The following is a 90,144-nucleotide window of genomic DNA, read 5'->3' on the forward strand; positions in this document are numbered from 1 at the left end:
TTTGTTGATTACAACTTAGTATTGTTAAAGTAAAAAGGAATAATGAGTAGATAGATGGTTTCATATGTTGAATTATTTAATTGTGCCTAACTTGTTTATATGGATAATCCAATGTTTAATAATGTTACAAAAAGGAGGGATAACGCTACTTTTTTCCTATTATCTATACCCATATAATTTATCATTGTTTAATCTGTTACTAATATAGTTACTTTCTTACAAAGAATCGAAAGGATTTTTTATATCTTTTAGGTTAGTGGTTGAAACATGCGTATAAATCATGGTTGTTTTTGGGCTATTGTGACCTAAGAGTTCCTGTATGTACCTAATATCTGTTCCACTTTCCAGTAAATGTGTAGCAAAACTGTGCCGTAAAGTATGTAAAGTTGCGTATTTCTGTATTCCTGCATTTACTAATGATTTTTTTAATACTTGCCTTGCGCTTACTTGTGTATATTGTTCTCCATTTCGACCTTCGAATAAATAATGCTTGGGATTATAATGGCTTAAATAGGTTTGTAACATTGGAACGATACCCCGAGACAATAAAGTATATCTATCCTTTCTTCCCTTTGCTGCCTTAATGTGTATGAGACCTCGCTCAAAATCAATATCCCGATGTCTTAGGTTTAAAGCTTCCCCTATTCTTAGTCCTGCCGAATACACCAAACTTAAAAGTGTTTTGTGTTTTAAGTTATTGGTAGTCTCAAATAAAGTTTTTATTTCCTCTTTACTTAAAACATTTGGTAGCTTCTTGTCTTTATTAGGTCTTTTAATGTCAATTTTATCAATTTCAATACCCTTAAAATCAATGTAGTGTTTAATACCGCTAATACATTGGTTTTGATATGACACGGATTTTTTTGCATTACAAATAAAGTCATAGTTAAACTGTTCTATACTCCTGTTGGTTATGCTCTCTATTTGTTTAAAATTAATATATCGCAGGAATAAGGATGTCACTTCTACATAAGTGTTGACAGTGTTTTTACTGAAACGCTTTTGTTCTAACCATTTTCCAAACTTATTAATTTGGATTTTTTGCTCTTCTAGAAGCGGTGGCAATTTTTTTATTGGAGAGCCTTGCCCTTTACTTTCTGTTGTTTCTGGTTCTGGGGTTGTTTTCAAGGCACTATAATCAACATACCACCCTTTTTGTCTGAAGTAATTGAATAAATCAGAGATAGCATTTCTATAATGAGGGATGAAGAATGTTTTATTGGTATTGTTCCAACTAACATCAGGAAAGGCTTTTACATAACCACTAATGTTATTGTCATTGTCAAAATGTATAGAGATACATTTTGTTTGTTGATGCCAAAAAGGTCTAAGCGAAATAGTAATCATAAGTTTTTTTTTAAAATTAATCTATAAAAATGGTATATTCGAATGTTATACGAATAGTATTCGTTTAATCTTTGATTAATATTAAAATATGAAGCCAAAACGCCTTTGTTTAGCCTGTAATAAGGAATTGAATACCGGTAGATCAGATAAAAGGTTTTGTGACCTTCACTGTAAAAGTTCTTATCACTATAGAAAGTCTTTGGACGAAGCCCCTAGGTTTTATAATAAGGTAGATAACCAATTAAGGCTTAACCGGCGTATTCTAAAGCGTTTTAATAAGGCAGGTAAGGCTACGGTTAGGGCCAATGTACTTTTGCAACAGGGGTTTAATCCAAGGTTTTTTACCCATTATTGGAAGAACCAAAAGGGAGATGTTTACCTTTTTGTTTTTGAATTTGGGTTTTTAAAAGTAAAGGAGCACAATGCCGAAAAGTATGTTTTGATACAGTGGCAGGATTATATGGATGCAACTTTATAAAAATGCTAAAACCTAATCTTGAATAGGTTTTATAGATTCTTTTTTCTTATTAAGCCAAGACATTGTATTTACCGGTGAGCTTAAAAAAGTCCAGTACTTTGTATTGAACTTTTATTGTAGTAGCAAAGTCGAGATGTACAGCATTGTTTTGGTTGCCCCTACAATAGCAAAAACCTAAACGTATAGCGTTTATTGCCCTTTTTTGTTTCAGTTTGTTTTGAAGCAAGCTTTAGCTCCCAAAAACAAAAAGGCCTGGCACTATCGTGCCGGCCTTTTCTGCTGTAGCGAGATCGAGATTTGAACTCGAGACCTCCGGGTTATGAATCCGACGCTCTAACCACCTGAGCTACCTCGCCGTATTTTAAGGCTGCAAATATAAAAACAAAATAATTGCATACAAACAGAACTTGTAGAAAATATTATCAAAAAATTTTGTAAAACTTATTAATTAATGTATATATTGAGCATCACAAAATTTACAGTTATTTATGGACGATAAAATTAAGTTTGAAATTGAGTTTCCTATTCACGCCTCACCCCAATTGTTGTACCAATATATTTCTACACCTTCTGGGCTATCAGAATGGTTTTCAGATAATGTAAATTCCAGGGGCGAGATATTTGCCTTTATTTGGGACGATAGCGAAGAAAAAGCTAAATTGTTGAGCAAGAAAAGCGGCGAACGGGTTAAGTTTAGATGGTTGGCAGATGAAGAGGATGAGTTGAGTTACTATTTCGAAATTCGTATACAAGTGGATGAAATTACTAAAGATGTTTCCTTAATAGTTACCGATTTTGCTGAGGAAGATGAACTAGATGAAGCTAAAATGCTTTGGGATAACCAAATTTCCGATTTAAAACAAGTACTGGGTTCAACCTAGTGTAAAACGTATTTTAATAGTATATTTGTCCGCTATTTCAATAATACAAATAGCGGATTTTTTATGGTTAATTTTAATGGAAATATAGTAGAAAACGAAGCCTTTTTGCCTTTAAACAATAGGGGGTATGCCTATGGCGATGCCCTTTTTGAAACAGTAAGGTCCGTTCACGGTAAATTGCTGTTTTGGGAAGACCACTATTTTCGTTTAATGGCCTCTATGCGCATTATGCGTATGGAAATTCCAATGAATTTTACCTTGGAATTTTTAGAGGCACAAATTTTAAGGACATTAGAATCCAATAAGCTGTTAAAACAATCTGCTAGGGTAAAATTAACTGTGCATCGTGTTGGTGCAGGGCTGTATTTGCCACATACCAATGATGTGGAGTTCGTTATTTCGGTAAAACCGCTGGAGTTAGATTTTTATTTGTTAAATAGTGATGATTATGAGGTGGACTTGTTTAAGGATTATTATGTGTCGCCAAGCTTGTTGTCTGCCCTTAAAACAAATAATAAGGCCTTAAATGTGGTTGGAAGTATTTTTGCCAATGAAAACAAGCTCGACAACTGTTTGCTTTTAAATACTAACAAGCAAGTGGTTGAGGCCCTGAATGGCAATGTATTTTTGGTTAATGGCAATGTTATAAAAACACCACCAACAGAAGATGGTTGCCTAAAAGGGGTTATGCGAAAGCAAATCATAGAACTGATTAAAAAGAGCCCCGATTACACATTGGACGAAGCCTCCATATCACCTTTTGAACTTCAAAAGGCCGATGAAATTTTTATAAGTAATGTTATTGTTGGTATTCAACCAGTAACGAAATATAGAAAGAAGCTATTTAAGCAGGAAGTATCCAAAGAGCTGCTACAAAAATTAAATGTAAGTATAAGATTGGGCTAGTTATAATTAGGGTTTTCTGGTGCATTGGACCAAATAATGTACTCGCCACCCAATTCGAGCATTTTTTCCTTCCAAAAGGTTTGGTAGTCCTTTTCAATAATGTCTTTTTTATAGATGTTTTCTGAAACAACCCATGAGCTTCCCTTAAGTTCTTCATCTAATTGACTGGCATCCCATCCCGAATACCCCAAAAAGAAACGTATGTCATTCTCCTTAATGGTATTGTTGGTGATAAGCTCCGCAACTTTGTTAAAATCACCTCCCCAATAAATACCAAGCGAGATTTCGATGCTATCAGGGATTAAATCTGGAACTTTATGTATAAAGTATAAGTTGTCCTGTTCTACAGGGCCTCCATTATACACCTTAAAGTGGGCCTCTACTTCTGGAACGAGATCGTTAATGGTATATTCTAAGGGCTTGTTTAGTATAAAACCAATAGAACCTTCATGGTTGTGGTCTGCCAATAGAACAATGGAGCGGTTAAATGATACATCACCAATTATTGCAGGTTCAGCGATTAACAAATCACCTTTTTTTGGTTTAAGAGTTATCATGCCTTTGAGGAATTTTCCTTTAAATCTAATATATAAATCTTAAAATTGCAACTCTAAAGGGGTGTTAAATAAAAAAAGCCTTCAAAAAATTGAAGGCTTTTATGAAAATTTATGATGTAAAATTAGTTTACTGCGTTTGATAAATCTGAACCAGCTTTAAACTTTACAACATTTTTTGCCTTAATTTTGATAGTAGCTCCAGTTTGAGGGTTTCTACCTTCTCTTGCAGATCTTTTAGAAACTGACCAAGAACCAAATCCAACTAAAGAAACACGGTTTCCTTTTTGTAAAGCACCTTCAATTTCTATAAGCGCACATTCTAAAGCTTTTTTAGCAGCTGCTTTTGTAATTCCTGCGTGTTCTGCCATTGCATCGATTAAATCTGTTTTGTTCATAATATAAAATTTAAATTATTAATAAAATTGGTTAAACATTTTTGTTAAATCCTCTACAAATTTATACGGATTATGCAATCATGCAAGTAATAGCAAGGGAAATGCATAGTATTGTTAATAACTTGGGTTATTTGTTAATAAAGGAGCTCTGTTTTATCGGTGTTTTGTTAATGCTAGTATTAGTAAGGGTTTAGCGCATTTTTGCATGGTCATGAAATTGATAACCGTTCAATAAGGATTTTACATCCATTAACTTCTTACCTGGCAGCTTCATTTTTTCTATATAAATATACCCGTTTCTAACAGCTACCTTTAGGGTTTTCTTTGAGATAATGATATGGCCGGCTTCAAATGTATGTTCGGCTATCTCTTTTTTGCTCTCATAAATTTTAACGTCCAATGCATCTTCACCATTAGCTAAAACACACCAGGCAGCAGGGTAGGGGCTCAACCCTCTAATTTTATTATGAATATCTTGCATTGGTGCCGTCCAATCTATTTTAGAGTTATCCCTATTGAGCTTATAGGCAGTTTTAAGGTTATTAGTTTCAATTTGAGGGGTAGGGGTTACCTCATTGTTTTTAATTTGGGTTATGGTTTTTAAAACAAGTTCACTGCCTTTGTGCATGAGCCTGTCGTGCAGGCTTCCGGCATTTTCGTCTGGACCTATATCTATTGCTTCTTGAAGGATCATTGCTCCGGTATCTATTTTCTCGTCAATAAAGAAGGTTGATACACCCGTTTTGGTTTCACCGTTAATAATGGCCCAGTTAATGGGGGCTGCTCCTCTATAATTGGGTAATAAGGACGCATGTAAATTAAAAGTGCCATACTTGGGCATTTGCCATACCTCTTTGGGTAACATCCTAAAGGCTACCACAATTTGTAGATTGGCATCCAGGGCCCTTAAATCATTTAAAAAACCGTCATCCTTTAAGTTGGTAGGTTGCAAGATGTTTAAGTTCTGGGATTTGGCATATGCTTTAACGGCACTTTCGTTAAGCTTACGGCCACGCCCAGCAGGCCTGTCGGGAGCGGTAATCACACCAACGATATTATAACCGTGTTCAACCAATGCTTTTAAAGTATGTACCGCAAAATCGGGCGTGCCCATAAATACAATTCTTAAATCCCTCATAAATGACATAATTTATATGTGTTTGTTTCTGTAATGCTTATAATGTTGTGTTCCAACAATTGTTTTAATATTTCAATAGTGTGCGATTCGGGAGCGTTCAAACAGGTAATTATAGCTCTTGAAGACCGTTCGCCATTTTCCAGTAATTCGATGATGCTTTTTCTTAAGGCTATTAAATCTGTTGGGTCCTCAGCCTTTTTTTTATTGATACATACCGAGCATATACCACAAGGCTTTAGGTTGGTTTCCCCAAAATAACCAAGCAATTGTAGGCTTTTGCATATAGAATCATTGTTGATATAATCCAGTACAGCTTTTATTTGTATTTGTTTCAACTGGTTTTGCTGTTCAATAATTGCAGCAATACGGTTAATAGTCTTGTCGTCTTCACGAGGTTCTATAAAGGTAATCTGGGCATCTGTTTTTGCCAAATTAAGGGAAATAATTTCATCTTTTTCCAGTTGTTGTAGTATATTGATTATACGCTGTTCTGTTACCGAAGCCTTGTCGGCAATCTTTAAGGTATTTATTTTAGTGGGGTGATCAAAAATACCACCATACATACGTAAAGTGGCCTTAACAATAACATCAATATCATGATGGGTTTCCAAATATTTAAAAAGTACATGATTAGGCACTATAAATTGTAAGGACACCTTATTGTTGAAGCTTTTGGTTAGGCTAATCACACTGTTCCTGTCCAGTAACAATAGTGCGTTGTAGCATAAAATAGAACTAAAATTGTAGGTTTTGCAAAAGGTGTTAAAATTGAAATCGAAAGTGCTGTACTCCCCTTCGCCATAGGATATTTGAAAATAGCTGCACAGTTTTCTATACACCTGTTTAACAAAATCAACCGTTGGCAACACTTTTAAAAACTGATTTTTTACCAACACTTCATCACTGTTGTTCTTTAAGATAATGCAGAAGGCCTTGTCTCCATTACGTCCGGCCCGCCCGGCCTCCTGAAAATAGCTTTCTATGCTTTCCGGAAGATTAATGTGGATAACGGTCTTAACGTCGGGTTTGTCTATGCCCATTCCAAAAGCATTGGTGGCAACCATTACCTGTTTGGTATTATGGAGCCAATGGTTCATGTGTTTGTCTTTTTCTTCGTTAGCTAATCCGCCGTGATAGTATGTTGAGGTAATGTTTTTCGATTCTAAAAAAGCACTCACTTCCCTACTCAGCTTTCTGTTTCTTACATATATGATAGAGGGAGCCGTTTGTTTTTTTAAAATAGTTTCTAATTTGAAGTATTTATCGTCTTCATGAAAAACCATGTAGGCTAAATTGGACCTAAAAAAAGATTGCTTAAAAATTTTAGGTTGAATAAAATCAAGTTCCTTTACGATATCCTCAACCACATTGGGTTTAGCCGAAGCGGTAAGGGCTACAACATTTACCGAGGGTTGTAACTGGCGTAATAATTTAATGTTTTTATAGGCAGGCCTAAAATCATTGCCCCATTGTGAGATGCAGTGGGCTTCATCAACAGCGATTAGGTTCACATGCATTTGCTTTATACGATCCTGTACCAATTCTTGTTGTAAACGTTCTGGCGAGAGGTATAGAAATTTGTAATTGCCATAAATACAATTGTCCAAAAGTGTGTCCAATTCGCTATATGAAATGCCACTGGTCAAAGCCATGGCTTTAATGCCTTTATGGGTAAGTGCTTTAACCTGGTCCTTCATCAAGGCAATTAAAGGCGATATAACAATACAGATCCCTTCCTTGGCCAAAGCAGGAATTTGATAGCACAACGATTTTCCGCCTCCTGTTGGTAGCAGCGCAAAAGTGTCCTCGCCAGCAATAACCGACTGTATAATAACTTCCTGCTGTGGCTTAAATGCCGTGAAGTTCCAATAGCGTTCCAATATGTTTATGGGGTGTTCCATATTACATATTTACGACATTTAAAATAAAATCGGTTCGGTTTTCTACTGTACCAAAAGGGACATCAATTAAAGTGTAATTATAATGTTTATAAGTGTTAACCAAATGATCGTGGATCTGCAGGGCCTGCTCAAAACTTTCATAACGTTCGTTATCGCTTGTATAGATATCTTCCCAGGGCTTTAAAATAAAAACGGTATCGTATGGCGATGCTTTACAAAGGTGTATAAAAGATTCGGGGTAGACATCACCAATAAAATCCATATAGGCCAAAACATCTGGGATGCCCCTATCAAAAAAAACAATGTCGGTTTCTAAGTTTTTAGATTCAATATATTGCTGCTGCCTGCCCTTAAGCAGTAATTCGCTAAACAATAAGGGGTTTGTTAAGAACAATTGATCTATGCCATTATTTTGGGCCTGCAATGTAACCTGCCTTGAGATTTCTTTCAAGCAAGCATACCCCCGATTTATCAATTCGTTTATAATGGTGGATTTTCCGGTTCCGGGGCCTCCTGTAATAATAATTTTTTTAGTGTCCAAATGGGCAGGGTTTTGGGTGTAAAAATCGTAATTTAACCAATATAAAAAAAATTGAAAAATTCATGTACTTTTGCAGCTTATAACAAAACGTATGGACAACGATTCTAATTCTGAAGCATTTTACGAAAAACTAAAGGCACGGCTCTATGAAACCACAAGTTGGCCGGCAGAATATTTATATAAATTCATTGTAAAGTCTGATGCTCAAAAAATAGCAGAAATAGAAGTTATTTTCGATAATATGGGAGCGGTTATTAATACCATCGAATCTAAAAATGGCAAATATACCAGTGTTTCCATTAATATATTAATGAGAAACCCCGATGCGGTAATAGACAAATATAAAGAAGTGGCAGAAAAAGTAGAAGGCGTTATAAGCCTTTAGATTTTTTTTGTATTTTGCACAGGCATAACAACTACATGCAAAAAATAATAATTCTACACATTTAAATTTTGATAGACGATTTAGAATACAACACAGAGCGTGAACATTTAATTATTCCTGAATATGGGCGCCATATTCAAAAAATGATAAACTACGCCAAATCGAAGGAAACTAAGGAAGAACGCAATAAATTAGCCAAAGCCATTATAGCGGTTATGGGCAATCTGCAACCACATTTGCGCGATGTTCCAGATTTTCAGCACAAGCTTTGGGATCAATTATTTATCATGTCCGATTTTGAATTGGATGCAGATTCACCTTTTTCCAAACCCACTAAAGAGCTTTTTGAAGAACGTCCAGAGCCCTTAAAATACCCTCAAAACCACCCTAAATACCGATTTTATGGTAACAATATCAAAACCATGATAGATGTTGCTAATACTTGGGAGGAAGGCGACCTTAAGGAGGCTTTAATCTATACCATTGCCAACCACATGAAAAAGTGTTTTTTAAACTGGAACAAAGACACGGTTGAAGACGATGTGATTTATGATCATTTATACGAACTTTCTGGAGGTAAGATAAATTTGAAAAATTCTGATGAAGACTTATCTGATGCATCAAGTTTAATGCGGTCTAAAAATAAATATTCTAGTAAAAAAGGACACAAGAAAAATACCAACCGCCAAAGAAAACGCTACTAGCATTTATGGGAATATTCAAAATTGAAGGAGGGCACCGATTAAAAGGTAGCATTCAGCCACAAGGTGCAAAAAATGAAGCCTTACAGATTTTGTGTGCTGTATTGTTAACACCAGAAAAGGTTACCATTAATAACATACCTGATATTGTTGATGTAAATAAACTTATTGGTCTCTTAAAGAAACTTGGCGTTAAAACTGAAAAATTGTCTAGGGGCAGTTACAGCTTTCAGGCCGATGACCTTGATTTAAACTATTTGGAGTCAGATGCCTTTAAGGAAGATGGCAGGGGGCTAAGAGGCTCTATTATGATTGTTGGTCCTTTACTGGCCCGCTTTGGTAAAGGTTATATTCCTAAGCCCGGTGGCGATAAAATTGGACGCCGTAGGTTGGACACCCATTTTGAAGGCTTAATAAAACTGGGTGCTAAGTTTGGCTATAGCCGTGAGGAACAATTTTATGGTGTTGAAGCCAAAAAGCTAAAAGGGACCTACATGCTTCTAGAGGAAGCGTCGGTTACTGGTACTGCCAATATTGTTATGGCTGCCGTACTTGCCGAAGGACGCACGACCATTTACAATGCCGCTTGCGAACCGTATTTGCAACAGCTATGCAAGATGCTCAATAGAATGGGGGCAAAGATTAGTGGTGTAGGCTCCAATATGTTAGTTATTGATGGTGTTGAAACTTTAGGAGGTACAGACCATACCATGTTGCCAGATATGATTGAAATAGGAAGTTGGATAGGTTTGGCAGCGATGACCAAAAGTGAATTGACCATTACCAATGTAAGCTGGGACGATTTGGGCTTAATTCCCAATGTATTTAGAAAATTGGGTATTACTGTTGAAAAGCAAGGCGATAATATCCATATTCCTGCGCACACAGATGGTTATGAAATACAAAGTTTTATAGATGGCTCTATTTTAACCATTGCCGATGCACCTTGGCCTGGTTTTACTCCCGATTTATTAAGTATTGTTTTAGTGGTGGCTACTCAAGCTAGGGGTAGTGTTTTAATACACCAAAAAATGTTTGAAAGCCGTTTGTTTTTTGTAGATAAATTGATTGATATGGGTGCTAAAATCATTCTATGTGATCCGCACCGCGCTACCGTTATTGGCCATGATTTTAAATCGACTTTAAAGGCCATGACCATGACGTCTCCCGATATTCGCGCCGGGATATCCTTACTTATTGCGGCTTTATCTGCAAAAGGGACATCCATTATTCAAAACATTGAGCAGATAGACCGCGGTTACGAACGCATAGACGAACGCCTAAGTGCTATTGGGGCACATATTGAACGGGTGGAATAGCTTTTCAGTTATTTATCATTTACTATATAAACTCTTGTTTTTTCTGCAAGAACCAGTTTAGGGAACTGGTGTTGCAAAATTTTTAAATACTTGTAAAGGCTTTATACAAGTAATTAAAGTGTCATTTAGTTTCATTAAAAAAAGCTTAATTGCTAAGCTAAAGAAACTTTTATATTTTTAAAAAAGTATAAAAAAGACCTAAATGCAGCGACTTATTAAATACATTGCCAGTAATGTACAAGGAAAGAAAGTGTTAATGCTTTTTGTTATAACCAATATGGTTTATGGCTTTATGTTGGTTGTAACCATTCCTAAAACTATAGCTTATGCTAATGGAATGAAGCTATTGGATATGATGCCTACAGGATACGACTACAATTATGTAGTTGATTTGTTCAATACTTTGAGTGTAGAGGGACGTCACATATATCTCACTAATCAAATTCCTGTAGATATGGTTTATCCTTTCCTATTTGGTTTAACTTACTGTTTGGTTATTGGGTATTTTCTTAAAAAATTAAATATACTTAAAGAACCATTTGTTTTTTTGTGTGTATTACCAATAATAGTTGGTGTTTCGGATTATTTGGAGAATTTTGGAATCATTACATTGTTAAATACCTACCCCGATTTATCACGGCTAGAGGTAAATTTAACCATGATAGCTTCAATGCTAAAAAGTGTTTCGACAAGTGTTTATTTTGTAGCTCTTATTGTGCTCTTATTAGTGTTGGGAGTTAAAACTTTAAAGTTAAAGATTTACAGCTAAAACTAAAATAATCCTGTAATTTCACCCTCATCATTAATGTCAATATTTTCGGAAGCAGGATGGGTGGGCAACCCGGGCATACGCATGATGTCTCCAGTAATAGGGATTAAAAAGCCAGCTCCTGAAGCGATTTCAATTTCCCGAACGGTTATGATAAAATCCTTGGGCCTACCCAATAATTTGGGGTTATCCGATAACGATTTTTGTGTTTTGGCAATACATATAGGTAGGTGTTCCAGGCCTAAGTTTGCTATTTTGGTAAGTTGTGCTTTGGCTTTTGAAGTGTAATCAACATATTCGGCGCCGTAGATCTTGGTGGCAATGGTTGCTATTTTGTCTTTAACACCGGATTCCCATTGGTAGAGAGGTTTAAAATTAGAGGTATTGGATTCGACCACTTCTATAACTTTTTGTGCCAATTCCAGGGCACCTTCACCACCTTTTCCCCAAACATCTGCTAAGGCCACCGTAACGCCTTTCGATTCAGCAAATTCCTTAATGATCGCTATTTCAGCATCGGTGTCTGAAGCAAATTTATTAATGGCAATGACGGGTACCACCTTAAATTTAACAATGTTTTCTAAGTGTTTCTCAAGGTTTGGAAGTCCTTTAACTAAAGCTTCCGTATTTTCTGTTTTTAGGGTGCTTAGTGAGGCACCACCATGATATTTTAAGGCACGAATGGTGGTGGTAAGCACTACGGCTTTAGGTTTTAATCCAGCGCTTTGACATTTAATATCGAAGAATTTTTCGGCACCTAAATCAAATCCAAAGCCAGCTTCGGTTACCGTGTATTCAGAGTGCGATAACCCCATCAATGTTGCTATAACAGTATTGGTGCCTTGGGCTATATTAGCAAAAGGGCCACCATGAATAATAGCAGGGTTGCCTTCAATGGTTTGTACCAAATTAGGTTTAATAGCATCTTTTAGTAAAGCCGCCATGGCACCTTCAGCTTTTAGATCTTTCGCATAGATAGGGGTTTTATCGTATGTGTAGCCAATAAAGATATGGCCTAGCCGTTGTTTTAAATCCGTAATATTTTCAGCCAAACAGAGTATTGCCATAATTTCTGAAGCAGCTGTAATATCGAAACCTGTTTCTCTGGGAACGCCCGAGGTAGTGCCGCCCAAGCCCACAATAACTCGTCTTAGTGCACGGTCGTTTAAATCGACCACCCGTTTCCAACTAATAGTCCTTGGGTCGAGTTGTACAGAATTAGCCTTACTTTGGATATTATTGTCTATAATGGCAGCTAAAAGATTATGCGCCTTTTCAATAGCGGCAAAGTCGCCCGTAAAATGCAAATTGATGTCTTCCATTGGGAGTACTTGTGAGTAACCACCGCCAGTAGCCCCTCCTTTTATTCCAAAAACTGGACCCAGTGAGGGTTCCCTTAAAACTACGGTTGTTTTTTTGTTTAACCGATTTAAACCTTCCGATAGGCCAATGGACATGGTCGTTTTACCTTCACCGGCTGGTGTTGGCGATATTGCCGAAACCAATATAAGATTGCTTTTCTGCGCCCGTTCCTTGTTTATAGCACTTAAAGGCAACTTTGCCTTGTATTTGCCATACATTTCAATATCTTCTGGATGAATGCCGAATTTTTCGGCTATGGAACTTATATGCTTAAGTGTAACGGTTTTGGCGATTTGTAAATCGGTCATAAACAAAAGGTTTTAATTTAATAATTCTCAAAATTATAAATTAAAAACAATGCAATATGTGATTTTTGTCATTTTTAATGTGGTTTATTTAAGAAATCATCAATAAATTGATTTTTGGGATTGCAGAATTATCAACTAATTATTAAGTGCTGATTTATAGACTTGTAAGCATCGTTCACGAGCCATTTTATGATCTACAATGGGCTTAGGGTATGAAAGCTCTTGAAAATCTGGTACCCATCGTTTAATATAATCTGAGTTTTTATCGAACTTTTCAATTTGTGAGGTGGGGTTGAAAATTCGAAAATAGGGAGCGGCATCTACTCCGCAACCAGCTACCCATTGCCAATTACCTACATTACTGGCCATATCGTAGTCGTGTAATTTCTCGGCAAAATAGGCTTCTCCCCAACGCCAATCAATGAGCAGGTGTTTGCAGAGAAAACTTCCTGTCACCATACGCACTCTATTGTGCATAAATCCTGTTTCATTAAGCTGGCGCATACCAGCATCAACTAGAGGATATCCTGTTTTGCCCTTGCACCAGGCTTCAAACTCTTTTTCGTTGTTTCTCCACACAATCCGATCATATTTTGGCTTAAACGATTGGTTTACAGTATGAGGAAAATGCCAAAGGATTTGCATAAAAAATTCACGCCAAATAAGTTCCTGCCAAAAGGTTTCATTGTGTTCTGTAATGGCTTTTTTAATTATTTTACGAATGCTAACCGTGCCAAATCGTAAATGGGGTCCCAGTCTTGAGGTGGCATTTTTGGCAGGAAAATTTCTGGTGCTTTGGTAGTCTTGAATTAAAGTAGAGGTAACATTATAATCGGCAATACTTTGTGATGACTTTTTAAACCCGATATCCGATAAACTTAAATTAGGCAAGTCTGTTTTTTTAACTAAGTTTTTAAGGTAATTGTTGGTATGGTATATGTTTAAGTTGTAAGAGGTGTTAAATTTCTCTTTCCAGATTTTCATATAAGGCGTGTAAACTACATAAGGATCACCATCATTTTTTACTACCTCACTTTTCTCAAAAATAACTTGGTCTTTATAGGTGTTTAAAGCTATGTTATAGGCATTTAAAAATATTTTGACGTCTTCGTCACGTTTCTTGGCATAAGGCTCATAATCATGGTTAGCGTAAACTGTTGAAATGGTGTATTGATTGACTAGCTCTTTAAAAATAGTGATAGGTTTGCCATGCATAATGGCAATCGAACTATCGTGTTCTTTCTGTAATACATCGCGCATTTTTTGTAAGGTTTCAAAAATAAAGGTAACGCGCGCATCATCTTGTGGCAGGGTTTCTAAAATGTCAGAATCAAAAATAAAAATGGGCATTACAGGACAATCACTTTTTAGGGCTTCATAGAACCCAACGTTGTCGTCTAGCCTTAAGTCACGACGGAACCAAAATATGTTTATAGGTTGTGCCATTTAAAATGTACCAAATAATTCTTCTAGTTTTTTAGTTCTGTAATTAAATATTTCCTCAAGTTTTGGTTTCACTAAAAGTGGATGTACCAATTGCCCTAAAAGGCCAAAAGGTAGTTTGTAATCTATAATATCTTCCATTTCAATCCCACCGGATATTGCTTTAATAAAGTGTTTGTGATGCCATAGGCTATATGGGCCATATCGCTGTTCGTCCACAAAATATTGTTTGTTTACAACATGGGTTATTTCGGTTACCCATTTCGTTTTTATACCCAGAACAGGGGTAACTATATACTGAATGATTTGGCCGGCGTACATTGGCCTGTCGGCACCGGTTAAGATATGAAACCCCATATAGTTTGGGGTAATGGTTTTAAGATTGTTGGGGTTTGAAAGGAAATCCCAAGCGGTATCGATATCAATGGGCAAATTTTGTTTTCTGTGCAGTGTATAAATTTTCATTTGTAATTAATTCTTAAGCACTATATACGCATTTAACGATATTGCTACAATAAGCCATATGAAATAGGGTAGTATAAGTAGGCTTTTAATTTTTAAAACACTTTTGTAATCCAATAAAAATTTGCCAATTACAAAAGTTAGTATAATTAAACAAACCAAGCCAAGTATTGTTAAATGCTGATTAAAGAAAATATAATTCCAAACAACATTCAATATAAACTGTATGGTGAATAAGACCACTAATTTTTTATCGAGAACTATTTTAGCTAAATAAGCCATATATATAGAAAAACAGATCATTATGGTTGTCCATGCAATCCCAAAGACCCAGCTAGGAGGTGTCCAAGGAGCCTGATTAAGATTTTGATACCATGCCGTAAGCGGTCCATTGTTCATTAACCAGCCGCCAATGGTCAAAGCTCCAAAGTTTATAACCAGAAAAAAAATGAGATACTTTAAAATCTTCATCTATTATTAATTTTTAGTTTCTTAATTTCAAAAGCTACAATTCTTGCTTGGGCATATTTAATCTCGCTCATTGTTTTGTCTTTTTGGTATAATCTATTCCATTCGTTTAAGAGCTTTTTGAATTTTGCCTGTAGTTTTTGCTTTTTTGTTTTCTTCTTGAATAAACTAAACATGATATTAAATTTTAAGTGTAACCAAACCACAATCCATATGAAAAATCTGTCCCGTTAAGGACATAGTATTGTTTGAGATTAAAAAATCTGCCAAAATAGCCACTTCTTCGGGTTCCAGTATTTTCTTTAAAGGATGCCGATTTGTAATGTTTTCAATTATTTTTTCGTTTCTAAGTATTTTATGGGCCAATTGTGTATTTGTAACTGTAGGGGCAATAGCATTGACCCTGATCGCTGGGGCCATTTCTGCTGCCAATGATTTCACCAAACCTTCAATACCTGCTTTAACTGTAGCTATACTGGTATGAAATGGCATTCCTAGTTTTGTAGCTACCGAACTAAACAGAACGATAGCAGGATTGTGCCCTTTTTTTAGAACGTGCAGGTACTTTTGAATTGATTTAACTGCACCTAGAACATTAATTTCAAAGTCATAAATAAAATCTTTAATGCTCAGACTGGTTATAGGTTTTAAATTGATGTTTCCCGGACAATATACCAGTCCATCAGCTTGTTTTATTTCAGGGAGCTCATCTTGGGTAACATTGCAATAATAATGGGTTAGGTTGTAGTGAGTAAGATCTGGTTCACTTCTGCTAATATTAATAACCTTGCTGTGTGTTAGTAATTTTTTTACCAAGGCTTTACCAATACCCTTACTTCCACCAATTACTATAATTGTTTTCATAGGTTTCAGGGCATTTTATTGTTATGGCCTGCCCTTAAGCCGTTTTTCAATTTTTTGTTTAATTACCGTCAAACGTTTCATTAAGTCCATAATCTCAGGATCTTTTTTTTCTTTATAGATATCGTTTAAACTTAGTATTAAACTTTTTACTTCCCTTGACGATTCAATGCGCTCGCTTGTTGTTTTAAATGTGTGTTTGCGTTGCTCAAATTCCAATGCTTTATCTATAATCTCCATAAAATTCTAATCTATCTATAATTTAAAGTATAATGCGCTTTTGTTTTCACAGTTTTACAATATAAAAAAATATAGAAGATTACTTGTTTTTATGTCAATTTATTAAGTAAAAATTAATATTTACTCTCATTACCGCTGTTTTTATGTAATTATGCTGTAAGAGGAGCTCCATTTAATCGTTTTTCAACCTTTCTTTTAATTGCAGTTAAGCGCTTCATAATTTCCATAATATGATTGTCTTTTTTTACTTTATAGATTTGGTTTAAATCTAATATCAGAGTTTTAGCCTCTCTTGATATTTTTATTCTATCGCTAGTAGAAAGAGACTTCATTTTTCTTTTTTCAAACTCTAGAGCTCTGTTAATTAAATCCATAATGTTAACTCTTTAGATAATTTTGTAGTTCTACAATTTTTTCTGATGTATTAAACCTTCCCCCGTAATAGGCAGTTACGGTCTTAGAGGTATTGTCTTTTATACCTCTAGAGGACACACATAAATGTTTTGCATCTATAATGACCGCAACATCTTTTGTGTTTAATACTGATTGTAATTCGTTTGCAATTTGATTTGTGAGTCGCTCTTGTACTTGGGGTCGTTTGGCATAGTATTGTACAATTCTGTTCAACTTAGATAAGCCAATTACTTTACCTGAAGAAATGTATGCCACATGGGCTTTACCAATAATTGGAACAAAGTGGTGTTCGCAGTTTGAGTAGAACGTTATATTTTTTTCGACCAACATTTGGTTGTATTGATATTTGTTATCAAACAAGGCAATGTTTGGCTTGTTTTTAGGATTTAACCCTGAGAAAATTTCATCAATATACATTTTAGCAACGCGTTTGGGTGTTCCTTTTAAAGAATCATCTGTTAAGTCTAATCCAATAACATCCATGATCTCTTCAAATAAGATGGCTATACGCTCTTTTTTCTCTGAGTCACTTAGTTTGAAAGCGTCGAGCTTCAATGGTGTTTCTAAGCCAGTGCAGAAGTGGTCATCGCCAATGTCCTCAATAGTGAATCCGTTTAAATTTTGTCCGTTAGTTCTATTTTTTAACTTTTCAATTTGCATAGCCCTTGTAGTGTAATGTCTTAATTTCAACATCTATATTGTCGTTAAACTAAACTTTGATTTGATTTTATTTTAAAGGTATATCCTAAAAAGGTTTTAGTTCTTTAATGCTGCACTTTAGTTTTTTTTCAAATATACAAAATGTTTAACAAATAATAAAAATAATTAAACAAAATAATTTTAGTGCTACGAATAAGTTGATGAAGACCCTAATTTATTTATTGCTTAAACACATGATTTAGTATATAATATGTGATGTTATTGTTTTTTGGAAAATGGCTTTTAAAATATATTCTATGCAGTACTAATATGGATTTCTGGCTTAAGCAAAAGTTTAAATTTAAAATCATGTTGCTTTAGCTAATTTATTTATCATCCCTCTAAAAATAAATCCATGAAAAGGGAGAACGCTAAGCCAATAAAGTCTGCCTGCTAAGCCTTTGGGTCTAAAAGTAGCGGTTTGTTTAAGTACATTATTTTCTATTTTAAACTCTAACCAAGCTTCTCCAGGTAATCGCATTTCAGCATAAAGTAGTAGTTTTTGTTGTGTTTTATCTGCAAAAATTACGCGCCAGAAATCAAGTGAATCGCCTACATTTAATTCGATTGGATTTGTGCGGCCACGTCTTAGTCCAATACCTCCAAACAGTTTGTCAATATAACCTCTTATACGCCATAAAAATGTACCATAATACCAGCCATTTTTACCACCGATGCTCCAAATTTTTTCAATGGTTCGCCCAACATTCACAACGGGCCTCTCTTTATAGTCCCTAAAGCATCCAAATTTAGGAACATTCACATATTTATGCAATCGTTTTCTAAGCCGGCCACTACTTACCATAGAATCTTTCCAACTTGAAACTATACTGTTTTGTTCTATTTTTTCAAAGGCTAATTCTACAGCTTCTTTGTATGTTATAGGGTTGACTTTTAAGAGTTCATTAATGTTACTTCGATTTCCTATAATTTGAATGCCCATACTATCTACTAAAGAAGTAGCTAACTTATATGATGTGGATGTAACAAAGTACAACCAATAAGAAGATAGTTTAGGTGTCATTAAAGGCACTGTAAGTATGTGTCGTTTTAATCCACGAACTTTTGCGAACTGCAAAAGCATGTCCTTATAAGTAATGATCTCTGGTCCAAAAATATCATATGTCTTATTATATACTTCCTTATTGCCTGCGGCTTTGAACAAAAATGACAATACATCTCTAACGGCTATAGGCTGTGTTTTTGTGTTTAGCCATTTGGGCGCTATCATGAAAGGGAGTTTTTCAACCAAATCCCTTATAATCTCAAACGAAGAACTCCCTGAGCCTACTATTATACCAGCTTTAAAAATGGTTAATTCATATTTATTGGATATTAAACAGTCTTCAACGTTTTTTCTTGAGCGCAAATGTTTAGACAATCTATCCTCATTGGTTATGCCGCTCAGGTATATAACTTGTTTAGTATTTGTAGTTTCAATATAATTTTTAAAGTTTTTAGCACAACGTTCTTCGAGGGATTCAAAATCTCTTGAAGAATTAGACATGGAATGTATTAGGTAATAGGCTACATCAATATTTTTAGGAATATTATCAAGGGAATCCGGTCTTAAAAAATCGGCTTCAATAACATAAACATTGTCGTCCTCAATATAGTTTTTGTCTGCTCTTAGCCTATCTCTTACAATACACACAACAGAATGCCCCTCATACAACAAAAGAGGTATAAGTCGCTTACCAATGTAGCCTGTTGCTCCAGTTACCAGAATAGTCATAATATGAAATATCTTATTGCAAGATAGTAAAAATGTTTAATGTTGAAAACAATAAATTAAACAAAATATAAATATTGTTATAGAAAATAATTATAAACAACAAGCAGTAGTTTTTTGTTTATTGTAAGGTTTTGCTTGTAATAGGGTTTGATGTAACTAAAATAGGAGCCATTGGCACCAAGAAAAAGTTGCTATTGCTTCAGCAAATAATTGTTTTATAACGACTAGTTTTCACAAAGACACAATACCTTATTTTAAGCTTTTGTTAACAATAAAGCCTTTTTTAATTATTAAATTTAGTGACTTTAAAACCAATTTAAATCAAAAATTACAATGAAAAAACTACTATTTTTATTTCTCGCCTATTCTACAGTGTATTCTGTTAATGCTCAGGTACAAACTCCAGCACCCAGTCCGTTTTGCAAATTGGAGCAAAAAGTTGGGTTAACCGATGTAACTTTAGAATATTCCCGACCAGGTGTTAAGGGAAGAACTGTTTTTGGAGATTTGGTGCCTTACGGTAAAATATGGCGAACTGGTGCCAATGCCAGAACAAAAATTACCTTTAGTACCGATGCGACCATAAACGGACAAACGTTAAAAGCAGGATCGTATTCTATTTTTACCGTGCCAAACACCGAATCTTGGGAAGTTGTATTTTATAACGATGGTAAAGACTCTGGGACACCCAATGAATTTGATGAGCAGCACGTAGCAGCTAAAGCAACCGTAAAATCTTATCCCGTTCCGTTTAATGTTGAAACGTTTACATTGGATATCAATAACATTACCAATAGCAGTGCTACAATCGATTTAATTTGGGAAAAGACTTATTTAGCTATACCGTTTGGTGTACCTACCGATGCTGCTGTACTTGCAAGTATTGACAATATAATGAGAGGTCCTGGACCTAACGATTATTTTCAATCGGCCGTTTATTACTTACAGGAAGGCAAGGATATAGAAAAAGCAAAACAATGGATTGATAAAGCTGTTGAAATGACCAAAGATCAACCGCGTTTTTGGATACTAAGACAACAATCACTAATTCATGCTAAGGCTGGTGACAAATCTGGAGCTATATCAGCAGCCAAGTCTTCACTTAAATATGCTGAAGAAGCCGGGAATGCAGATTATGTTAAAATGAATAAAGACTCCTTAAAAGAATGGGGAGCCATGTAATATATAGTTTTCTTAAATTTCTGGAGGATTAGAAAATATTTAGGCGCAACTTGTAAAAGTTGCGCTTCTTTATTTAATCACCATCTTCCAAAAAGAAAATAGATTCCACTGGCTTTTTAAAGCGTTTTGCAATTTTTAATGATAATACCGTCGAGGGCACGTACTTATTCTTTTCCATAGCATTAATGGTTTGTCTGCTAACCCCAATACATTCGGCCAAATCGGCTTGGGTCATATTGTGTATGGCGCGTTCAACTTTTAGATTATTCTTCATCGCTTCTCGATTTTAGTTTAAGGAAATTAAAACGAATGATGAAGAATATTAAAGGGGTAAACATATTGTAAACTAAAACATCCAAGAAGGTGAAATCATAAATAAATAAAACTGCAAATATCAATACAAAGTAGTTTATGATAATTGCCCAAACTAATGAGTCTTGACGTAACTTATAAATAAATTCATCTTCAACTTTTTCTTTGGTAAAGCCTACTAAGAGCCCTCCGATTATTATGAAGATTGAAATTATCTCATCAAATACATTATTTTTAATAATAGAAAAAAAGGATTCCTTATTCCCTTGAAAGTCTGTATCAGAATTAAAAACTTGTATTACCTTGATTTTGAAGAAATCTGGTTCAAGTTCAAAAATCATAAATAATAATCCAGTAATTACTCCGATTGAAAATAAAAACCACCCCGCTTTTTTATACTTGTGTGGCAGTAAATAATTTGTTTGCATAACTGTTCGTTTTAAAATTGATATTTCAAAAGTAAAATAAACTTTACATAAAGACAAATAAAACATACGAAAAGTATTAAAAACTATACTTTTTTATACTGGACTGGTTTCAGCATATCAATAAGCTAGAAATGTAATAAGTCTTTATACGGAAATTGCTTTACGGGTATTGTTAATGGATTGTAGCAAACAAGCTAAAACAATAACAACAATACAGCCTACAAAATTGAGCCATAAATAAGGTAAATTAATAATGCCGTACTCGTTTAGAAAATAAAGTAGAATAACTATGCCTTGAGTAATTAATGCTGCAATAAATACAGCATTGCCCCTAACAAATTTAAAGAAAAAAGCCAGTAAAAAGATACCCAATACATTGCCGTAAAAGATGGAGCCAATAATATTAACCAATTGTATTAAGTTTTCAGCAAGATTGGCTATGCAGGCTACACCTATGGCAATTAAGCCCCAAACAAGGGTAAACCATTTAGAGGCTTTAACTTTTTCGGATTCAGATTTAATTCCTGTATTGCGTATGTATAAATCTATGGTTGTTGTGGAACCCAAGGCATTCAACTCGCTTGAAGTGCTGGACATGGCGGCACTTAAAATTACCGCCAACAGTAATCCAATGAGCCCTCTTGGCAAGTTATTGAGTATAAAATAAATAAAGACATAATCTTTATCGTTGCTTTCCACTTTTACCTGTTGTGCTTGGGCTGCCTGTTCGATAAGTTGTTTGGCTTCATCTTTTACACCTTGGTTTATGGTATTAATTTGTTCTAAATTTAAAAGGACCCGATCAGTATTTTCAGAATTTAATAGGGTATGAATTACCTTTTTTTTGTCATTAAGAAGCATATCCTGTTCGTTTTGAAGGGCATTATATGCATCGGCATGTTCAGAATTTAAAACGAGTTCGGTAGCTGTTGGATTAAAATTGATGGGTGCTTGGTTAAATTGGTAATACACAAACACCATAACACCAACCAGTAAAATAAAGAATTGCATAGGTACTTTTAACAAGCCGTTAAAAATAAGTCCTAATTGCATTTCCCTAACCGATTTTCCCGATAGATAGCGTTGCACCTGGCTTTGGTCTGTGCCAAAATAGGATAGCATTAAAAAGGTTCCTCCTATAATACCACTCCAAAATGTGTATCGATTATTTAAGCTAAACGAAAAATCTAATACTTCCATTTTTCCACTAGCTCCAGCAATTTTGAGCGCATTGGTAAATGTTATGTCTTCGGGTAGTTTGCTAACAATAATAAAGAAAGCCACTAGCATGCCTATAAAAATCACAACCATTTGATGTTTTTGGGTCACATTTACGGCACGTGTTCCTCCAGAAACCGTATAAATAATAACTAATAAGCCTATTATGATATTAAGCGTAAGTAAGTCCCAACCTAAGACCACCGATAGTATAATGGCAGGAGCAAAAATAGTAATACCTGCTGCTAAGCCACGTTGTATTAGGAATAAAAGAGCCGTTAAGGTTCTAGTTTTTAAATCGAATCGGCTTTCTAAAAACTCGTATGCGGTGTAGACATTTAATCGGTGATACAACGGAATGAACACCATACAAATAATGACCATGGCAATAGGGAGCCCAAAATAAAACTGAACAAAGCCCATGCCATCGTTAAAGGCTTGTCCCGGCGTTGAAAGAAACGTAATTGCGCTTGCTTGTGTAGCCATTACCGATAGACCAATAGTCCACCATTTTGAATTATTGCCTCCTCTTAGATAATCCTTTACATTTTTACTTCCACGAGTTTGCCAGGTACCGTAGGTTACAATAGCTATTAATGTTATAATAAGTACAGTCCAATCTATCCAATTAAGTAGATGCATGTGTTAAAAGGCTTTGGTTAGGAAATAGAAGATGACGATGTAAATGGCATTGGCTATTAAAACCAAGGAATATAGCTTAAGCCATTTCGGATTAGACGGTTTGGTATCGTTCATAATTAGTCGCTTAGTTTGGCTTCCAGTTCTACAGTGTTTTTGCCAATAGACAGCATATTGGCAAATAAGCGGTAAGCCCCGGAAACACCTTCCGGGAATTCCCTAAAAAAACTAAGTCCGGTATATATATAATGGCCTTTGCCGTATTTTGCAACCAGTAAACTACCATCCTTTGGTGTTTCGTAAGGATCATTCATGGATAGGATTGGGGTAAAGGCATCGTGCCACGCATTGGGGAAATACAAACCGCGTTCCTGTGTCCAACCCTCAAAATCGGTTTTGGTGATTTTATTGGGATAATTTAAGAGTTCATGATCAGGATCCAAAAACCGTACTTCGGCATTTTCGTTGGTCACTCGATCTCTGGAAATCGTTAATTTGTATGGGGCTAATTGCTCGGTGTTTAAACCGTAACTGGTATTGTATTGAACAATCATATTACCTCCTTGCGCAACAAAATCGAACAGTTGCTGCTGTTTAAAAGGTAATATATCCAAGGTATTATACGCTCTAATACCAATTACTATGGCATCAAATAAACTAAGGGTTTCGGGGTTAATATCTTCTGGTTTTATAACTCTTACATTATATCCAATTTGCCTTAAACTTTCAGGGACCATATCTCCAGCCCCTTGTATATAGGCAATGTTTTCTCCTTTCTTTTTAATGTCCAACCGAACTATTTTACTTTCACTGGGCAGCAAAACGGTTTGGAATGGAATATGGCTATAGTCAATTTCTATAAGTTCTTTGGTGTACTGTTTGTCATTAACATGAATTATTGGACTTATATTGCCTTCGCTTTGACTTTTTGGTGGCATAATGCTGAAAACAAGTGTTTGCTCCTCACCCTTATTGACAATATTTACCTTTTGTGTTTTGGGGTATACACTCCAATTATTGGGGTGGCTTATTTCTACCGATGCTATTAGATTGTCACGTCCGGCCTTTACCACAACTGATATATCCCGTTGCTTATTGTTTTCAAAAATGATAACCTTTTCTGTGATTTTTGCCGAAGCTTCAGGAATGACTTCAAATGGTTGGTACAGTTCACCCTTATCGGGTTTTGAATAACGGTATATAACAGGTTTGGTAATCGTAATGGGCGTATTGTTAATTAAAAGATTAAAATCCAAATTGAAAACTCTTGGTGTTTCGGGCAAGCCTATCAATTCTGGATCGGATACTTTGTACATCCCCAACGTTCCTTTTTTCATCAACCAATACGGCGTAGTAGGTTTTTGGTCATTGGGTATCATGAGAGGTTCGTTAAAGACGTATTTGGTGTTTTCCTCAAGTATCATGTCTTTTGATATTTTTAACCCGCTTGCGTTTTCTATAGTATTGAGTTGTATAAATAGGTTGCTACGATTTAATACTTCAATATCCAACTTGATGGTTTCGCTTTGAGTGGCCCAGTTGTTTTCAGCTGAAACTTCCAAATACAATCCAGCGCACATTTCAATTATAGTCCTTAGTTCCTTTGTTTTTAATTTTTTCCAATGGGTGTCCTCAATATTTTTTACTAACTGATAAGCTTGCATTAATTGGGGAATATGCACCGACGGATCTTTAAAATTGAAGTTGTTTTCAATGTTATATAAAATATCACCAATAGCTTTACCCCCTTTAATGCGGTTCCAAGAGGTATCTATACCTGCAAATATATTTACGTTGTCAACAAGTGGCTCTCCTTTTAAAAATTCGATGTATTCGTTTTGGGATCCCCGTTGTGCCAATCGGCCAAAGCCTTGGCAAAGGTGCTGGCTACTGGCCAATGCGGCTACTTCGTTGTTGGATAGACCTTTTAACGGATAGTACACCCCAATGTCCAAGCTTAGCATATTGCTTTTATCGGCGTTTTCAAAATTTTCCTGACTGCCATAAAACCACCATCCTGTATTGAAAAATAAGCGTTTGGGTTGCCATGTGCTAGTTTGTTTTAAGGTTTCAGGATAGGCAGAGGGATCATTCGATAGGTCGAAGGCTTCTAAGCTCAATAGGGCAGAACTGGTATGGTGTCCGTGTGTTGTGCCTGGTGTTCTATGGTCAAATCGGTTGATAATAATATCAGGTTTAAAGCTTCTAATAGCCAAAATCACATCGCTTAGCACTTCGTCTTTGTTCCAAATCGATAAGGTTTCATCTGGGTGCTTGGAGTAGCCAAAATCGTTGGCTCTGGTAAATAGCTGTTCGCCACCATCTACACGTCTTGCCGCTAATAATTCCTGGGTTCTTATCACCCCTAAAAGCTCACTTAACTCTGGTCCAATAAGATTTTGTCCACCATCGCCACGTGTTAACGATAAATATCCTGTGCGGGCTTTTACATGATTAGACATATACGAAATAAGACGGGTGTTCTCATCATCGGGGTGTGCGGCTACGTATAAAACCGAACCTAGGAAATTGAGTTTCTGCAGGGATTCATAAATTTCGATTGCAGATGGTGTACTTGGCTTTTGGGCTTGTGTATAGGATATAAAAAAAACAGTGATAAAAGCAAATAAAATGGCTCTTCGCATAACTTTCTTTGATTGGCTCATAGCCAAATATAACAAAGTTATGGAGAGGTTAGCAGGCTTTTAATGTTTCTTTAACTTAAAAAATTATAGCCATTTTTTTCTTTTAAAATAATAGAGCATGGCCAGAAATATGACAATCATAACTCCCCAAACTGCAAAATACCCATATTTGAACTGTAGTTCGGGTATGTAGTTGAAATTCATACCATAAATACCGGCAATAAAGGTGAGTGGAATAAAAATTGAGGCCATAATGGTAAGTACTTTCATCACTTCATTCATTTTATTGCTTATGGTGGTTATGTACATGTCCATTAGGCTCCAAATCATTTCACGGTAAATGTCTATGTTTTCTGAAACCTGTATTAAATGGTCGTAAATATCCCTGTAATAGGTAATGGTTTTTTTATGGATGAGGGTGTTTTTATTTTTTTCTATACGGTTAATGACTTCACGAAGTGGAAAGATAGAGCGGCGTACCCTGAGGATTTCCCGTTTTAAATTTTGAATGTTTTTGGTAGCATCATCGTTGATATTACCAGTAAAAATATCCGATTCCAAATCTTCAATCTTATTGCCCAAGAGTTCAATCACACTAAAGTAGTGGTCAACAATAGCATCTATAAGAATGTAAAGCAGGTAATCCGCCTGCATGTTTCTTACCCGCCCCTTTGCCTGTCTTATCCGATCGCGAACCCCATCAAAAATATCGCCTTCAGCTTCTTGAAAGGTAAGAACATAATGCTTCCCCAGTACAAAACTAACCTGTTCAGATACCATTTTTTCACTGGTATCGTAATACAGCATCTTCACCACAATGAATAGATAATCTTCATGTTCATCAATTTTTGGGCGTTGGGAAATGTTTACAATGTCTTCTAAAACCAAAGGGTGTAAATTATAATTTTCGCCCAAGGTTTCAATGGCACTAACATGATTTAATCCGTTTAAGTTAATCCATGTTGTAGAGTCTGAAAGTTTAAAATCGAAACTTTCCTCAACCGTTTGAAGTTCCTTTTCAATGTACTGGTCCTTATTATAATCGAAAACTTCAATAAATAGTTTTTCCTTGGCCCGCTCGCCTGTATAAATAACACTGCCTGGGATTTGTCCTAGTTTCTTTTTAAATAGATGTGTTCTCTTTTTTGCCATTTGAAAATCTAAACTGTTATAAATATAAAAAATATTTATACAGCCTCACCATCATCTTCGATAGCATCTTTTTTAAGTAGCGTAACGGCTTTTTGAAGCATTAAATTGTTAGGATAGGTAACTAAATCACCGTTTTCCAGTCGCAAATGGATTTGAAAGGCCCTTATATCTTCAATAATTGCTGTTATAGGGAAATCTTTGTCATGTATTTCAATTTTATCGCCCACTTTATAGGGAAAATTAAAGAACATAATAATACCTGAGGTAACATTGCTTAAAATAGACCAAATAGCAAATAAGCCCACGCCTAAAACGGCAAAAACAGAAGAAAAAACTAGGGCTAAATCATTGAGATCGGTGCCAAAAACCAATGTTTCTATAAGTAAGGCTATCAAAAATAAAACTACAGTTACATAGCGTTGCATAAGCCTAATCCGGGCCTCATTAATACCATTTTTTCTGGCAAGTTTAGCAATAGCTACATTAATAATTGCCCTTAAAATTAACAATGAAATTAAAATAATTAAGCCAATAATTATTTTTCCTTGTAGTGTTTGGACAAATGTTAATTCTTCAGAAGACATTATTTTCAATAATAAGTTAAAGTTAAACAAAGATAAACAGATTTTAATCCAGTATTAGCGAATCCCTTAACACTTTATCTGCATTACTATTTTTTTGCCAATAAGCTGATTTTATCGTCTTTATTTTAGTTGCTCTTGTGGTTAATATCTTTGCGTTTGATCCAAAACCACTTTTATATGTTTCTTCCCATTCCAGAATATCATATGGAAACTTAGGATTAAAAGTGATGCTAAGCGTTCGGTTTAAATCTGGATAATTTATCATATAGGTGTTGTTTTTTAATTTTGTGTTGGCTTTATAAGCTTTTATAGGAACATGACGTAGTCTAACAAACTCAAAAGCAGGAACCATTAGCAGGTTACCAACTGGTAACGATTTGGGATCTATACGCAATTGAGTCCAAAGTTCATTTTCTAAAATGGCTTTGTCCATTTTAAAAAATTGGTCAGCCTCTTTTTCAAAATAGGAGTGGGAGGTTACTTCAAACTGTTCCCTATTATTAAGCTGTACATACACATGACCACACCATTCTTGTATGGAACTTGATACTTTTATGGCATGAGCGGTATTTGAGACAGGGTAAAATGTACTTTGCATCACTGCATATGGATAAATACCTGTATTAAATTTTTTAGTAGCATTTAATTTTAAAACAGGTATGCTATTACTATTTCTGCTTTCGGCTTTCACTTGTTTGTTTGGTAAGAAATCTTCCGTAACATATACTAAAACTGCTTTCCCCTGTCTTATTTCGCCATAGCGCGCTTGTTCCAGATTGTAAGAGGAAATTTCGGCTTCACTGGAATACCAATAGTTCTTAAATGCTTCAGATAATCCTCCTCCATTAAAATCTTTACGAACAATAAACTCTGTTTCCCAATTTTTTGCCAACATATTTTTTGGAGTTACTTTTTTACAAGAGGTAAATAGTGTAATCAAGCCAAGTGTAATACAACATAATATTTTGGATATGCCAATTTTTTTTAACATGGTTATTTGTTTTTTCGTAAAGTTATTCACTTAAGAAGCTAATGCAATATCGTTTAACGTTTTGTAAACAAGATGGGTAGGGAGTCCCATAACATTAAAATAAGAGCCTTCCAATTGGGTAACCCCAATTTGTCCTATCCATTCCTGTATACCATAAGCTCCTGCTTTATCAAAAGGTTTACAGATTTCGATGTAATAGTCTATTTCGTCATCAGATAAGGATTTAAAGGTCACTTTTGTGATGTCATGAACGATTTTTTCAAAAGTGGGTGTAGTAAAACAAACCGATGTAATTACCTCATGGGTTTTATTACTTAATGATTTTAATATTTTGAAAGCTTCGTTTTTATCTTTTGGCTTTCCTAAAGCCATGTTATTGTGCCAAACAATTGTATCGCTAGTTATTAGGATGTCATTGGTTTGTAATTCACCTTTAAACGGTATAGCCTTTAATTTCGCCAGATAGTTACTAATTTCAAAATGGGTCAACCTATCGGGATAGGTTTCATTGATAGGTTTTAAACGAATTTCAACATCGAGTCCTAAATTTTTAAAAAATTCCTGTCGTCTGGGGGAACCTGAAGCTAATATAATATGATAGTTTTTTAGATTGTCGTTAAGCATTATTTTAATAGGATATACTTGTATAAAAGTAAAGAAAGTAATCCAAAAACCATAACCAGTTTCAGTACAGTACTTATATGGTGAAAGTGCTGTTTTGTCGATGCACTTAATGATTTAATAGAAATATAAATCAATGGACCGATGATGAATAGTAAAAAATAACCTGAGGCGATAAGATTTTTGTACAGTAAATGGATTACATAATATGAAATGGTGATTATGGTAATAATTATTAGTGCAAAAACCACACGTTTGGCTTTGGTCGTGCCTATAATAATGGGCAAGGTGTGCATGCCCGATTTGGAATCTCCTTTAATATCTTCAATATCTTTTACCATTTCACGTATTAAGTTAATAATGAAGGCAAATGCAGCATAATAGAATATGATTTTAAAAACGGATAACTGAATATGTTGGTTTTCGGGAGTGATTCCTGGAAGGAGGTCAAACAGCCCTATAATTAAAAGGCTTAACGCCACCAAAATGGAGATAACAATATTGCCTATTAAAAATAGACGTTTTAAATAACTGGCGTAGACATAAAGCAATGCTGAAATAATGACAAATACCGAAAAGAAAGCACTTTTTCCAACAAGATGGGATATATAAAACCCAATGCAAACGCCAACCAGATTTAACGCAATAAACAGATTAAATGCTGCTTTTTCTGAAATGTGTCTACCTATAATAACCTTACTTGGTTTGTTAATGGTATCGGTTTCCACATCGTAAATGTCGTTTATAATGTTTCCGGCAGCAGCAATACAAACCGTAGAAAGTATCAATAAAGAAATGCTAAAAATATCTAAGCTGGTATTAACTCCAAAAGGTTCTAAAACTGCATATTTTACCAGTAATTGTGTTAGTACTATCACTAATAAGTTTTTATAACGAATAAGGTTAAAGAGGTTCAAGGTTTTAGGTTTTAGGTTTAACCTGTTCAACAATTATTATCGTGAAACAAAATTATCGAGAGCCAATTTAATAAAATAACCTAAAATCAGCATAGCGATACCAAAGAAGATAAAAGCTTTTCGTGTTTTTTGTTTTTCCGATTTTCTTATTTTATTTTTAATTAACTGTCTTTCGGCATGGGTAAGCTTATGGTGTGAGAAGTGAAGCTGAAAACGGTAATAGGTTTCTTTGTTTAGCTTGTCTTTTAAAGAAGAAAATAATTTGTTATTGGTTTGGTTAAACACGTTATGGTTGTTGCCAAATCCAATATATCCAAAGCCTGTTCTATGTCTTCTTTTATTTCTGGTCAAATAAGCTTATTAATGTTTACTGTGATTAAAAACTAGTCGTATTTTGCATCATAATTGCCGTTCCACTTACCTTGTACTTTCATAACCTGTTCTATAACATCACGAGCGGCGCCTTTACCTCCTTTTTTATGTGAAATATATTTGCAAATGGCCTTTATTTCGGGTACTGCATCTTGCGGACAACAAGGAAGACCAATCATTTTCATAACTGGATAATCGGGAACATCATCACCCATGTACAGCACATTTTCCCGTTTAATACTATTTTTATTAAAGTAGTCATTAAGCTGCTCAATTTTGTTATGGGCGCCCAAATAAATATCTTTAACGCCTAAGCCTTTTAAGCGTAAACGCACACCTTCATTCGTTCCACCTGATATAATGCAAATGTTATAGCCTTTATTAATAGCAGTTTTAATGGCGTAACCATCTTTTATATTCATAGTCCTAAGCATATCGCCATTAGTGGCTATAATAACAGACCCATCAGTTAAAACACCATCAACATCAAAAATGAAGGTGGTAATGTGTTCTAAATATTCTTTATAGCTTTTTTCTTCCATGTGTTTGTTGGATTGATGAGGTTAGCAGTTTATAAATCTCTTGATGCTGTTTGTTGGTCAACTGATTTAAGTGTATTTTAATGGTGTTTTCATCACCTCGTTTTGCAGGCCCTGTTTGAGCCATATAGGGCGAGATGGTCTGCACTTTTTTTGCGGTTTCCATAATGAGCGGTTTTAAAAGCTCGAATTCAGCACCCTGGGTTTCGGTAATTTCATGTCCGATACGGTATAACTGATTGGTGAAATTATTAACAAAAACGGCCGCCATATGTAATGCCCTTCGTTGGTCACTATTCACTTTCTTTGTTGGACTGCCTAAGCCAATAGCCAATTGCTTTACCGTATGGTAATCTGGTTTATGGAGCGTTTCAATACATATAGGCACATTGCTAAAGTCAATTTCAGCATTTTTGCTAAAGGTTTGGAGCGGATATAGTACACCACGTCGGTTTTTCTTGTCCATATCATGTACGTTTACACTACCTGATGTGTGCAGTACCAGCCTATTTTCAAAAGGTAGTTGGGATGATAATTCGGCAATGGCATCATCACTTACTGCTAGAATATAGATGTCGGCTTCTTTTAAAGCGTTTAAGTTATCAGTAACTTCAATAGTGTTCTGATAAATACTAATGGATTTTAATCGCCTATTATACCATTGTGTAACAGTTATATTTTCAGCTTTTTTTAAAGCCTTGAATAAATGGGTGGCGACATTACCGGCGCCAAGAAGGATTACCGAAATCATGGTGCTAAAATAGGTAATAATACGGTATTTAAAAACCGATTATGTGGGTTATTAATTGAGATTAAGGCTATATTTGTGCTTATGCAAAAGAAAGACATAAAAACACGAGAGGATGTTTATTTATTGGTATCATCATTTTATGAAAAAATAAGGGTTAATAAAGAATTAGGGCCTTTTTTTAATGAAACCATTAAAGATTGGGACGTTCATTTAGATAATCTCACCACCTTTTGGGAATCTAGTCTGTTTTTAAAAACACGATATATAGGCAATCCTTTAGAGGTACATGTTGAAGTTGATAAAGCCCATGGCCATGCTATTACCGAGCGTCATTTTGGGCTTTGGTTAAATTTATGGATTCAAACTATTGATGGATTGTTTGAAGGTGACTATGCTGAAAATGCCAAACGCAGGGCTAGAAAAATGGCAACGTTTTTATATTTAAAGATTTTTGAAGCCAGAAGTAATTAGGTAGAATATGTTCTTTGTATTAGGTTATTTTAAGAGTACTTCAATAGATTTTTAAGGCTTTAATGGGAATTTGTATAAACCCAAAAATTATAAAAAGGAAAAACTTGAGAATTTGTTGTAAAATGTCAATTACCTAACGATCATTAACTATACTTAATTTTAACATCTTAAACTAAATTGAAATATGTAAATTTGCACGACCTTAAAATGGGTATATCATGCAAGAAAAACTCACTAAAATTCTTTTTTCTACAAAACTTACCGCTATTTTATTTATTGTTTTCGCAGCAGCCATGGCTACAGGTACTTTCATGGATGCCGGACAGGAAACCTCGCCAACGCCCTACTCTAGAAGCTTGATATACAATGCTTGGTGGTTCGAGGCTATTATGGTGTTTTTTGTGATTAATTTTATAGGGAACATTTTTAGGTATCGTTTATTTAAAAAGGAAAAGTGGGCAACTTTTATCCTGCATTTTGCATTTATATTCATTTTGCTGGGTGCATTAATCACACGATATATAGGTTTTGAAGGTATGATGGCCATTAGGGAAGGGGCAACGAAAAATACATTTTTGTCACAAAAAACATATATAACAACTTATATTGATGGAGATTATATGATTGATGGTTTGCCGCAAAGGCTTCCCATTGAAAGTGAAGTTGACTTTTCCCCTCGATTGGATAACCATTTTAAAATAAATACAAAGTATAATAAACAGCCAGTAACCATCGAGCTGGAAAAATTTATTGTTGGAGCCGAAGAAGATATTATTCCAGATGAGAATGGTGAAGCATATCTTAAAATGGTAGAGGCTGGAGCCAATGGTCCACACAACCATTTTTTAAAGGTAGGCCAGGTAGCCAGTATCCACAATATCCTTTTTGCACTTAATAAACCAACCAAAGGCGCTGTAAATATAACTTACCAAGGCGACTCATTAAGTATTAATTCACCGTTTGAAGGGGAGTACATGACAATGGCTACAATGACCAAAGGACAATTGGTTAAGGATAGTTTGCAGCCCTTACATTTGCGTTCGCGCTATGTGATTGGTAATATGCAAATGGTGTTTCCTAAACCTGTTATTAAGGGTGTTTTCGATGTCGTTCCAAAATCTCAAATTCTAAAGAACGACACCGATGGGGTGGTGTTAAAAGTAACCACTAATGGAGAAAGCAAGCGTATTGGTTTATTGGGCGGACAAGGTATTGACAATGGTTTTAAGCAAATGAAGTTGGGAGGTCTCGATTTTGCCTTTAAGTATGGAGCCAAGACCTTAAAGTTACCCTTTTCAATTAAGCTAAATGATTTTGTAGCCGATAAATTCCCAGGGTCCAATATCAATTCAGCCTATTCCAGCGATGTGACGGTTTTTGATAAAAAGGAAGGGACCTTCGATTATAAAATATACATGAACAATATTTTAAACCATAGGGGGTATCGTTTTTTTCAATCTAGTTTTTTCCCTGATGAAAAGGGAACTATTCTTTCTGTTAATCATGATTATTGGGGTACCTTGTTTACCTATATTGGTTATTTTATGCTCTATTTGGGCTTATTGGCTATTTTATTTACAAAAGGCAGTAGATTTTCAGATTTAAGGAAACAGCTTAAAAAAGCTAAAGCCAAAAAGGCAAAACTTATTACAATTTTATTGTTGTTTTTGGGGGTTTATGGATTTTCACAAGGCCATCAAGAAAATAAGGATGATAACCACGGCTTGCATTCGCAAGGGCAACACATACCCACAAAGGCACAGATAGACTCCATTTTAATAGCGAACATAACGCCTAAAGAACATGCCGAGCGTTTTGCCCATTTGGTAATTCAGGATTCTGACGGACGTATGAAACCGGTGAGTACCTATGCTTCCGAAATGCTTCGAAAAATAAGTAAGCATGACATTTATGGAGGGTTTGATGCCCATCAAGTATTTTTATCGATTCAAGAAAGTCCAAAGCTCTGGTACAATGTACCGGTTATTTATTTGGCAAAGAAAAAGGCCGATACCATAAGGCATATAATAGGTACTAGTGTAGAGGATAAATATGTGACCTTAGCCGATTTCTTTACAGAACGGGGAGACTTTAAGCTGCAGCCCTATTTAGAAGACGCCTTTAATACGACCAAGCCCAATGGTTATCAAAAAGAAATACAGCAAGCCTATAATAAGGTTAACTTGCTTTATAATGCAATTGAAGGCATGTCGTTGCGATTATTTCCTGTTCCCAATGACGAAAATAATACCTGGATTACCTCTCACGATTACAAAATGGGAATCCATAAAATTAAGGATTCGTTATATGGTAACTTTATAAAAAATGGTTTTCAGGCTTATTTGTATACCCTTAATAAGGCCAAACAAACTGGAGATTTTTCAGAAGCAGAAAAACTGTTGGATGCTTTTAAGAAAACCCAACATAAATATGGATCGGAAGTTATGTTAAATGACGATAAGATACATACTGAAGTATTATACAATAAATACGATATTTTTAAAAAATTGTTTAGCTGGTACATGTATGCCAGTAGCTTAATGTTTGTTTTACTCATTGTTCAAATATTAAAAGATAAAAGTAAGTACATAGTAGCAACTGTAAAGGTTTTAAAATTGATTATAGTTGGGTTGTTTGTTCTACACTTGGCTGGATTAATTGCACGCTGGTACGTATCGGGCCATGCGCCATGGAGTAATGCATACGAGTCCATGATATATGTGGCCTGGGCAACCATGTTGTTTGGGTTGATTTTTGGAAGAAAAAGTAGCTTAACAATGGCTGCTGCCGCTTTTGTAACCTCTATGTTATTAATGGTGGCGCATTTTCAATGGATGGATCCCGACATTGGAAACTTACAGCCTGTTTTAAACAGTTATTGGCTTATGATACATGTAGCCATTATTGTAGCCAGTTATGGTCCGTTTGCTTTGGGTATGATTTTAGGTGTGGTGTCTTTATTTCTTATGGTGTTAACTACTGCTAAGAATAAGGTAAAGATGGACTTGAACATCAAAGAGCTGACTATAGTAAACGAAATGGCTTTAACCGTTGGCTTGGTTATGTTAACCATCGGAAACTTTTTGGGTGGTATGTGGGCCAACGAAAGTTGGGGACGCTATTGGGGTTGGGACCCAAAGGAAACTTGGGCGCTTATAAGTATCATGATTTATGCCTTTGTTATACATATGAGATTGGTTCCTGGGCTTAGAGGTCGCTGGATTTTTAACCTATGTTCTGTTATAGCCATCTCGTTTATAATCTTTACTTACTTTGGAGTAAACTTTTATTTAGCAGGATTACACTCGTACCAGTCTGGACAGCAATTAGATAGTTTTAAAATTATAGCTATCGCTGTTACATTGGTGGGGCTGCTAGGGTTTTTTAGCTATAAGGGTTTCGTGAAATATTACAAAGAACAATAATTATAAAAGTTTGAAACGATTTTTTATTGCTCTATTATTTGTAATTGTATGCTCTTGCTCACCAAAATTGCGAAGTAATATCTTTAAAAAATTACCTGAATTACCTGAAAATGAGTTAGTTGTTGTTCTTGATATTTATGATGAACAAGGAATAAGCGAAGATCCCATTGGAGAAATAAAAGCTGTTGACAATGGATTGTCCAATAATTGTTCGTATTATGAAAATATTCATAATTTAAAAATTTTAGCAAGGAAAGTAGGAGCTAACCTTATTAAATTAACAAAACACAAACGTGCAGATAAATGGAGTACTTGTGATAGGTTATGGGCGAAAATTTATAAGGTAAGTCAAGTAAAAAAGTATGAGAAAGAAATTGAATGGTCTCCCGACAGGAAGTTAATATGGGATGATTTTAAGGGAATTCCAAATATTGAAAACTTTCCAAAGGCATTAGCCGTAACTAATTCTGCTATTATTTTTGAGCCTAGTAGTATAAACCCTTTTAAAGACGGCAAACTTTTTGTTAGAACGGTATTTATTAATCATGGTAGCTGGGTATTGCCAAAAGGAAAATCAGACTATGTTTTAAGACACGAACAAATTCATTTCGATATTACCGAAATCTATTCTAGAATGTTAAGAAAAGTGTTTAGTGATGCTAATGTTTCAATGAAAAATAGTTCGAAAGCTATGTCAATATTTCATGATATAAAAAAGCAGTGGCAAGACCGTCAGGAAGAGTACGATTACGAAACTCAGCGGGGAGATAAAAAGGAAGTTCAGGAAAAATGGGAGGCTATAGTTGAATTAGAGTTAGATAAGTACGACCTATATAAAACAAATTAGGTCAATAAAGTATTAATGGTATTAAAATAAATATCCTTAAAATCGGAAATGACAATATCTGCTTCCGTATAATCTTGGTTTTTTGAGTGCTCACTGTCGTAAGCAACACAAAAAATTTGGGCTGCTTTAGCTGCTTTAATACCGTTGGTTGAATCTTCTATAACCATACATTCTTTAGTGTTAAATCCAGAAGATTGTGCAGCTTTGATAAAAATTTCGGGATGAGGTTTCGATTCCTTTAACTCGGCACCACTCAATTTTGCTTTAAAGTACCGGTTTAAGTCAAAACGTTCAAAAATACGTTCAATATTGGGCATCGATGCCGAGGAACCCAATACTAATGTTAGTCCGTTGTTGTAATAATTCTTGATTAAATCCAAAACGCCATCAATAAGTTTAAAACTAGTGTCGTTGTCGAACAAATATTTGTAGTGCTTACGCTTTAGAGCAACTAAAGTTTCTGGTTGCTCATTTAAGTTAAAATGTTGGCATAAGTGCTTACAAATAGGTAAGGTGGCTTGCCCTGTGTAAGATTCGTAGAGTGCATCACTTACATCAATGTTCACGTCTTTGAACATACGTTGATAGGCTTTGCGGTGTAGTTGTTCACTGTCGACGATAACACCGTCCATATCAAAAATAACAGCTTTAAGCATTTTAGATTACTGATTGTTGGTTATTAAGTTATTGAAAAGACTTATAAAAGGTTGAAATTATTTTATGCTAAGATACACATTGCAAGAAACCGTAAAAAAGTATTTTGAAGTTTTAAATTAATTCTCCATATTTGTTACTTATGATTGTTTAAGTCGACTTCTGTTGTGCATCGGGGTTCTCTCGAGCAAAAAATGAGCTAAGCGGTAGAGGGTTTGGTGTGTTAATATGTTTACAGTTTTTAAGAATGCAATCAGGTAAAATCACTTTAAAACAACTTTTTCAATATTTTAAAATTGCCGTAACAGGTAAAGAACAGGAATTTACATCAGGAAGTATTAGAAAAGCTGTCTTTATGCTGTCCATTCCCATGATTTTAGAAATGCTCATGGAATCCATTTTTGCTTTGGTAGACATTTTATATGTTTCCCAAGTAAGTGTGAATGCAGTAGCCACCATAGGTTTAACGGAATCTGTAATAACCTTGGTGTATGCTGTTGCCATAGGATTAAGCATGGCGGCAACGGCCGTTGTAGCTAGACGGGTAGGAGAAAAAGATTTAAAAGGCGCATCGAATGCAGCAGTACAAGTTATTTTTTTAGGCGTATTTATTGCTGCCATTATTAGTGCTATTGGAATTATTTATCCTAAACATATTTTGGAGTTAATGGGTGGCGAACCCGATTTAATTGCTGAGGGTTATGGTTATGCACAGGTACTATTGGGAGGTAACGTAACCATTATGTTATTATTTTTAATCAATGCTATTTTTAGGGGAGCAGGCGATGCCTCGGTAGCTATGTGGACTTTAGTCTTATCAAATGGGCTTAATATTATTCTTGATCCTATTTTTATTTTTGGTTTTGGACCAATTCCGGAATTTGGTGTGAAAGGAGCTGCTATAGCAACAACAATTGGTAGGGGAACTGCTGTGATTTTCCAGCTGGTTATTTTGTTTATAGGCTATAGCAAAATTAAAATTGGATTCAACGATTTGGTATTAAGGTTTAAAGTGATGTTCAACTTAATAAAGGTGTCGTTGGGAGGAATAGGACAGTTTTTAATTGGAACATCATCTTGGGTGTTTTTAATGCGCATTATGAGTGAGTTTGGCAGCGAAGTATTAGCTGGTTATACAATTGCAATTCGTGTAATGATGTTCACAATGATGCCTGCTTGGGGCATGAGCAATGCAGCGGCTACTTTAGTTGGGCAAAATTTGGGGGCAAAAAAACCAGATCGTGCAGAACAGTCGGTTTGGAAAACGGGCAAATACAGTGCTGTTTTTATGGGTTTTGTTTCTGTGGTTTATTTGGTGTTTGCGCCTCAAATTATTGTGTTGTTTAATACAACGCCAGATGTGGTTAAGTATGGTAGTTTGTGCTTACGGGTTATAGCAGCAGGCTATATTTTTTATGGCTATGGTATGGTGGTCATAAATGCATTTAATGGATCAGGAGATACCAAGACACCTACCTATATTAATTTTGTGTGCTTTTGGTTATTACAGTTGCCGTTTGCCTATGTGATGGCTATTACTTTGAATTTTGGACCTTCAGGTGTGTTTTGGGCTATTACAGTTGCCGAAGTATTAATTGCCATTATTGCTATAATTTGGTTTAAAAAGGGATATTGGAAGGCGGTGGAGGTTTAATTACAGACAATAGAAATTAAAAGATTTTTACGTCCACAGTAGATTAATTTTTATTTTTTCGAAAATCGATTTTAATAAAGAGAGCCATTTGAATTCGGTGTAAGTTGTCCTTGTTTGGGGTATTTCTGTTCATATAACCCAATTGGAAGTTATTGGATTTGGAAATGTTAAAACCCAGTCCAGAATAAAATCTGTTTTCAGAAGAGTTTTTTAATTTAGGAGAAAGCAATATTTCATTGTGAATACGAACAAATAAAATTTTGTTCAAATTAAATTTTGTGCCTAAGCGATAGCGAAGGCGAGCCACGTTTTGTTTTGAGTTAGGTTTTCTAAGAAAACGATGCTCAATTCTAAACCTATGGTCTAAGGGTATTGTGCATAATTTATGCTTAAACGCAACTTGTTCGGCTAAACGTATTTCAGAACTGTGAGGAGAACTCATATTCATTTCACTATCAATATCAGCATATCCCCAAAAAACTGTTCCTGTTAGTTTTGGATTAAAATGATAGTTGTATCCAAAATTTAATAACAAGAAATTAAAATTATCATTTAACTCATAATGCCATAAATATGTAAACGTTTCAATACTTGATTTTTCAGAAATCCGATAATTTCCTCCCAAACCGTACCATGTAGCCCATTTATCTTCGGGATTAATTTGTGCATAACTATAACATGCAGTTAATAAAACGCCTAGTAATATTGTGTTTTTTTTCACTGTTTTCAAATTTATGGGATTGAAAGCTTTTTTTGTTCTAAAAACTAAAATAGTTTTAACAATTTAAAAAGGAGCTCTATAGCGAGCTCCTTTTTCGGGTAATAAGAACCTATTAAAAGTGTTCATGTAAGTGATGGTGTTCATCAATTAATGGTCCACCTTCAATAATTTGATCTGTAGCTTGCTGTGCAAATTTTTCAAAGTTTAGGTGGAATGAATGAGCCAGTTGTATAGCCTTACCAATATATTGACCTTTTTGTAACCAAGTGTTCATCGGGTCTAAAATTTCGGTAGGTACACCGGGACAATATTTAGGCATAAACAAGCCAAAAATAAAGTTTTGCTCATAATCCACGCCATCTAAATCACCGTTAAGTATTGCTGTAATCATAGCTCTAGTGTATTTTAGTTTAATACGTGAGCCAACACCATAAGGGCCACCACTCCAGCCAGTGTTAATCAGCCATACATTTACACCCGCTTCTTGCATTTTCTTACTTAACATTTCACCATAAACGGTTGGGTGTAATGGCATAAAAGGTTCGCCAAAGCAAGCGGAGAACGATGGTACAGGTTCGGTAATTCCAGCTTCAGTTCCAGCAACTTTAGCAGTATAACCAGAAATAAAGTGGTATGCGGCTTGACCAGGAGTTAATTTAGAAACAGGCGGCAGTACACCAAAGGCATCGCAGGTTAAGAAAAATATGTTTTTCGGGTTGTTAGCATAAAGTGTTTCCTGAATATTGTCAATATGATATATTGGGTAACTTACACGTGTGTTTTGCGTTATGGTGCTGTCCTCATAAGCTGGCTCTCCATTATCCTTAAATACAATATTTTCAAGCAATGCACCTGGCTTTACTGCTCTAAAAATATCTGGTTCTTTCTCCTCAGTTAGGTCAATTACCTTGGCATAACACCCACCTTCAAAGTTAAAAATGGTATTGTCTGCCGTCCAACCATGTTCGTCATCACCAATCAATTTTCTATCAGGGTCTGCTGAAAGAGTCGTTTTTCCTGTTCCAGATAGCCCGAAAAAAATAGCAGTATCCCCCTTTTTGCCTACGTTAGCCGAGCAGTGCATAGGAAGCACATTCTTTTCGGTAGGTAATATGAGGTTTAAAGCAGAGAAAATACCTTTTTTCATTTCACCTGTGTAAGCCGAACCACCAACTAGAGCTATTTTTTTTGTGAAGTTTAAAATGGAAAAATTACCTTGTCGTATTCCATAAGCTTTTGGGTCTGGACACTCATACCCTGGTGCACAAAGAATAAGCCAATCTTCCTTAAAGTTTTCAAGTTCCTTAGCACTAGGCCTTAAAAACATATTGTAAACAAACATATTGGACCAGGGGTATTCTGTTATGGTCCTAATATTGGTCCTATATTCAGGTTCGGCACACACATAACCATCCCTAGCATAAATTTCTTTTCCAGAAAGGTATGCTATAATTTCATTTTGAAGTTTATCAAAGTTATCTGGAGATATGGCTTTGTTAGTTTTTCCCCACCATACTTTATCTGCTGTATAATTATCTTTTACAAGGAACCGGTCCTGAGGAGAACGGCCTGTAAATTTACCGGTATTAATGGCAAGTGTTCCGTTTGCAGTTTCTTTGCCCATGCCTTTTTCAACAGTTATTTTTTGAAGTTCTTCAGGTGTTAAATTCCAGTTAACGTTAACATTCGTTATACCATATTGCTCTAAGCTTGTGTCTTTAAATAAGGTTTCTGAAGTTTTCATTTTGTGTTTATTTTAAGGTTCTTATTAATAATTCTTTATTTAGAATGGCCATATTAATGGCACTAGTATTAGTGTTATCATTAAGAAAATGAACAGTAAAGGCGCTCCTACTTTTAAATAATCCATAAACTTATATCCTCCAGCAGTCATGACCATTGCGTTTGTTGTAGTACCTATTGGAGTGAGGAATGCCGTTGAAGCACTTATAGCAACAGCAATCATAAATGGCTCTGGTGATAAATTTAGGGAACTTGCAGCTAATATGGCTATAGGAGCCATAAGCACAGCTGTTGCGGAATTATTAATAACCTGGCTAAAAGTTGTGGTTAACATAAAAACACCACCCAGTAATACTATTGGGTGAATGGCTCCTAAATAGTTTACCAAGCCATTGGCTATTACTTGGGCAGTGCCTGTTTTTTGTAAAGCAATACCCATAGGGATCATAGCAGCAATCATAACTACACTGGTCCAACTGATGCCTTTATAGGCTTTAGTAATAGGTACACAGCCAGTTAACAAAATAACACCCGCAGATATTAAAGCAGCAATAGCACCTGGTACAACGTTAAGCACCATAAATACAATCATCAATAAAAGAGCACTAATTGCTATATAGGATTTAAGATTTAGTTTATCAACATTTTTGGCCATACCTTCAGGACTCCCTATAATTACGAGATTTTCGTGTTGTTTTTTAAGGTTCTCAATATCTTCCCAGGTACCTCTTAATAAAAAAGCATCTCCAGCCTTAACAGTTATTTCTTTGTCTTCCAAAGGTTTGTTATTCCTTGAAGCGGCTAATAGTTGGATGCCATATCGATTAAAATAATCACCTAATTTGTAGTGTCTTCCAACTAAGATTGAGTTTGGATTAACAATTACCTCGGTCATACCTACCTCTTGGTTTATGAGGTTATTTTTAAGTTCATCTGTAATAGGTTCTAAAGGTAAAAGTCCTAGCCTGAATTTTATCATCAATGTATTAATGGCTTCTGTATCTCCTTTTACGGTTATAATGTCATGGTACATAAGCTCTGTATCGTTACTAGGGAATTCTTCATAACTATGGATGCCCTTTAGAATATTGGGATGTCTTCTTTTTAATCGGATTATAGAAACATTATAGTTTTTTTCAATGTGCCAGTCTTCTAACTTGGTATTAATAAGAGGCGATAGACTTCTTATACGCAGCCTATAATAGTCGTTGTCTATTTTATAAGCTTCAATCCATTTGTGCAGCGTAGTTTCAATATTAATAGGCTTGTTGTTGGTTTTGTTTTGAGGCAATAATTTGTAGCCTATATATCTAAAGTATAATAGTGCGATAATTAACAGCGGTAACCCAATTAAACCAAATTCAAAAAACGAAAAACCTTTAAAACCTGCATCTACTAAAGCATTACTGGCAATAATGTTAGGAGGTGTTCCCGTTAAGGTCAATAATCCACCTGTATTGGACCCAAAAGCAACAGGCATTAACATTTTTGAGGGTAATGTGCCAATACTCCAAGCAGAAGATATGGTTAAGGGCATTAATGTGGCTACGGTTCCCGTGTTGCTTACAAAGCCAGATAGGACACCGGCACCCAAAGTAACAATTACCAATAATTTCGGTACACTTTTTCCCGCCCAATCCACAAACTTTTTCCCTGCCATGGCAGTCCAACCCGTTTGCGCAATACCTTCGCCTATAATAAATAGTGCAGCAATCATAATAACTGTGGGATTGCTGAATCCACTCAGGGTTTCTGTTACATCTAATATGCCTGTGAGGTACAAACTTATCATAGATATGAGAGCTACAATATCTGGTGTTAATTTGCCCCAAACAAAAAGCCCTATGGTAATAGCTAATATGGTAAGCATTAAATAAATCATATCTAAAAATGGTTTGTTTGTTTTATTCAATAAAATTACTTTCTAACCCTGTTAATTATTATGATGAATGTCATTCTTTTGTGTAAGTCCACATTTTTCAAGTATTGTTAAAGGTTAGAGTTTTTTTGTTTTGAATAAAAATACGAAAACGTAATAGTAATATCACTTCTTTAAGATTTCTGAATATATTTAGGAAATATAAAGTGGAACGAGTTAAAATCTGTAATGACATAATAAAATTTTGATAAAAATTCTTCTTAAATTGGCATTAAGTATCTTTAAATATAACAAAAAATATATGAAAGTTGATATACTTGCTATAGGTGCGCATCCAGATGATGTAGAACTGGGTTGCAGTGCTACTATTGCTAAAGAAATTGCTCATGGCAAGAAGGTGGGCATCATAGATTTAACCCGTGGTGAATTAGGAACGCGAGGAACTGTTAAGACTAGGGAAGAGGAGTCAGAACATGCCTCTCGGGTACTCGGGGTATCTTTTCGTATTAACATGGAATTTGCCGATGGCTTTTTCGTTAACGATAAGGACCACCAAATTGCATTAATTAAAATGATACGCAAATACAGGCCAGAAATAGTGTTGTGTAATGCTATTGATGATCGACATATAGATCATGGTAAAGCCAGTAAATTAGTTAGTGATGCTTGTTTTTTAAGCGGTCTATTAAAGATTGATACCAAAGATGAAGTTGATGATGTTTGGCAAGACCCCTGGCGTCCTAAACAGGTATATCACTACATTCAATGGAAAAACCTAGTGCCTGATTTTGTTGTAGATGTTACAGGGTTCATGGATAAAAAGATGGAAGCGGTTTTAGCGTATAAAACACAATTTTATAATGAAAATAGTATTGAACCTGAAACACCAATTTCGAGCAAAAATTTTACCGATAGTGTGAAATACAGGGCCAGAGATATGGGGCGTTTAATTGGAGTTGAATATGCTGAAGGGTTTAATGTGGAGCGCTATGTAGCTGTAGACAGCTTATTTAATTTAAAATAGCTTTTAAAATTTTGAAAAAAGTTTTTGTAGACAAACCGAAATAAATTACATTTGCACTCGCATTTATAATGCGATTTACATGGTGGTTGTAGCTCAGTTGGTTAGAGCGCCTGATTGTGGTTCAGGAGGTCGTCGGTTCGAGACCGATCTTCCACCCTTAACAAAGTCTCTTGGTATTATCAAGGGACTTTTTTTGTAGGATATTTTGAGTTTGATAATAGTATCAAATGGAGTTGAAATTAAACTTAGCTATCATCCAAAAGACAAGATTTTGTCAAACAAAAGGCTTTATTATATGTTTTCTTTAGAAGTAACTTTTAATTCAATTTTACTCGACTTGTTCTATTGGCCAATTCCCAAGCGGTATGGAAAATTAAACGGGCACGGGTTTCTAAAAATTCATAATTAATTTTATCGGGCGTATCACTGGGTTTATGATAATCAGCATGGGTACCGTTGAAATAAAAAATTACGGGAATGTTATTTTTGGCAAAATTATAGTGATCTGAACGATAATAGAAACGATTTGGGTCGTTATCATCATTATAGGTGTAATCGAATTCAATATTGAAGAAAGTTTTGTTTACCAATTCGGATAGATCATGGAGTTCTTTACTTAACTTATCCGAACCAATCAAATAAAGGTAATTACCTTTGCCTTCATGCTTAGGGTCAACACGTCCAATCATGTCAATATTTAAATTGGCAACGGTGTTTTCCAAAGGGAAAATAGGGTCGACATCGGCATAATAACGTGAACCAAATAAGCCAATCTCTTCTCCGGTAACATGTAAAAATAATATGGATCGCTTGGGTGAATAACCAGATTTAACGGCTGTTTGAAAAGCTTCGGCAATTTCTAAAATAGCCACTGTTCCCGAACCATCATCATCTGCCCCATTGTTTATCTCACCACTTTTAGATATGCCTATGTGGTCTAAATGAGCCGATATGATGATGACTTCATCTGGTTTTTCAGATCCCTTGATGTAAGCCAACACGTTTTCTGAATCTTTTACTTGGTTGTTAAAGTAAGACGACGGTATCTCTTGAAAATAGTCGTCTATTGCTATTGGTGATAAAATGCCATTGTCAACATAATGGTCCTTAATAAAGTTTACCGCTTTTTTTTGTCCTAATTCCCCAGTATTTCTACCCTCGAAATCATCAGATGCGTAGGTGTAAAGCATCTCTTTTAATTCAGAACTTGTTATGGTCTTTGAAAATTTGGTTACCACTTCTTTATCTGTGTGGGACCATTTTTTTCCTTGCGAAGAGCTACAAGAAACCGTTAAAAAAGTGTAGCATATAAATAAGACTATGTTTTTCATTCTTTTTTATTAAATCAAGACAAATAATTTTAACTCCAATTGGACGATAATGTGTGCTATAATACAAAAATATAAGCTAATAAATATTAGACTTATGTCTATTTTAACAACTCATGTTTTTCATCAGTAGTCAATCTGTGAGGCTGGTTTGCCAATTGCCATGTAGTGGCGAATATAAGTTGGGCACGTTTTCTTAATAGATTATAATCTATTTTATCGGGTGTATCTGTGTGTTTGTGGTAATCATCGTGTTCACCATTAAAATAAAAAATTACAGGAACACCATGCTTAGCAAAATTATAATGGTCGGATCTTGTATAGTAATTGTTTCTATCTTTTTCGCTATTATATCTATAATCTAAATTAATATTGAAGTAGGCATCGTTTACTTTTTCGGAAGTGTAATGCAGTTCTTTACTTAGCCTATCGGCACCAATTAAATAAATATAGTTGCTATCATCTTTGTGAATATCATCCACACGACCAATCATATCAATATTAAGATTTGCAATGGTATTTTCAAGAGGAAATACCGGATTGCTTGTGTAGTATTCAGAACCTTGTTTGCCTATCTCTTCTGCAGTAAGATGAAGAAATAGGATGCTTCTTTTGGGACCATTGCCTTCTTGTTTTGCTTTAAGGAAAGCATCTGCAATTTCCATAATAGCAACAGTACCCGAACCATCATCATCTGCACCATAATTAATATTTCCTCTTTCATCAACACCAAGATGATCTAAATGAGCAGAAATAATAATTTGTTCATTAGGTTTTTCATTCCCTTCAATATAAGCCAATACATTTTCGGAAGCATTAATACCTTCTTTTAAAAAATAGGATCCAGGAATGGATTGATAGTAATTGTTGTTGCCAAATGGCGAAGGAATTCCTTTGCTTATATAATAATCCTTTAAGAATCTTGCAGCTAATTTTTGTCCTTTAGTTCCTACTTCACGACCTTCAAACTTATTGGAGGCAAAAGTATAAAGGTGGGTTTTTAACTCTTTTGAAGTGATGGTGTTGGCATATTTTATAACCTTCATGCTGTCTACCAATGTAATGCTGTTTTGAAGATTTTTGATTTTTATGCTATATTTTTCGGTTGCACAAGTACCCAAAAGGGAAAAAAGAGAAAGGATAAAAAGTGTCTTCATGTGTGCATATTTGATAGGTTTTATCCCAAGTAATATATAATTAAAATTTTCTCTGGGCAAAAAAAATGCAATATGCTAATTTCATATTTTTTTGATATAACAAATATATACAATAAAGAGTGAATCACTTATTGTGCTATGTCAATATCTTCAAATTCTTCGATATCTATGTCAATGTTTTCCAATTCTTCAATGGCTTCTTCTTTTAATTCTGTTTCTTTAGTGTCCAAAGTTTTGGTGTCAGTCACTTCTGTTGTTGTGAAAACCGCTTTGTAAATGGTTAGGGAAAGCGCAACAATTGTAAGTAAAAAAATAAACTGAATAATTTTTTTTACATTACCTGTTTTTTTTGATAAATAGAATGCCGCCAAACCAAATATTAAAGCTGCAAGGGCAGGGATTATGGCTAAGTTAGAAATTGGCAATACTGCAAATATGGTGGCAAGAATTGACGAGACAAGAGCTAAAACAATGAAGGTTTTTTTCATATGACTACGTTTAATTTATTAAACCTGAAACTGATTTTATTTTAAGTTCGCCATTCCCCACAGGTATTTTAAACTTGCCGTATACAATTATTTTGTTTACATCTGCAGTTAACCAAAGCAAATTACTATTGTTACCTTGTAATATGGCTTCGTTGGATCCAATGGCCAATTTATAACATTCTTTTTTTCCTATGGCAGTGTTAATAGTTTCCTTGCCTAAATAAGTGACCTGTGCCTTGGTTTCTTTACGGTCGAAAATAATAGTTAAAGATTGGCGATCTCCTTTACTCATGTTTTCAAAATTAAATGACCTAATGCTATAGAGTGTAGAGACTATATCTTTTGTACTATTACCAATGGAAATGGTTTTGTTTTCTATGTTATTGTTTCTTTTGGTCTGTATCGATTTTACTGTTTTTGTCTTATGACTGAAGGTGTATTTCATGGACTTATAATAACTACCTTCATTAATATCCCTATTATATAAATATGGTGTGAGTGTTTTTGGATTTACATAGCTTTCATAGAGATCCCTTATTCTAAAAAAATTATCCCATTTACTGTAAGTTGCAGCGGTACATTTTAGCCTTAATAATGTGGCTTTTGAGGTTTTTACCGGACTGGTTTCCATGGTTACCTGTGCGATATCTGTTAAAATGCCTGACATGTTATAGGAGGCTGTATAAACAAGCTTTTCGTTAGTGCCAATGGCTGTATTTTGAGCATTTAAGGTCAATGAAAATAAGGCAAGAAGAATAAAGGTAAAACGCATTCTGTGGACTTGTTTTTTTTGTTAATATTTTATAATATCACATTTATTGTGCCGAAAATACAATGCTTTAAAATTCTAAACTAATTTTTAATCATTTAAATAAATAGGTAAACAGACTGATAATTGTCATGTTTTTAAAAGTTTAGCATTACTATATTTATGAAAAATACTTCGGTACAATGAAATCTATACTTTTGCCAACTGATTTTTCGAAAAACTCATTGAACGCCATACACTTTGCTATGCGATTTTTTAAAGATCAAGCATGTGATTTTTATTTTATGAATGTACAGAAGGCTTCTTCTTTTATTTCTGATGATATGATGGTTGTTGCCTCTTCAGCCACAATTTATAATACTATTGTTGGGGCAGCAAAAAAATCTATAAGCAATATTATTTTAGATGTTAAAAAGACCTACGCCAATGATAAACATACATTTCACTCCATAGTAGATTATGATAATTTTACCGATGCCATCAATCAAGTAAGTGTAAATCGCAATATAGATTTGGTGTTAATGGGCACTAAAGGAGCTTCTGGTTTAGAGAAAGTGATTTTTGGAAGTAACACAATTCATGTTATACAACGTTGTTTAGCTCCTGTATTGGTTATTCCAGATGGTTATAGATTTTCAGGTTTGTCAAAAATTGTTTTTGCAACTACCAATTTGGAACCATTTGCAATTGAAGATATGGCTTTATTAAAGGAGTGGGTGGAATTATATGATGCTGAATTGGATATTCTACACATAGCAGATCAAAATCATTTAGCCTATGTTGCTTTTGATAATCACAGTTTTTTTAACACATATTTTAAACGGCCCAAGCATGATTATATTGATACTACTAAAAAAGATATGTTCAGTGAAATTTACACATATATCCATGCCAACAAAATAAAAATGTTAGCGATAAAAAATAAAAAACATTCTTTTTTAAAGCGATTGTTTAATAATGATGGTTTGGAAACTTTAGCTTTTAAAATAGATATACCCTTTTTAGTGTTGCCTTGCTCTGGTAAATAATAATATTCCTAATAAACATAATTAATTGTCTTTCGATATATCTTTTAGAGGGTCCTTTTTTGCTTTGGTACTTTATAATTTAAGTATTTACACTTAACTTTATACATTTATCATAACCAAACGATTTTGTTTTGTACAATGAAATATAGTCTTTGTATACTTATCTGTATTTACTTTTTTAATAGTTCCTTTAGCCAAACATCAAAATTAGATAGCCTAAAAGCCATATTTGAAAATTCAAAAACTATTGATTCTTTACGTTACGAAGCGGGATTAGATGCTTTTATGCTATATTTTAGACAAGATTTAGATTCTGCAAAAGTTTTTGGAGCTAAAATTCTTGAGTTTTCAAAGGAAAAATCCAATAAAAAATGGGAGGCCACGGCGCAAAGATTTATTGGCAACACTTATGCTGTACAAGGTGATTTCCAAGAGGCCTTGAACTATTTTGTAAAGAGCCATGAGTTGCATACTCAACTGTTGGACAGAAAAGCTATGGCAACCACACTAAATAATATTGGAACGGTTTATTACGAGCTTGGAAATTTTACGAGGGCATTGGATTATTTGTTAGAGGGCTTAAAGATTTCAGAAGACATTGAGGATAAAGAAAATTTAGCCCGATTAACCAATAATTTGGGTAATGTCTTCACGCGTCAAAAAAATCATGAAAAAGCATTGGAATATCTCACATATAGCTTAGATCTAAAAAAAGAAATAGGTAATAAGCGTACCTTGGTTCATGCTTATAATAATGTTGCATTAGTATATACCAATTTAGATCAATTTGATTTGGCATTAAATAATTTAATGAAGTCGGCCGAACTAGCAGAAGAAGTAGGTGACAAAAGAGGATTGACTCGAGCTTATAATAATATTGGAGAGCTTTATAATAGGCAGGGCAAATATGATGAAGCTTTAACATATTTAAATAAAGGGATTAAGATTAAAAAGCAAATCAACGATAATGAAGGTCTTATATCTGCATATTTGTTTAGGGGTGGTGGTGTATATCTTAATACTAATAAATACCGCTTGGCCAAACTAGATTGCGAAAAAAGTTTGGAACTAGCAACACGAATGAGTGTACTTGTTGCAATTAAGGAATCTTGTGAATGTTTAAGTAAAGTGTGGGAAAACCTTGGTGATTATAATAGATCTTTGCAATATTATAAACAATCCATACAAGCAAAAGATTCATTGTTTAATAGCGAAAAAACTCAAGAGATTACACGTCAAGAAATGCAATACCAATTTGAAAAACAACAGTTGGCAGATAGTATTGCGTTTAACAAAGAAAAAGCAGAGCAGGAATTACGTTATACAGAAGATATAAGCAAACAGAGAAACAAGGTAAACCTTGTTATTTTTACCACTATTGGGCTGTTAGTTGTTGGGGGTATTTATTGGCGTTCAAGACAAAAAAGTATAAAATTAAAACAAGAGCGTGAGGTAATTAGTAAGTTAAAGCAAGTTGATAAGCTTAAAGATCAGTTTTTAGCAAATACATCACATGAATTAAGAACGCCATTAAACGGAATTATAGGATTATCGGAATCTTTAAAAGATGGTGTTGCCGGGAAGATGTCCAGAAAGGCTATTGATAATCTTGACATGATTGTAAACAGTGGAAAACGATTATCCAATTTGGTTAATGATATTCTCGATTTCTCCAAATTAAAAAACAAGGACTTGTCGCTTGCTATTCAGCCTGTCGATATTTTTTCTGTTGTCGATTTAGTGTTAAAAGTCTCTACTGCTTTGGCTAAAGGGAAGGATTTAAAGCTTATTAATGCAGTATCTAAAGATGTTTCTTTAGTAGAAGCAGATGAAAACAGACTTCAACAAATACTGTATAATTTGGTTGGCAATGCCATTAAATTTACACAAGAAGGGACAGTAGAGATTCAAGCAAAAGAAAAAGTAGGTTTTTTGGAAGTGTCCATTAAAGATACAGGTGTAGGTATTCCTAGAGATAAGTTCGATTTTATTTTTAAATCTTTTGAACAGGCCAATGGTTCTAATGATAGAGTTTATGGAGGAACAGGATTAGGGCTTGCTGTCACTAAGCAATTGGTTGAACTTCATGGAGGCAAAATAAATGTTGAATCAAAGGTTGGCGAAGGCTCTACATTCACTTTTACCTTGCCTTTAAGCAATGCAAGTAGAACTGAATTGTCAATTCAGAATCTAGATGATAATGTTCAGAATATTGCAGAAGACAAGATGGATGTCATCAATGAAGAAGTTGCCTTATCAGATTTTAAGACTTCCAATTTAAGAATATTGATTATTGATGATGAACCTATTAATCGTCGGGTTTTAGAAAACCATTTAACGGTTGCGGGGTATAACGTTGTTGAGGTTGGTAGTGGCAGGGACGCCTTGGAGCTTTTGGCCAAAGGAAATAGTTTTGATTTAATACTATTGGATATCATGATGCCCAATATGTCTGGTTATGATGTTTGTGAAACAATTAGGAAAACCTATTCTAGCAGTGAATTACCTATTGTGTTGCTTACCGCCAAAAATAGGGTTAGCGATTTAGTTGCTGGTTTTAATGTTGGCGCTAACGATTATTTAACCAAACCATTTTCTAAAGACGAATTGTTAAGTAGAATTAAAACCCATCTTAATTTATATGGTATCCATAAGGCAACAAGTAGATTTGTGCCAACAGAGTTTTTGAAATCCGTAGGAAGGGAAGCCATAACCGAAGTGGTTTTAGGGGACCATATCCAAAAAAAGGTTACCGTATTGTTTACGGATGTGCGGGATTATACTGGTTTGGCAGAATCGATGACACCACAACAAAATTTTAAATTTGTAAATGCCTATGTTGGGCGTATGGGGCCATTAATACAAGAAAATAAAGGGTTTGTTAATCAGTATTTAGGAGATGGTATTATGGCGCTTTTTCCTGAAAATGCAGAGCATGCTTTAAAAGCCTCCATTGCTATGCAAAAAACAGTTTTAGAATACAATATAAGACGTGTAAAAGAAGGTTTTAAACCTATTTCGGTAGGTATGGGAATGCATACAGGGGCATTGGTTATGGGTATAATAGGAGATGTGTATAGAAACGATACTGCCATTATTGCCGACACGGTTAATACGGCATCCCGCATGGAAGGCACGACTAAATATTACGGTGCTAATATTGTGTTAAGTGAAAGTAGTATGGCATCTATTGAAAAAAAGGATGATTTTAACTTTAGGTATTTAGGAAAGATAAAGGTAAAAGGAAAAAATGAAGCTATTGGTGTTTATGAGTGTTTTAACGGAGATGAAGATATTATTGTTGAGCTAAAAATAAAAACCTTAAAGGATTTTGAAAAAGGGCTAAAATATTTCTTCAATAAAGAATTTCCTAAAGCCTCAGCTGCTTTTGATAAGGTGCTGGGTAAAAACCCAAAAGATATGGTTGCCAAATATTTTGTCACCAAATCTGCAGAGTATACCATTTCGGGAACTCCAGAAGATTGGGATATGGTTAATGCATTTGATAATAAGTAATATAATCAGATTATTTTTTTGTTACAGCTATTATGGCACCGTCTTTGGCTTTATCTCCATAAATGCTCATGGCTATTTTTGGGCCTAGAGTTTCTACATCGGCAAGCTTATCTAACTCAGCCAAGTTGTTGAGGGTTTCAAAATCACTTTCCTTGCCATCGATTATAATGAGTTTGTCTATATTTGGTTTATCAATAAATTTGTATTTAGCAGATTGCTTGGAAAGATCTTGACCTAATCTTTGTCGCATTTGTTCAATTAATTTTTGTGTATCTGTATATTCTTTTAAAAATAGACTATCGTTACTGTTTCCAAAAAAATCCTGAAAGTTGAAGGATCTTAAATTTTGACCAAAAATGGAGTCACTGGGAAACCCCATAACAATATTTGGAAAGTTAAAAGCAGACATGGTATTATTAGGTTTGTCACCTTGGTTAATAAAAAGTACCCCGTCTTTAATACCAAATGTTAATTTAGAAATGGGTTGGTTGCCTGAAAATTCGCTGATGGTTTGTGAGCCGTTACTATCTTTCAGGGTGATTTTAATTCCTATTAGTTCGGCATTTATGTTTCTGTTTATTTTTGAAAAAGTAACTTTAATATCATGCTCTTTCAGCATGGCTTCAATATCCTCTAGATCATTGTCACTGGTTTTGTTGTCGATAGTAATAATAACGTCATTGGTTTGGAAGGATTCATGACTAATGATATTGGCATGGGTATTTAAAGGTGTTTGACATATTAAAAGGATAAATAAAAACCTAAGTCCAATTTTAAAAACAGATGGGATTTTCATGATGCTCAATGATTTATTTTATTTATATCAAATTTAAAGTGTAATTAAATAGTGTTATAAACTTTAACCAAATTTTATAATTGAATGTTAAAAATTGTGAAATATCGTAATAGTTATCAGCATGTTTTTTTTTGGCTAAGACTATTCATTGCATAATAACAAAAACTTTAGGCTTCTATCTTCTAGCTTATAACTTTCAATTATCTTCGCAAAAAAATAAATGAATGAGTTTACTTTGGGTTGTTTTGGGTTTTGTGATGTTAGTAATTGGAGGGGAGTATTTGGTGCGTTCTTCGGTAGCACTGTCTTTTAAATTTAATATTTCCAAGATGGTTATTGGTATGACAGTGGTGTCATTTGCTACTTCAGCACCAGAGCTATTGGTTAGTTTGCAAGCTGCATTAAAAGGATCGCCAGCTATAGCCATTAACAATGTAATAGGGTCTAATATCGCAAATATTGGTTTGGTGCTAGGTATTACGGCTATGGTAGGGACTATTGTGGTTGATAAATCATTTTATAAAGTTAATTGGCCAGCTATGATGGTTTTTTCGTTAGGAGTTTATTATTTCTTGGGCAATGATGACATGCTTACAGCTTTAGAAGGAGGCGTTTTGTTTATAGGGCTTATTTTATTTTTAGTGTACTTGATAAAAGGAGTGAAAAACGATAAGGATTTAGAAGACATTGATGCTACTTTAGCGATCGTTTCTAACTTTAAGATTCTCATTTGGCTACTTATTGGAGCAACGGCTTTGTATTATGGAAGCGAATGGCTGGTATATGGAGCAAGGGAAATAGCATTGTCTATAGGTGTAAGTGAAGCTGTTATAGGGGTATCCTTAATAGCTGTGGGAACCAGTGTTCCAGAATTGGCTGCTTCAGTTATTGCAGCGGCAAAAAAGGAAAAAGCAATTTCTTTAGGGAACTTAATTGGTTCAAACATATTTAATATAGGTTCTGTATTGGGCTTAACCGCATTAGTAAAGCCCATACCGGTCACAGAGCCTAAAATTTTATCAAATGATATAGTTTGGATGCTAGCTTTTGCAGTTGTATTGCTGCCTATGGTATTTATAAAGAAACGGTTTGAAATTACCAGGGTTAAAGGGTTTCTGTTAGTTTTGGCTTATAGTGTTTTTATTTTATTAGTCTTTGCTTCGGGTAAGATTTAAAGAAATAAGTGTAAAAGAAAAGCGTTTGTACAATTAATACAAACGCTTTTTTTATGAACAAACTTAAAGTATTATTATACTTCGGCAGATTTAATGGTTTCTATAATTCTACCTGCTATTTTATAAGGGTCGCCGTTAGATGCTGGTCTTCTATCTTCTAACCAACCTTTCCAACCTCTTTCAACAGTAATAATTGGTATCCTAATTGAAGCACCACGATCTGATATACCATATGAAAAATCAGAAACATGAGCTGTTTCATGTAAACCAGTTAAACGCTCATCATTATAGGCTCCATAAACAGCTATATGATCATCTGCTACAGGTCTAAAAGCTTCGCATATTTTTTCATATACTTCTTTAGAACCACAGGTTCTTAATGTAGTATTGGAGAAGTTGGCATGCATACCCGAACCATTCCAATCACCTTTAACAGGTTTTGGATGGTATTCAATATAATAGTTGTATTTTTCAGTTAATCTGTCTAATAAATAGCGGGCAACCCATATTTGATCACCAGCTTTTTTAGCTCCTTTTGCAAATATTTGAAATTCCCATTGACCAGGAGCTACCTCTTGGTTAATACCTTCAAAGTTTATTCCAGCTTCAATACACAAATCGGCATGTTCTTCAACTAAATCCCTACCCCACGTGTAACGACCACCAACAGAGCAGTAGTATTTTCCTTGAGGACCAGGAAATCCACCACGCGGAAACCCTAAAGGTAAATCTGTTTTAGTATCCATTAAGAAATATTCTTGCTCAAAACCAAACCAAAAATCATCATCATCATCATCAATTTTTGCCCTTGCATTGGAAGCATGGGGTGTGCCATCAGAATTTAAAACTTCAGACATAACTAAGTATCCATTTTTTCTTGTTGGATCTGGATAAATAGCAACAGGTTTTAATAAACAATCTGAAGAACCACCTTCAGCTTGTTCTGTTGAACTTCCATCAAAAGACCAGATCGGACAATCTTCTAGCCTTCCACTAAAATCGTTCTCAATCTTGGTTTTACTTCTCATGTTTTGAGTTGGTTCATGACCGTCAAGCCATATATACTCTAATTTTGATTTTGCCATAATGAATAGTTTATAAATACAGTACTAAATAATAATTGAGCAAATATAGTATTTTATAAGATGTATGGTGTTTTATAGGGGGTAATTTAATTAACAGGAGTATTATTTTTGTCTACACCCTATTTTTTTGGGGAGTATTTTGAAAAATAATAATTTTTACCTCGTTATACTGAAAAATTGTTAACAATATTTTTTGCGATTCGATCTGAAATTGAAGCACTATATTTATTTTTGTAATTCTTAACAAATCAAACATTTAAAATATGTCAACCTTAAGATTTCATGCCGTAAAAGAATCCTTGACGCACAGTCCAAAAGAGGTGTGGGAAAACGATAGACGTTCCAATTTATTTGGAAAAAACGTATTTAACGAACAGGCCATGCGACAGCACCTTACCAAAGATGCATTTGATGGGGTAATGAACGCTATTTGGCATGGAAAAAAAATTGATAGGACCATAGCCGATCAAGTAGCTTCATCTATGAAAGACTGGGCCCTGTCTAAAGGAGTGACACACTATACGCATTGGTTTCAGCCCTTAACTGGAGCTACAGCCGAAAAGCATGATGCCTTTTTTGAAACCACAAGCTCTGGTGCATCCATTGAAAAGTTTGGTGGCTCACAACTCGTGCAACAAGAGCCGGATGCGTCAAGTTTTCCAAGTGGAGGTATACGGAATACATTTGAAGCTCGAGGATATACTGCTTGGGATCCTACATCACCAGCATTTATTTATGGAACTACGCTTTGTATCCCTACCATATTTGTGGCTTATACAGGCGAAGCATTAGATTATAAAACACCTTTGCTAAGGGCATTACAGGCGGTTGACGCTGCGGCTACCGATGTTTGCAAGTATTTTGATAAAAACGTTCGGAAAGTATCATCGTCACTGGGTTGGGAGCAGGAATATTTTTTGGTGGATAAAGCATTGGCTTTAAGTAGACCGGATATTACATTGACTGGCAGAACACTTTTAGGACATTCCTCTGCAAAAGGACAGCAGTTAGATGATCATTATTTTGGATCTATTCCAACTAGGGCATTAAGTTTTATGCGGGAACTGGAAACAGAATGTATGCTTTTGGGGATACCTGTTAAAACCAGGCATAATGAAGTTGCTCCAAATCAGTTTGAGTTGGCACCCATTTTCGAAGAGGCTAATTTAGCGGTAGATCATAACTCGCTTTTAATGGACATCATGGGAAGGGTGGCTTCTAAGCATAATTTTAAAGTACTTATGCATGAAAAACCATTTGCGGGTATAAATGGTTCTGGAAAACATAACAACTGGTCACTATCTACGGATACAGGAGTCAATTTGTTAGCACCTGGAAAAACACCAATGAGTAACCTCCAATTTTTAACCTTTTTTGTAAATACTATAAAGGCAGTTAATGAGCACGAAGCTCTATTAAGAGCTGCTATAGCTTCAGCAAGTAATGACCATAGGTTAGGGGCTAATGAAGCGCCTCCTGCTATCATGTCGGTATTTATTGGAGAGCAATTAACTAAGGTCTTGGAGGAATTGGAAGGTGTAACCAAAGGAAAATTATCTCCAGAAGAAAAAACAGAACTTAAATTGAATGTCGTTGGTAAAATACCTGATGTACTATTAGATAATACAGACAGAAACAGGACTTCTCCTTTTGCGTTTACTGGTAATAAATTTGAGTTTAGGGCTGTAGGATCTACAGCCAATTGTGGCAACCCTATGACGGTTTTAAACACCATTGTAGCAAAGCAGCTAAAGGATTTTAAAGTAGAAGTGGATAAGCTTATCGATAATAAAGGTCTGAAAAAGGATGAAGCTGTTTTTAATGTGCTACGTGAGTATATTAAATCTTCTAAACGTATACTGTTTGAAGGTAATGGTTATGACCAGTCTTGGGAAAAAGAAGCTGAGAAGAGAGGGTTGAGCAATAATAAAACAACACCTGAAGCCTTAAAGTCTAAAATAACAAAAGAAACCATAGCCTTGTTTGAGGAAATGAACGTTATGAGTGCTATAGAAACTAAGGCGCGTTATGAAATTGAGGTCGAAGCTTATATAATGCATATTCAAATTGAAAGTAGGGTGCTTGGTGATATTGCCAGAAACCATGTAGTGCCTACCGCTGTTAAATATCAAAATGTATTGATTGAGAATGTTAAGGGTCTTAAAGAGATTTTTGATAAAAAATTCAATGAAGTTTCCAAGGAACAATTAAACTTAATTGAAGAAATTTCAGGACATATAGAAGGAATAAATGCCAATGTCACCAAAATGATAGAGGAGCGTAAAAAGGCAAATGCTATGCAAGATATAGAGGATAAGGCACATAGTTATTGTTTTAATGTTAGATCTTTATTTGATCAGATACGCTACCATTGCGATAAATTGGAATTGTTGGTCGACGACGAGCTCTGGCCATTAACCAAATACAGGGAATTGTTGTTTACAAGATAATAGTTGCAATAAAAATCTCGCTTTAAAGGCGGGATTTTTTAATTCAAAAAAAGAATTTCTATTATGGAAACTAGATTTTGTGCCAAATAAATTACAAAATCTAGTTTTACTTTAATATTCATAATTCGACATTGTTTATTAGCCGCTTGGTGAGTCTGTATGTTTTTCATTTGGTTTTTTGAAATTCCAAATAAAAAAATTCATGTACTTTTGCACCTCAAACCAAAACAATGAGTCAAGAAGTTTCCAAACGTTATGCCCAAAGAGGGGTTTCGGCATCAAAAGAAGATGTACATAATGCTATTAAAAATATTGATAAAGGCCTGTTTCCAAAAGCATTTTGTAAAATTGTTCCAGACTATTTAACCAATGATGACGATTATTGTTTAATCATGCATGCTGATGGGGCAGGAACCAAGTCTTCCTTGGCTTATTTGTATTGGAAGGAGACAGGGGATATTTCGGTTTGGAAAGGTATTGCGCAAGATGCATTAATAATGAATATTGATGATTTGTTGTGTGTAGGGGCTACAGATAATATCATGTTGTCATCAACCATTGGGCGCAATAAAAATTTAATTCCAGGCGAAGTTATTTCAGCAATTATAAATGGTACTGAGGAACTTATTACTGAATTAAAAGAATTTGGTGTAACCATCCACTCAACAGGAGGGGAAACGGCCGACGTAGGCGATTTGGTGCGCACGATTATAGTTGATTCCACAGTAACTGCAAGAATGAAACGTAGTGATGTTATAGATAATGCCAATATACAAGTAGGCGATGTTATTATAGGTTTAGAAAGTTTTGGACAGGCATCTTACGAGAAAATGTATAACGGGGGTATGGGCAGTAATGGTTTGACCTCGGCAAGACATGATGTGTTCCATAAGTATTTGGCAGAAAAATATCCAGAAAGTTTTGATGCTTCGGTTCCTGAAGGATTAGTTTATTCTGGTGGTATTAAATTAACAGATGCCGTTGAGGATTCTCCAATTGATGCAGGAAGGTTGGTTTTGTCGCCTACAAGAACCTACGCACCAATCATAAAATCGATTTTATCAAATTATAATAGTGAAACCATACATGGTATGGTGCATTGTTCAGGGGGTGCACAGACTAAAATTCTTCATTTTGTTGATGAGCACCATATAATAAAGGATAATTTGTTTCCAGTTCCACCATTGTTTAGGTTAATTCAGGAGCAAAGCAAGACCGATTGGAAAGAAATGTACCAAGTATTTAATTGCGGGCACAGAATGGAACTGTATGTTAGCCCAACCATAGCCGATGAAATTATAGCCATATCAAAGTCCTTTAATGTAGATGCTAAAATTATTGGTCGGGTCGAGGCTTCAAAAACTAAAAAACTTACAATAAAAAGTGAGTTTGGTGAGTTTAATTACTAGAAATTTATCATGCTGGTTTATAATGGAATAGTTTTTGATAAAATTCTAAACGTTTTAAAAAATCTCTAACCAGTCTTTTATGAAAAACATTCTTTTTGTAGTTGTTTGTTTGGTATTTCAATATTTAAGTGCCCAACCAGATTCTTTGTTTATTAAAACGATTACGCCAAAAGAGGAACGTCCAGAATGGTTACAAAAAAGCAAATTCTCTATCGATTTAAGTGAGGTCGCCTTTGTGAATTGGAATGCTGGAGGTAGTAACTCGGTTTCTGCTTTGGTGGGTTTTTATACTGAAGCTAACTATAGGGATAAATATTATTTTTGGAATAACAACCTAACCTCTCGTTATGGTTTAAATAGCCAACAAGGACAACAAATAAGAAAGACAGATGATTTATTTGAGATCAATTCTAATTTGGGTTATAAACCCGATATCATTTCAAATTGGTTTTACTCCTTAAGGCTAAATTTTAGGACACAGTTTTCAAATGGATATAAATATCCTAATACTGATGTTCCAATTTCTAGGTTTATGGCGCCTGGATATATGTTTTTTGGTGGTGGTATGGAATATGGAAAAAATATAGATGCTTTGTCATTTTATTTTTCACCTTTGACACTAAAGGCCACTTTTGTATTGGATGAAGATTTAGCTAATGCAGGTGCTTTTGGTGTAGAGCCAGCTATTTATGATGAATTTGGGGAATTGATAAGAAAAGGAGAGCGATTTAGGAGAGAAGCAGGTATTTTAATCACCAATAGCTATCAAATGCAGGTTGTAGAAAATATAGGCTTAAAGCATCAGGTTAATCTTTATACCGATTATATTAATAATTTTGGAAACGTAGACGTTGATTGGCGCATCGATTTCGACTTTAAAGTGAATAGTTTTGTAAGGGCTACATTGGGTTCCCATATTAGGTATGATGATGATACTAAAACACGTGAATCTACTGAGGTTGAAGGGGAATTTGATGAGGCTGGAGCTAAACTTCAATGGAAGCAGTTTCTTGGTGTCGGCTTTGCTGTGGACTTCTAAAATTTAATTGACATTTTCTTTTAAAAATTTGTTAACTTTTTATTGTTAATAAATTTTTAAATAACTGATAAACAATTAATTGACTTTGTGTTCCTGTAAACTTTATGACATTTGTCATGTTTTGGGTTTGAAAAATTTTGTTTATTCATATCTTTATAGAATAACGCTAGCAAACCTAAAACCCAGACAAATTTATGAAAGCAGAACTCGCCCAAACATCTTCAAAAACCTACACGCAAGAAGAGGTATTTAAGGCCTCACTAGAATACTTTAAAAATGATGATTTAGCAGCACGGGTATGGCTCAACAAATATGCTTTAAAGGATTCGGAAGGTAATATTTATGAGCTTACGCCCAACGATATGCATCGCCGCATAGCTAAAGAAATTGCGCGTATAGAATTAAAATATACCAATCCACTGTCAGAAAAGGAAATTTATAACCTTATTAAGGATTTCAAGTATATTGTTCCCCAAGGTAGTCCTATGGCAGGAATTGGGAATCCGTATCAAATAGCATCGCTTTCAAATTGCTTTGTTATAGGGAATTCGGGAGAATCGGATTCCTATGGAGCTGTAATGAAAATAGATCAAGAGCAGGTACAACTCATGAAACGTCGAGGTGGTGTGGGGCACGATTTATCTCATATTCGACCAAAAGGATCGGCTGTTAAAAACTCGGCATTAACATCTACAGGTGTTGTGCCATTCATGGAGCGGTATTCCAATTCAACCAGGGAGGTAGCGCAAGATGGTAGGCGAGGAGCACTTATGTTATCGGTATCCATTAACCATCCAGATTCAGAGGATTTTATCAATGCTAAATTAGAACAAGGAAGGGTTACGGGAGCCAATGTTTCTGTTAGGATAGACAATGGGTTTATGAAGGCAGTTAAGAATGGGGAAAATTATGTGCAAAAGTATCCTGTATTTAGTGATAATCCTAAGGTATCTAAAACGATTAGTGCTAAAAATATTTGGAAAAAGATAGTGCATAATGCATGGAAATCAGCAGAACCGGGTATTTTATTTTGGGATACTATTATTAACGAGTCGGTGCCCGATTGTTATGCCGATTTAGGGTATAAAACAGTATCTACCAATCCTTGTGGCGAAATACCTTTATGTCCTTATGATTCCTGTAGGTTGTTAGCGATCAATTTGTTTTCTTATATAGAACATCCGTTTACGGAAAAAGCTGCTTTTAATTTCGATTTGTTTAAAAAGCATGTGGCTTATGCCCAGCGGATTATGGATGATATTATTGATTTGGAGCTTGAGAAGATTGACAATATTTTGAAAAAAATCGATCAGGACCCAGAATCTGATGAGGTGAAAGCTACTGAACGTAATCTATGGCTTAACATTAGAACCAAAGCACAGGAAGGAAGGCGTACGGGAATAGGAATTACTGCTGAAGGTGATATGCTGGCTGCTTTAGGTATTCGTTATGGAAGTGAGGCTGGTAATTCATTTTCGTTGAAAGTCCATAAAACTTTGGCTATTGCCGCTTATCGTGGATCTGTGCATTTGGCGAAGGAACGGGGTGCTTTTGGCATTTTTGATGCGGAGCGCGAAAAGAACAATCCGTTTATTCAAAGACTAAGGGAAGCTGATGATAAGTTATATTACGAAATGTTGGAGTATGGTCGCCGTAATATAGCCCTGTTGACTATTGCACCAACAGGAACCACAAGTTTAATGACGCAAACCACTTCGGGCATTGAACCTGTTTTTATGCCAGTTTATAAGCGAAGAAGAAAAGTGAATCCTAATGACAAGGATGTGCGGGTGGACTTTGTAGACGAAGTAGGGGATTCTTGGGAAGAATATGTGGTATTTCATCACCGGTTTAAACAATGGATGGAAGTTAATGGTATAGATACTGCCAAAAATTATTCACAAGCCGAAATTAATAAACTAATAGAAAAATCGCCTTATTATAAAGCTACGTCAAACGATGTGGATTGGTTGAGTAAAGTAAGTATGCAAGGGGCGATTCAAAAATGGGTAGACCATTCCATAAGTGTGACCATAAACCTACCCAATGATGTGACTGAAGAATTGGTTGGTGAGCTTTACTTAAAAGCTTGGGAAGTTGGTTGTAAAGGGGTTACGGTATACCGGGATGGTTCACGTTCGGGTGTGTTGATTTCTAATGATGAGAAAAAAGATGAAGAAAACAGTAATATTCTAACAGCTTTTCCTGTAAAGCGTCCGCAAATTTTGGAGGCCGATGTGGTGCGTTTCCAAAACAATAAGGAAAAATGGATTGCATTTATTGGTCTGATTGATGAAAAGCCTTATGAAATCTTTACCGGGTTGGCAGATGATGAGGATGGTATTTTAATTCCACGTTGGGTGAATACAGGGCTTATCATTAAAAATAGAAACGAGGATGGTACCTCGCGTTATGATTTTCAATATAAAAACACGAGAGGCTATAAAACTACTATTGAAGGTCTGTCACATAAATTCAATCCTGAGTTTTGGAATTATGCCAAATTGATATCCAGTACCTTACGCCATGGCATGCCAATAGATAAGATTGTGGATTTAATTAACAGTTTGCAATTGGATAATGCATCGATTAATACTTGGAAAAACGGTGTTGTTCGTGCCTTAAAACGCTATGTTGAAGATGGTACTAGGGCCAAAGGTCAGCGATGTGATAGTTGCAAATCGGAAAACCTAATCTATCAAGAAGGTTGTTTAACCTGCAAAGACTGTGGGTGTTCAAAATGTGGATAATTATGGAGAACTAATGTATTGGACCTGCTAGGTTTTACTTATGCTGAGCACAGCTGAAGTAAAAAGCCGGCAGGTCTGTATCAATCCACAAAGTTATTTGTTCTGTTTTAACCAAAAGAATTTTAACTTTTTAAAGGGAAGTAGAGCTATGTTCAGAGTAATGGAGCAAAATGTAAACCCTTTTAAAGTATAAATATTACAATAATTTCTGTATCATCTTATAAATAGCCCCATGTGTAAATAAATATTTTAACATTTATTGATATCAAGGGATTGTAGATATTAAGAATTCATAAATTATCGTATTTTTGGTCACCAATTAAAAAGGCAGATGTTAGAGAAATTACAAATAGTAAAACAACGTTTCGATGAAGTTAGTGATTTAATTATCCAACCAGATATTATCTCCGATCAAAAGCGATATATTGAATTAAATAGAGAGTATAAAGACTTACGTATTCTTATGGAAAAGCGTGAGCAATATATTGCGCTTACCGATAATTTAAGTGAAGCCGAAGAGATTATTTCAGATGGAAGTGACCCAGAAATGGTGGAAATGGCTAAAATGCAGTATGATGAGGCTAAAGCAGGTATCCCAAAGTTGGAAGAAGAGATTAAATTGCTTTTGATTCCTAAAGACCCTGAAGATGCCAAAAATGCCCTAGTAGAATTACGTGCAGGGACAGGTGGCGACGAGGCCAGTATTTTTGCAGGCGATTTGTTTAGAATGTATACCAAGTACTGTGAAGGTAAGGGTTGGAATGTAAGCACGGTTGACTTTAGTGAAGGGACTAATGGCGGATTTAAGGAAATACAATTTGAAGTTTCGGGTGATGATGTTTATGGAACATTGAAATTTGAAGCTGGTGTGCATCGCGTACAGCGTGTACCACAGACTGAAACCCAGGGGCGTGTACATACCAGTGCAGCTACGGTTATGGTGTTTCCAGAGGCGGAGGAGTTTGATGTGGAAATAGATCCAAAAGATGTGCGGATTGATTATTTCTGTTCCTCTGGACCAGGGGGGCAATCGGTAAACACCACCTATTCTGCAGTTCGCTTAACACATATCCCAACAGGGTTGGTGGCGCAGTGTCAGGACCAAAAGTCGCAGCATAAGAATAAAGAAAAAGCGTTTAGGGTATTGCGTTCGCGGTTGTACGATATGGAGTTGGCCAAAAAGCAGGAAGAAGATGCCGCTAAACGAGGTAGTATGGTAAGTTCTGGAGATAGAAGTGCTAAAATTAGGACTTACAACTATCCCCAAGGGCGTGTAACCGATCATAGAATAGGTTTGACGCTTTACGATCTACAAAATATTGTAAATGGTGATATTCAAAAGATTATTGACGAATTGCAACTGGCTGAAAATACCGAGAAATTAAAAGCTGGTGATGAGACAATTTAAAATAGCTATTTTATTGGCAAAATAAAATATGACCACAGCCCAACTTATTTCAGAAATCAAAAAAAAGCAATCCTTTCTTTGTATAGGATTGGATGTCGATTTAAATAAAATCCCACAGCACCTTTTACAGGAAGAAGATCCCATTTTTGCCTTTAATAAAGCCATTATAGATGCTACGCACCATTTATGTGTGGCGTATAAGCCCAATACGGCATTTTATGAAGCTTACGGATTAAAAGGCTGGAAGGCTTTAGAAAAAACCATCAATTATCTGAATGAAAAGTATCCTGAAATTTTTACAATAGCCGATGCCAAGCGTGGTGATATAGGAAATACCAGTAGTATGTATGCCAAGGCCTTTTTTGAAGATTTGGCCTTCGATAGTGTCACAGTTGCACCCTATATGGGAAAAGATTCGGTGGAACCTTTTTTAGCTTTTAAAGATAAGCACACTATTCTTTTGGCATTAACCTCCAATCAAGGTGCATTCGATTTTCAGACGAAAACCGTTGGTGATAAAGAACTTTATAAGCAAGTTCTGGAAACGTCTAAAACATGGTATAATGCTGAAAGTTTAATGTATGTGATTGGTGCTACCAAAGCAGAGTTTTTAGAAGATATTAGGGAAATTATCCCAAACAGCTTTTTGTTGGTGCCTGGGGTTGGAGCCCAAGGAGGTAATCTGCAAGATGTTTGTAAGTATGGTATGAATGCAAATGTTGGGCTTCTTATCAATTCTTCCCGAGGCATTATTTATGCCTCTAATAAAGAAGATTTTGCCAATGCAGCAGCGGAAAAAGCGAAAGACATTCAAATAGACATGCAGTCCATTCTATCATCTAGATAGGAGAAATTTCGTGCTTACCATCGTAATCTAATTTACTTAAATCATCAACAAAATTGGAAATGCAATTTTCCAATTCTTCTAAGCTTATTACTTTACTAAAGTTGGGCTTAATTTTACCAACTCTACAAAAATGCGTGCTCATAACGTGTTTTTATGTAAAGTACGGATATTTATGTTTTTTGGATGTAATTAAAACGTTAAATTATTGATAATTATCGAGCTAATTTGGTTTGTTCCCTGGCTAGATATTTTAGCTTGTTAAGTTTATTAAGAAGTTTTATAGCCTTGTATTCCGAAATGTCACTAATGGCTGAATCAGTTTGCCTAAAATTGTAGGCTTGCTCTATTAGTGCCCTATATTGTTTATAGAGTTTATCTTGATTGGATTTTATATTTTCAATATGGCTCATTTAAGTATTGATTAACAAGCTATTAAATATACATTTTTATTTTTAAAATTAAATAATGAAGCAAAAATATTTTTAGTTCTTAGTATAGTTAAAGTTATTGACAATGTTTTTAAAGTGTAGTTTGCCAAAATCTATAAGATGGATGACATTTAGTATTATTCTTTGTCACTAATCTTGTAAAGCAAAAACTTTTCTTAGCAAATTGGTAGTCCTAGAAGTTATTTTGGTTCTAATCTCCTTTTCTTCAACAGCTATCATGGTATATACACCTTTTAAAGCTTCATTAGTAACATAATCGGTTAAATCAGGGTTAACGTCTGCGGTAAACGGAATAGTATTGTATTTGTTAATTAGGTTTTTCCAAATTTGGTCCGCACCTACTTTATTAAACGACTTTTTGATGACGGGATGGAATTTACCATAAAGTGTCGCTTGGGTTTTAGAGTTTAGGTATTGCGTAGCAGCATCATCGTTGCCTAATAAAATGTTTTTCGCATCAGTAAAGGTTATACCCTTAACGGCATCAACAAAAATTGGGGTAGCTTCTTTTACTGCATCTTCTGCCGCACGATTCAATACTTTTAAACCTTCATCAGCTAGTTTGCTTAAACCAATATCGCGAAGTGCCTTATCTACTTTATGCAGTTCTTCGGGTAGTAAAATTTTAACCAGTTCGTTTTTGTAAAATCCATCTGTTTGGCTAAGCTTGCTTACCTGTTTATCAATACCAAAATCTAAGGCCTGTCTTAAGCCTGCTGCAATTTCAGCTTGGGACAAACCGCCTTGTGGTAGCTGGTTGACTACGTGTTGGAGTTCGGCACAAGCCGTTAAGTTTAAAATGAATAAAAAGGTTAATGTTTTGCGGATCATGGATAATTTGGGTTTTATAGGCTTTAACAAATATATGTATTTTTATTTATGGAGTATTCTCAGGTGTGGATGCTTGGTTTTAACCTTTCTTCATATGACAAAAAAATCACAAAAACGATCTACCTTTTTTAATTCATTAAAGAATATTTTCTAAAACTATATTAGGTAATTTTGTGTAAACGGTTAATTTTTTTGAATATTTCGTAAATTGCAGTAATAAAAATGAATATTCTTTACGAATGAATCAACAGGCTCCATATAAACCAAAATACAATATACGAATGGTAACTGCAGCTTCGCTGTTTGATGGCCATGATGCTTCCATTAATATTATGCGCAGAATTATTCAGGCCACAGGGGTGGAGGTCATTCATTTAGGGCATGATAGAAGTGTTGAAGAGGTTGTCAATACGGCCATTCAGGAAGATGTAAATGCCATTTGTGTAACCTCTTATCAAGGAGGCCATAATGAGTATTTTAAGTATATGTTCGATCTTTTAAAGGAAAAGGGAGTAGGGCATATTAAAATTTTTGGTGGTGGTGGTGGTGTGATTTTGCCTTCGGAGATCAAGGAATTAATGGAGTATGGTATTTCACGTATTTACTCTCCAGATGATGGTCGTGAAATGGGATTGCAAGGTATGATAAACGATTTGGTAGAGCAATCAGATTTTCCAATGGAACCATTACCAAAAGAAAATGATATTAGAGAAAATCTTAAAGTAAAAGACATAAATAGTATTGCGAGATTGATTTCACTTGCAGAAAATAATCATGAAGCTTTTAAAAATAGCCAAGGTCATTTTAATAAAAAACAAAACAAGGTTCCTGTTTTGGGAATTACAGGGACAGGAGGTGCTGGTAAATCAAGTTTGGTGGATGAGTTGGTACGTCGCTTTTTATTGGATTTTCCCGAAAAAACAGTTGGTATTATTTCGGTAGATCCTTCAAAGCGTAAAACAGGAGGCGCCTTGTTAGGTGATAGAATTCGCATGAATGCTATTAATAATCCCCGCGTTTATATGCGAAGTCTGGCGACGCGCCAGTCAAATTTAGCGCTGTCCAAGCACGTAAATGAAGCCATTACTGTTTTAAAAGCTGCAGAGTACGATTTAATTATACTGGAAACTTCGGGTATTGGACAATCCGATACCGAAATTGTTGAGCATTGTAACGTATCGCTTTATGTAATGACCCCAGAGTTTGGGGCCGCGACGCAGTTGGAAAAGATAGACATGCTGGATTTTGCAGATCTGGTTGCTATTAACAAGTTTGATAAAAGAGGAGCACAGGATGCTTTACGGGATGTAAAAAAACAGTATATGCGTAACCATGGGTTATGGGATGCTTCGCTAAGTGGGTTGCCTGTTTTTGGTACTATTGCATCACAGTTTAATGATCCTGGAATGAACAGGCTTTATAAAGCGGTTATGGAGATATTGGTAAAAAAAACCAAAACCGACCTAAGCTCTACATTTGAGGTTTCAGAGGGGATGAGTGAAAAGGTTTTTGTTATTCCTCCAAAGAGAGTACGTTATCTATCGGAAATAGCAGAACATAATAGGGCTTATAAGCATAAATTGAGAGAACAAGCTGAAGTCGCTCAAAAGCTTTATGGTATATATGCAACCATTTGCTCTGTAGCTAATATTACATCTGACGGGATCACAGAACATAGTAAAAGTGTTTTCGAAATGACTTTTATAAGTAAATTGGGTTTGAATGAAGAAGAGATCTTGAAAAAGGTTCAGGATGGTAAGCATCCAGAAGAGGAGTCCCGAATAAAGTTTTTAAGGCTTCTCTTTAAAGAGTTCGATCGTGTTAAGCTCAATCTCGATCCGCACCATTGGGAAACAATTATAGGATGGAAAAGTAAGGTAAATAGATACACAGCTCCCATTTATAGCTTTACAGTTCGAAATAAAACCATAAAAGTAGAAACACATACCAAATCGCTGTCGCACCTACAAATACCTAAGGTTGCTATGCCTAAATATCAGGCCTGGGGAGATATTTTGCGCTGGGTATTACAGGAAAATGTTCCAGGGGAATTCCCCTTTGCTTCGGGTATTTATCCGTTTAAAAGAACCAATGAAGATCCGGCACGCATGTTTGCTGGAGAAGGTGGTCCAGAACGTACTAATAAGCGGTTTCATTATGTAAGCATGGGTATGCCTGCCAAGCGTTTATCAACAGCTTTCGATAGTGTAACTCTTTATGGTAGCGACCCAGATAGCCGCCCGGATATTTATGGAAAGATTGGCAATGCTGGTGTCTCTATTTGCTGTTTGGATGATGCTAAAAAATTGTATTCTGGTTTTAACCTGGCCCACGAAATGACCTCGGTGAGTATGACTATTAATGGTCCGGCACCTATGCTTCTAGGCTTTTTTATGAATGCTGCCATAGACCAGCAATGTGAAATCTATATTAAAGAACACGGGCTGGAGCAAGACGTTGAATCTAAAATAGCTGCATTGTACAGAGGTAAAGAGCGCCCTAGGTATTATGGTGCTTTACCACAAGGCAATGACGGTTTAGGATTGATGTTGTTAGGTGTTACAGGAGATCAGGTATTGCCAATAGAGGTGTATCAAAAAATAAAATCAGGGACTTTAGCCCAAATAAGGGGTACAGTGCAAGCCGATATTTTAAAGGAAGACCAAGCCCAAAATACCTGTATTTTTTCAACGGAATTTGCATTGCGTTTAATGGGTGATGTTCAGGAGTATTTTATTGAAAATAACATTAAAAACTTTTATTCAGTTTCTATTTCCGGTTATCATATAGCCGAAGCCGGAGCCAATCCTGTTACCCAACTGGCATTAACCCTGGCCAATGGATTTACCTATGTAGAATATTATTTGAGTAGGGGTATGGATATTAATGAATTTGGGCCAAACCTATCTTTTTTCTTTTCAAATGGTATCGATCCAGAATATGCTGTTATAGGTCGTGTGGCCCGAAAAATTTGGGCTAAGGCAATGAAGTACAGATATGGTGCTAATCCTAGGACACAAATGTTAAAGTATCATATTCAAACCTCTGGACGTAGTTTGCACGCACAGGAGATTGACTTTAATGATATTAGAACTACCTTGCAGGCATTATATGCGATATACGATAATTGTAATTCCTTACATACCAATGCTTATGACGAAGCGATTACTACACCAACCGAGGAATCGGTGCGTCGTGCTATGGCCATTCAATTGATTATTAATAAAGAATTAGGTTTGGCTAAAAACGAAAATCCAATTCAAGGGGCTTTTATTATTGAAGAATTGACCGATTTGGTTGAAGAAGCGGTGCTAATGGAATTCGATAGAATCAATGAGCGGGGAGGTGTTTTGGGTGCCATGGAAACCATGTACCAACGTAGTAAGATACAGGAGGAAAGCTTGTATTATGAGACCTTGAAGCACAATGGTACGTATCCCATTATTGGGGTCAATACCTTTTTAAGTAGTAAAGGGTCTCCAACCATATTACCTGCTCAAGTTATTCGGGCAACTGAAGAAGAAAAACAAATACAAATAACAACTTTAAAACAGCTTCATAAATTTAATAATACTGAAGCTTTATTAAAGGACTTGCAGCGGAAAGCTATAAATAACGAAAATATTTTCGGGGCCTTAATGGAAGTTTGTAAAGTGTGTTCTTTAGGTCAAATTACCAATGCTTTATTTGAGGTAGGGGGGCAGTATCGCAGAAACATGTAAGCAGATCTCCAAATTTTTCAGCTGAGCTATGCCGAAGCAGGTAGCCCAAGGATTTTTTAGAATTACAATTTCAACAGAAAATTATATAAAGCTAAAAAAGCTATAAAGTTAGCATCCAACTACGTTGAAGCTTTTTAAATTTCTTCAGTTCACGTCTTAGAATGGGTAGAAAATCTTTACCGTTACTATTCGACCTCTCCAAACGGTAAGAGTTTTTATAGAGCAAATTGGTAAGGCGTTTAAGGGAAGCAATGTGCTTATATTTCCGTTCTGAATGACGTTGCATTTCAGCATTAATGATTTCTGGTGCCAACGATACAGACTGTTGGACAATGTCTCCCGAAAAGTAGATGTTGTGGTCTTCAGAACCATCTTCCTTTAGGGCTGATAAATCATGATTTAAATAGCCTGAAATATTCTGCGAAAGCGCAAAAATCTCTAAGGCTTTTTTGTAAATCGGTAAATCCGATAGGTTTGATGGGGTATTAGCTAACATCATTCTTTTTTCTATAAGCAATTACCCAAAATTAGTGACAAGAATTTACAATCAACTTTAAATGTTAAAGTAAAATTGTATATTTGCTTTAATATTTGCTTTTTTAAAGTTAAAATTCTTTTAAATGGCGTTAGATGATCTTAACACGAAGATTTTAAGGTGTTTACAAAAAAACGCAAGGCTCTCGAATGCCGAAATTGGGAGGCAAGTGGGGATAAGTTCTCCAGCAGTTTCTGAGCGCATTAAAAAAATGGAAGATTTGGGCATTATAGAAGATTATAAAGCTCTGGTTTCTCCCTTTGAGTTAGGGTATCAACTAAAGGCAATAATTACTTTACGCGCCTTTATGGGAAAATTAAAACCTTTTTTGGAGAAGGTAAAAACATATGATGAGGTGATAAACTGTTATCGTATTACAGGTGATGAAAACATTGTTATGGAGGTGGTTTTAAAAAATCAAAAACATTTAGAAAACTTTATTGACCAGTTGATTACCTACGGTGAAAGCAAAACCCAAATAGTGTTATCCCGAGTTGTAAAACAAAAGGAAATTAAACCTATTTAATAACTTGAACGGATATATTTAGTTGCAATTTTTATTTATTGCTAAAAACTTGTTTTAAATGGTTTGCTATTAATTTAGCATGAATTCTGCTATTCTCTATAAACCATTTATGGGTTTCCATGCCACCGCAAATCACTCCCGCTAGATACAAACCATTAACATTACTTTCCATAGTATCTTTATTATATACAGGGCGTTTTATACCATCGTTGGAAAGCGAAACTCCAACCTGTTCCAATAGGTCGAAATTGGGTTTGTAGCCAGTGAGTGCGACGACAAAATCGTTGGGCAGGTGTTTTAGACCATCAGGCGTTTTAATAATAACCTCCAAGGGTTTTATTTCAATGATTTCAGCATTAAAATAAGTTTCAATACTACCTTCCTTTATTCGGTTTATAATATCTGGGCGTACCCAATATTTTACCCGATCTCCAATAGTTTCACCCCGAACAACCATGGTAACCTTTCCGCCTTTTCGCCATATTTCCAAAGCTGCATCTACCGACGAATTGCTAGCGCCAACCACAACCACATCTTGCATGCTGTAAGGATGGGCTTCTTTGTAATAGTGGGTGACCTTTGGCAGGTCTTCACCTGCAACACCCAATAAATTGGGAATATCATAAAACCCTGTAGCCAAAATCACTTTTTTACATTGGTAGGTACTTTTGTTAGTGGTTATAGAGAAATGGTCATTGTTTTTTTGTAACTGATTAACTGTTTCATACAAATTGATTTTAATGGTATTGGAAGTGGCGACACGGCGGTAATATTCTAAAGCCTCATCCCTGTTGGGTTTAGGGTTTTTACTTATAAAGGGAATGTTATCGATTTCCAACTTTTCGGAAGTTGAAAAAAAGGTCATGTTTTTAGGATAGTTAAACAACGAATTGGTTAACGCTCCTTTCTCTATGATTAAATAATTCCAATTGCTTTTTTCGCACTCCAAGGCACAGGCTATCCCAATGGGACCACCACCAATAATTATGACATCTATCATTCCTGTTTTAGCTTAGATAATTTAAGATTTCGTTTTAAAATGAATAATAAAAATACACAAACACCACCTATTAATGTAATAATATGCCAAGTATTGCTAAACCCCAATTTATCCACCATTTGTAAACCTGCATTATGTCCAAAGATGTGGGCTATGGAAAATGAAATCGAGTATAAGGCCATATATTCCCCTTGATTTCCTTTTCTTGCCCGTTCTATGGCAAAGGCATTTGAAAAAGGAAAAGCAATCATTTCTCCAAATGTCATGAGCAACATACCTATTACCAAAACACCAACCCACGAGGTAAAATTGAGTACCAAAAAACTTAATGCAGTTAGTATGGCTCCAAAGAGCATCAGTCCTGTCTTGGAACACTGTGTGTTTTCTAGCCATTTTATTAGAGGCATTTCAAAAATAAAAATAACGAAACCATTTAGTCCCAAAAGCATGCCAATCTCCAATTCGGTTAAATGATGGGCTTCTTTATAGTATAAGGGCATGGTTGAAAAATATTGCAAGAATATAACACCAAACAATACCATGGCCCCCAAAAATATTAAGAAGGACTTATCCTTATAAGCCGATTCTGGATGTTCAACTTTTACTGCGTCTAAAACCTTAGTTGATTTTGGGTTGAGTACAATTATTAAAACAACAGTAGCTAAAATACAGGTAATACCATCTACCCAAAACAATCCAGCATAACTTAATGTTGTTATAATAATACCACCAATCGCAGGTCCTGCCGAAAATCCTAAGTTTATGGCAAGGCGTATTAAAGTGACCGAGCGTGTTTTGTTTTCTGGCATACTGTAGGCGCTTAGGGCAACAAATATAGCTGGGCGAAACATGTCGGCAACCAGCATGACCAAAAAGATACCAACACAAAAAAGTACAAAGGTATTTGCAAACTGTAATGCAATAAATAAAAATCCCGTTCCTAATAAGCTATATGCCATGACTTTGTAATAACCAACCCGATCGGTTAGTTTGCCCCCTAACCACGATCCCGTAACCGAACCCAATCCAAAAGCACTCATGATCCAGGCTACGTTACTATGGCTAAAGTTTAGGCTTTGGGTTAGATAAAGTGATAAAAACGGAATGACCATAGTACCCGCTCTATTAATTAGTGTAATAAGCGCTAACCACCATACTTCCCGAGATAATCCGGAAAATGTGTTTAAGTAATTTTTAATTAGTGTTTTCACACGTTTAAATTTTAATAATTGTTTGATAATGTGTTAATTATAAAATTGAGAACGCGTGCAACCGCTACGCTCTCACATTAAAAATTTTAAACATTCCTTTCTGTGAAGAAATTTATAAAATTTGTTAATGTTCGTTTCATTAGTGTTGGTTTCTATTTCTTGAGTTCCCGAAATAACGTTTCGACTGTGCTCAAAGCGATAGTTCGGGGTTCATTTGATTTATGAATTTCATTAAAAACAAAAAGTCCGACGCTGACGTCGGACTTTTACATATTGTAATATCTTAAGTTCATATCACCACAATATACTAGCCCAACCCGCATCCTTTAATGAGGTCCATTGCTTTTTGTAAATTGTGACGGTACAACGCATATTTTCTTTTTTAACAACCCAAAACTATATAAAATATTCTTAAGTTGTACTTTTGAAATGAAATTTTTTTAAAATGAAGCATACCATAACACTAATACTGTGTGCTGTCTTTTTGGTAGGATGCGCTCAAAAAAAACGCCCCATACAAGGGGAAACAGAGTTTCAGAGAGAGTTAAATGCTCAATATAAAGATGCATCAACGTCTCCCCTAAAAGAAGAGGATAGAAAAAGCTTTACGGGGTTGGACTTCTTTAAGTTTGATTCAATTTATGTGGTTACAGCACAATTCATACGCACACCAAATGAAAATCCCTTTAAAATGAAAACCACTACCGACAGGTTACCTGTTTATGTGAAGTATGGGGAATTGCTATTTAGTTTGAAAGGTGAAGATTTTAAATTGAATATTTATCAAAATCAGGGATTGATTGAACAAGAAGGCTATGAAGATTACTTGTTTTTACCTTTTTTGGATGAGACCAACGGCTTGGAAAGTTATGGTGGCGGTCGTTACATCGATGCCAGAATCCCCAAAGATGATACTATGGTAATCGATTTTAATCAGGCGTATAACCCGTATTGTGCCTATAATGATATATATTCCTGTCCCATTGTGCCTCGCGATAATTACTTAAGAACTCGTATAGAAGTTGGAGTTAAAGCATTTAAAAAGCATTAATGTTTGTTATTGGTTAATGTTTGGTTGTTTAGTGATACATTAACCATCTTCCATATCGAAATCATTTGACCAAAAAGATTCCCAAAAACACGGCAAGAAACCCTACGATAAAGCTGCCCACTGTGTAAATGGCAAAGCTTGTAAAATCGCCAGCTTTTAAAAATACATGGTTTTCGTAGGCAAAGGCAGAAAAGGTAGTAAAGCCTCCACAAAACCCCGTGGCCAACAACAGTGTTTGGCTTTGTGATAGGGTATTGTTTTTGGCGGCTAAGCCTAAAATAATGCCAATCAATAAACTCCCTAAAATATTTGCTGCAAACGTACCGTAGGGTATGCCAGTTGTGGAGCTGTTTAATTGTTTACCTATAAGGTATCGCAACACGCTACCAAAACCGCCGCCCAAAAAAACCAATAAGAGATGCTTCATCTAATTTTAAAATACAATTTTAGGGCAGGAAAGGTTTTCAATTTAGATTTTCCCGCCTTTAAATTTTAATCAAAATCAAAGATAGTCATTTCTATTTTTTTGTTAAGAAATGATTACATTAGCTGTCTCAAAATTAAAGTATTAATAGTTTAAATGGTGTATTTTAAGTTATTATGTAATTATGATAGTTCAATTTAAAGAATTATTGAATAATAATCATTCATTTCACCAAAACAAAAAATGATAAAAATGAAGTTGAAACCGATCCTAATCCTGTCTTTAGCAGCCTTACTTTCTATGTCCTGCGGAAAAGAAAAAACTGAAAACAAAACGGAGTCAGAATCTCAAGTGTCTCAATCGTTGAGTCACAATGTAGACCAATTTGCCGACATTAAAATTTTACGTTATGATATCCCTGGCTGGGAGCAACTCAGTTTAAAGGAACAAAAACTGGTTTATTATCTCACCCAAGCAGGGTTGTCTGGTAGGGATATAATATGGGATCAGAATTACAGACATAACCTAGCCATTAGAAAGGCTTTGGAACATGTTTATGTGAATTATAAGGGCAACAAAACATCGCAAGACTGGAAGGCTTTCGAAACCTACTTAAAACGAGTTTGGTTTAGTAATGGTATACATCACCATTATTCGAACGACAAGCTGAAACCCAACTTTTCTTTAGCGTATTTAAAGCAGTTATTAGCTGAAACAAATACCGTTTTAGAAGATGAAATTTTAAATGTGATTTTTAACGATTTTGATGCTAAAAAGGTTAACCAGGCTAAAGATATTGATAATGTAGCAATGTCGGCGGTTAATTTTTATGGCCCAGGGGTTACCAATGCCGATGTGGAGCATTTCTATGCGGCCAAACAATCGCCCGATCCACAAAGGCCTTTATCGTTTGGCTTGAACTCGCAATTGATAAAGGAAAATGGCGAGTTAAAGGAACGGGTGTATAAATCGGGAGGACTGTACGGCGAGGCTATCGATGAAATTATAAAATGGTTGGAGTTGGCAAAAGGTGTAGCCGAAAACCAAGCCCAAGGCGAAGCCATAGACCTGTTGATTCAATATTATAAAACAGGCGATTTACAAATTTGGGACGATTATAACGTGGCATGGACAAAAGCCACGGAAGGCAACATAGATTACATCAACAGTTTTATTGAAGTGTATAACGACCCAGTGGGTTATAGGGGTTCGTATGAAACCTATGTACAGATCAAGGATTTTGATATGTCCGAAAAAATGGCCGTGCTCTCAGAAAATGCACAATGGTTTGAAGATAATTCACCCTTAATGGATGCACATAAAAAGAAAAATGTGGTTGGTGTCACCTATAAAGTGGTTAATGTAGCAGGTATGGCAGGAGATGCGCACCCCAGTTGTGCTATTGGGGTTAACTTACCCAATGCCAACTGGATTCGTAAAGAAGTAGGTAGTAAATCGGTGTCCCTTGGAAATATTGTAAATGCCCATAATAATGCCGATGGCGGTGGGCGTTTAAAGGAATTTGCCCACGATGCCGAAGAAATTGAGTTGGAAGAGAAATACGGAAAATTAGCCGATAAGCTGCATACCGCTTTACATGAAGTGATTGGGCATGCTTCGGGCCAGTTAAACCCTGGTGTTGGCGAGACCAAGGAAACCCTAAAAAATTATGCCTCTACCATGGAAGAAGGTCGCGCCGATTTGGTGGGACTGTATTATCTCTATGATGCTAAATTACAAGAGCTTGGTTTGGTTGAAGATTGGAAAGCGGTGGGTAAGGCTGCTTACGATGAATATATTAGAAATGGACTAATAACACAGCTTATACGATTGAATTTAGGAGATGATGTTGAAGAAGCCCACATGCGTAACAGACAATGGGTATCGGCTTGGGTTTATGAAAAAGGCCAAAAGGACAATGTTATAGAAAAGGTTGTTCGTGATGGAAAAACCTATTTGAATATTACCGATTACGAAAAATTACGCATACTTTTTGGCGAACTGTTAAGGGAAACCCAGCGCATTAAATCTGAAGGCGATTATGCTGCAGCCGAAGCTTTGGTAGAAGGTTATGGCGTAAAGGTAGATCAAGCCATCCATGCTGAGGTATTGGAACGTAATAAGCAATTTAAGTCGGCACCATATAGTGGCTTTGTAAACCCTATTTTGGTTCCCGAAACCAATGAGGTAGGTGAAATTACGGCCATTAAGATCTTACAACCCGAAAGTTTTGTAGACCAAATGTTGGACTATAGTAAAAACTATAATTTTTTACCCGAAGTGAATTAGGTAAGGGCATATTTATTTTTCGTCATTGTGATTCGCCCATAGGCGAAGAAGCAATCTCCATTTGGGTCATTGCGAGACATTGGGGAAGTCAATGTTGTGGCAATCCCATGAATGGGACAGTCATGGCGAGTGTCATACTGAGCTTGTCGAAGTGCAGCGAAGCCATCCCATTAATAGGAACTCCAAACAAACAGACTGCTACGTCGCCCAAATAGCTTTGGGCTTCTCGCAGTGACGTCATCACGAGGCACGCAGTAACGAATTGATCTCCTTATAATTAGTTCAGTACTCCCAATAGGAGACTGCTTCGCTCACTGCGCTCGCTCGCAGTGACGGTTGTGTTATTAATCAGGGTTCAGTTCTTTTTATTGACGCTAAACACCAAGAGAAAAAAGTTAACAAGGATTAGCAAGCTGATGATAAGTATGGTTTTCACAATTCGGATTGATTAAGCTATTCAATAGATGCAGGGAGGAGTAAAAGGTTGCGTGTTTTTTGTTATTAACTTATTTTGGTTAAGTAATACTGCCGACTTAGACTGCTTATTAACGTAACAGGCAAAACAGAAATTGCCTAGCCATCAAAGTTTTAGAAAATTGAATTTTAGAATAGGTATAAAAACCAAGAGCCAGAAAAGTGTCAAGAAACCTAAAACATAAAATCAAAAATTTGGAATTTTAAAACTCAATACCTCCAACCTCAAACTTAGAATATAAAATCTGAAATTGGAAAACTAGAAATAACTTCCTTAACACCATGACGGCTAAGTTTATCTAAAACACATAACTGATTGATATTCAAATTTATGTAATAAAATCGTCTCCTTTTTTCCTTGCTTTAAAAAGGGACTTTTAGTCTACAAAAAGAGAAATTTTGTAGTTTATCGATGATAATTACGACTTAACTAATTTTCTCACTTTTATGCTAAAGATTAAAATTAAATAGTTAAATTTACTTGTCTTGCGGTAATTGCGAGATTTTCTCCTATTGAAAAAATGCATTTGATTAATAGCACTATTAAATGCCCTTTACTACCAGATAACTTGTATTACCTTGTTATGTGTTTTATCGTTTAGATAAGATTCGTAAACCCCTCATTCTACGACCTTCTCATACCTTGTTATGTTAACATGTTTATTAATTAATCTTAAATGTTATGTTAATGTACAAAATTACCAAACAACAACAAATCAACAACCTTCTGTGTTGTTGGTTGAATCTTAAGAAATTATTTAAAAGTATAAGCGGCTTGTCCGTACTTATGCTTTTTTTGTTATCTGCTTCCAACTTAGAAGCACAATGCACAATAGACAATCCAGGTGATGTTATTATTTGTGAGGCAGTTACACCATTAGGATATCAGTTACCTGCTTTTTCTGGTACTGGTCTTGTAGATCCGAGATATTGGACTGGTCCAGGTGGTACAGGTACTGAGTACATGGAAGGTGATTTAATAGATTTCACTACGACTATGCATATTCGTGATGCATCTGGAGTAGGCGGAGGGTGTGAGGAATCCTTTAGTATTGTATGGATTCCAGAAGGAGCTGGTATATGCATCGATGGTAACCCAGACGATTGGCCTTCTGTTTTAAATAATGTTGGCGGTTATAATTATGAAGCGGTGTTTATTCAAGATAACACCAGTGCTGATGGCATTAGCAATAATGACACACAATTTACAGAAGGATCTGCAGATGTCAATATAGTTAATGATCCGAACGCTGCCATCCCAAATGGGTGGATTTGGAATCTTGGAAATGCAAACAACAAAGGTGATATTTCAAATGGCGGTGCTGTTTTAATTGGTGATAAGATCTTTTTCTTTGGAGACCGAATCGCCATTAATGGTGATGCCCAAATAGGATTTTGGTTTACGTTAGATGGTATTTCACCTCTACCACTTGAAGGTAAATCTGCTGGATTTACTGGTATACATAAAGAAGGCGATTTATTGGCTTTAAGTAATTTTACCAATGGAGGTGGAGAAGTGAATTTAAGACTTTTTAGATGGGTTGATGACCCAAATGATGCTGTTTATGATGGAATACTTCCTGATCCTGTGAGAGCACCAGATGGTGATGAGTCTACAGGTAATTTAAAGTTTTTGGGTGTAGATACAAATGCTGTTGTAAATTCAGTAGAAGTTAGTATACCTACATTTGTAGGCCCTTATGCTGGTTCACAAGAAGTAATACCTCAAGGAGGTCTTGGAGTATGGGATTATGTCGGCAGTACAGGGCCAGGCATTACTCAAGTTCCGGGTTTATATCACGAAGGAGCATACTTTGAAGGGTTTATAGATTTGTCAGGACCGGAATTTCAAGGTGTAGATACCTGTTTTTCAAGTTTTATACTGGAAACTAGAAATTCACAATCTGCATCTGCTTCACAACAGGATTTCATAGCTGGACCATTTGGAGGTGTTCCAGAACCAGAAGATGCAACAGATAGTTTCTGTGAGGAGGACTTCTCCGATACAGCATTGTCTACCTATAATGGTGACGTTATTGGAAATGGCGATTATGTGGAGTGGTACAGTGATGAAGATCATACTGCAGGAATAACCATGACAGGCGTCCTTACAGCTGCTGGTTCGCCTCACACATTCTATGCGTTAGTGTATAATCAACGCGATTGTCCAGCTCCAGCTACGTTGACCATAAATATTGATGCTGATCCAGTGGTAAGTTCTGCGACAGACACGTTCTGTTATGAGGACCAAACGGACAAGTCCTTGAGCGATTATGATTCACAGGTAGGACCAGGAGCTGGTTATACAGTATCATGGTTCAGTGATCCAGCACGTCAGAACTCAGCGACCTCAACCGGAGGAGCGTTAGCAGTTGGTGACACTACCTTCTATGCGACTGTGACTAATGACACGACAGGATGTGATTCGGATACAACATTGGTGATCACGATCAATGCTGATCCAGTGGTAAGTTCTGCGACAGACACGTTCTGTTATGAGGACCAAACGGACAAGTCCTTGAGCGATTATGATTCACAGGTAGGACCAGGAGCTGGTTATACAGTATCATGGTTCAGTGATCCAGCACGTCAGAACTCAGCGACCTCAACCGGAGGAGCGTTAGCAGTTGGTGACACTACCTTCTATGCGACTGTGACTAATGACACGACAGGATGTGATTCGGATACAACATTGGTGATCACGATCAATCCAGATCCCGATTGTACGGCGTCCAATTCATCAGAAGGATCAGAATTTGGTTTATGTGAGGGAACTACGTTGAACTTGTATGTCACCCCTGCTGATACCAATTTGTATACCTATTCATGGACATCGAACGGTAGTGCCAATATTACCAATGCGGATATGCCTAATCCAACAGCTGATAATGTCGCCGATGGGGAAGTATTTACAGTAGTCATAACCAATAAAGTAACTGGATGTGATTCTTACTGTACTACGACTGCCAGATATTATGACTGTACGCCAAATTGCGGAACCGCATTTGCAGTTAGAACGGCAGATGTTGGTGGATTTGATAGCGTTGTAGAAGATGATTCACAAGATACGTATAGTAGCTGTTTTAGAAATGATGGCTTTAAACGCTGGGGATGGACGAATACCATTACAAATTATGGTACCTATACCTATTCAGTTTATAGAGGCGCAGGACGTTGTGATTTGAGCAAAGGCACTTATGTAGGCGATTTAATTGTAGAATATAAGGATGATGGAACTGTTCATTTCTCTTATGATTTATTAACCTGGGATGATGATAAAGATGCCAACACACCAGAAGTTCCATTATATTTAATATCTGAAGTGCATTTATTTGTGGGATGTGATCCATATCCAACTAAACCAAATTCTGAAGAGTGGACTGTTGCACCAGGTCAATATCCATATAATGCGAATATACCAGATGGTACCTATCACTCAGGTTGGCAGGCAACTAAAACTGGAGTAACTGGATCATTCTATTTCATTGCACATGCTGTGATTTGTGACAGGGACATACCTTATCCTGATGATATGCATATCCCTGGTGAGAAAAGGGATTATGATGAAATAAATTTAGAAGGTAATTCATCCTTTATGGATACACAATGTACAGTAGATACAGGTGGTTGGGGTAAACTTGAAGATAAGAAAGTAAGTTTTACTGCCTATCCGGTGCCATTCCAAAACGAGGTGAATATTGGCTATAAGTTTGAATATGACACCGATGTTAAAATTGATGTTTACGACATAAAGGGTGCTCTAATTAGAGAAGCTGAAAACACCAATTATGTTAAGGGTACTTACGATAGTACAAAAATAGATCTATCGTATACCGATGATCAAATGTATTTTGTAAGGTTAACCACCAAAGAAGGTACCTTAGTGAAGAAAATAATATCTTCAACCGAGCAACAGTAAAGGAGATAAGATAATTATTAATTAATGTAAATAAAAAGAGCAGCTATTTATGAGTTGCTCTTTTTATTTCGTTAACTTATTGCAAACGGTATAATTTATCGTTTCACAAATTTTATGGTGCCAAAAGTATTGTCAATCTGAATTTTGGCAATATAGATTCCGTTGCTAACATTTGAAAGATTAATTGTTTCTTCATTATTGGACAATTTTATTTCTATAACTTGTTGGCCAATAATGTTATATAGTTTAATATTATTAAACGGGGTATTAGATTTAAGAACTAAGTTATCTGTGATGCTATTATAAAAATGTTTAAAGTTAAATTCAGAGAAATCCTCTGTACTCAAAGCACCAGATGATGCTATTTGAAAATCATCAATATCAATTTCCAGTTGGTCGGTAACACCATAGTGCCTAAAGGCTATGTATACGGTTTGCCCCGAAAGAGAAGAAAGATCAAGGTTTCTATTTGCAAATTCACCACTGGCATCACTACCTTCTAAATTTTCCGTAAACATGACTGAGCTAGAAGTAAAATCAGAAATGGCATTTCCATTAGCGACATATACATAATAGTTTTCCGCATCATATTGCCAAAAAGTAGCTCTAACTTTCCAAGATAGTTCAATAGAACTAGAGGAAGGTAGGTCAATGGCATTTGAGATTATCCAATTGTCAGGTGTAAGAGCCGTACCAGCAAATGATTTTGATTTAAGTCCTTTGTTACCACTTCCATCCATACTGGTAATTGACCACCCTAAGCCATCACCATCCTCATCGATGTAGGTCCAACAACTATTAACAGCAAACGTGTTGCTAAAATCTTCATTTACTGGAAGCGTATTATCACATTGAGCACTTATATTTAAAGTACAGCTTAAAATAAAAATTGAAAGTATTATTTGTTTCATAACGTAATAGGTTGAATTCTAGGTAAATATAATAATAAATGTCATTTAATCGTAAAAACTAGCTTTTTAATCGATGAAATACTTAATATTTTAATAATTTGTAAGTTTATTTGTATAAATTCATTTATGTTTTGTACTTCATAATCTATACATGGAGGTTAGTCCATAGAAAAACAAAAAAACTGTCTAAAAAATAACATGTATTGCATTGTACATATTCGAAATCGCGCCAAAGATTCTGATAAATGAGTTTACCGAATACGAACTCTTCTTAATGTATATGTATCTTATACTGATTGTCCGGTTTGAATCATAATGTTTTTAGTGTCATGCTGAATGCGTTTCAACATCTCATAATATTCATAAATACTGTCCCTTTATATTTAGAATCTGAAACAAGTTCAGATTGATAAAGTATTTTATGATTGATCACGGATATTCAATTTTTTTATTAATTAATCATCCGCTCCTCTAGCTCTAAAAAAAGGCAGTGCTGCTAAATTCACTGCCTTTATAAAATTATTTTATTACGACACGTTCCGTTTTTAAAACAGTGCCATTTTCATCAATTACTTGTAGTAGATATAAACCGTTGGTTATACCGTTTATATTCAATTGACTTTCTTGACCATAAGACGTCGTAATGTCAATGTTTCGAATAGGGTTACCATTAATGGCATTATATAGTTTAAAACTAACATTGCCATTATAATTATCTTTAACATATAACGTATTTGAAGCCGGGTTAGGGTACACTTTAAAAGATGTGGATTCGGTATTAGAACCCAAATCCGTTGAACTTGATTTCGATACTGTAGATTTTGAAGAGACACCGCTGCCCTTGCAATAGGATATAGTGCCTAATGAAATACTATAATTGGAATTATTATTCCCTAAGGCATTGCTCAAACTTACAGTTACATTACTCACATCTCCAGAAATATTAACTGAAGCAGAACTGATCTGGTCACCATAGTAGGTTCCATAAAGGATACCATCATTATAGGTCACGACTACTTTTTCAATATAAAAACCACTTGGTTTCCCTTTTTGTTTATCATTAATATTATTTATCACAAAAGAGATATCTTGGCTACCGATATCAAAACTTAAAGTTGTACTTGTTGTTCCAGATAAAGTACTATTGCTAAAATTTGCTATGCTTGGTGTACAATCACCACTTGGCTCATCCACATCGCAAATACCATTATTGTTAGCATCAACACATGGTGGGGTATTATCATTTGAACAATAGGTAACATCACTTAATGCGATACTTATAGTTTGGTTGGATCCGCTTAGGCCATTGTATAATTTTATACTAATAGAATCGGCATGACCTGGAATGTTTATCGGTTTAGAACTTATATTTAAACCACTGTATGTCGTTGTATAATCTCGTGTACCATCATTATAGGTTACATCTACCAAATCGATATATTGAGTGCTTCCTTTCCCTTTGGTCTTGGCTTCAAGTCCACTAATGGTAAAGGATATATCCTGACTATCGGCAGGTAAAAGCATCGACGTTTCACCAGTTCCAATCCCAGAATAAGTTAAGGTATTATTGGGAACAGAAAAGCTTTTCGAAAGTTGATTGCAATTTCCATTAGGGGTGTCATCACAACCATCAGGAGTACCGTCTCCATCACTATCTACGGTATCGTCATAACCAGGACAGTTATCATTAGTATCGCAAACACCATCATTGTCACTATCGGTACAGCCTCCAGATCCAGTAACTGAAAAATCATCAATATCAATTTCCAGTTGGTCGGTAACACCATAGTGCCTAAAGGCTATGTATACGGTTTGCCCTGAAAGAGAAGAAAGATCAAGGTTTCTATTTGCAAATTCACCACTGGCATCACTACCTTCTAAATTTTCCGTAAACATGACTGAGCTAGAAGTAAAATCAGAAATGGCATTTCCATTAGCGACATATACATAATAGTTTTCCGCATCATATTGCCAAAAAGTAGCTCTAACTTTCCAAGATAGTTCAATAGAACTAGAGGAAGGTAGGTCAATGGCATTTGAGATTATCCAATTGTCAGGTGTAAGAGCTGTACCAGCAAATGATTTTGATTTAAGTCCTTTGTTACCACTTCCATCCATACTGGTAATTGACCACCCTAAGCCATCACCATCCGCATCGATGTAGGTCCAACAACTATTAACAGCAAACGTGTTGCTAAAATCTTCATTTACTGGAAGCGTATTATCACATTGCGCATTTAAACCATAAATCCCAAACACAAAAAAGCCAAAAGAAAGTAATATATTTTTCATTATATAATTAGGTTAAATTCGGGATAAAAATAATAAACAATGTCAATTAATCTGATTTTTAAGTTTTTAATCGATTAAATACAGTTTATTTTATGAAAAATGTAAGAATAAAAAACAAATTTTATGATTATTGCTATTAATCAATCCCCAAAAATTATAATAAATACGTTGAAATCAGTGCTTTAGATCTCAACATAAAAAATTATTTCGGCGCAAAACTAAATTTTATTTTGAGTTTTATCGAATGAAATCCAAAAACTTATTAACATTTAGTGTGTTGATAATCAATTTAATATATAAACGGTTACACGTTGTAAGTGAAGAAATATTTAACAGTAGTGGTTTTATTACAAAAACAATCTCTTAAGTTTATGCACCTATAACCTGAAATGATAGCAATGCAGATTATCAATTTTTTGTGTCGTATATCTACTATAGCTGCATTTCAATGATTTATATAATATCTTTAGTTGTATTAACGTAACCCTGATTAAAATGAAGTATATCTACTGTTATATTGTTTTATTGTTATTTATCTCCGTTACCTATGCTCAAAATTGTAATAGTGGTACATTACATAAAACCTATCCAGCTTTAAATAGTGGTTATGAAGAAGAAATAACAACTTCAATTGTACCAGGTGAATATGTTTCCATAACCAATATGCAAACAGATACGTATACCTTTACGTCCTATTTGGTTAGTGATCATGATTATATTACAATTAGAAGAACTTCGGATGATGCTATCATAACAGAGGGCAACTCACCTTTAAATTATACCTTTCTGGCTGGTGATATCCCGGATAACGATATAAAATTAATCATTCATTTGGATAATACTTGTGATGCTACCGATAATGGTAATCACACTGTGACCTTATTGAATGAAACCAATTTACCAACATGTTTCGAAATTGAAAATCCTAAAGTAAGTTATTTATCCAATACCCGCATGGATTTTCATTGGGAGGCTCCTAGTTCGGGTAATGCTCCTGTAGGTTATGAATGGGAAATTGGGTTTCCAAATTTTGCCCCTGGTACTGGTAATGCAGAGGCAAGTGGTTATGCCAATGGAGTTACCAATGCCACAACGGGTGAAGATGCCTTGGATCCCGACACAGATTACGAAGTTGCCATAAGATCGGATTGTGGTTCTGGGGATTATAGTATCTGGTATACTACACCTGTTATAACCACTTTGTCAGCATCTCCACCAACCAATGACCTATGTAGTGGTGCATGGACAGTGGTACAGGAAACGGGAAGGGTGGATGCTGCTGCGGCGATAGGGTTCAATGGATCTGTTCTTGGAGGAGCAGAGACCAACAAGGATGCAGAGATATGCAATGGCAAAAGTGCCAGTGCCCGCGACGATGTATGGTATAAGTTTTTGGCCCAGACCACTGAGGTGACCATTACCTTGGATCCCATGTTCAATGGAAGACTCAGCCTGTTTTCGGGCGACTGTAACGGGTTGACACTTTTGGAATGTAGCGATGTTACTAACAGCTTTGCTACAGAAGAACTAACCCATAGCAGTTTAACGATAGGAACTACTTATTATTTCAGGGTGTATTCCCAGGGGTTTTCAGCCAGTGATCCCAATTTCACGTTGAAATTGTGGTCATCCCAATCGATTACGGATGTGGATGGCGATGGCTATTCAAGCCCTGGTGGCGATTGTAATGATGGCAACGCTTCTATATATCCCGGTGCAACGGAAATACCTGACAATGGGATTGATGAGGATTGCGATGGTGCCGATCTGCTGACGTGGTATCTGGATGCCGATGGTGACACTTATGGCGATAGCAACACTACAACTTTAGCAAATATGCAACCTGCGGATTATGTTTCCGATAATATGGATTGTAATGATGCTGATGCGAATGTCAATCCCGATGCCACGGAAGTGTGCGACGGGATTGATAACGACTGTGACGGGCTTGTGGATGATGCGGATCCCTCTGTTACAGGACAGACCAGGTACTATGTTGATGGGGATGGTGATGGTTATGGTGATGCGAGTGATGCCGGTGCGCTGTATTGTTTCGATCCTGGGGCAGGATTTAGCCTAAGCAATAATGATTGCAATGATGCCAATAATGGGATTTATCCCGGTGCAACGGAAATACCGGATAATGGGGTCGATGAGGATTGCGATGGTTTTGATCTGCTGACCTGGTATCTGGATTCAGATGGTGACTCTTTTGGGGATAGTAACACTACAACTTTAGCGAATACACAGCCTGCGGATCATGTTTCTGATAATACGGATTGCAATGATGCTAACGCGAATGTGAATCCCGATGCCACCGAAGTGTGCGACGGTATCGATAATGATTGTGATGGATTGATTGATGGCAACGATCCCGATGTTGAAGGGCAGACCACCTATTACCGTGATAGTGATGATGATGGCTACGGTGACGCTACCGATACCGTTCAGGCCTGTACTGCCCCTGTGGGCTACGTTACTATAAGCGGTGATTGCAACGATACCGAACCAACCGTTTATCCTGGTGCTTCGGAATTATGCGATGGATTGGATAATGATTGTACGGACGGTATTCCATTGGATGAAAGTGATAGTGACGGCGATGGGATCTTGGATTGTGATGATAATTGTCCGAATATCCCAAACCCCGGTCAAGAAGATACAGACAATGATGGTACCGGTGACGCCTGTGAGGGATTATCTGTAGAAGACATTAATTTCGATAACATACGAATTGAACCTAACCCCTTCAGAACTACTTTAAGAGTACATTTCCCAAGCTATTTTGATGGTAAAAGCATTGGGATTACCCTTTATGATTTACATGGTCGGGTCATTTATAGGCTTACACAAGTAGGTCAGAAAGGGATCCTTAGGATCGAACACTTGTCGCAGTTGCAAAAAGGGATCTATCTCCTTAAAATATATGATGATTTAGAACATACCGTTAAGCAGGTCGTTAAACGTTAATGTGTTGGCTCTTTTTGTAAATAACCGGTTTTAGAGAAGGTCGGTTCAATATCTTCTATTAAGAAGTTGGTGATATGACTGTACGGTTTTCATTTAAACTGTTTTTCATTTTATCGACATTATTTGCTTTTTATCTGTTTTACATGCTCGCGTAATAATTAATAGATACCTTTAATATAGCACCATATCAGTCATGTTATTAGCCTAATCTTATTGGATTTTTGATACTATAATTCTTCCAAGGAATAGTCATAGTTTTAGTAAAGTCAAATAGGATTACATGAAAAAAATTACCTATTTATTACTTATTCTAATATCGGTATGGTCCAATGCCCAGGACTGTAACAGCGTAACCAGTAATGGAAGTTACGCAGCTCAGAACACAGGAGATGTGGAACAGGTTACCGGTTCCATTTATGCGGGCGAGTACCAGACCGTTACCAACATTCTTGCGGAGCAATACACTTTTACCTCGAGTTACCAGGGCAGCACCGATTACATTACCATTAGGGACGACGATGGGAGCACGGTATTGGCTCAAGGGGATACCCCATTGACTTATACTTTTCTATCGGGTGATATTCCGTTGGGTGAGATCCGAATCGTCATACATTTAAGCGATAGCTGTGATGACGATAGCAACACGCACACGGTTACCTTGCAGAAAGTGCCAACATGTTATAAGCCGGAGAACCCATTGGTGAGCTATTTGTCGAACACGAGGTTGGACTTTTACTGGGAAGCTCCTAGTTCTGGGCCCGCACCCGTAAATTATGAATGGGAAATTGGCCTTTCTGGGTTTACTCCTGGCACGAGTACCTATTTTGATAATGGTTCAACTGGGGGTGATACGAGCGCTACTACAGGAGAAGGCGCATTGGTACCCAATACCACCTACCAAGTAGCCATTCGTTCCGATTGTGGATCGGGTGATTACAGTAATTGGCTAATTACACCAAATATAACCACCTTGTCCGCACCTCCGCCAACCAATGACCTATGTAGTGGTGCATGGACCGTGGTACAGGAAACGGGAAGGGTGGATGCTGCTTCAGCGATAGGGTTCAATGGATCTGTTCTTGGAGGCGCAGAGACCAACAAGGAGGCAGAGATATGCAACGGCAAAAGTGCCAGTGCCCGCGACGATGTATGGTATAAGTTTTTGGCCCAGACCACTGAGGTGACCATTACCTTGGATCCCATGTTCAATGGTAGGCTCAGTCTATTTTCAGGAGATTGTAATGGTCTCTCACTTTTGGAATGCAGTGATATCACCAATAGCTTTGATACAGAAGAGCTAACCCATAGCAGTTTAACGATAGGAACTACCTATTATTTTAGGGTCTACTCCCAGGGGTTCTCGGCGAGTGATCCCAATTTCACTTTGAAATTGTGGTCATCCCAATCCATAACCGATATTGATGGGGATGGCTATTCAATGGCTGGAGGAGATTGTAACGATGCCAATAATACAGTATATCCTGGTGCTTCTGAACTCTGTGATGGACTGGACAACGATTGTGATGGGGTTTTACCTAGTAATGAATTGGATGATGATGGGGATGGCTTTTCGCTATGCGAAGGTGACTGTGATGATACGGACAATACTATTTATCCCGGTGCGCCAGAGCTATGCGATGGCAAGGACAACGATTGTGCCAATGGGATAGACGATGGTTTGGTATTTGAAGACTATTACACGGATGCTGATGGAGATGGCTACGGCGATGCCTCGGATACACCTGAAAGTTCCTGCCAGGGGGTTTCAGGGAAGGTAACAAATAATCTGGACTGTGACGATACGGATGATACGGTCTATTCCGGTGCTCCGGAACTCTGTGATGGCAAGGATAATGATTGTACAGATGGCATACCTATTGATGAAATGGACACTGATAGTGATGGTGTTTTGGACTGCAATGACCAGGAGATCAATTCCCCATGTCCACTGGATGTGGATATCAATGGGGTATCCAATGACGATGACAGTGATGGCACGCCCAACTGCCTGGATGGCTGTCCTGACGATCCCGATAAGACCGATCCCGGTGTCTGCGGCTGCGGTACAGCTGAGACGGATACTGATAGTGACGGTGTTTTGGACTGCAATGACCAGGAGATCAACTCCCCATGTCCACTGGATGTGGATATCAACGGGGTATCCAATGACGATGACAGTGATGGCACGCCCAACTGCCTGGATGGCTGTCCTGACG

76 protein-coding genes and 2 tRNA genes are annotated in these 90,144 nt (G+C 35.8%); 30 read left to right on the forward strand and 48 right to left on the reverse strand.

The features are described from left to right. Positions 1-216 precede the first annotated feature (216 nt). Entirely contained in the window at positions 217-1,347 is a 1,131-nt protein-coding gene (locus K7G79_RS10135) for a tyrosine-type recombinase/integrase (RefSeq protein WP_223551467.1), read from the reverse strand. 88 nt (positions 1,348-1,435) lie between these two features. Here K7G79_RS10135 and K7G79_RS10140 point away from each other — a divergent pair, with 88 nt between their 5' ends. Continuing rightward, entirely contained in the window at positions 1,436-1,825 is a 390-nt protein-coding gene (locus K7G79_RS10140) for a hypothetical protein (protein WP_223551468.1), read from the forward strand. Positions 1,826-2,107: 282 nt separating this feature from the next. Here K7G79_RS10140 and K7G79_RS10145 read toward each other — a convergent pair. Beyond that, positions 2,108-2,181, reverse strand: a tRNA-Met gene (locus tag K7G79_RS10145). 132 nt (positions 2,182-2,313) lie between these two features. Between K7G79_RS10145 and K7G79_RS10150 the strand changes: the two genes are divergently transcribed. Both K7G79_RS10150 and K7G79_RS10155 read left to right on the forward strand, forming a co-directional pair. Further along, positions 2,314-2,706, forward strand: a complete 393-nt coding sequence (locus K7G79_RS10150) for an START-like domain-containing protein (protein ID WP_223551469.1) — start codon at positions 2,314-2,316, stop codon at positions 2,704-2,706. Positions 2,707-2,769: 63 nt separating this feature from the next. After that, a complete protein-coding gene (locus tag K7G79_RS10155) occupies positions 2,770-3,612 on the forward strand; it encodes an aminotransferase class IV (protein ID WP_223551470.1) in 843 nt (280 codons plus the stop codon). On the opposite strand, the gene K7G79_RS10160 is transcribed toward K7G79_RS10155, so the two are convergent. From K7G79_RS10160 to K7G79_RS10180, 5 genes are all read right to left on the reverse strand, one after another. Further along, the gene (locus K7G79_RS10160; protein ID WP_223551471.1) at positions 3,609-4,169 is read right to left on the reverse strand and encodes a YqgE/AlgH family protein; all 561 of its coding nucleotides are present in this window, start codon (positions 4,167-4,169) and stop codon (positions 3,609-3,611) included. The two genes, K7G79_RS10155 and K7G79_RS10160, sit on opposite strands and share 4 nt — an antisense overlap. A gap of 122 nt (positions 4,170-4,291) precedes the next feature. Then, the gene (locus tag K7G79_RS10165; RefSeq protein WP_019386644.1) at positions 4,292-4,564 is read right to left on the reverse strand and encodes an HU family DNA-binding protein; all 273 of its coding nucleotides are present in this window, start codon (positions 4,562-4,564) and stop codon (positions 4,292-4,294) included. A gap of 190 nt (positions 4,565-4,754) precedes the next feature. Continuing rightward, positions 4,755-5,702: a methionyl-tRNA formyltransferase gene (gene fmt / locus K7G79_RS10170; protein WP_223551472.1), complete on the reverse strand. Its 948-nt coding sequence runs from the start codon at positions 5,700-5,702 to the stop codon at positions 4,755-4,757. Further along, on the reverse strand, positions 5,699-7,603 hold the full coding sequence (locus tag K7G79_RS10175; protein WP_223551473.1) for an ATP-dependent DNA helicase RecQ: 1,905 nt from the start codon (positions 7,601-7,603) through the stop codon (positions 5,699-5,701). The genes fmt and K7G79_RS10175 overlap by 4 nt, the downstream gene beginning before the upstream one ends. 1 nt (position 7,604) lies before the next feature. After that, positions 7,605-8,144 carry an AAA family ATPase gene (locus tag K7G79_RS10180; RefSeq protein WP_223551474.1) on the reverse strand — a complete coding sequence of 180 codons (540 nt, stop codon included), beginning with the start codon at positions 8,142-8,144 and terminating at the stop codon, positions 7,605-7,607. 91 nt (positions 8,145-8,235) lie between these two features. On the opposite strand from K7G79_RS10180, the gene K7G79_RS10185 reads away from it, so the two are divergent. From K7G79_RS10185 to K7G79_RS10200, 4 genes are all read left to right on the forward strand, one after another. Continuing rightward, positions 8,236-8,529: a DUF493 family protein gene (locus K7G79_RS10185; RefSeq protein ID WP_223551475.1), complete on the forward strand. Its 294-nt coding sequence runs from the start codon at positions 8,236-8,238 to the stop codon at positions 8,527-8,529. Between the two features lie 68 nt (positions 8,530-8,597). Then, positions 8,598-9,233 (forward strand): DUF4290 domain-containing protein, encoded by a 636-nt coding sequence (locus tag K7G79_RS10190; protein WP_223551476.1) that lies wholly within the window; start codon positions 8,598-8,600, stop codon positions 9,231-9,233. Between the two features lie 5 nt (positions 9,234-9,238). Further along, the gene (murA, locus tag K7G79_RS10195; RefSeq protein WP_223551477.1) at positions 9,239-10,549 is read left to right on the forward strand and encodes a UDP-N-acetylglucosamine 1-carboxyvinyltransferase; all 1,311 of its coding nucleotides are present in this window, start codon (positions 9,239-9,241) and stop codon (positions 10,547-10,549) included. A 202-nt stretch (positions 10,550-10,751) separates the two neighbouring features. Continuing rightward, positions 10,752-11,318, forward strand: a complete 567-nt coding sequence (locus K7G79_RS10200) for a hypothetical protein (RefSeq protein ID WP_223551478.1) — start codon at positions 10,752-10,754, stop codon at positions 11,316-11,318. 2 nt (positions 11,319-11,320) lie between these two features. Here K7G79_RS10200 and K7G79_RS10205 read toward each other — a convergent pair whose 3' ends face one another. The 10 genes from K7G79_RS10205 to K7G79_RS10250 form a co-directional block, all read right to left on the reverse strand. Next, a complete protein-coding gene (locus K7G79_RS10205; RefSeq protein WP_223551479.1) occupies positions 11,321-12,988 on the reverse strand; it encodes a formate--tetrahydrofolate ligase in 1,668 nt (555 codons plus the stop codon). A gap of 135 nt (positions 12,989-13,123) precedes the next feature. Further along, on the reverse strand, positions 13,124-14,434 hold the full coding sequence (locus K7G79_RS10210; RefSeq protein ID WP_223551480.1) for a deoxyribodipyrimidine photo-lyase: 1,311 nt from the start codon (positions 14,432-14,434) through the stop codon (positions 13,124-13,126). Then, positions 14,435-14,896 carry an SRPBCC family protein gene (locus tag K7G79_RS10215; protein ID WP_223551481.1) on the reverse strand — a complete coding sequence of 154 codons (462 nt, stop codon included), beginning with the start codon at positions 14,894-14,896 and terminating at the stop codon, positions 14,435-14,437. Positions 14,897-14,902: 6 nt separating this feature from the next. Next, positions 14,903-15,364 (reverse strand): TspO/MBR family protein, encoded by a 462-nt coding sequence (locus K7G79_RS10220; RefSeq protein WP_223551482.1) that lies wholly within the window; start codon positions 15,362-15,364, stop codon positions 14,903-14,905. Beyond that, positions 15,361-15,537, reverse strand: a complete 177-nt coding sequence (locus tag K7G79_RS10225; protein WP_223551483.1) for a Lacal_2735 family protein — start codon at positions 15,535-15,537, stop codon at positions 15,361-15,363. The genes K7G79_RS10220 and K7G79_RS10225 overlap by 4 nt, the downstream gene beginning before the upstream one ends. 4 nt (positions 15,538-15,541) lie before the next feature. Continuing rightward, on the reverse strand, positions 15,542-16,225 hold the full coding sequence (locus K7G79_RS10230; RefSeq protein ID WP_223551484.1) for an SDR family NAD(P)-dependent oxidoreductase: 684 nt from the start codon (positions 16,223-16,225) through the stop codon (positions 15,542-15,544). A 21-nt stretch (positions 16,226-16,246) separates the two neighbouring features. After that, positions 16,247-16,462: a hypothetical protein gene (locus tag K7G79_RS10235; RefSeq protein ID WP_223551485.1), complete on the reverse strand. Its 216-nt coding sequence runs from the start codon at positions 16,460-16,462 to the stop codon at positions 16,247-16,249. 149 nt (positions 16,463-16,611) lie between these two features. Further along, entirely contained in the window at positions 16,612-16,836 is a 225-nt protein-coding gene (locus K7G79_RS10240) for a hypothetical protein (protein ID WP_223551486.1), read from the reverse strand. Between the two features lie 4 nt (positions 16,837-16,840). Next, positions 16,841-17,536, reverse strand: a complete 696-nt coding sequence (gene folE, locus K7G79_RS10245; RefSeq protein WP_223551538.1) for a GTP cyclohydrolase I FolE — start codon at positions 17,534-17,536, stop codon at positions 16,841-16,843. Between the two features lie 346 nt (positions 17,537-17,882). Beyond that, positions 17,883-19,310 carry an SDR family oxidoreductase gene (locus K7G79_RS10250; protein ID WP_223551487.1) on the reverse strand — a complete coding sequence of 476 codons (1,428 nt, stop codon included), beginning with the start codon at positions 19,308-19,310 and terminating at the stop codon, positions 17,883-17,885. A gap of 333 nt (positions 19,311-19,643) precedes the next feature. Between K7G79_RS10250 and K7G79_RS10255 the strand changes: the two genes are divergently transcribed. Next, on the forward strand, positions 19,644-20,492 hold the full coding sequence (locus tag K7G79_RS10255; protein WP_223551488.1) for a DUF2911 domain-containing protein: 849 nt from the start codon (positions 19,644-19,646) through the stop codon (positions 20,490-20,492). A 73-nt stretch (positions 20,493-20,565) separates the two neighbouring features. Here K7G79_RS10255 and K7G79_RS10260 read toward each other — a convergent pair whose 3' ends face one another. The 12 genes from K7G79_RS10260 to K7G79_RS10315 all read right to left on the reverse strand — a co-directional run bounded on the left by K7G79_RS10260 (position 20,566) and on the right by K7G79_RS10315 (position 31,661). Beyond that, the gene (locus tag K7G79_RS10260) at positions 20,566-20,766 is read right to left on the reverse strand and encodes a helix-turn-helix transcriptional regulator (RefSeq protein WP_223551489.1); all 201 of its coding nucleotides are present in this window, start codon (positions 20,764-20,766) and stop codon (positions 20,566-20,568) included. Continuing rightward, the gene (locus tag K7G79_RS10265; RefSeq protein WP_223551490.1) at positions 20,756-21,232 is read right to left on the reverse strand and encodes a hypothetical protein; all 477 of its coding nucleotides are present in this window, start codon (positions 21,230-21,232) and stop codon (positions 20,756-20,758) included. Before K7G79_RS10265 ends, K7G79_RS10260 begins: the two co-directional genes overlap by 11 nt. 144 nt (positions 21,233-21,376) lie before the next feature. Further along, positions 21,377-23,092 carry a sodium:solute symporter gene (locus K7G79_RS10270; protein WP_223551491.1) on the reverse strand — a complete coding sequence of 572 codons (1,716 nt, stop codon included), beginning with the start codon at positions 23,090-23,092 and terminating at the stop codon, positions 21,377-21,379. A gap of 116 nt (positions 23,093-23,208) precedes the next feature. Further along, positions 23,209-25,734 carry a PIG-L family deacetylase gene (locus K7G79_RS10275; protein ID WP_223551492.1) on the reverse strand — a complete coding sequence of 842 codons (2,526 nt, stop codon included), beginning with the start codon at positions 25,732-25,734 and terminating at the stop codon, positions 23,209-23,211. A gap of 84 nt (positions 25,735-25,818) precedes the next feature. Next, positions 25,819-26,886: a magnesium/cobalt transporter CorA gene (gene corA, locus K7G79_RS10280; RefSeq protein WP_223551493.1), complete on the reverse strand. Its 1,068-nt coding sequence runs from the start codon at positions 26,884-26,886 to the stop codon at positions 25,819-25,821. A gap of 35 nt (positions 26,887-26,921) precedes the next feature. Further along, on the reverse strand, positions 26,922-27,470 hold the full coding sequence (locus K7G79_RS10285; protein WP_223551494.1) for a mechanosensitive ion channel domain-containing protein: 549 nt from the start codon (positions 27,468-27,470) through the stop codon (positions 26,922-26,924). A gap of 43 nt (positions 27,471-27,513) precedes the next feature. Continuing rightward, a complete protein-coding gene (locus K7G79_RS10290; protein WP_223551495.1) occupies positions 27,514-28,461 on the reverse strand; it encodes a septum formation inhibitor Maf in 948 nt (315 codons plus the stop codon). A 30-nt stretch (positions 28,462-28,491) separates the two neighbouring features. Continuing rightward, complete coding sequence (locus K7G79_RS10295) at positions 28,492-29,085, reverse strand: Maf-like protein (protein ID WP_223551496.1); 594 nt, start codon at positions 29,083-29,085, stop codon at positions 28,492-28,494. Continuing rightward, positions 29,085-30,032, reverse strand: a complete 948-nt coding sequence (locus tag K7G79_RS10300) for a geranylgeranylglycerol-phosphate geranylgeranyltransferase (RefSeq protein ID WP_370634209.1) — start codon at positions 30,030-30,032, stop codon at positions 29,085-29,087. The genes K7G79_RS10295 and K7G79_RS10300 overlap by 1 nt, the downstream gene beginning before the upstream one ends. Positions 30,033-30,035: 3 nt before the next feature. Continuing rightward, a complete protein-coding gene (locus K7G79_RS10305) occupies positions 30,036-30,350 on the reverse strand; it encodes a hypothetical protein (protein WP_223551498.1) in 315 nt (104 codons plus the stop codon). Between the two features lie 32 nt (positions 30,351-30,382). Continuing rightward, on the reverse strand, positions 30,383-30,913 hold the full coding sequence (locus tag K7G79_RS10310) for an HAD family hydrolase (RefSeq protein WP_223551499.1): 531 nt from the start codon (positions 30,911-30,913) through the stop codon (positions 30,383-30,385). Next, positions 30,894-31,661: a Rossmann-like and DUF2520 domain-containing protein gene (locus tag K7G79_RS10315; RefSeq protein WP_223551500.1), complete on the reverse strand. Its 768-nt coding sequence runs from the start codon at positions 31,659-31,661 to the stop codon at positions 30,894-30,896. Before K7G79_RS10315 ends, K7G79_RS10310 begins: the two co-directional genes overlap by 20 nt. Between K7G79_RS10315 and K7G79_RS10320 the strand changes: the two genes are divergently transcribed. The 3 genes from K7G79_RS10320 (at position 31,617) to K7G79_RS10330 (ending at position 36,404) form a co-directional block, all read left to right on the forward strand. Continuing rightward, positions 31,617-32,132 (forward strand): group III truncated hemoglobin, encoded by a 516-nt coding sequence (locus tag K7G79_RS10320; protein WP_370634210.1) that lies wholly within the window; start codon positions 31,617-31,619, stop codon positions 32,130-32,132. The genes K7G79_RS10315 and K7G79_RS10320 overlap by 45 nt on opposite strands. A 218-nt stretch (positions 32,133-32,350) precedes the next feature. Then, positions 32,351-35,557, forward strand: coding sequence for a cytochrome c biogenesis protein CcsA (gene ccsA, locus K7G79_RS10325; protein WP_223551501.1), 3,207 nt, complete (start codon positions 32,351-32,353; stop codon positions 35,555-35,557). Between the two features lie 10 nt (positions 35,558-35,567). Next, positions 35,568-36,404: a hypothetical protein gene (locus K7G79_RS10330; RefSeq protein WP_223551502.1), complete on the forward strand. Its 837-nt coding sequence runs from the start codon at positions 35,568-35,570 to the stop codon at positions 36,402-36,404. On the opposite strand, the gene K7G79_RS10335 is transcribed toward K7G79_RS10330, so the two are convergent. Further along, positions 36,401-37,060: an HAD family phosphatase gene (locus tag K7G79_RS10335; RefSeq protein ID WP_223551503.1), complete on the reverse strand. Its 660-nt coding sequence runs from the start codon at positions 37,058-37,060 to the stop codon at positions 36,401-36,403. The two genes, K7G79_RS10330 and K7G79_RS10335, sit on opposite strands and share 4 nt — an antisense overlap. 245 nt (positions 37,061-37,305) lie before the next feature. Here K7G79_RS10335 and K7G79_RS10340 point away from each other — a divergent pair, with 245 nt between their 5' ends. Continuing rightward, entirely contained in the window at positions 37,306-38,712 is a 1,407-nt protein-coding gene (locus K7G79_RS10340) for an MATE family efflux transporter (protein WP_223551504.1), read from the forward strand. Between the two features lie 43 nt (positions 38,713-38,755). Here the strand turns inward: K7G79_RS10340 and K7G79_RS10345 are convergent, their stop codons facing one another. From K7G79_RS10345 to K7G79_RS10355, 3 genes are all read right to left on the reverse strand, one after another. Continuing rightward, a complete protein-coding gene (locus tag K7G79_RS10345; RefSeq protein WP_223551505.1) occupies positions 38,756-39,433 on the reverse strand; it encodes a DUF2490 domain-containing protein in 678 nt (225 codons plus the stop codon). Positions 39,434-39,545: 112 nt separating this feature from the next. Then, a complete protein-coding gene (gene pckA / locus K7G79_RS10350; protein WP_223551506.1) occupies positions 39,546-41,177 on the reverse strand; it encodes a phosphoenolpyruvate carboxykinase (ATP) in 1,632 nt (543 codons plus the stop codon). 39 nt (positions 41,178-41,216) lie between these two features. Next, the gene (locus K7G79_RS10355; RefSeq protein WP_223551507.1) at positions 41,217-43,058 is read right to left on the reverse strand and encodes an SLC13 family permease; all 1,842 of its coding nucleotides are present in this window, start codon (positions 43,056-43,058) and stop codon (positions 41,217-41,219) included. Positions 43,059-43,356: 298 nt separating this feature from the next. On the opposite strand from K7G79_RS10355, the gene bshB1 reads away from it, so the two are divergent. Together bshB1 and K7G79_RS10365 are read left to right on the forward strand one after the other, a co-directional pair. Beyond that, a complete protein-coding gene (bshB1, locus tag K7G79_RS10360) occupies positions 43,357-44,079 on the forward strand; it encodes a bacillithiol biosynthesis deacetylase BshB1 (RefSeq protein WP_223551508.1) in 723 nt (240 codons plus the stop codon). An 81-nt stretch (positions 44,080-44,160) separates the two neighbouring features. After that, positions 44,161-44,236, forward strand: a tRNA-His gene (locus K7G79_RS10365). Positions 44,237-44,396: 160 nt separating this feature from the next. On the opposite strand, the gene K7G79_RS10370 is transcribed toward K7G79_RS10365, so the two are convergent. The 4 genes from K7G79_RS10370 to K7G79_RS10385 form a co-directional block, all read right to left on the reverse strand. Then, positions 44,397-45,410: a M28 family metallopeptidase gene (locus K7G79_RS10370; protein WP_223551509.1), complete on the reverse strand. Its 1,014-nt coding sequence runs from the start codon at positions 45,408-45,410 to the stop codon at positions 44,397-44,399. 98 nt (positions 45,411-45,508) lie between these two features. After that, positions 45,509-46,564, reverse strand: coding sequence for a M28 family peptidase (locus K7G79_RS10375; protein WP_223551510.1), 1,056 nt, complete (start codon positions 46,562-46,564; stop codon positions 45,509-45,511). 128 nt (positions 46,565-46,692) lie between these two features. After that, a complete protein-coding gene (locus K7G79_RS10380) occupies positions 46,693-47,052 on the reverse strand; it encodes an FUSC family protein (RefSeq protein WP_223551511.1) in 360 nt (119 codons plus the stop codon). A gap of 10 nt (positions 47,053-47,062) precedes the next feature. Further along, the gene (locus K7G79_RS10385; RefSeq protein ID WP_223551512.1) at positions 47,063-47,824 is read right to left on the reverse strand and encodes a DUF3108 domain-containing protein; all 762 of its coding nucleotides are present in this window, start codon (positions 47,822-47,824) and stop codon (positions 47,063-47,065) included. Between the two features lie 179 nt (positions 47,825-48,003). Between K7G79_RS10385 and K7G79_RS10390 the strand changes: the two genes are divergently transcribed. Both K7G79_RS10390 and K7G79_RS10395 read left to right on the forward strand, forming a co-directional pair. Continuing rightward, complete coding sequence (locus K7G79_RS10390; protein WP_223551513.1) at positions 48,004-48,849, forward strand: universal stress protein; 846 nt, start codon at positions 48,004-48,006, stop codon at positions 48,847-48,849. A gap of 138 nt (positions 48,850-48,987) precedes the next feature. Continuing rightward, positions 48,988-52,365, forward strand: coding sequence for a tetratricopeptide repeat protein (locus K7G79_RS10395; protein WP_223551514.1), 3,378 nt, complete (start codon positions 48,988-48,990; stop codon positions 52,363-52,365). 10 nt (positions 52,366-52,375) lie between these two features. On the opposite strand, the gene K7G79_RS10400 is transcribed toward K7G79_RS10395, so the two are convergent. After that, positions 52,376-53,161: a hypothetical protein gene (locus K7G79_RS10400; RefSeq protein ID WP_223551515.1), complete on the reverse strand. Its 786-nt coding sequence runs from the start codon at positions 53,159-53,161 to the stop codon at positions 52,376-52,378. Between the two features lie 224 nt (positions 53,162-53,385). On the opposite strand from K7G79_RS10400, the gene K7G79_RS10405 reads away from it, so the two are divergent. Next, a complete protein-coding gene (locus tag K7G79_RS10405; RefSeq protein ID WP_223551516.1) occupies positions 53,386-54,336 on the forward strand; it encodes a calcium/sodium antiporter in 951 nt (316 codons plus the stop codon). A gap of 74 nt (positions 54,337-54,410) precedes the next feature. Here the strand turns inward: K7G79_RS10405 and K7G79_RS10410 are convergent, their stop codons facing one another. Beyond that, on the reverse strand, positions 54,411-55,421 hold the full coding sequence (locus K7G79_RS10410) for a glutamine synthetase beta-grasp domain-containing protein (protein WP_223551517.1): 1,011 nt from the start codon (positions 55,419-55,421) through the stop codon (positions 54,411-54,413). Between the two features lie 263 nt (positions 55,422-55,684). Between K7G79_RS10410 and K7G79_RS10415 the strand changes: the two genes are divergently transcribed. The 6 genes from K7G79_RS10415 (at position 55,685) to pyrF (ending at position 65,324) form a co-directional block, all read left to right on the forward strand. Then, positions 55,685-57,871 carry a glutamine synthetase III gene (locus K7G79_RS10415; protein WP_223551518.1) on the forward strand — a complete coding sequence of 729 codons (2,187 nt, stop codon included), beginning with the start codon at positions 55,685-55,687 and terminating at the stop codon, positions 57,869-57,871. A 230-nt stretch (positions 57,872-58,101) separates the two neighbouring features. Next, positions 58,102-59,280, forward strand: coding sequence for an AIR synthase related protein (locus tag K7G79_RS10420; protein WP_223551519.1), 1,179 nt, complete (start codon positions 58,102-58,104; stop codon positions 59,278-59,280). A 79-nt stretch (positions 59,281-59,359) separates the two neighbouring features. Continuing rightward, positions 59,360-60,319: a DUF3078 domain-containing protein gene (locus K7G79_RS10425; RefSeq protein ID WP_223551520.1), complete on the forward strand. Its 960-nt coding sequence runs from the start codon at positions 59,360-59,362 to the stop codon at positions 60,317-60,319. Positions 60,320-60,513: 194 nt separating this feature from the next. Beyond that, a complete protein-coding gene (locus tag K7G79_RS10430) occupies positions 60,514-63,069 on the forward strand; it encodes an adenosylcobalamin-dependent ribonucleoside-diphosphate reductase (protein ID WP_223551521.1) in 2,556 nt (851 codons plus the stop codon). Positions 63,070-63,400: 331 nt separating this feature from the next. Continuing rightward, on the forward strand, positions 63,401-64,477 hold the full coding sequence (gene prfA / locus K7G79_RS10435) for a peptide chain release factor 1 (RefSeq protein WP_223551522.1): 1,077 nt from the start codon (positions 63,401-63,403) through the stop codon (positions 64,475-64,477). A 28-nt stretch (positions 64,478-64,505) separates the two neighbouring features. After that, on the forward strand, positions 64,506-65,324 hold the full coding sequence (pyrF, locus tag K7G79_RS10440) for an orotidine-5'-phosphate decarboxylase (RefSeq protein WP_223551523.1): 819 nt from the start codon (positions 64,506-64,508) through the stop codon (positions 65,322-65,324). On the opposite strand, the gene K7G79_RS10445 is transcribed toward pyrF, so the two are convergent. The 3 genes from K7G79_RS10445 to K7G79_RS10455 form a co-directional block, all read right to left on the reverse strand. After that, positions 65,317-65,466 carry a hypothetical protein gene (locus tag K7G79_RS10445; protein WP_223551524.1) on the reverse strand — a complete coding sequence of 50 codons (150 nt, stop codon included), beginning with the start codon at positions 65,464-65,466 and terminating at the stop codon, positions 65,317-65,319. The two genes, pyrF and K7G79_RS10445, sit on opposite strands and share 8 nt — an antisense overlap. A gap of 70 nt (positions 65,467-65,536) precedes the next feature. Continuing rightward, a complete protein-coding gene (locus K7G79_RS10450) occupies positions 65,537-65,734 on the reverse strand; it encodes a Lacal_2735 family protein (RefSeq protein WP_223551525.1) in 198 nt (65 codons plus the stop codon). Positions 65,735-65,902: 168 nt separating this feature from the next. Next, complete coding sequence (locus K7G79_RS10455) at positions 65,903-66,604, reverse strand: DUF4197 domain-containing protein (protein WP_223551526.1); 702 nt, start codon at positions 66,602-66,604, stop codon at positions 65,903-65,905. Positions 66,605-66,843: 239 nt separating this feature from the next. Between K7G79_RS10455 and K7G79_RS10460 the strand changes: the two genes are divergently transcribed. After that, a complete protein-coding gene (locus tag K7G79_RS10460) occupies positions 66,844-70,326 on the forward strand; it encodes a methylmalonyl-CoA mutase family protein (RefSeq protein ID WP_223551527.1) in 3,483 nt (1,160 codons plus the stop codon). Between the two features lie 100 nt (positions 70,327-70,426). Here K7G79_RS10460 and K7G79_RS10465 read toward each other — a convergent pair whose 3' ends face one another. After that, the gene (locus K7G79_RS10465) at positions 70,427-70,822 is read right to left on the reverse strand and encodes a hypothetical protein (RefSeq protein ID WP_223551540.1); all 396 of its coding nucleotides are present in this window, start codon (positions 70,820-70,822) and stop codon (positions 70,427-70,429) included. 124 nt (positions 70,823-70,946) lie between these two features. Here K7G79_RS10465 and K7G79_RS10470 point away from each other — a divergent pair, with 124 nt between their 5' ends. Continuing rightward, complete coding sequence (locus K7G79_RS10470) at positions 70,947-71,387, forward strand: Lrp/AsnC family transcriptional regulator (protein ID WP_223551528.1); 441 nt, start codon at positions 70,947-70,949, stop codon at positions 71,385-71,387. Positions 71,388-71,418: 31 nt separating this feature from the next. On the opposite strand, the gene K7G79_RS10475 is transcribed toward K7G79_RS10470, so the two are convergent. Then, a complete protein-coding gene (locus tag K7G79_RS10475; protein ID WP_223551529.1) occupies positions 71,419-72,387 on the reverse strand; it encodes a YpdA family putative bacillithiol disulfide reductase in 969 nt (322 codons plus the stop codon). Then, a complete protein-coding gene (locus K7G79_RS10480; protein WP_223551530.1) occupies positions 72,384-73,598 on the reverse strand; it encodes an MFS transporter in 1,215 nt (404 codons plus the stop codon). Before K7G79_RS10480 ends, K7G79_RS10475 begins: the two co-directional genes overlap by 4 nt. Positions 73,599-74,043: 445 nt before the next feature. Between K7G79_RS10480 and K7G79_RS10485 the strand changes: the two genes are divergently transcribed. Then, complete coding sequence (locus K7G79_RS10485; protein WP_223551531.1) at positions 74,044-74,649, forward strand: DUF1684 domain-containing protein; 606 nt, start codon at positions 74,044-74,046, stop codon at positions 74,647-74,649. A gap of 61 nt (positions 74,650-74,710) precedes the next feature. Here K7G79_RS10485 and crcB read toward each other — a convergent pair whose 3' ends face one another. Next, positions 74,711-75,076: a fluoride efflux transporter CrcB gene (crcB, locus tag K7G79_RS10490; protein ID WP_223551532.1), complete on the reverse strand. Its 366-nt coding sequence runs from the start codon at positions 75,074-75,076 to the stop codon at positions 74,711-74,713. 249 nt (positions 75,077-75,325) lie between these two features. On the opposite strand from crcB, the gene K7G79_RS10495 reads away from it, so the two are divergent. Together K7G79_RS10495 and K7G79_RS10500 are read left to right on the forward strand one after the other, a co-directional pair. Next, positions 75,326-77,362: a dipeptidyl peptidase 3 gene (locus K7G79_RS10495; protein ID WP_223551533.1), complete on the forward strand. Its 2,037-nt coding sequence runs from the start codon at positions 75,326-75,328 to the stop codon at positions 77,360-77,362. Between the two features lie 1,162 nt (positions 77,363-78,524). Next, positions 78,525-81,755, forward strand: a complete 3,231-nt coding sequence (locus tag K7G79_RS10500; protein ID WP_223551534.1) for a T9SS type A sorting domain-containing protein — start codon at positions 78,525-78,527, stop codon at positions 81,753-81,755. Between the two features lie 95 nt (positions 81,756-81,850). Here the strand turns inward: K7G79_RS10500 and K7G79_RS10505 are convergent, their stop codons facing one another. Next, on the reverse strand, positions 81,851-82,666 hold the full coding sequence (locus tag K7G79_RS10505) for a T9SS-dependent choice-of-anchor J family protein (protein WP_223551535.1): 816 nt from the start codon (positions 82,664-82,666) through the stop codon (positions 81,851-81,853). Positions 82,667-83,185: 519 nt separating this feature from the next. After that, complete coding sequence (locus K7G79_RS10510; protein WP_223551536.1) at positions 83,186-84,958, reverse strand: T9SS-dependent choice-of-anchor J family protein; 1,773 nt, start codon at positions 84,956-84,958, stop codon at positions 83,186-83,188. 495 nt (positions 84,959-85,453) lie between these two features. Here K7G79_RS10510 and K7G79_RS10515 point away from each other — a divergent pair, with 495 nt between their 5' ends. Beyond that, on the forward strand, positions 85,454-87,928 hold the full coding sequence (locus tag K7G79_RS10515) for a MopE-related protein (RefSeq protein ID WP_223551537.1): 2,475 nt from the start codon (positions 85,454-85,456) through the stop codon (positions 87,926-87,928). Positions 87,929-88,208: 280 nt separating this feature from the next. Next, positions 88,209-90,144, forward strand: a 1,936-nt coding sequence (locus tag K7G79_RS10520) for a MopE-related protein (RefSeq protein ID WP_255575968.1), incomplete at its 3' end; no start/stop codon positions are given.

Source organism: Aestuariivivens sp. NBU2969, assembly GCF_019931125.1.
Classification (GTDB): Bacteria; Bacteroidota; Bacteroidia; order Flavobacteriales; family Flavobacteriaceae; genus Aestuariivivens; species Aestuariivivens marinum.

What these genes read in the sequence shown, in the direction of transcription:
- K7G79_RS10285 (WP_223551494.1), bottom strand. Translation starts at nt 27,470, where the DNA reads ATGTCTTCTGAAGAATTAACATTTGTCCAAACACTACAAGGAAAAATA.
- K7G79_RS10310 (WP_223551499.1), bottom strand. Translation starts at nt 30,913, where the DNA reads ATGGAAGAAAAAAGCTATAAAGAATATTTAGAACACATTACCACCTTC.
- K7G79_RS10175 (WP_223551473.1), bottom strand. Translation starts at nt 7,603, where the DNA reads ATGGAACACCCCATAAACATATTGGAACGCTATTGGAACTTCACGGCA.
- K7G79_RS10275 (WP_223551492.1), bottom strand. Translation starts at nt 25,734, where the DNA reads ATGCGAAGAGCCATTTTATTTGCTTTTATCACTGTTTTTTTTATATCC.
- K7G79_RS10250 (WP_223551487.1), bottom strand. Translation starts at nt 19,310, where the DNA reads ATGACTATTCTGGTAACTGGAGCAACAGGCTACATTGGTAAGCGACTT.
- K7G79_RS10210 (WP_223551480.1), bottom strand. Translation starts at nt 14,434, where the DNA reads ATGGCACAACCTATAAACATATTTTGGTTCCGTCGTGACTTAAGGCTA.
- K7G79_RS10225 (WP_223551483.1), bottom strand. Translation starts at nt 15,537, where the DNA reads ATGTTTAGTTTATTCAAGAAGAAAACAAAAAAGCAAAAACTACAGGCA.
- K7G79_RS10155 (WP_223551470.1), top strand. Translation starts at nt 2,770, where the DNA reads ATGGTTAATTTTAATGGAAATATAGTAGAAAACGAAGCCTTTTTGCCT.
- K7G79_RS10385 (WP_223551512.1), bottom strand. Translation starts at nt 47,824, where the DNA reads ATGCGTTTTACCTTTATTCTTCTTGCCTTATTTTCATTGACCTTAAAT.
- fmt (WP_223551472.1), bottom strand. Translation starts at nt 5,702, where the DNA reads ATGAGGGATTTAAGAATTGTATTTATGGGCACGCCCGATTTTGCGGTA.
- K7G79_RS10265 (WP_223551490.1), bottom strand. Translation starts at nt 21,232, where the DNA reads ATGCAAACAAATTATTTACTGCCACACAAGTATAAAAAAGCGGGGTGG.
- K7G79_RS10455 (WP_223551526.1), bottom strand. Translation starts at nt 66,604, where the DNA reads ATGATCCGCAAAACATTAACCTTTTTATTCATTTTAAACTTAACGGCT.
- K7G79_RS10470 (WP_223551528.1), top strand. Translation starts at nt 70,947, where the DNA reads ATGGCGTTAGATGATCTTAACACGAAGATTTTAAGGTGTTTACAAAAA.
- K7G79_RS10255 (WP_223551488.1), top strand. Translation starts at nt 19,644, where the DNA reads ATGAAAAAACTACTATTTTTATTTCTCGCCTATTCTACAGTGTATTCT.
- K7G79_RS10315 (WP_223551500.1), bottom strand. Translation starts at nt 31,661, where the DNA reads ATGATTTCGGTAATCCTTCTTGGCGCCGGTAATGTCGCCACCCATTTA.
- K7G79_RS10475 (WP_223551529.1), bottom strand. Translation starts at nt 72,387, where the DNA reads ATGATAGATGTCATAATTATTGGTGGTGGTCCCATTGGGATAGCCTGT.
- K7G79_RS10320 (WP_370634210.1), top strand. Translation starts at nt 31,617, where the DNA reads ATGGGTGGCGACATTACCGGCGCCAAGAAGGATTACCGAAATCATGGT.
- corA (WP_223551493.1), bottom strand. Translation starts at nt 26,886, where the DNA reads ATGGCAAAAAAGAGAACACATCTATTTAAAAAGAAACTAGGACAAATC.
- pckA (WP_223551506.1), bottom strand. Translation starts at nt 41,177, where the DNA reads ATGAAAACTTCAGAAACCTTATTTAAAGACACAAGCTTAGAGCAATAT.
- K7G79_RS10140 (WP_223551468.1), top strand. Translation starts at nt 1,436, where the DNA reads ATGAAGCCAAAACGCCTTTGTTTAGCCTGTAATAAGGAATTGAATACC.
- K7G79_RS10270 (WP_223551491.1), bottom strand. Translation starts at nt 23,092, where the DNA reads ATGCATCTACTTAATTGGATAGATTGGACTGTACTTATTATAACATTA.
- K7G79_RS10295 (WP_223551496.1), bottom strand. Translation starts at nt 29,085, where the DNA reads ATGCTTAACGACAATCTAAAAAACTATCATATTATATTAGCTTCAGGT.
- K7G79_RS10395 (WP_223551514.1), top strand. Translation starts at nt 48,988, where the DNA reads ATGAAATATAGTCTTTGTATACTTATCTGTATTTACTTTTTTAATAGT.
- K7G79_RS10240 (WP_223551486.1), bottom strand. Translation starts at nt 16,836, where the DNA reads ATGGATTTAATTAACAGAGCTCTAGAGTTTGAAAAAAGAAAAATGAAG.
- K7G79_RS10495 (WP_223551533.1), top strand. Translation starts at nt 75,326, where the DNA reads ATGAAGTTGAAACCGATCCTAATCCTGTCTTTAGCAGCCTTACTTTCT.
- K7G79_RS10215 (WP_223551481.1), bottom strand. Translation starts at nt 14,896, where the DNA reads ATGAAAATTTATACACTGCACAGAAAACAAAATTTGCCCATTGATATC.
- K7G79_RS10420 (WP_223551519.1), top strand. Translation starts at nt 58,102, where the DNA reads ATGAGTCAAGAAGTTTCCAAACGTTATGCCCAAAGAGGGGTTTCGGCA.
- K7G79_RS10355 (WP_223551507.1), bottom strand. Translation starts at nt 43,058, where the DNA reads ATGATTTATTTAATGCTTACCATATTAGCTATTACCATAGGGCTTTTT.
- K7G79_RS10150 (WP_223551469.1), top strand. Translation starts at nt 2,314, where the DNA reads ATGGACGATAAAATTAAGTTTGAAATTGAGTTTCCTATTCACGCCTCA.
- K7G79_RS10390 (WP_223551513.1), top strand. Translation starts at nt 48,004, where the DNA reads ATGAAATCTATACTTTTGCCAACTGATTTTTCGAAAAACTCATTGAAC.
- K7G79_RS10235 (WP_223551485.1), bottom strand. Translation starts at nt 16,462, where the DNA reads ATGGAGATTATAGATAAAGCATTGGAATTTGAGCAACGCAAACACACA.
- K7G79_RS10230 (WP_223551484.1), bottom strand. Translation starts at nt 16,225, where the DNA reads ATGAAAACAATTATAGTAATTGGTGGAAGTAAGGGTATTGGTAAAGCC.
- K7G79_RS10200 (WP_223551478.1), top strand. Translation starts at nt 10,752, where the DNA reads ATGCAGCGACTTATTAAATACATTGCCAGTAATGTACAAGGAAAGAAA.
- K7G79_RS10430 (WP_223551521.1), top strand. Translation starts at nt 60,514, where the DNA reads ATGAAAGCAGAACTCGCCCAAACATCTTCAAAAACCTACACGCAAGAA.
- K7G79_RS10425 (WP_223551520.1), top strand. Translation starts at nt 59,360, where the DNA reads ATGAAAAACATTCTTTTTGTAGTTGTTTGTTTGGTATTTCAATATTTA.
- K7G79_RS10445 (WP_223551524.1), bottom strand. Translation starts at nt 65,466, where the DNA reads ATGAGCACGCATTTTTGTAGAGTTGGTAAAATTAAGCCCAACTTTAGT.
- K7G79_RS10165 (WP_019386644.1), bottom strand. Translation starts at nt 4,564, where the DNA reads ATGAACAAAACAGATTTAATCGATGCAATGGCAGAACACGCAGGAATT.
- murA (WP_223551477.1), top strand. Translation starts at nt 9,239, where the DNA reads ATGGGAATATTCAAAATTGAAGGAGGGCACCGATTAAAAGGTAGCATT.
- K7G79_RS10340 (WP_223551504.1), top strand. Translation starts at nt 37,306, where the DNA reads ATGCAATCAGGTAAAATCACTTTAAAACAACTTTTTCAATATTTTAAA.
- K7G79_RS10505 (WP_223551535.1), bottom strand. Translation starts at nt 82,666, where the DNA reads ATGAAACAAATAATACTTTCAATTTTTATTTTAAGCTGTACTTTAAAT.
- K7G79_RS10370 (WP_223551509.1), bottom strand. Translation starts at nt 45,410, where the DNA reads ATGAAAAACATAGTCTTATTTATATGCTACACTTTTTTAACGGTTTCT.
- K7G79_RS10335 (WP_223551503.1), bottom strand. Translation starts at nt 37,060, where the DNA reads ATGCTTAAAGCTGTTATTTTTGATATGGACGGTGTTATCGTCGACAGT.
- folE (WP_223551538.1), bottom strand. Translation starts at nt 17,536, where the DNA reads ATGCAAATTGAAAAGTTAAAAAATAGAACTAACGGACAAAATTTAAAC.
- crcB (WP_223551532.1), bottom strand. Translation starts at nt 75,076, where the DNA reads ATGAAGCATCTCTTATTGGTTTTTTTGGGCGGCGGTTTTGGTAGCGTG.
- K7G79_RS10135 (WP_223551467.1), bottom strand. Translation starts at nt 1,347, where the DNA reads ATGATTACTATTTCGCTTAGACCTTTTTGGCATCAACAAACAAAATGT.
- K7G79_RS10400 (WP_223551515.1), bottom strand. Translation starts at nt 53,161, where the DNA reads ATGAAAATCCCATCTGTTTTTAAAATTGGACTTAGGTTTTTATTTATC.
- bshB1 (WP_223551508.1), top strand. Translation starts at nt 43,357, where the DNA reads ATGAAAGTTGATATACTTGCTATAGGTGCGCATCCAGATGATGTAGAA.
- pyrF (WP_223551523.1), top strand. Translation starts at nt 64,506, where the DNA reads ATGACCACAGCCCAACTTATTTCAGAAATCAAAAAAAAGCAATCCTTT.
- K7G79_RS10160 (WP_223551471.1), bottom strand. Translation starts at nt 4,169, where the DNA reads ATGATAACTCTTAAACCAAAAAAAGGTGATTTGTTAATCGCTGAACCT.
- K7G79_RS10375 (WP_223551510.1), bottom strand. Translation starts at nt 46,564, where the DNA reads ATGAAGACACTTTTTATCCTTTCTCTTTTTTCCCTTTTGGGTACTTGT.
- K7G79_RS10450 (WP_223551525.1), bottom strand. Translation starts at nt 65,734, where the DNA reads ATGAGCCATATTGAAAATATAAAATCCAATCAAGATAAACTCTATAAA.
- K7G79_RS10510 (WP_223551536.1), bottom strand. Translation starts at nt 84,958, where the DNA reads ATGAAAAATATATTACTTTCTTTTGGCTTTTTTGTGTTTGGGATTTAT.
- K7G79_RS10485 (WP_223551531.1), top strand. Translation starts at nt 74,044, where the DNA reads ATGAAGCATACCATAACACTAATACTGTGTGCTGTCTTTTTGGTAGGA.
- prfA (WP_223551522.1), top strand. Translation starts at nt 63,401, where the DNA reads ATGTTAGAGAAATTACAAATAGTAAAACAACGTTTCGATGAAGTTAGT.
- K7G79_RS10220 (WP_223551482.1), bottom strand. Translation starts at nt 15,364, where the DNA reads ATGAAGATTTTAAAGTATCTCATTTTTTTTCTGGTTATAAACTTTGGA.
- K7G79_RS10260 (WP_223551489.1), bottom strand. Translation starts at nt 20,766, where the DNA reads ATGAAGAATAATCTAAAAGTTGAACGCGCCATACACAATATGACCCAA.
- K7G79_RS10500 (WP_223551534.1), top strand. Translation starts at nt 78,525, where the DNA reads ATGTACAAAATTACCAAACAACAACAAATCAACAACCTTCTGTGTTGT.
- K7G79_RS10415 (WP_223551518.1), top strand. Translation starts at nt 55,685, where the DNA reads ATGTCAACCTTAAGATTTCATGCCGTAAAAGAATCCTTGACGCACAGT.
- K7G79_RS10405 (WP_223551516.1), top strand. Translation starts at nt 53,386, where the DNA reads ATGAGTTTACTTTGGGTTGTTTTGGGTTTTGTGATGTTAGTAATTGGA.
- K7G79_RS10515 (WP_223551537.1), top strand. Translation starts at nt 85,454, where the DNA reads ATGAAGTATATCTACTGTTATATTGTTTTATTGTTATTTATCTCCGTT.
- K7G79_RS10290 (WP_223551495.1), bottom strand. Translation starts at nt 28,461, where the DNA reads ATGTTAAAAAAAATTGGCATATCCAAAATATTATGTTGTATTACACTT.
- K7G79_RS10205 (WP_223551479.1), bottom strand. Translation starts at nt 12,988, where the DNA reads ATGACCGATTTACAAATCGCCAAAACCGTTACACTTAAGCATATAAGT.
- K7G79_RS10185 (WP_223551475.1), top strand. Translation starts at nt 8,236, where the DNA reads ATGGACAACGATTCTAATTCTGAAGCATTTTACGAAAAACTAAAGGCA.
- K7G79_RS10460 (WP_223551527.1), top strand. Translation starts at nt 66,844, where the DNA reads ATGAATCAACAGGCTCCATATAAACCAAAATACAATATACGAATGGTA.
- K7G79_RS10465 (WP_223551540.1), bottom strand. Translation starts at nt 70,822, where the DNA reads ATGTTAGCTAATACCCCATCAAACCTATCGGATTTACCGATTTACAAA.
- K7G79_RS10380 (WP_223551511.1), bottom strand. Translation starts at nt 47,052, where the DNA reads ATGAAAAAAACCTTCATTGTTTTAGCTCTTGTCTCGTCAATTCTTGCC.
- K7G79_RS10410 (WP_223551517.1), bottom strand. Translation starts at nt 55,421, where the DNA reads ATGGCAAAATCAAAATTAGAGTATATATGGCTTGACGGTCATGAACCA.
- ccsA (WP_223551501.1), top strand. Translation starts at nt 32,351, where the DNA reads ATGCAAGAAAAACTCACTAAAATTCTTTTTTCTACAAAACTTACCGCT.